Source organism: Alcaligenes faecalis, assembly GCF_041521385.1.
Classification (GTDB): domain Bacteria; phylum Pseudomonadota; class Gammaproteobacteria; order Burkholderiales; family Burkholderiaceae_B; genus Alcaligenes; species Alcaligenes faecalis_E.
In genome coordinates this window covers 2,918,708-3,032,513 of record NZ_CP168006.1, presented here as the reverse complement: position 1 = coordinate 3,032,513, position 113,806 = coordinate 2,918,708, and the positions used below count along the sequence as shown (strand labels likewise).

Genomic DNA, 113,806 nt, shown 5'->3' with positions numbered 1-113,806 from the left:
CGGCCACTTTTACGGCCAGCTCGGGCAAGGAGCGCGGGGCGCCTTCCATGGCACCAATCACAACTCGCGCCGTGCGTGTGGCCGGATCGAAATAGCAGGCACAACTGGCATCGGCAAACTCGCCCACTTTGCGGGTGAATTTGTAGTAACCCCAACGGGCCGAACCGGACACTTCAGGCACGTCTACGGACTCGATAAACTCACCGGCTTCCAGCACCGTGGTGTAAGCAGCCAGCATGAATTCGCTCATGGGAACAGTACGGTTGCCTTGGGTCCCACGCACATTGATGTATGCGCCCAAAGCGACACAGGTCAGCACCCAATCGGCCGCCGGATCTGCATGAGCCAGACTGCCCCCCAAGGTGCCACGATTGCGTACACCCCGGTAAGCAATGCGACCGGCCACTTTCTGCATCATGTGACCGCGTAGCGGCTCGTAAATGCCATCTTCAATCTGGGCGTGGGTCACGGCTGCGCCGATACGCACCTGTCCTTTAATGGCCGTGACCTGACGCAGCTCGGGCACGGCCGATACATCCAGCACACGACCAGGACGTACCAGACGCAGATTCAACATAGGTCCCAGGGACTGGCTGCCGCCCATCAAGCGCAGCGCAGAAGGGTCGCTGCCATAGGCATCCTGGATCTGTTGCAGGCTCTGGGCCTGTTCGTATTCAAACTTGGCGGCCTTCATGCCTGAACCTCCGACACGGGCTGTTGATCTTGCTGATTGGCGGGCTGCACGGCGGCGCGAATCGCGCTCAGCAGTCGATGCGGTGTTACGGGCGTATGCGAGACCTGGGCTCCCGTAGAGCGCAAGGCATTGTTAATGGCCGACATGATGGCGGCGGGAGGGGCAATTGCGCCGCCCTCGCCCATGCCCTTGGCACCAAACTCCGTATTGGGCGACGGACTTTCCATGTGTTCGATATGAATATTGGGCACTTCGCAAGCACCGGGCATCACATAGTCGGCCAAGGTCGATGCCAGCGGCTGGCCAAACTCGTCATAAGGCATTTCTTCGTACAAGGCGGTGCCAATCCCTTGGGCAATCCCGCCAATCGTCTGGCCTTCCACAATCATGGGGTTGATCATGACGCCGCAGTCTTCCACCACCACGTACTTGAGCACTTCCACGCCACCCGTGTTTGGATCGACGGCCACCACCACAGCATTGCTGGCGTAAGTGAAGCTGCCAGTATCGACTTTGGGTTTGTAGCCTACGGACAGTTCCAGACCTTGCGGGTCCACATCCTCGGGCAAATGCTGCGGGTTGATGTACCAGGCATCAGCCACTTGAGCGATGCTGACCTGACGGTCATCAGCACTAAAGATGTCGCCTTGATGCTGCATGCTGTCCACATCGGTTTTCAGCATATGCGCGGCAATCTTGCGCACGCGTGGCAGCAGCGTTTTACAGGCCTTCGATACCGCACCACCGGACATCACCAAGGAGCGCGAGGCATACGTGCCGGTAGAGAATGGCGTGCGGCCGGTATCACCGTGCACCACTTTGATCTTGGCTACGGGGATGCCCAGAATTTCGCTGGCGATCTGGGCAAAAGACGTTTCCATACCCTGACCATGCGAGTGCACACCCACGCGCACTTCCAGACCACCGTCCGGAGTCATGCGGACAAACGCCTGATCGAAACCAGGAATCACCGCTGTGCCCCAACTGGCGAACACGGAGGTGCCGTGTGCGGACTGCTCGGTGTAGGACGCCACCCCCAAACCAATCAAACGACCATCAGGCTCACCTTTGGCCTGACGGGCCAGCACAGCATCCACATCCACTGCGGCCAAAGCGCGGCGCAGGCTTTCTGGATAATCGCCCGAGTCGTAATGCTTGTTGGCCACGTTGACGTAAGGCATTTGCTCGCCTTGCACCAGGTTCATCAAGCGAATTTCCCAGGAGGGTTTACCGACCGCCAAGGCGATCTGATCCATCATCTGCTCAATGGCCAGACAGACACCCGTACGGGCAACACCGCGATACGGCATGAAGCCTGGCTTGTTGGTGCCCACACCGCGCGTGCGGCAACGGTAACCACGGAAATCGTAAGGACCGGGCAAGTTGCCCAAGGCCTGGCCTACTTCCAGACCCACGGTAAAGGGCCAGACGGAATACGCGCCGCCATCAATATCAATTTCAGCATCCAGCGCCAGCAGGCGGCCTTCATGGCTGATGTGAGCTTTCAGGCGGTACTGGTGTTCACGGGTATTGGCGCCAGCAATCAAATGCTCACGACGGTCTTCCATAAAGCGGAACGGCTTGCGGAAAGTCTTGGCCAACCAGGCCACGCACAGCTCTTCCTGATGCAGCACACATTTATAACCAAAGGCGCCGCCCACATCGGGAGAAATCACACGAACTTGAGCCTGATCCATACCCAGGAACTGGGCAATGCCGGTACGGTGCATGTGCGGGATTTGACTGCCGCAATACACCACCAGTTGATCAGCCTGGAAATCCCAATAGGCCAACACCGCCTTGCCTTCCATGGGCAACATGCACTGCCGCGACAGGCTGACAGAGTGCTCGATCACGCGGTCGGCACGGGCGGCATGCTCTTCAAACGCAATGTCTGAGCGCAAGGTCACAAACACGTTATCCTGCCAACCTTCATGCAGCAGATCGCCCTGCGCGGCCAGCGAGGCCGGCACGCTGCCGTACACTGGCAACTCGTCATACAGGGCTTCGATCTCCTCCAGAACGTCCTCGGCCACGGCGCGGCTTTCACCAAAGGCCAAGGCAACCGGCTCGCCCACATAACGCACACTGCCCGAGGCCAGCGGCGGCATGCTGGAGGCCTGGTAACTAGGCAAAGTGGAAGCGGCGTAAATATCCAGACAGTCCGGCATATCGGCGCGGGTAATAACCTGCGCGCGTGCGCTGTCTTCAATATTGATCTGACGGATTCGGGCATGCGCCATGGGGCTGCGCAGGAAGGCGACTTCCTGCAGCCCTGGCATGCTCATGTTGCCGATGAAGTTGCCCTGGCCATTGAGATGGCGCGCATCCTCCTTGCGGAGAATACGCGCACCTACTCCTTGGCCACCCAGGCTTGACGGGTGACTGTGCTGACTCATTTCACTACCTTAAGAATGTGCTGCTTAACTGCGCTTGCCCAACTCGCTGAAGGTGAAGTTGTCCAGGGCGCTTTCAGCAACCCGGAACCAACTGGCTTCCTGCTCCTGGAAGGCCTTCCAGCCTGGATAAATCTTGGCAAAATCGGCGTTGCTTTCCGACAATTCCTTCCACAGTTCCTGGGACTTGTCGTAAGCCGCCTTCATGACATCCTTAGGGAAGTAACGCAGCTTGGCACCGTCAGCCACCAATTTGCGCAAGGCGCCGGGGTTCAAGGCATCGTATTTGGCCAGGCTCAGCATGGTCTGCTCGTTACAGGCCGTCTCGAAGGCAGCCTTGAAATTGGCAGGCAGGGCCTCCCAGGCCTCTTTGTTCACCATGGAAGTCAAGGATGCACTGCCTTCAAACCAGCCAGGGGAATAGTAAAAAGGAGCGACTTTGTTCAAGCCCAGCCTTTCATCGTCGTAAGGACCAATCCATTCGGCTGCATCAATCGTGCCTTTTTCCAGCGAGGAGTAAATATCGCTGGGGGGAATCTGCTGGGGTACGGCCCCCAGTTTGGACAGCACCATGCCACCAATACCGCCAATACGCATTTTCAGGCCTTGCAGACTTTCCAGGTCTTTGATTTCCTTGCGGAACCAGCCCCCCATTTGCACGCCCACATTACCGGCCACAAAGTTCACGATGTTGTATTGGCTGTACATGTCACGCAGCAACTCCAGACCGCCACCGAAATGAATCCAGGAATTGTGCTGACGGGCGTTCATGCCAAAAGACAGGCCGGTGTCAAAGGTCACGGCGGTGTTCTTGCCCACAAACGCAGTACTGAGCACGTGGTTGCACTCGACGGTGCCATTGCTGATGGCATCCATATTCTGCGCGTAAGGAACCAACTCACCGCCCGGAAATGGCCGGATCTCAAATTTGCCTTCGGTCAGTTCACTGACACGGTTGCACAGTGCTTCGGCCGAACCGTAAATGGTGTCCAGACTTTTGGGCCAGCCGGTGGACATGCGCCAGCGCACGGTGGGGCTGCTTTGTGCGATTGCAGGGGCGGCTACCGCTGCCAGGCCGGCACCCGCGGCCGTTGCCGATTTCAGCAAAAAACTACGACGCTCCATCACTCACCTCTTTGTATTTTTTAATGTATTGACACCCCTTGCTCGATAGGGGCCTGGGTAGTTTGCCCGCCAGTCTGGCTGGTGGCCCGGACAGCAACTGCCTGAACCTTGCCAAGCCGTCCCCCCAAGGGGCCAAACGGACATTCAAAGCGGTGTTACTGCGCTGTAAAACTCACATTCACCGCCTCAATAATAGTAAGTGTGCTGATTAATTAATTTTTGGTCAAGCAGGGAAACTACTGACGCATGTCCTTGATGGGATAAAGGAAAGCACCATCAATAGCTTAAACCTAAACTAGCGCAATCCCCTATAAAAACGATATTTTATTTTATAATTTATACAGTATACTGATTAATTGAAAGTACAAACTGGAGACGACTTTGAACTGGATAAAAATTGCCGAAACCGATGCCATCGATAACGAAGAGTCCCTGGCAATCGACTGGCAGGGCAAGAAACTGGCCCTGCATAAACTGGACGACGAGTTCCATCTGACCGACAACGTCTGTACCCATCAATACGCCTTGCTGTCCGACGGCTATCTGGAAGACGGTTGTGTGGAATGCCCCCTGCATCAGGCCAAGTTCTGTTTGCGAACCGGCAAGGCCATGAGCGCCCCGGCCACGGTGGATATCAAGGTCTATCCGCTGCGTATTGAAGGCAGCGATATTCTGGCTGACTTTAGCCAGGCCTGAGCTTTTTTCTGCTGACGAGACGCAACATCATGGCACACCACACTTCCGTATTGATCATCGGCGCTGGCCAAGCGGCTTCGGTGCTGGCGCGTGAACTGCGCAGCCTGGGCTATAACGGCAGCATTACCTTGGTAGGCGAAGAAACTCATCTTCCCTACGAACGACCGCCACTGTCCAAAGACGTGCTCAAGTCCAGTGCAACCACTGACAGCGTGTTTTTACAAAAAGCCGAGTTCTATCAAGAACAACATATTGAGCTCTTGCTGGGCACGAGCGTGCAGTCCCTGGATTGCGCCACGCGTCAGGCCAGCCTGAGCAATGGCCAAGTCTGGAGCTTTGACCACGCCGTGCTGGCCACTGGCGGCACGGCCCGCGAACTGGCCGTGCTACCCACCAGCCAGACCAACGCCCTGTATCTGCGCACGCTGGACGATGCCCTGAGCCTGCAAGCCCGTCTGCAACCTGGTTTGCGCACCTTGGTGGTTGGTGGTGGTTTCATGGGTCTGGAACTGGCCTCTACCGCCCATGAAACTGGCGCCCAGGTCACGGTCATTGAAGCGAATGAACGCCTGCTGGCGCGCAACGCCCCTGCCCTGCTGTCGCAATGGTTGCTGGCGCGTTTCGAGTCGCAAGGCATCACCGTGCGTCTGGGTCAGGGTGTGCGACAGGCCCACTTTGCGGCAGGCAACGCGCACCCCGTTCAACTGGAACTGAATGATGGCCAGACCTTGAATGGCGATCTGGCGATTGTGGCAGCCGGCCTGAGCGCGAACTCCGCCTTGGCGCGGGCCAGTGGTATTGCGGTCGATGATATGACGGCCGGAATTATAGTGGATCACCAAGGTCGCACCAGTGTGGCGGGCATTTATGCCGCTGGTGATTGTGCCACGCAGATTTGCCCCGACACCTCCGTGCGCACGCGCACCGAATCCTGGCAGAACGCTAATGAACAAGCTCGTCAGGTAGCCCACGCCATTGCCGGGCAGGATGCCCCTGCTGCACCCGTTAGCTGGTTCTGGACGGATGTGCTCGGTTGCAATATTCAGATGCTGGGCCAAGGCAGCCCGGATCTGAACTATCAGGTACGCGGCGTCATGGACAGCCAGGGCGATGCCATCAGCTTCATGTTGCTGGCTTTCGAGGGCCAGCATCTGCGACACGCGATTGGCGTCAATGCCGGTGCGGATCTACGCGCCTTGCGCAGCGTCATGGAACAGGACCTGCCTGTGGATCCGGCCATCGTACTGGACCCAGCCACCAAGTTGCGCCAGTACGTGAAAGAAGCGGCCCGTACGGCCCAAGTCTAAGAAAGAGAAGCGGCCTGTGCCGCCTCGTCATCACGAATCATTAAAGAGTTATCAGAGGAGAACCCCATGTATCAGACGCAAACGGTGATAGGCCAGACGGTCGGGTCCAAAGACCGCCCTGTCGAGCAATGCACCTGGCCCGAGGATGTGCTCAACACCATTCCGGATTGGGTCTACACCAGTAACGACATCTACAACCGCGAGATGGAACGCATTTTCCACGGCGACACCTGGAACTTTGTGGCCCTGGAAGCGGAAATTCCCGATTCGGGCGACTACAAGCGTTCGTATGTCGGTTCCACGCCGGTGGTCGTGGCGCGTGCGGAGGATGGCAGCATCAACGTATTTGAGAACCGCTGTGCCCACCGAGGTGCCGAGTTCTGCCGCCACAACCAGGGCAACACCAATGAGTTTGTGTGCCCGTATCACCAGTGGTCTTACAGCCTGAAGGGTGATCTGCAAGGGATTCCTTTCAAGCGCGGTGCGAATAAAGAAGGCGGCATGCCGCGCAGCTTCAAGAACTCCGAGCATGGTCTGAAAAAGCTGCATGTCACCACGCACAATGGCGTCATTTTTGCGTCCTACAGCGACAAGGTCGAGCCAATTACGGAATACCTGACGCCAGAAATCCTGAAGGATTTCGAGGCGATATTCCCCGGCAAGAAATTGAAGATTCTGGGTTACTACCGTAACGAATTGCCTTGCAACTGGAAGATGTACCACGAGAATCTGAAAGATCCGTACCACGCAACCTTGCTGCACTCTTTCCTGGTGGTGTTTGGTCTGCTGGTAGCGGGCAACAAATCGCAGATGTATGTGGACCCAGTACATGGTCGTCACGGTTACATGGCGTCCGCCAAGTCCGAGGACAAATACGCCGAGGTCAGCGAGGACAACAAGAAGGAAATGCGTTCCTTTGTGGACGATATGCGTTTGCGCGATGAGCGTTTCCTGGACTACATCAAGGAGTTTGATTCGCCTTGGTCGGTCACCATGCAAACAATCTGGCCCAACCTGATTGTTCAGCGCGAGATGAATACCTTGGGTGTGCGTCAGATTGTGCCCAATGGCCCCAACAGCCTGATCATGCAATGGACCATGTTTGGCTATGAGGACGATACCGAGGAGATGACTCGTCACCGTCTGCGTCAGGGCAACCTGATGGGTCCTGCCGGTTTCCTGGGTCTGGAAGACAACGAGGCCATGAAGTTTGTGCAGGAAGGGGTACGTCGTTCCAGCAGCGAGGTGAACATCATCAAGCTCGATGAAAGCAAGCTGGGTACGTCCAATACGCTGATCTCGGAAGCGGCTATTCGCTCCATGTACCAGTACTACCGCCAAGTGATGGATCTGTAAGACGAGCTGACTTATGAAAATGGATTTTTCTTTCAAACCCGCCCAGATTGCTGTTGAGCGTGCTTTGGTGTTGAAGGCGGAAATTGAGCTTTTCAATGCCGAGTACTGTGCCACTTTGGATCGTGGCAATGTTGAGGACTGGCCCCTGTTTTTTGTGGAGGACGCGGTTTACCGGGTTACTTCACGCGAAAACGCGGATCTGAATTTGCCGGTGGGCCTGGTCTATGCCGAAGGGCGCGACATGATGCACGATCGTGCGGTGGCCATTGCCCGCACGCAGATGTATGCCCCGCGCTACATGCTGCATCTGGTCACGGATGTTCGTGTGATCAGCGAGGCCGACAATGGCGACATCGAGGCCGAGGGTAATTTCATGCTGATGCAGACTTTGGTAGAAGGGCCTTCCACGGTGCATCTGGTGGGTAATTATTTTGATACGTTCACGCGTGTGGAGGGTCGTTTGATGCTCAAGGAGCGTCAGGTGATTTTTGATACGTCCATCCTGGCGAATGATCTGGTGTTTCCGGTCTAAGTCCGGAGTTTGCATCTGGTTTTAAAGCTGTTTTTTGTGTGCTGTTTCCGAGCCACTTGAGTCAGAAGGTCTTCTGATTCCTTTCGAGCACCCTTCTTTGTTGAGGGGTGCTTTTTTTTGCTTATTTATTGGGCAGAGAACTTGTGTCTGGCGCAATGTCAGATTTAGGGCTGATAGCGTCGGCTTGGGGGTCTATCGGGCCTGGAGGAATTCAGCTTAGTCAGGGTCGGGGATAAAAGAAGTCGCTGTGAATACGCCATTCAGTCGGCCTGCTGGGGTGTCCGGGCTGAGCACTTGCCGGTGCTGCGCACCGGTACCCTTGTCAGGAGATAGCTACCGGGCGCATCCTGAACTCGCGGGGTGGTTCGTCCCCAGGACGAACCACAAACGCCCCGCTCAAACAGCAGGATGCTTGCACCCCTACGCTATCTCCTGACCGCGGCAAGTACTCTGATCCGCCCCAACACCCCAGCAGGCCGACTGAACGGCTCACAATGGCTTCTTATCTACCAATCTCTTCCAACAGACGGTCCCCTTGAATCAACAGGGCCTCTTGCCTTGCTCTTCTGCATTTCCTAAGCGCCTATCGTTCTGCTCTTCTGCCCCCCTAAAACCCTATTGTCTTGCCCTTTTACACTCACTAAATCGACTTCGTCACATCAACAACGCAAAAACCGAAAGCAGAACTAACTCGCTGATTGACTGCGTGGCCTGCCCTGATAGCACACCAAGAACTCTACTCATTCACGGGATCTCTAAACACACACTCCACTGCCACTCTTCGTTTCACTTTCCCTCTAAACACAAAAGAACAATTAAAAAAACCACATCTAAACTGATACCCCAAAACCCCGAGAACATTCAGCCTCAGCCAAAGCAAACCCCATCCCCTTCCCTTCCTTTCTCAAACCCTCCAATCTGAGCCCCCGCCTTTCGTCCCACCTCTGCCAGTGCCGTTTGAGCTTTAACCCGTGTTGTTAGTTTTCTTGTGGGGCCCGGGTACGGCTTGGCGGGCGAGTCAGGGCTCTTGCCGCCGGCAGAGTGCTGGGGCGGGATGCAAGGGGCGTGCTGTTTGAGGAGCACGCTTGCGGTTTGCCCGGGGGACAAACCGCGCTCCGAGTTCACGACCCGCCCGCAACGGCACGCTGACAAGGGCACCCACGCGCAGCGTGGGCAAGAGACCCGCCAAGACAAGCCGTACCCGGGCCCCACAAGAAAACTATCCGCCACCCTCACGCAAAGCCCAAACGGCACGTCCAGAAGAACTCCCTTATTGCCCCAAAAGCGCCTCCAGAACCCTTCTTAAAAAAACTCCCAAGACAGCCCGCCTGAACAACCATCCCCTTAATCAAGACCAGACACCGCAATCATTGCAAACCCACGACGCTGCCAGAAATAAAAAAGCCCCCGAGAGCCATTCGGCTCCCAGAGGCACAGGTCCGATAGCCTGCCCCCAAGCGGCAGACCATCGATACTCAATCACAAGGCTATCAAAACAGACTTGTTAACGACGACTCATGTTCATCAAGCACCGACGCCCATCCAGGCCATGATGAAACACATCGTTCTTCTCAAAGACTCAAGAGCTTGAATCGCTTTAAAGTCCGATCAACTTCATCGCCTCTTCACGCGTTGCCACGGTGGCGTACTTCTGACGCATATCGAACAAGTTGGCCTCATGCGGGCCAATTGCACGGTCACCCACGCAGTCCGACACCACCAAGGGGCGAAAGCCCAATTGCATTGCATCGACCACGCTGGAACGTACGCAACCGCTGGTAACCGCACCGGCGACCAGCAGTGTTTGCACACCACGTTGGGTCAGCCACGCAGCCAAGGGCGTACCAAAGAAAGCCGAAGGCACGTTCTTGCGAACCACAAACTCACCGGGCGCAGGAGCCAGTTCCGGCACGATATGGCTGTTGTGCGCGTCTTCCGTCAGACCCAGCATGCCAGGGACTTTGATGCTGAAAATGTTGTTATCAGCGCCATCGTCCGCATACACGATACGGGTATGAGCAACTGGCCAGCCTTGTTCACGCGCCGTTGCCAGCAATTTCTGCGTGTTCTCGATCGCCTCGGGAATATTGCCGCCGCCAAACACGGCAGGATCAGCAAAACCATTCACCAGATCAATAATCAACAGACCGTAGGGAGCCTTAGGCTCCAGCGTCGACCCAAAACCTTGTTGAGCGTACACCGCTCCTTCATTCGTACTCACCCACGCCTCCGTCCAGTACGTTGCCATCACGCACAACCGCACGGCCATCCAGGCNGGCGAAAGCCCAATTGCATTGCATCGACCACGCTGGAACGTACGCAACCGCTGGTAACCGCACCGGCGACCAGCAGTGTTTGCACACCACGTTGGGTCAGCCACGCAGCCAAGGGCGTACCAAAGAAAGCCGAAGGCACGTTCTTGCGAACCACAAACTCACCGGGCGCAGGAGCCAGTTCCGGCACGATATGGCTGTTGTGCGCGTCTTCCGTCAGACCCAGCATGCCGGGGACTTTGATGCTGAAAATGTTGTTATCAGCGCCATCGTCCGCATACACGATACGGGTATGAGCCACTGGCCAGCCTTGTTCACGCGCCGTTGCCAGCAATTTCTGCGTGTTCTCGATGGCCTCGGGAATATTGCCGCCGCCAAATACCGCCGGGTCAGCAAAGCCATTCACCAGATCAATAATCAACAGGCCATAAGGAGCTTTAGGCTCCAATGTCGACCCAAACCCTTGTTGAGCGTAAACCGCTCCTTCATTCGTACTCACCCACGCCTCCGTCCAGTACGTTGCCATCACGCACAACCGCACGGCCATCCAGGCTGACCGTGCAATGGCGCAAAGGAATATCAATGTGGCAGGCCGTTGTACGCTTGCCACCCGCTTCATTGTTCGGCCCCAGGGAGAACAGGAAGTTACCCTCGAAGGCCCGTGCATCCATGCCAATGGTGTTCTCACGCGAGTACAGACCCAAGGTGGACCAGTGAGCGCGTGGCTGCAAACCCCAGCCGATGTGGGAAATCGCATAACCTTCGGGATCGTTGAAGGTCTTCATGTATTCGTCCAGCAGTTCGGCTTCGATACCACCTTCAATCTTGGTGGCGTAGCCGTTTTCCACGGTCAGAATGATCTGCTCGGTCGAGTATTTCTTCTGCGGCAACAGGATGTCGCCCTTGTCGATCACAATGGTGCCGTTCGTGCCCAGCTCGTTCGGCCAGGTCAGTACAAAACCGCTAGGCCAGTGGTCCCAACGACCGGGCTCATCCACAAACCCGTATTCACGAATCGCGGGGAACTCTCCCAGCGGGCACCGCAGATTGGTACCGGCAGGCGAGGTAATGCTCATTTCCTTGGCGGCCTTGATCAAGGCTGCCGCCGCTGTCACGCGTGCGCGATCTGCTTCGGTTGGCACCGTGCGAACCAGAATTTCCGGTGGCTCCACCGCCAAAAGGATCTTGGTACCCGACTTCAGAATGTCGATCTGCTCGGGCGAGAACAACAATGTCATCAAATCCAGCACCAGATCACTGGCCTTCAAAGCGGCAATCGCCGCTTCGTTACCCGTCAGCGGGGTCGTCCCCAAATACGCCAACGAGTCCCGGCTCAAGGCCTTCTCTGCATTCACGGGCAGCAGATCCAGACGATTCACAATCGCGCCCATGGACTGAGCCGCAATCTGCGCACACTGCATCGTTTGCGGGTGGGTGGTCGAGCTGGTCAGCAAGGTCACAGTTTGACCAGCCTGCAGCTTGGACAGGCGCAGCACCTCCTGCCATGCCTCGATAAGTTGATAATCACTCACTGCCATCTTGTCTCTCCTTGTGAGAGGCTCCGGCACTGACGCGGAACCTCTGCATCACGACGGGCCGCCCATGCGGCCCTTTAACATCACACCAGGCGCTGGCCCAGGAAATCACCGAAGGCTTCGTAGAAACCAGCCTCGTTATCCCAAGGAATCATGTGACCGGCATTGGGCACACGTACGTGCTGAACGCCAGCGGCCAACTGCTGAATCTCGGCCACGTCCTCATCACGCACCACATCACCACGCTCGGCGGTCATCAGCAAGGCAGGTACTTTCAGATGCGGGAAGTCGACGTGAATATCGTCGGTGTGGAACCCTTCAAAGCTAGCCAAAATCGCAGGCTCGTGGCAGGTGTGCAGCCACTGGGCACGCAATTGCAATTGCTCTTGGGTCCAGGTGGGGCAGAAAGCACGCATGTCTTCTGCGGTGCAGCCTTTGCGAGCCATGGCCATGGAATCCACGTACCAGGGCAACTTGGAAGGATAGGCACGACGATCCGGGCCGGAGACCGGAGGATCAACCATTACCAGACGGTTCAAGCCATCGCTGTTCTTGTGAGCCGCACGCAAACCAATACGCGCACCCATGGAGTGGCCGACCACGATGTAGTCTTTCAGACCCAAGGCTTGAGCCAAGGCGATCAAATCATCCGCCTGGGCGTCCAGGCTGTAATCCATGCCTTCGGCGGCTTCGCTCAAACCGCGACCACGCACATCCTGAATGTAGGTATCAAAGTGCTTGCCGAACTGCTCGCCCACAAAGCCCCAGGTCACCGCCGGGCTGGTAATGCCGGGAACGATGATGACCGCGGGACGCTGGTCGCGACCCTGGCTGGAGCCACCGTAGCGCAAGTAATGCTGACGAATGCCATTGGCGTGAACATGGCCGCCGTAAAGAAAGGTACTCATGCTTAGCTCCGATCCAACTTGAACAGACGGGCAGCGTTGCCATAGCACACCAGCTCGCGTGTCTTGTCATCCATCGGCGCTGCCTCGATAAAATCAGCAGCCAGTTCCGTGGATTCATAGGGATAGTCCACCGAGAACAACACGGCTTCAGCACCCATTTCCCCAATCGCGCCCATCAGGGTCGGGGCGGAGCAGACACCAGAAGTAGTGATCAAGATGTTGCTGCCTATGTACTCAGATGGCTTGCGCTTCAAGGTGACGCCGTGTGGGTAGACTGCAAAACGGCTGTCGTAACGCCAACGCTGGAATGGCAGGCCTTCACCCATGTGACCCAACACCAGCTTCACGTCAGGGCAACGGTCAAACACACCACCGAACAACATGCGCAGCGCGTGGGTGCCGGTTTCTACGCCCCACCCCCAGGTCGCTCCCATCAGCTCCGGGTGGCCCGTGTAAGCGTGTGGCATTTCGTAGGCGTCAAAAGGATGCAAATAAAAAGGTACGTCCAGCTTCTGCACGGTTGCCCAGAAGGCATCGTACTCGCGGCCATCGTAGTACACGCCATGCGTATGGCCGTTGACCAAAGCGCCTTTCAAGCCTAGATCCTGCACAGCACGCGTCAATTCCTGAGCAGCCGCAGCCGGATCTTGCATGGGCAAGGTAGCAAAGCCGCCCAGACGATCAGGATGGCGAGCAATTTGCTGTGCCAGGAAATCATTGTTCTGACGCGCACGCTCGATAGCGATGGACACATCCTTTTCCACCTGCACACCAGGGCCGGTCTGCGACAGCACGACGTACTCGATACCGGCACGGTCCATTACTTCCAGACGCTGCGCGTCGAAGTCATGCAAACGAGCCATCAGTTCACGCGCGTTGGCACTGTCAATATGTTTGACAAAGGCCTTGGAATAATCCTCAAAGCCAACGGCATTGAAGTGCTCCTCCAGTGCTATTTTTTTAATGCGTTTCACCGTAAATTTTCCCTAAATTATTGATTTACATAAGGTCAACTGTTCGACCCCCCAACAATATCTATCAGTATGCTGATTATTATTGTTTTCAGCAAGTCGGGAAATCACATATACTTTGGAGCGTGGACAGCGCCTGTAGACAAGACTACAAATCAGAGATCGGGGCTTCTGTTCACACTAGCGCAGCCCTGCTTTCCTTGTAGACGCCGACCTTGCTGCCGTACCCTTTGCAGGTCGTCCCGCTTTCTGTTTGTTGCTTCTCAAGCAAAGGGCAGAAGGCTACTCAATCGATGACTGACTTATCCATGAACAATCACGCCGAGCTAAAGCAAGAAGAACGACTGGAAGCCGACGAGGCCGATATCCTGGGTCCAGTGGAAGAAGAAAATGCCGAGCTGTATCGACGCAAACTGTGGTCCCGGCCCGGTTTTCTGGTTCGCCGTCTTAACCAGATTCACTACGCCATGTTTTACGAGGAGTGTAAAAGTGATCTCACCCCTGTCCAGCACGGTGTCCTATCTGTATTGATGGGGTCACCCTGGCTGGATCAAACCACCATCGGCTACGAACTGGGGCTGGATCGCACCACCTCGGCCGATGTCATCCGCAGGCTGGAAGAAAAAGGGTTATTGGGGCGTCGCATCAATCCCGAAGACCGCCGCTCTCGCCAGACCTACATCACCGAAGCAGGATTGGCGGCGATGAAAGACATCAGTATTGGCATGAACCGTGCCCAGGAACGGTTACTGGACCCACTCACTGCCAAGCAGCGACAAACTTTTATGTCCATGCTGACCCGCGTGGTGGAGCACAACAACCAATACGGTCGTGCTGCCCTGAAAAATATGTGAGAGGTTCGGGGGGCTTCAAGCCCCTCGGGCATACCAATCCGGTAATTCAAAGGCATGCGCTGGCAGTTGGTACAGTTGGCGCAAATTGGCCTGACTGAGCATGTCACAGGGCTGGCCCTGCGCCAATATGCCCCCATCCCGGTACAAGATCACCCAGTCCGCCACGCGGGCCGCATGCTCAGGTTGATGCGTACACAAGAGCACACCCAACCCCTGCTGCCGCAAGTGCGAGACTTGATCCAGCACCCGTAATTGATTCGCAAAGTCCAGACTGGAGGCGGGTTCGTCCATGACCAAAAACTGCGAACGCTGCACCAAGGCGCGCGCAATCACGCACAACTGACGCTCCCCACCGCTGATCTGATCAATACGCTTTTGAGCCAGATGCCCTATCCCCAAACGCTCCAGGCACATACCTACCCATTGCCGATCGGTGGCCCGTGGTTGGGTATACCAAGCCAGTTCGCTGGCACAACCCAGCAAGACCCATTGCTCTACCGTGAAGGCAAAGGCAGACTCTTGCGCTTGCGGTACATAGGCCAGTTGTCTGGCCAGGGCACGCGCACGCCATTGCGCCAGGGGTTTGCCCTGCACCTTCACTTGCCCGCTTAACGGTGGCTGCAGGCCCAGCAAGGTGCGCAGCAAGGTGGACTTACCGCTGCCATTAGGGCCCAGCAAACAGACGACCTGCCCCGTCTGCACACGCAAATTCACATTGCTGGCGACTTGCTTGCGCCCATAACCCACGGCCAGATCAATTGCTTCCAAGCCTTGTTCGCTCATCGCTGCCTCGCACCACGAGCCAGCAACAGCAAGAAGCCGGGAGCCCCCACCAAAGCGGTCAACACCCCCAAAGGCAATTCCAGCGTGCCTATGCTGCGTGCCAAGGTATCGGTCAACAAAAGAAAAGCGGCACCCACTAACAAGCAGACGGGCAATAGACGGGAGAAATCCGGGCCGACCAATAAACGAGCCGCGTGCGGAATCAACAAACCGACCCAGCCTATGATGCCCGCCAAGGCCACACATACCGCCGTCATCAAGGTGGCGCAAACAATCAGCAAACAACGCAAGGCAGAGACGGGCATGCCCAAGGAACGGGCCTCATCATCCTGCAGAGCCAGGACATTGATACGCCAACGCAAAAGCCAAACCGGGATAATGCAGGCCGATACCATCAACGCAGCGGGCCAGACTTCGTAGGAGCGCACCGCGCTTAAGCCGCCCAGCAGCCAAAAGGTCATGGAGGGCAATTGGGAATATGGGTCGGCCAGAATTTTGATAAGCGATAAGGCTGCGCCGAGCAAGGTGCCAACTGCCATCCCGGCCAGGACCAAAATCAGGACAGGTGGATGATGACGCAGCATGCGTGCCAGACTCAAGACAATGCCCACCGCCAGCAAACCGCCCACAAAGGCCGCCATCTGCACGCCAAACAAGGAGAAGTTCAAGTAGATGGCCAGAATCGCCCCCAGACCTGCGCCCGAGGACACCCCCAGAATATCGGGTGACACCAGGGGATTGCGGAGCATGGTTTGATACGCCGCACCTGCCGTTGAGAGCGCCGCCCCCACCAGCAAAGCCGCTGCAATACGTGGGAGACGCAAATCCCAGACGACGCGTACCGCCTGACTTTGCGAGGTATCCGGGTCACTTGAAAAACCAGCCGCTAAAGCTCGCAGCACATCCGGCCCCGACAAAGGGTAAGCCCCCTGCCCCAGCGCAAACACCACCAGGACGGCCAGAATCAGTCCCAGAAAAAGCAGCAACAGCCCGTAGGTCAAACCCAGCTTCATGAATTTTGCGTTGAACCCAAAGGGTCCAGCCCTTGCACCAGTCGCTTGATCTGCTCGCTGTCCAAAGACATGCCGTAAAAAGCCGAGTAGAACGCCTGCAACTCTGAATACATGCGCGGCACGGCAACACTGCCTTCCAACAAGGCATTCAACCAGATCACACCAGCTAAGCGATTGATTCCCGGCGGGCCATCCAGCCAGCCAAAAGGTAAAGCAGGCACACGGTACAAACGCCCTTCTCGCACCGCCTTGAGCTGATTCCAGGGAGCTTGGGTACGCGCCAATTCAAAGAAAGCATCGTCTTGAGCAAACAGAATGTCCGGGTCCCAGGCCAATAATTGTTCGTAGGAAATACGACCCAGACGATTATCAGTTTTCTCGTCACCCATCACCGTCAGGCCGCAAAGCCGCAGCACCTCGGTATGAATGGACTGGCCCATGCCGGTTTCCAGGCCATCGTTACCGCGTGCCAGATAGGCTTTCAACCCCTTGGCTCGGGGGCTGGCGGCTTGATGTGCGCTGTCTAAAATGGCTTGGGCGCGCAAGGCCAACTGCTGGCCGCGCCCGGCCTGCCCCAGAATCTGCCCGGCCTGCCGCAATTGCGCCGGGCTATCATCCAAACGACCATCCAGCAAAACATAAGGCACGCCCGTCTGCTCCTGCACAGACTTGGCGGCAGACTGGTAATAGGGATTCACATCGCCTATATCCACCACCATATCGGGCCTCAAGGTCAGCAAACTTTCCAAGGACAAGGTACTGCCTCGACCGGCCAGACGGCCCAGATACGGCAAGGAAAAACCAGCGGCATCCATCATGTCGAGCGCAGCAGGAGCCAATTGAAAAGGCCACCCTAAAAGCGTATGAGGGGCCAGGCAATACACCAGTACCGAAGCGGGCGGACCGGCGGCCACCACTCGGCCTACGTAGGCCGGATCGGGCAATTGGCCCGCCACGCTGATAGGCAGATTGATCGGGGCGCGGGTCCCGGCCTGTTCAGACCGGGCCAACAAACGGGCATGAGGCGCCAAAACCGGCAATGCCGCCAAGGCACGTACTATGTCACGACGCTTCATCCCACCCATCCCCTTTAACTGCAGCGTTAGAAACGATAGCTTCCACCCACAAACCAGACACGTCCGGGCATGGGGTAGCCTTCTTTATATTGGTACAACTTGTCCCCCAGGTTACGCACACCGGCTTCCAGGGTGATGTCCGAGTTGGGACGCCAGATACCCTTCAAGCCCAACAAGGCAAAGCCCGGCGTTTTTTCGTAAATCTGATCACCCTTGCTGTTCGCGTAGGAGTAGTAACGGCCACTTTCGGTTTCCACTGAACCCATCACTTCCCACTGAGCATTAGGCTTCCAACTCAGGTGAGCGAACAGACGGTGATTGGGCGTATCCACCAGTTTGACGTCTGGATCAGACTGATTGCGCCGATTCAGATACGTATAGGCCAAGCCCGCGGACCAGTGAGGAGAAAACTCCTGCTGCAAGGACAACTCCAGACCCATTTGACGGGCCTTGCCCACGTTGGTGGCCTGGTCACAAAAGCCTACTGGGCGGTATTTGCTGCAACCCGGTGCCTGGATAACAGTGCTTTGAATCATATCGCGCACCTGGCTCAGGAACAGAGCCGATTCCAGTTGCGCCCCCTGCCAAGGTTGACCACGCAAGCCCAGTTCATAGTGAATGGCGTGCTCCGGTTTCAGATCCGGGTTGGGTTGGGCATAGCCCATGCGACTGGAGTAGCGATCCTTAATCGTAGGAAAGCGAGTCTTGTAGGCCACACTGCCGTAGACCTGCATGGCCTCGCTCCAGTCGTAACCCAGCTCCAGCAAGCCGTTGGTGGCATCGGTATCGCCGGTTTCAAAGTTGTGCGCTTCTTTGGCCTTGCGACGCTCGTGGCTGGCACCCACACGCAACTGCCACAGCTCACCCAAGGCGATGCGGTCTTCAAACGCCAGAGACGTGGTCACGTCCTTGTAGTGCTCGGTGCCCGATGACTTGGGGTCACGGTGCTGATCTTCCTTGTAGTGCAAGGCAAAGTGCAGCTCGTGATTGTCCAGGCTGGTGTTGACCCACTCCAGGGCAGCACCACGGGTACGGTCCGTGTACTCGCTGGTCGGGCCCGTCAGGGTGGCGTACTGAGCATCGCTATACATATCCAGACCATTTTTGTACTTATCTTCGTACACGCGCGTCTTGATGGTGTTGTTCTCGCCAAGCTGGGTGGAACTCAGGAAATACAGGCTTTCTTTATCCCAGTAGGGCCAACGCCAGTAGCGTTTACCCAACTTGGCATCGTTCACGCCGGTGTAGACCGGATTGTCTTTCTGACCTTTCTGGTTCACGTAAGCAATGACGTACTCATCCGTCGCATTGGGAGTGATACCCAATTTGAAGGACGCTTTCTTGTCCATTTGCGAGGCATTGCTGCGCATGCCGCCCGTATCGGTAGGACGTGCTTTTTGATCTTCAAAGCCACGGCCCAAGGGGAAGGTACGTTCGCCCGACCAGGACAAGCCAGCCTGCAGGTACCAGGAACCCTGATTGGTACCCACGTTCAAGGCGCTGTAGCGTTGATCGCCCGTGGCGTAACCAGCGCGGAACTCACCCTCAAATGCTTTGACCGGCTTGCGGGTCACCAGGTTGATGGCACCACCCATAATATTGGGGCCATACAGTAAGGAGGCTGCACCCTTGGCCACGCGAATTTCACTCAGATCCAGGGTGGTAAAACGAGTAAAGTCCACATAGCCGTCGTACGGCACGTACTGTGGAATACCATCCAGGAACAAGGGCACCTGACGCGAATCGAAGCCGCGCACATAGACCATTTGCTCATTACGGGCACCGCCCGCCGAAACGGTCACGCCGGGTTGCACACTAACGGCGGAACCCACATCGCGCAAATCAAAAGCCTGCATTTCCTTCTGGCTGACGGCACTCTCGCCCAGCGGCGCCTCTCGATCCAAGCTGGATTGAACAACCACTTTGCCCAGTTGAAACACACGGTCCTTGTTGTCCTGAGCATGGGCTTGGTTCAGTGCCACAGCCCCCATCACGCTCAAGACCAAGGCGCGCGGTACAAAACAGACAAACTGCTGACGCGCTGCGGTAGCGCGGTTGGACGGATGTCTCATTCCACTTCCCTATTCGATCTTTCTAATTGATTTATGAACTCACACCACAGGGTGGTGTAAAAAAAATGGGCCCCCAAGGGCCCATAAATAGAACCCATCATCGAGCGATGAGTGATGGTTCTTTCGAAAACACCGTTATATAGTAAAGCACATAGCGAAAGATAACAAGTAAGCAAAAACGTTAAGGTTCAGGTTTTCCCGTCTTCACAATTTGCAACTTCTCGCCAACAATACGGCTGCACTGAGCACTTTTATCAAAATGCTGCCAGAAGAACGCCCATATAAACGGGCATTAACTCCAATTCCAAAACATCAGGACCCGCGCAATTACTGGCGCAAATCCACAGGAGCACAATGTATGTTTAAAGCCATGACGCGCGGCTCGGTCCGCCTGGTTGAACGCTATCTACCCGATCCGTATATTTTCGTCATCCTGCTCACACTGATTGCCGGTATTGCCGCCATGGCATTTGAGCAACGCTCTCCCATGGAGGTCATCCAGTTTTGGGGGAATGGCTTTTGGGGCCTGCTGACCTTCGCCATGCAAATGCTGCTGGTCTTGCTGACCGGTCACATGCTGGCCAGCACCCCTTTGGTAAAAAGCTGGTTGCGTGCTCTGGCCTCCTTGGCCCGTTCGGCGGGTTCGGCCATTATCCTGGTCACCTTGGTCTCGCTCGCCGCTAGCTGGATCAACTGGGGTTTCGGGCTGGTGGTCGGTGCCCTGTTCGCCAAAGAGCTGGCCCGCCAGGTCCGTGTAGACTACCGCTTGCTGGTTGCCAGTGCCTACTCGGGCTTTCTGGTCTGGCACGGTGGCCTGGCCGGGTCAGTGCCCTTGACTATCGCTACCTCGGGACACTTTTCCGAGGGCAAAATCGGCATCATCAGCACCTCAGACACCATCTTCGCCTTCTTTAACCTGGCCATTGTGATCGCCCTGTTTATCCTGGTGCCGCTGGTCAACCGCTTGATGCTACCCAGCGACAAGGAAAGCATCTATGTCGACCCCAAGCTCTTGGAAGAGGCACCGGACGACGTCAACCAATCCACAGATCGTCCTGCGGACCGTCTGGAAAACAGCCGCCTGATTTCCATTGTGATTGGTGTGGCAGGCCTGGCCTACCTGTTTGACTACTACGCGCTGCGTGGTGCGAGCCTGAACCTGAACGTGATCAACTTCACCTTCCTGATTCTGGCCATCTTGCTGCACGGAACCCCCCGCCGTCTGCTGAAAAGTCTGAACGAGGCCATTCGCGGCGGGGCCGGAATTGTGATCCAGTTCCCTTTTTACGCGGGCATCATGGCCATCATGATCGACTCCGGTCTGGCGACCAGCCTGTCCGAGTGGCTGGTGTCCTTTGCCACTGCCACTACCCTGCCTTTCTGGACCTTCTTGAGCGCCGGTCTGGTCAATATTTTTGTACCTTCGGGCGGCGGACAATGGGCCGTTCAAAGCCCGGTTGTCATTGCCGCTACCCAGGCGCTGGATGCCGATATCGCGCGCACGGCCATGGCCGTTGCCTGGGGTGACGCCTGGACCAATATGCTGCAGCCATTCTGGGCCTTGCCCGTACTGGCCATTGCCGGTCTGAAAGCCAAAGACATCATGGGCTTTTGCCTGATTCAATTGATTGTCTCGGGTATCGTCATCTCAGTTGGTTTGATCTGGGTGTAAAAGGCAGGCAAGAGACAGGGCGATGCCTTTAGTGGCATCACCATTTCCCTAGCCATAAAAAACGCCCAATGAGTATTCATTGGGCGTTTTGCAATCAGCAATCAGCAATCAGCAATCAGCAATCAGCAATCAGCAATCAGCAATCAGCAATCAACGGGAGAATGGCTATTCCGTTTTAAGTTCCCCTCGGCTTGTGCATTTCCTCGATGCCTGCATAGGTTCTGGTCGTTCTCAACACAAACACAGGACGCGAGTAAACCGCCCAAGATGAAGGCAATAAATAAACAACTGGGGAAATATAGGAAGGGAGAGATGGTGGGCGGTACAAGGTTCGAACTTGTGACTTCCACCGTGTGAAGGTGGCACTCTACCACTGAGTTAACCGCCCGAAGCTTTTAAGAACTGCAAAAGCTGCGAAGAAAAAAACTATAGCATGGCCCTGCTCGATTTACAAGATCAGGGCCGGCTGTTTTTCCTGAACAGTTACTCTGCTGCTGGATTGAGCATCTCGCGCCACATGGGCGGCTTCTTGTTCTGTTTTTCCAACACGTCCATGTATTTCTCGTGCTCGGCCTGATCAGCTTCGGACGCACGCAACACTTTGAGCACACTGGGATCAAACTTGCCCAGGCTCAAATCGTTGCCATCACCACCTTGACCATCAGACTCGTCAAAGTCCATCAACAACGCGTCCTGCCCCCGCGTCATGGCCAGCCAGACGTCGGCCAACAATTCCGAGTCCAGCAAAGCGCCGTGCAAGGTACGGTGAGAGTTGGAAATACCGTAGCGTTCGCACAAGGCATCCAAAGAGTTGCGCTTGCCAGGGTGCATTTCCCGCGCCACCAGCAAGGAGTCAGTAATGCTGTCGCAGTATTGCGAGAACGGTCCCTTGCCTACCTTCTGCAATTCAGCGTCCAGAAAGCGGGTATCAAAGGAGGCATTATGAATAATGACTTCCGCGCCCTGCACAAAATCCAGCACCTGATCGACCACATCCTTGAAACGTGGATGGCCGGCCAGAAACTCCGTGGTCAGACCATGAATGGCCAAAGCCTCGGGATCAGAGTCCCTATCCGGGTTCAGATACAAGTGCAGATGGCGGCCCGTCAATTTACGGTTGAACAACTCGACCCCACCCACTTCAACAATTCGGTGCCCCTCGCGTGGCTCCAGACCGGTGGTTTCAGTATCCAGAATAATTTGACGCATTCACTTTCCCTACAAATTCAATCACGGTCACGGCCTTCAACAAAGTAGCTGTATGACCAGCTTCCCCGGAGACCAGAACCACAGGTTCAGACAGAGGCCTGGGGCTTGTCAATCAATTCCAGTTGCTTGTCCTGCCCTTCTTGCTTGCCTGCAATCAGCGTGTAGGCCACGGGCACCACAAACAAGGTCAGCAAGGTACCCAGGGACAAGCCGCCTACCAGCACCCAGCCAATTTGCTGGCGGGATTCGGCACCTGCCCCGGAGGCGTAGGCCAGCGGCAAAACACCCAGTACCATGGCACCGGTTGTCATCAAGATGGGACGCAGGCGCATCTCGCAAGCGCGCACCACGGCATTGTACAAACTAGCCCCCGCTTCGCGTTGTTGGGTGGCAAATTCCACAATCAAGATACCGTGTTTGGTAATCAGCCCCACCAGAGTAATCAAACCAATCTGACTATAAATGGACAGGGTTCCGCCCGACAGCCACAGAGCCAGCAAAGCGCCCGTCATGGACAAAGGCACAGACAGCATGATAATGAGCGGATTGCGCCAGCTTTCAAACTGCGCGGCCAGCACCAAATAAATAAAGGCCAATGCCATCAGGAACACGACATAAATGCTGCCCGAGGAGTCCCGGAACTCGCGTGACTGGCCGTCCAAGTCCGTCTGCACGGTTTCAGGCAAGGTCTTGCGCGCCACCTCATTCATGTGTTCAAGCACTTCACCCAGAGCGTAGCCGGGAGCCACTGAGGCTTCCACGATCACAGCCCGCAAACGGTTGAAATGGTTCAGTGATTGCGGTGACACGCTTTCGCGCACTTTCAGGAAGTTGGAAGCCTGCACCATGCCACCGTCCTGGGTACGCACGTAAATATCCAGAATATTTTGCGGACTGGAACGAGCCTGTTTATCCACCTGCACAATCACATCGTATTGTTCGCCGTCGCTCTGGTAGCGTGTGACCTGACGCCCACCCAGCATGGATTCCAGCGTGCGGCCTACGGCATCCACCGAGACGCCGGTGTCAGCCAGCTTGTCGCGGTCTACATCAATACGGATTTCTGGCGTGTTCAAACGCAAGTCCGTATCCACATTCAACAGCCCTGGATAGTCTCGCAACTCAGCCAGAAAACTGTCCACGATCTTGGCCAACTCCGGATAAGGAGCCTGGCTCATGATCACAAACTCCACCGGCTTGGAGGTCGCGCGCTGCCCCAGGGAGGGCGGATTGGTAGGAAAGGCACGCGCACCAGGAATGGCCGAGAAATGCGGCTGCAGCTCACGTGCAATGGACTGCTGGTTACGTGTGCGCTCTTCCCACGGCTTCAAACGCAGAATCGCAAAGGAATCGGTCACGGTTGGGAAACCAATAATGGACTGGTAGCCTTCGGTCTCCGGTATGCCGCGATACAGCTCCTCCACCCGCTCCACATTGTGCAAGGTGTAATCCAGCGTGGCGCCTTCAGGCGAATTCACAATTCCAAAAATCACCCCCCGGTCTTCAATCGGAGCCAGTTCGCTTTTGATGACCGTAAACAGCAACGCACTGCTTGCGGCAACGGCCACACCGATCAACAAGACCAGCCAGCGCCAGCGTAAGGCACGAATCAAGACACGACGATAGCCACGCGTCAGCCAGACAAGGAAGTTCTCGATACTCTGGCTGACACGGCCCACTTTGGCGCTGTGCGGACGCAACATGCGCGAGCACATCATGGGGGTCAAGGTCAGGGCCACAAAACCGGACACCAGCACAGCAGCCGCCAAGGTCAGGGCAAACTCGATAAACAATCGCCCGGTCCGGCCTGTAGCAAAAGCCAGTGGTGCATACACCGCCACCAGGGTCAGCGTCATGGCAATCACCGCAAAGGCAATTTCACGCACGCCCAAAAAGGCTGCCTGCATGGCGGTTTTGCCTTCCTCAATATGGCGATATACGTTCTCCAGCACCACAATCGCATCGTCCACTACCAGGCCAATCGCCAGCACCATGGCCAACAAAGTCAGCGTATTGATTGAAAAGCCCAACATGTACATGATGGCAAAAGCCCCGATCAGGGAGATCGGAATCGTCACAATAGGGATGAGGCTGGCACGGAAACTGCGCAGGAAAAACACGATTACCAACACCACCAGCAAGATAGCTTCGGCAATGGTGGTGTAGACCGAATCAATGGATTTTTGAATGAAGATGGAGCTGTCGTAAGACACGGTCAGCTTCATATTGCCCGGCAAACTTTCGTTGATGCGCTCCACCTCGGCACGCACCGCCTTGGATAAATCCAGCGGGTTGGCAGTGGACTGCTTGGTCACACCAATGTTCAAACTGTTTTGCCCATTAAAGCGGGCCAGTACCCGTTCTTCGGCAGGTCCAATACGCACTTGAGCAATGTCGGAGATACGCACCGGATAACCGGCGGCCTGGCTGATGATGATGTCGCGAAACTCCTCGGGCGTTTCCAGGTCGGTGGAGGACACCACGGAGAACTCACGCGCATCGGACTCGATGCGGCCAGCCGGAATCAGCACGTTTTGTTTACGCAACGCATCTTCCACGTCCTGCACGGTCAACTGATAGGCCCCCAATCGGGTGCGATCCAGGTCGATCCGCATGGCAGGCAGGCGCTCGCCAAATACGCGCACTTCTGCTGCTCCGGGCAAAACAGACAAGCGCGTTTTGATATAACGCTTAATGTAGTCCGAGGCCTCCAGCATGCTGTAGTCCCCAGTATCCACACCGACATAGATGATCGGGGTGGAGTCTGCCTCCACCTTATTGATAATGGGCTCGTCCACCTCATCGGGCAGGAAACGTCGGGCACGCGACACCTTGTCACGCACATCCGCAGCAGCCGCATCGGGGGCCCGGTCCAGATTGAATTTAATGTTGATCAGGCTACGTTCGGAACGACTGCGTGAAGTCATTACGTTCACGCCCTCGATCCCGGACAACTGATCCTCCAGCGGCTTGGTCACCTGGGACTCGATCACCTCCGGCGAGGCCCCTTTATAGTTGGTGATGACAGACACCACCGGCTCATCAATAGCGGGGTATTCACGTACGGTCAGGCGTTCATAGGAAATGAAACCAACCAGCACAATCACCAACGACAGAACCGTGGCAAAAACTGGGCGACGGATACACAGATCAGAAAGAACCATGACTGTGCCCTAGCTCTGCGGCTGCGTTTGGACGTCGATCACTTCCTGAATATCGACCGGCACGCCATCACGCACCTTTTGCAATCCGGCTACCAGCACATTGTCGCCGGCTTTCAGATCACCGATTACGTGCACCCAACCTTGTTCGCGAACCCCAATCTGCACCTGTCGACGCTCTGCCCGGCCATCTTTCACAATATAGATATACTGATCCTGCCCTGAAGGAGCCAAGGCGGTTTCCGGCACCATCAAGGCTTGGTAGCGCGACAGCTCCAGGCGCACGCGGCTGAACAAACCAGGGCGCAAGACGCCATCTTCATTGGGCACCTGCGCGCGTAACAAAATCGAACGGCCCGCCGTATCCACTGCTGGGCTGACTGCCAGAACCGAACCATGACGGGTTTGGCCCTGAAGCGCATCAAAGCGCAGCTCGACCGGCATGCCAGCCTTCACATCGGCCAGATATTGTTCAGGGATACGGAAGTCCACGTTCAAGGTAGAAACCGCTTCGATCTGCACCAGATCTGTGCCCGGCCCAACATAATCGCCCACCGATACATTACGTAGTCCGGTAACGCCATCGAACGGAGCACGGATTCGGGTCTTGTCCAGTTGCACTCGTGCCAATTGCACTTGCGCCTGTTGAACGGCCAAACGGCTGCCGGACTCATCTTTGGCCTGCTGGCTGATAAAACCCTGGCGGCTTAGCTGCGCAGAACGATTGTGCTGACTATGGGCCAGATTCAAATTTGCCTGTGCCTGATTCAATTGCGCCTGCGCCATGGCCGGGTCCAATTGAATCAAGAGCTGGCCTTTCTTGATAGGCTGACCTTCTTCAAAACTGATCGCTGAAATACGACCACTGATCTCGGGTCGCAGCATGACGGATTCCCTGGCTACCAGGGTTCCCACCGCCGCCACATCACGAATCAACTCACTTTGCCGCACGGGTAGCACTTGCACCCGGGTAGCGTCAGACTGTGCCCAACTGGATGTACCACTGAGCAACAGTACAAGGAGCAGAACAAATATCGCGGGGCGCAGCGTGGAAATCATGGGCGGCTTTTCCTGACCGGCCAAGCCGGTGAAGCAATCTGACAAAATATGACGGGTGGCTAATAGTACTATCAGCGGGCTAAAAATCTGCCCAAGATCTTATAACTGCCTGGCTATTTCCACGCCTTCGTTGGCCAACTGATCCGCCCGCTCATTACCGGGGTCTCCTGCATGACCACGTACCCATAACCAGGTCAACTCATGCCTGGCTGCCTGCTGCTCCAGCTCCTGCCACAGATCGGCATTTTTAACGGGTTTTTTATCTGCGGTACGCCAGCCACGCGCTTTCCAGCCAGGTAGCCATTCGTTCATGCCCTTTTGTACGTATTGCGAATCAGTATGGACCCGCACCTGACATGGACGCTTCAAGGCCTTGAGTGCCTCGATCACAGCCATCAGCTCCATACGATTATTGGTGGTATCGACCTCGCCCCCACAAATGGCTTTTTCTCGCCCGCCATGGCGCAGCAACGCGCCCCATCCCCCCAAACCCGGATTGCCCTTGCAGGCGCCATCGGTCCAAATATCAACAACATCTGTCATGTCTTGCTTATTCCTTCATCAGCAGCGCGTCCTGCCACCACGATAGGCCGACGTACACGCCGACGGTTTTTCTTCCACTTGGGCCCGACCAGGCGCAAGGCAGGCGTGCGTTTGACCGCACTGATCATATAGACGGCCCCCGCAAAGCTCCACCAGCGCGCTCCGCTTTGCTCCACCCAGCGCCAGCGATCCAGCCAAACCTGTTGACGGCACAAGGGCGCATAACAACCCATCTGCGTACTTTGTACATCAAAAGACAAGAGCTTCAACCAGTCGCGCAAACGCGAGGGAGACATCAGATCCTTCGGCAATGTCGGCGTGCCCCGCTCCAGGCCCGGAATCCAGTCATGGGCACCCCACAGACTTAAAGGGTTGAAACCCGTCAGGAGAATGCGTCCTTCTGGCACTAGAACACGCTCGGCCTCTCGCAACACCTGGTGCGGGTCGCTGGCGCTTTCCAATGTATGGGGCAGGATTAAAAGATCAATGCTTTGTGTGTCAAAAGGCAGATGCTCGGGCTGGGCATACACCAGGTTTTTCTGTTGAGCGGGCAAAACGCCCGCCTGGGCCGTGCATACCTTACAAGAGATGCGGCTCTGTGCCAGGAGGTCCCAATGCGGCAATCCAATTTGTATGGCATGATACCCGAAGGTGTTGAGCACCTCCGCATCGATTGCGGCTTGTTCCCAAGCCCGCACATATCGCCCCGGTACGGTTTCCAACCACTGGGCAAATTGATCATTCAAAGTCTGCTCCACTGGCGCTTTCTCCCTCTACCATGATGAATGCATTTACCTGGCCTGTGCCAAGCGATGTTCGCCTGATTCCACTACCGGCCCTGAACGACAACTATATATGGGCCTTAAGTCGACATGGTCACGCCCTGGTGGTTGACCCCGGCCAGGCCGCTCCGGTTCTGGATTGGCTGGAACGCGAGTCCTTACAACTGGATGCCATTTTACTGACACACCACCATGGTGACCATGTGGGTGGTGTCAAAGATATCCTGGCTAAGCATCCGGCCCGCGTGTGGGGCCCAGCCCACGAGCCTCTACCCGCCTGTGATGTCCGTGTCGGCCAGTCCGACAAGGTCGAATTACCGACTCTGGAACTGACACTGGAGGTCCTGGACATCCCCGGCCATACCGCCGGGCACGTTGCGTACTTTGGTCAAAATGAGGTAAAACAGCCCTTTGTTTTCTGTGGTGATACCCTGTTTGCTGCGGGTTGTGGACGTCTCTTTGAAGGCACCCCGGCACAAATGACGGATTCCCTGGGCAAGTTGGCGAAACTGCCATCGGACACCCTGATCTGCTGTGCGCACGAGTACACTTTATCCAATTTACGTTGGGCTCTACAGGTAGAGCCAGACAATTCCCAACTGCACCAACGTTGGGAGCAGGATACCCTCAAGCGTCAGCAAAATTTGCCTACGGTGCCCTCCACCTTGAAAACAGAATTGGCTACCAATCCCTTTCTGCGTTGCGAGACGACTGCTGTTATTCAGGCTGCCGAGCACCATGCTGCCCAATCCTTGAATAATCCTGTCGAGGTATTTGCCAGCCTGCGCGACTGGAAAAACAATTTCTAAAGATTCCGCAATGAACCTAATGAGACTTTTTGCGCTGCTATGCGCTTTCGTGCTGGCTGGCTGCGCCACAGGCCCCAAGGTCAGCCCACAAAAAGCCGCCAAGACCTCCACCAGCATTGCCGCCGATACGTCTCGCACCATTGATCTGACCCACCCGCCCAAAGATGCGTGGGATCGGATGCGCCGGGGCTTTTCCATCCCCAACCTGCATTCCGATCTGGTGGATCACTGGACCAATTACTACGCTTCGCACCCCGAGTCCATCCGCACCATGAGCCAGCGCGCCTCGCGCTATCTGTATCACATCATGGATGAACTTGATGCCCGCGGTCTGCCTTCCGAACTGGCCTTGCTGCCGTTTGTGGAAAGTGCCTATAACCCGGTCGCCTATTCGCGCGCTCATGCCGCAGGCCTGTGGCAATTCATCCCCAGCACCGGCACACAGTACAAGCTGGAGCAGAACTGGTGGGTAGACCAGCGCCGCGACCCAGTCGAATCCACCCGCGCTGCCTTGGACTACCTGTCTTACCTGTACGAATTCCAGGGCGACTGGTATTTGGCTCTGGCTTCCTACAATTGGGGGGAAGGCTCCGTGCGCCGCGCCATGGAACGCAACGAACAGGCTGACCTGGGCGTTGACTACTTATCTCTGAAGATGCCGGACGAAACGCGCAATTACGTCCCCAAACTGCAAGCAATCAAGAATATTGTGGCTAACCCGGAGCGTTACGGCATCACCTTGCCCCCGGTCAGCAACACGCCATATTTCACCGCTGTGCGCAAGAACAAGGACATTGACGTTGCCCTGGCAGCCGAGCTGGCTGAAATCTCTGTGGACGAATTCAAGGCCTTGAATGCCGCTCACAATCGCCCCACCATCCCGGCAGATCGCGGCACCTTGCTGCTGCCGGCCAACAAGGTTGATATCTTCAATGCCAATCTGGCCGCCTATCAGGGCAAGCTCAGCAACTGGAAAGCCTACCAGTCCAAGCGTGGCGAAAGCTACCTGTCCATTGCCCAGCGCCACGGCATTACCCTGTCGCAACTGCGCTCCATCAATGGTTTAAGCCGCAAGAGCACCAAAGCCGTCGCTCAGACGCTGCTGGTTCCCAGCACCACCTTGGGTGAAGGCAGCCTGCAACTGGCTTCCCTGACCAACACACCGGCCGCGCCGGTGGCGCAAAGTACACGCCGAGCTCGGACGCAAACGGCCAGCGTCAACCGCAAGAATGACACCGTTGTTTTGCGTCGCAGCGCCAACGTGCGTACCCATACCGTTCGACGGGGCGATACACTCTACGCCTTGGCCAAACGGTACGACACGTCGGTGGCTGAACTGCGACGCCTGAACAATATCAAAGGCAGCACTCTTTCCAGGGGGACGCGTTTGCGTGTTCCCGGTTCCAATATTCGTGGCTAAGTCCACCCACTAATTACATAAAGGATTTTCAGCATGGGTTTCCTGCAAGGAAAACGCATCCTGGTTACAGGCGTCCTCTCGAATCGCTCCATTGCTTACGGGATTGCGCAAGCATGTCGCCAACAAGGTGCTGATATTGCTCTGACTTATGTGGGCGAGCGTTTTAAAGAACGCGTTGAAGGCTTTGCCCAAGAACTCGGCACGGATATCGTCCTGCCCTGTGACGTGTCCGAAGACGATCAGATCGAACAAGCCATGGCCTCGCTGGGCGAACGCTGGGATGGTCTGGACGGTCTGGTGCACTCCATCGGCTTTGCGCCTCGTGAAGCCATTGCAGGCAACTTCCTGGAAGGTCTGTCGCGCGAATCGTTCCGTGTTGCTCACGATATTTCCGCCTACAGCTTCCCCGCGTTGGCCAAGGCTGCTCTGCCCTTGCTCAAAGGCCGCAAGAGCTCGGTGCTGACCCTGACTTACCTGGGCGCTGAAAAAGCCATCCCCAACTACAACACCATGGGCGTGGCCAAAGCCGCCTTGGAAGCCTCCGTGCGCTACCTGGCTGTGGCGCTGGGCGAGTACGGCATTCGTGCCAACGCCATCTCGGCCGGTCCCATCAAAACCCTGGCTGCCAGCGGCATCAAGGATTTCTCCACTATCCTGAAATTCGTTGAGACGCACGCTCCCTTGCAGCGCAACGTCACTATCGAAGAAGTGGGCAATGTGGCCTCCTTCCTGATGTCCGAATTGGCCAGCGGTATCACGGGCGAGATCACGCACGTTGACGCCGGCTTTAACTGCATCGTTCCGGGTATGCAGGAATAAGGCTTCACGCCTTGATAGCAATAAAAAATAGCGGCCTTGGCCGCTATTTTTATTGCTTACGTACTTTTGCAAACCCTACGCAGCTTGCTGTGTGTCGCTGAGAGTAAAACCCAAACTGGGTCAGCTCAAGCAAGGCCCACCCAAACACCGCCAAACCCGACAAGACAGGCGGAAAATCCTCTGAAGCGCGCAGGATTCAATCCCCCTGCCCGCCCTCTTGCACAAAATCGCTACGCAAAATGCCATGTCGCTGCAGCTTGTCGTAAAAGGTTTTGCGCGGAATACGCAGATCCTGCAAAGTCGCCTTGATGTCACCGCGATGGCGCGCCAAGGCCTGACGTATCTGCTGTGACTCGAACTGCTCCATGCGGGCAGGCAAACTCAAATCCTCGCCGTCCAGTCCCTTGATATCCGGATGCTGCACGCCCAGCACTTCACGTTGCGCAAAATGGGCCAGCTCACGCACATTACCCGGCCAGTGATGCGACTGCATATAGGCCAGACTGCGTGCATCGGGCATCTTCTGGGGCATGCCGTATTTCTTGGCTGCCAAGGCTGCAAAGTGGGCAAACAGCATCGGGATGTCCTCCTTGCGCTCCCGTAGGGGTGGCAGACGCAAGGTGACTACATTGAGCCGGTAATACAAATCTGCACGAAAGTTCGCACGCTGGGCAGGATCGGACAAATCCACCTTGCTGGCGGCCACCACGCGAATATCCACCGGATGCTCTTCGTTGGAACCTAAAGGAGTGACGCAACGGGTTTCCAGCACACGCAGCAAGCGCACCTGCGCAATCATGGGCATGCTTTCAATCTCATCCAAAAAGAGTGTTCCTCGATGCGCATGTTCAACACTGCCCACGCGTCTGCGCTGCGCACCAGTGAAAGCCCCGGCTTCATGACCGAACAGCTCGCTCTCAATAATGGTTTCGGGCAAGGCGCCACAGTTCAGCGCCACAAAACGATGCTGGGCTCGGGCGCTCCAGCGGTGCAGCAACATGGCCACCACTTCCTTGCCTGTGCCAGTCTCCCCTTCCACCAGCACGTCCACATCGGACTGAGCCAGATGCCGCAAGGTGCTGCGCAAATTGACCATGACCTCTGAATTGCCCAATAGCGCCGGGCCTTGGCCGTCCTCGTCCAGTTCTTCGCGCAAGGCACGGTTTTGCAGAACCAGGCTGCGCTGCATGGCGGCATGGCGTATCACCGTCAGTAAGCGTTCGGCCTGGTAAGGCTTGGTCAGAAAATCAAAGGCGCCATCGCGCATGGCTTGCACGGCCATATCAATATCCCCGTGGCCGGTAATCAGCACAACGGGCTGCTCCGGATCGCGTGCATGCAAAGCCTGCATCAGCGCCAATCCATCCATACCCGGCATGCGAATATCCGTTACCACCACGCCGGGATAGTCCTTGGGCAGGCGGCTCAGGGCCTCCTGCCCGCTGGCACAGGCCACCACCTTCAGACCCGCCAGTTCCAGACTTTGCACGACCGCAGCACGCAGATCCGCATCATCATCGACAAATGCGACTTCCATTCTTATCTCTCTCCCTGGTCCAGCTTGCTATCGGCATTGCGCAGCACGATATGAAATGTGGCTCCCCCCAGGCGCGAAGGCCCCTCTTCCAAACGGCCACCCAGAGCCGCAACAATATCGTGCGCGATCACCAGCCCCAAGCCCAGGCCTTGCCGACGGCTGGAACTAAAGGGCGTAAACAGGCGTTGGCGGATGTCCGGACTCAGGCCGGGGCCGTTGTCGGAAACCACAATACGCACATGCTCCTGCTCATTCATGACTTCAATACGAATACGCCCCTGACGGCTCCCTTCCAGAGCATCAAGCGCATTACGCAGTAAATTCACCAGAACCTGTTCCAGACGTACCGGCAACGCCCAGACACGCACAGATTCGTTCACCCCTTCCAACTCCAGATCCACCCCTTGAGCCCGTGCCCGATGCTCCAGCAGTTGCCAGGCACTGTCCACGGCCGAACGTACCTGTACCGGGCCTTCCTGCTCTTGCGGCTTGCGGGCGTAATGACACAACTGGGAGGTGATACTGCCAATGCGCTGGGTCAGCGTCTGGATGCGGGTCAGGTTCTGACGCGCTGTTTCCGTCTGGCCCTGATCCAGCAAACGCAAGGTGTTGTCGGCGTAGACCTCAATCGCCGCCACGGGTTGGTTGATCTCGTGCGCGACACCGGCCGTCACCTGCCCCAGAAAGGACAGCTTCTCGGCCTGCTCCAATTGTTCACGCAGATCGCGCGCACGCGAGCGGGCTTCTTGCAAAGCCTGCATCTCCCGCTCCAGACGACGACGCGCCACCTGGAGCTGGGCCGTGCGGGACTCGACCGCTTCTTCCAGGGCATCACGGAGTAACTCCTGGCGTGCCTGAGCTTCGCGTCGCTGTTGATTGCGTTGCAGCGCCAGTGCCGCCAGAACCAGCGCCGCGCATAGCAGCCCCATCACCATCAAACGAGATTGAACCGCCTGCGTCTGCAAGGCGGCATCCATAGGGGCCATCGCATGCAAAGTCCAATCGCTGCCGACGACCGGCTGCTGCACATGCAAGAAACGCTCCTGCCCCAGTTTCCAGAAAGAGGCCCGTTCGCCAGAGTCCGACATACTCAAACCCACCGGCTTCAACGGCTCATTACCAAACTGCTGGCTGGCCCGAAGCTTGGCCAAATGCTCGGGTGCTGCTTGATCCAGACTATGCAGGCGCCAGCCCGGTTCACCGCTTAACAAGATCACCCCGTTTGGATCGCTGACAAACATGCGATCTCCATAGCCTTCCCATTCTTTTTCCAGCAGATCAAACTCCAGCTTGATCACGACCACGCCCACAGGCTTGCCGTCCTGACCCTGCACCATGCGGGAGATATACAAACCTGCCTTGCCGCTGGACGTCCCCAAGGCAAAGTATTCAGCGTGTCCCTGCTCCAGGGCTTTAGTGAAGTAAGGTCGAAAGCCGTAATGATTGCCCACAAAGCTATCGGACGCCTGCCAGTTGCTGGACACCAAGGTCTGCGAATGAATGTCCAGCAAATACAGAACGGGGGCACCCGTATCTTCGGCTAGCTGTTCAAACTTGCGGTTCAGCGCCTGGGCATCACCATAAGCAGGATTACCCATCAAATACTGGCGCAGAGCCTCGTCCTGCGCCAAAGCAAAGGACAAGGTGCGGAACTTGTCACGAATTGTCCTGATCCAGCCTGCATTCCCACGCATCAAGGAATCCAGCCGCTGTTCGCTTTGTGCCAGCAGGCGGGCCGTCCCCAAATCGGCTGAACGCCAGAAGGCAAACAGCCCCAGCACCACAGCCAGGCTCAATAACAGCAACCACTCCAGCCTGAAACGCCGCCGCATGTCCGAAGAAACTGGATTGGAGTTCATGAAATCCGTGCGAAATTTCGCCAAAAAAAATAATGACCGTGCGGATTTTCGCACACATCAACAACTAACGGGAAAGTCTTTCGCCTGCAAGCCGCTTATTTGCTGACTTCCTCATTGAACACAGATTGGCACGGATGTTGCTTTAGTCATGAGCTTATGGGCCGGAACAAGGATTCCGGCGAGCGTAAACCGCCTGCCTACACACAACTCCAAGCAGGCCACCCGCCGACTGCCTGGTCGGCTACATCAAGTCACGGAGACGACATCATGATGGATATAAGCACAGGAGACCGTCCGGTACCGCAAATCATCAAAATCAAGTGGTATCGGATTTTGTACGTGCAGGTCATCATCGCCATCACTATCGGGATTTTGCTGGGCCATTTCTACCCCTCGCTGGGCGAGAGCATGAAGCCTTTGGGCGATGCTTTCATCAAGCTGGTCAAAATGATTATTGCGCCCGTCATTTTCCTGACGGTAGCCACCGGCATTGCCGCCATGACAGACCTGCAAAAAGTGGGCCGTGTGGTGGGCAAGGCCATGATTTATTTTCTGACCTTCTCCACACTGGCCCTGATTGTCGGTTTGGTGGTCAGCAATATCGTGCAGCCCGGCAGTGGCATGCATATTGATCCGAGCACGCTGGACCCCAGCTCCATTCAGGGATACGTGCAACAAGCCCATGACAGCACGTTGACGGGCTTTTTAATGAACATCATCCCGGCCACCCTGATCAGCCCCTTTACCGGCGGCGACATCTTGCAAGTGTTGTTTGTGGCGATCCTGTTTGGCATTGCCTTGGCAGCGGTAGGTGATCACGGCAAACCCGTGCTGAAGCTGCTGCAAGCCTTGATGACACCTATTTTCAAACTGGTGTCCATCCTGATGAAAGCCGCTCCTATCGGGGCCTTTGGGGCCATCTCCTTCACCATTGGCAAGTACGGAATTGAATCCGTTTCCAGCCTGGCCCTACTGGTGATTACCTTCTACGTCACCTCCGTCCTCTTTGTGCTGATCATTCTGGGGGCGGTGGCCCGCTATAACGGCTTTTCCATCACCAAGCTGATTCGCTACATCCGTGAAGAGCTGCTCCTGGTATTGGGCACCAGTTCGTCCGAGGCAGCCTTGCCAACCCTGATGCAGAAGATGGAACGTGCCGGGTGTGCCAAGTCGGTCGTGGGACTGGTTGTCCCTACCGGCTACTCCTTCAATCTGGACGGCACCAATATCTACATGACCATGGCAGCCCTGTTCATCGCCCAGGCTTGTGATATTTCACTGACCTTGCAGCAGCAGGTTCTGCTCTTGCTGGTTGCCATGCTCAGCTCCAAAGGGGCAGCCGGTGTGACCGGCGCTGGCTTCATTACGCTGGCCGCTACGCTGTCGGTAGTGCCGGCGGTACCGATTGCCGGTATGACCCTGATCCTGGGTATTGACCGCTTCATGTCCGAATGCCGTGCCCTGACCAATCTGGTGGGCAATGCCGTTGCCACCATTGTGGTTGCCCGCTGGGAAGGCGAACTCGATGCCGATCAGCTCAACAGCGCCATGAATGGTGAGTTGCCGCCGCTGGATACCAGCGTCACCTTGCATCAACATAGTGAGGTGGGGATTCCCGCACAAGAGGCCAGCGAGCCACGCGCTACTGCTACAGCCTGATCTGGGCACGTAAAAAGAAAGAGGCCGGTTTTCAATTGAAAACCGGCCTTTCTTGCTTGAACGGCTGGCTTGGTTGCTCCGCCAAGTACCAACTTCTACTCATCAAACAGCCAGTTCCTGGCCTCAAATACTCAATTATCTTGCCCCCAAGACCCAAGAAAGTTAATGTATTGCGTTATCGTTACTTCAACATTCAACGTCTATGCCAGCCAGCACCTTGGGTCAACGTGGTCCAACCGAGCATCATCGCCGCGAGCAGATCATTGAGCAAGCCAATACGCACTTCCGGCTCTACGGGTATCGCAAAACCTCGGTTGCCAGCCTGGCCAAATCCATAGGCGTATCCAGCGCCTATCTCTATCGTTTTTTCGATTCCAAACAGGCCATCGGCCAAGCAATTTGCCATTCCGTGCTCAATGGCATGCACGTGCAATTGCAGCAAATTGTTGAGGGCGATTTGCCCCCTATTGAACGCCTGCGCCATTTCATTGAGACTGCCTGCAATCTAAGCCTGGAGCTATTCTTGCGGGAAGGCCGCATGCAAGAAGTGGTGATCGAGGCGCTGCAAAACAACTGGGCAACAGTGGACCAGCACAGAGAGGATTTGCTGACCCAGATTACCGCACTGGTACGTGCAGGTCGTGAAAGCGGCGACTTTGAGCGTCGCACCCCTCTGGACGAGGTGGTTCACGGCATCTTGTTTGCCTTGACCGCCTGCCTGCACCCCGTCTTGCTGGAAATACACCCACCGGAAAAAACACGTCAAGGCTTGACGGTGGTCACCCAGCTTATTTTGCGCAGCCTGATGCCCTGAACATCAAACCCAAAGTTACAGTTTATCCAACTCTTTACTTACCCGGAGTCCTGCATGGCTCTTTCCCGCTCTCTTCGCCCCGTCTTGAGTTTGTCCGCTGCCCTGATACTGATGGGTTGCAGCCAGCCGACACAAGAAGCCGACCCTCGCACCCAGGCTCCGTTGGTGATTCAAAGTGTTGTTGCGCCCAAGGCCGATCAGCAGCGACGTTTCCTGGGCTTGGTCAGCGCGCGAATCGAGAGCCCGCTGGCATTTCGGGTAGGCGGCAAGATTGAGACGCGCCAGGTCCAGAACGGCGAGCGGGTAAAGAAAGGCCAACTCTTGATGACACTGGACCCAAAAGACCTGCAACTGGATCACCGCGCGCGTCTGGCGGCTGTGCAAGCGGCTCAGGCGCAGGCCGAACAAGCCCAGTCGGATTACAAGCGTCTGTCCCTGCTGGTGGATCAAGGCGGTGTCTCCCGTCAGGCTCACGAGCAAAGCAGGCAAGCATTCCGCAGTGCCCAGGCGAACTTGAAGTCAGCACAAGCACAGGCTGACATCGCCCGCAATGCCAAGCAATACAGTTCCCTGAAGGCAGAGGCCAGTGGCATCATTACCGCCCAACTGGCTGATGTCGGCCAGGTTGTCAGCCCGGGGCAAGCGGTGCTGCGCCTGGCCCAGGACGGCCCACGTGATGTCATCGTCAGTTTGCCTGAACAATGGGATCTTCCACTTGGCACCCGCGCCACGATCGAGCTGACTGACTCCCAGGAAAGCCTGCCCGCCCAACTGCGCGAATTGGCCCAATCGTCTGACCCCACCACTCGCAGCTATCAGGCCCGCTTTTCCTTCGAGGGCGAGAATGTCACCGCAAGACTGGGCTCCAGCGCCATCGTGCATTTGACTCCTCCGGATGCAGACGCCTTGAATCAGGTGCCGCTGACCGCCATTTACGATGCGGGCAAAGGCCCCGGCGTGTGGGTCATTGATGATCAGGAAACCGTGCACTGGCAACCTGTGACGATTGCCAAACTGGCCCAGGAACACGCTTACCTGTCCCAAGGCCCAGAGGCTGGTACGCCCATCGTGGCCTTGGGTGCGAACCTTTTGCATGAAGGCCAGGCAGTTCGTCCAGAACCACGCGAGGCCAAGCCATGACAGGCCGCTTCAATCTTTCTGCGCTGGCCGTGCGCGAACGGGCCATCACGCTATTCCTGATTATTGCCCTGGCAGCCTCTGGCATTTACTCCTTCGTGAAGCTGGGACGAGCCGAAGACCCGGCTTTTACCGTGAAAGTGCTGACGGTCACCGCCATGTGGCCCGGAGCCACCGCCCAGGAAATGCAGGATCTGGTGGCCGAACCCATGGAAAAGCGCATGCAGGAACTGCGCTGGTTTGACAGGGTAGAGACGGTCACCCGCCCTGGCACGGCCCTGATGGTCGTGACCCTGAAAGACACCATGCCGCCCGCAGACGTACAAAGCGAGTTCTATCAATTACGCAAAAAACTGCAAGATCAGGCTCCACGCCTACCCAAAGGTGTACAAGGACCGTTTGTGAACGATGAGTACTCAGACGTGTCCTTCAGCCTGTTTGCGCTGCAAGCCCCTGGTTTGCCGCCGCGCCTGCTGACTCGCGAGGCCGAGAAGGTACGCAGCCAGCTATTGCAAGTTCCCGGCGTCAAGAAGGTCAATATTCTGGGCGAACAAAGCGAGCGCATCTTTATCGATCTGGACGAGGCCAAGCTGCACAATCTGCAACTCAATCCTCAACAGATTCTGGAAGCCTTGTCCAAGCGCAGCGCCATGACAGCCAGTGGTGCCGTCAGCACCGATGGGCCGCGCATTCATCTGCGTCTCAGTGCCGGGCTGGATGATGTAGAGGCCATCCGCAACACCTACATCTATGTGCAAGGCCACACGCTACGACTGGGGGATATCGCCACTGTCAGCCGGGGTTACGAAGACCCGCCCAGCTTCGAGATTCACCACAACGCCGAATTTGCCATGCTGCTGGATGTGGTGATGCAAGAGGGCTACAACGGCCTGTATCTGGGCAAGGATCTGGAAAAGGCACGGGAAGATATTGCCGCTGCCCTGCCTCTGGGTTTCTCGCTGGAGACCGTGACCAACCAGTCGGTGAACATTGCCTCCGCCGTGGGCGAGTTCATGTTCAAGTTCTTTGCTGCACTCAGCGTCGTACTGCTGGTGTGTCTGATCAGCATGGGCTGGCGGGTCGGGATTGTGGTGGCAGCAGCCGTCCCCCTGACGCTGGCCATGGTATTTGTCATCATGATGATGACGGGCAAGGTGTTTGACCGGGTGACGCTGGGCGCGCTGATTATCTCGCTGGGCCTGCTGGTGGACGATGCCATTATTGCGATCGAGATCATGATCGTGAAAATGGAGGAAGGCATGGACCGCCTGAAAGCCGCTGCCTATGCCTGGAACCATACGGCGGCCCCCATGTTGTCCGGCACACTGGTGACGATCATCGGCTTTCTGCCGGTGGGCTTTGCCCGTTCCTCTGCCGGGGAGTACGCCGGCAATATATTCTGGATTCTGGCCGCTGCCCTGCTGACCTCCTGGCTGGTTGCCGTCGCGTTCACTCCCTACATGGGCGTGAAACTGCTGCCCGCCATTCCTGCCCGTCCGGGTGGCCACCAAGCCATTTACGACACCCCCAACTACAAGCGTCTGCGCCGCATGATTGCCTGGTCGGTACACCACAAGTTTCTGGTGGCCGGGATCGTGGTGGCTGCATTCGTATTGGCGGTTGTGGGCATGGGGTTCGTCAAACAACAGTTCTTCCCGACATCCGACCGGCCCGAGCTGCTGGTAGAAGTGCAGTTGCCCGAAGGCAGCAGTATTCAGTCCACGCAAGCCGTTACTCGCAAGGTCGAGAGCTGGCTGCGCGAGCAGCCCGAAACCAAGCTGGTAACCAGCTATACCGGGCAAGGTGCTCCGCGCTTTTTCCTGTCCTACAACCCCGAACTGCCTGACCCTTCCTTTGCTCGTCTGGTGGTGCTGACCGCCGATTATCACGACCGCGACGCTCTGCTGCAACGCTTCCGCCAGGTCGTGGCCGATGGTTTGACCCCTGAAGCACGAGTGCGCGCAACGCAACTGGTGTTCGGCCCCTCGACCAAATACCCCGTGGAGTTTCTGGTGCGCGGCCCCGACCTGGACACGCTACGCGATATTTCCGAGCAGGCCATGACGATTATGCGTGCCGACAAGGACATGCGTCAGGTGAACGTGGATTGGGGTTCGCGTGTGCCAGTCTTGAAGCTGGATGTAGACCCGCAACGTCTGCAAGCCCTGGGCCTGAATCGCCAGAGTCTGGCAGAACAAATCCAGTTGCAACTGGACGGCGCAACGGTTGCGGAGTACCGCGAGGACTTGCGTAATGTGCTGGTTGTGGCGCGCAGCTCGGCTATCAACCGCCATGATCCAACCCGTCTGTCCGGTCTGACCGTCATGAATGACCAGGGCCAGAACCTGCCCCTGGAGCAAGTCGGCAAGCTGGAAATCATGCAGGAAGAACCCAAGCTGGCGCGTCGCAACCGCCTGCCCACCATGACAGTGCGGGGGGATATTGCGCCACACGTGCAACCGGCAGAAGTGGCCAATCGGGTCATGAAGGAGTTTGCCTCCTTGCAAGCTTCCCTGCCCCCTGGCTACCTGATCGAGATGAGCGGCATTACCGCCGAGGCCAAGAAGTCCAACGACGCATTACTGCCCGTCTTCCCAGTCATGATTGCCTTGATGCTGCTGGTTATCGTGGTTCAGGTGCGCTCGCTCTCGAACATGATCATGGTGTTCCTGACCGCCCCCTTGGGCCTGATTGGCAGCGTGCCTGCCTTGCTGATTTTCCAGCAACCCTTTGGCTTTACCGCGATTTTGGGGCTGATTGGCCTGGCAGGGATTTTGATGCGCAATACCTTGATTCTGATTGAACAAATCAAGACCAACCGGGCCGAAGGCGCATCCCCCTACGATGCCGTGATTGAAGCGACCGTGCAGCGTGCCCGCCCCGTTATTTTGACGGCGCTGGCCGCGGTACTGGCCTTCATCCCCTTGTCCTTCTCCGTGTTCTGGGGCTCCATGGCCCTGACACTGATCGGCGGCACGGCCATTGGCACCATCCTGACGCTCTTGTTCTTGCCCAGCTTGTACTCGATCTGGAATCGAATCCAGGATCCACGCGTCTCATCACTTGCTTGAAGGCTGAAACTGTGTAAATAATGAATACATGGTTTACACCTCTCTCCCACGCGCGTCTGGCAGGAAGCCTGCCAGACACCGCTCCTTCCACAAAAAGGAGCGTTTTTTGCCTGGGGACGGAGCCCTGTGAGGAAAAAACCAGGTATCCCAATGCCGGTCTTGTGGATCCGGAGAACAGAACGACGCCAGTTAGCTTATGTCCACATCGAACAACCTGCCCACCGCCCTGTCTCACGCTTTCGAGAAGGCAATTTACCGAATCCACAGCCCCCAGGGCGATATAGACGTACGCATCGGCCGGCTCAACCGCACTCTGAATCAAATATTGGAACAAGAAAACAGCCATGGCGCGGCGATTTTGACCGCCTGCAATCCAGGCGCACACATTTGTAGCCGCGCGTTTAACGATGCCGTTCAGGAAACCCTGCTACGCAGTTTGCAAAAACAGAACCTTCATTGGTGGCCCGCCGTGAACCTGGATCCCAAAGGAAAATGGCCGGATGAACCCAGCTTGCTGGTGCTGGACATCAGTCTAGAGCAAGCGCGCTGGCAAGCACGCCTGTTCAAGCAATTGGCTTTTGTCTATATACCCGTCAATGGCAAGCCAGAACTGCGCTATGTGCAGCAGCGCCTGCCCGTCGCTAAGCAGGCTGATTTACACAGCCCCGCTCCCTTCTAGACGCTGACGAAAACCCTCGGCAATGACAGATCCTTTCAGCCTCCCTTCCGGCAAGACCTGTGCCCAGGCGCGCCACTCGTGGCCGGTTGCGACCAGCACACCATCCATATTGAAGACTTGATACTCAAGCTTGAAGCGCCGCTCCAGCCATTGCGCCACCTGCACACAAACGCGGATCTCGCGGTCATAGGTAACGGGGGCACGGAAGTTGGCACCGACATCCACCAAAGGGGTGACTGCATCGTATTCTTGTCGCAAGACACGCTGGCTTAAACCGACTTGCCGCAACCACGCCTGATACGTGCAATCAAACCAGTAAAAATAATTGGGATAGAAAACAATCCCGGCTTCATCGCAATCACCCCATTCCACCATGATGCGGCGCTCGAACACGTGCATGCTTATCCTTTCGCAAAATCGTCTGCCAGTTTACCTCGGATAAAAAGGTAGAGGCCACGGTAATCAGGTACTGAACCAGCGTCGGAAATATTTTGCAAACATTAACCAGGAAACAGTTTGTATCGCACCCATGTGCGGAAATTAAACGAAATTAGCAACAATTTCGCCCAACTATCGCCGAAATAAACCCCTTGACGGCAAAAACCTTCACTATCCGACAGGCCCTGGAGTCGTCTTTCACTGGCAGAGAACCTAGCATAGCCGCGTCACTGAATAAGGTAGCCTGCCATGTCTGTAAATAACCCCGCACCCTGGACGATTCGTCGCATCATGGAGCTTTACGAGCTGCCCTTTATGGATCTCGTATTCCAGGCGCAAAGCGTACATAGACAGCACCACCCGGCCAATCAAATCCAGCTCTCCAGCCTGCTGTCCATCAAAACTGGCGCCTGTCCCGAAGATTGCTCCTACTGCCCGCAATCCTCCAAATACCAGACCGAGCTGGAACCCGAACCTTTGATGCCTCTGGAACAGGTACTGGAAGCGGCCCGCGCGGCCCAGGCACAGGGCGCGCAGCGGTTCTGCATGGGTGCTGCCTGGCGCTCCCCGACAGAAAAACAATTGGACCAGGTCATTGATATGGTCAGCGCCGTCAAAGCGATGGGACTGGAAACCTGTGTCACCCTGGGCATGCTCAAAGACGGTCAGGCCCAGCGCCTGAAAGATGCCGGTCTGGACTACTACAACCACAATCTGGACACCTCTCCCGAGTTCTATGGCCAGATCATCAGCACGCGTACTTACCAAGACCGCCTGGACACGCTGGAGCGCGTACGTGCCGCCGGTTTGAACAGTTGTTGCGGCGGAATCATTGGCATGGGCGAAAGCCGTCGCGAGCGTGCTGGCCTGCTGGCTCAACTGGCCAATATGCGCCCCTACCCCGAGTCCGTGCCCATCAACCAATTGGTGAAAGTGCCGGGCACCCCGCTGGACCAGGTTGATGATCTGGACCCCTTCGAGTTTGTACGCACGATTGCCATTGCGCGTATCCTGATGCCCACCAGTGCCGTGCGCCTGTCGGCGGGTCGTGAAACCATGGATGACAGCACCCAAGCCCTGTGCTTTATGGCGGGAGCCAATTCCATTTTCTATGGCGAGCAGTTGCTGACCACTGGCAACCCACAGTTTGTGGCGGACCAGGAGCTGTTTGCCCGTCTGCAACTGGAAGCCGCCAAAACGACGCTGTCCGAACCCCCTTTGTCTTTGGAACAAACCCGTCCACGCGCGATGGTCGAGGCCCTCTAATATGCTCACTCTGATCGCCAGCATTCTGTGCAGTGTCGCGGTTTCCATTCTGCTCAAAGTGGCTCGCCAGCGGCAGATCGATGTCGCCCAGGCCATCATGGTCAACTACGGCGTGGCAGTGACCTTGAGTCTGGTGCTGCTGCAACCGCATCCCAGCAGCCTGCTGAACCCCGCCACACCCTGGTGGATTCTGATTGCCTTGGGTGTGCTCTTGCCCAGCGTGTTTCTGTTCATGGCGGCGGCAGTACGGCAAGCCGGGATTGTGTTGAGCGATGCTGCCCAGCGCCTGTCCCTGTTCATTCCCTTGCTGGCGGCCTTTCTTTTGTTTGGCGAGCACCTGGCTGGCCAGAAACTGCTGGGCATCGCCCTGGCCCTGATCGCCTTGCTGTGCCTGCTGATACGTCCACGGCAGGCCAGTAGCCAGGAAGCAGGCTCCGGTCATCCTGCCCTGATGCTACTGGCTGTCTGGCTGGGCTATGGCGTGATCGACATCATGTTCAAGCAGCTCTCCAAAGCTGGCGCCGCTTTCTCCAGCAGTCTGGTGGTGTCCTTCTCACTGGCCGGTGCGCTGATGCTGTGCTGGCTGCTGGCCAAACGCACCCACTGGCACAAAGGCAGCCTCTTGGCCGGTCTGGTACTGGGTTTGCTGAACTTCGGGAATATTTTCTTTTATATTCGCGCCCACCAGATCTTCCCGGAAAACCCTACCCTGGTGTTTTCGGCCATGAATATTGGTGTCATTGCCCTGGGGGCCATCATTGGTGCGGGATTTTTCAAAGAAAAACTCAGTGCGCTCAATATGCTGGGGATTGCACTGGCAATTGGCGCTATCGTGGCCCTGATCCCGCGTTAAGCCCAAAACACGGCCGGGCCGTATCTATTCGCCCACATAGTGCAGCGCGGCAGCAGGATATTCTGGCTGGCAAGATTGAGCTTGAAGCTGAATTTAACGGACCTGAATTCCAGATTTAACTTTTGAGCAGCCATATAAACCCAGGCCCAGCCTGGGTTTTATATGGGCGAACCGTTATCGAAACGCACGGCCAAAACAGGCGCAAGTCTGGCACCTGTTAACGGGCAGGGTCTGACGGTTTACGCTCATTCTCTGCATCGACCTCACCAGCCGGTTTTTCCAAATCTGCCACGTTCCCAAAGGCGTCCGAATCCCCTGAACCTGCTGGACGGTCAACGACAGGGTCTGCGCTCTTGCCCTCCCCGGCAAACGTCTCTGCTGTCGCCTCATCCTCTGCCTGACGCTCCACAGCGGTGCTTTCTGTTGTTGCTGGCACGCGCTCCTCAACCGGGGGCAGATCCTCGAACACCGGGTCGTGTGACACGTCCGAACTGATATCTACTCGTGGATCCAGTGCCACCGCCGCAGCCGAGCTTTGCAAGCTATCGGGCATAGGCACAAAGTTGGTGGGTGCATCCTGACTCAGGTGGTCACCCAGTACTTTTTGCGGACGAACCAGCAAAATCAGTGCCAAGCCACAGGCTGCCACGAAGATGTAGTACAGATTGCTGCCAATATAAGACATCAAGCCGCCGGCAAGCAGCGGCCCCAGACAGGCCCCCAGGCCATACACCATGTACAGAATGGCACTCAAGCCGACTCGCCGCTCCGGGTCCACATTATCGTTGGCGAAAGCTGCACCTAAAGGGTACAGCGTAAACTGCAGAATCCCGAACAGGGCGGAAAAAACCAGCAAGAACCAAAACGGTGCCTCGAACCAGCCCCACAAGGGGATAGCCAAGGCAAGCAAACAAATCGCGTTAATGCGAATGAGCTTGACGCGACTCATACGGTCCGCCAGCCAGCCCACCGGCCATTGAGCCAGCACCCCGGCAGCCACCGACACCGCAACAAACAAGGCGGCCTGCTCACTGCTTAAATGGACACGCACCGCATACACCGGCGCCAGCCCGTAAAAGGCCCCTGTCAACATGCCAGCCACCAGCAGCACCATCAAGGACAAGGGCACACGGTCTATGTAGTAACGCGCGTTAATGGGTGCGGGTACTTGTAAAGGCGGATGACTGCGGCGGGTAATTGCCACCGGCACAAGACTGAAGGCTGAACAGATCGCCACAAACACCAGGGGCTCGTAATTCAGATGCGGGAACAGAGTCAAAGACAACTGCCCCAGTACAGTACCCAGGCTGGAGAACACCATGTAAATGGCAAAAATAGTGCCGCGCTGGTTATTGTCGCTTTGCTCGTTCAGCCAGCTTTCAATACCCATGAACTGCACCACCATGGCCGCACCCGCCAAAAAGCGCAGCAGCAGCCAGATATACATGGAATCGACCAGAATCTGAAGCAAGACACAGATGGTGACAATGGCAGCACTGGCGGCGTACGCACGAATATGGCCCACGCCCATGATCAGGCGATGGCCCATACGAGCACCAAATACCAGACCCAGGTAATACACCGCAATCAGCCCACCAATCCATACCTCTGACACGGAGGTGGCCGTCAGGCGCACCCCCATGAAGGTATTGAACAGGCCCGAGCTGAGCAAGAGCATCAGGGTCGCAAAGTACAGGGACGAAAACGCACCCACCGATGACAGCATTCACACATCCTAAAAAAACTGCAGCGTCGCGCTGCTTCTGGTTATCGCTCTGGCTGCAGCCTGGGTTTTACAACAGGAGCACGGTAAAAAAAGCGCCAGCTTGCAGCCAGCGCCTTGTTATCGTGATTTCCCTGGCCACGCCGGACTGGCAGGGGGGATCAAATACTTAAGACTTTACCTGTGTCAACAGAGTGTCTGCATCCGATGTGTGCAGGCCGCCGTCGCTATCAATGTTCAGGTGTGTAACAACGCCGTCATCCAGCAAGGCGGAAAAACGCTTGGAGCGCACGCCCAGACCTTTGGCAGTCAGGTCAAATTCCAAACCCAATGCTTTGGTCCAGATAGCACTGCCATCGGCCAACAAGCGCACTTTGCCCTTGGCGTTCAGGGACTTGCCCCACGCACCCATCACGAAAGGATCGTTCACCGCCACACACCAGATCTCATCCACGCCAGCAGCCTTGAACTCGTCGGCCTTGGCAATAAAGCCAGGCAAGTGTTGCTCGGAGCAGGTAGGGGTGAAAGCGCCGGGAACGGCAAATACGGCAATTTTTTTGCCTTTAACCAGATCAGCCACCTGAAAGTTATTGGGGCCCATTGGGCAGCTTTCTGTGGCGGTTTCAATGTACTCGCTAAGGGTCGCGTCTGGAACGCGCACACCAACTGAAATGGACATAAGGTCTCCGTATGAATAAATACCGCCAGTATGGCGGCCCGAGCAATCTATGATACTAATAGACTGACGTGTCTGACAGACAAATAATACTTATCAGTACGTTTCAGTATGAAAACAGAGCGCATCGAATCGTTGTTCATCCGAAACAAATCGGGCTGCCTGCCCTCTCAGGTCACCAAACCGACAAAAAAAAGGCCGGGCTTTTTTTGCCCGACCTTCCAGGTGATACACGTTTTACACAGATTGCATAAAGTCGTCCTGCCCGTCATGGGCTCACCTTGCCCCGTTCGCGGATAGCGATCAGGACTTCTACAGCCACCCCATCATGCGGGGCAGCCAAAGCGTAATGCCTGGAATAAAGGTAATCATCAACAGGAAGGCCAGACCGGTCAGCAACCACGGCATGGTGGACTTGGTGACTTCGGTCAGGCCCAACTTCGATATGCTGGACGCAACATACAGGTTCAAGCCAACCGGCGGCGTTGCCAATCCGATCTCCATATTCACCACCATCATAATGCCGAAGTGAACCGGGTCCATGCCCAACTTCATGGCAACCGGGAACAGAATGGGAGCCATAATCAGGATCAGACCCGATGGTTCCATGACCATACCGATCACCAGCAACAAGACATTGACGAACAGCAAGAAGGCAATCAACCCCATCCCTTGCGACACAATCCATTCAGCAATGGCCTGTGGAATCTGTTCGGAGGTCAGAATGAAGGCAAACATGACCGCGTTCGTGATGATGTACAGCAGCATGGCACTCATGGCCGCCGACTCCAGCACAATGCGTTTTACCTCGCGCAGCTTCACATCCTTGTAGACCCAGACCGCAATCACAAAGGCGTACACGGCGCTGATAGCGGCGGCTTCGGTAGGCGTGAACACACCGGAGTAAATCCCCCCCATCACAATCACGATCAGCATCAGCCCCCAGATGGAATCCATGAAGGCGCGCCAACGCTCTTTGAAAGAGGCACGCGGCATACGGGGGTAGTTCATTTTCCAGGCGCGGAACATGGTGGTCGCACCTAAGGCAAGCGCCAAGATCAAGCCCGGCACCACACCTGCAATAAATAGCTGACCAATTGAGGCCGTACCCACTTTGGCCCCATCCGGACCTTCGACCATCATGCCGCTGGTGGCCACTGCATACATCACCATCACAATTGAGGGCGGCAGCAAGATACCCAACCCACCAGAGGTCGCCACAATGCCAGTCCCGAACTGGGCGGGATAGCCTTGTTTGACCATGGCTGGAATCATGATGGAGCCAATGGCTGCCACGGTCGCAGGCGAAGAACCACTGATAGAGGCAAACAAGGCGCAAGCCAGCACCGCTGCCAAACCCATGCCGCCGGGCAAGTGACCCACCATGGAAGCAGCAAAGCGAATCATGCGCTGCGCGACCCCGCCATGCGTCAGGAAACTACCGGCCAGGATGAAGAACGGAATCGCCATGATCTCGAACTTCTCGATCCCGGTGAACAGTTTCAGGGCAATACTGTCCATCGGTACGTCGGTCATGGTGAACAGGAAACCCATCACCGTCAGACCCAAGGCAATCGACACAGGCATACCTGTCAACAGCAGGATAGCCAGCAAGGCAAAAATAATCAGGGCGGTCATGCGCGCGCTCCTTCGGATTCAGACACACCGCGCTCTGTTTCAGCGATCAGATCAGCCGCAGGCTCGTGATGGGGCAACTGGCCAGTCTGAATGAAATTCATCAAGGCTTGCAGGAAACGGAAGCACATCAGCAGGGAACCCGCAGGCACCGCCAGATACACAATCCATACTGGCACCTCCAGGTCAGCCGACACTTGGGCTGTCTGGGCAATGTCGTACACAAAGCTGCCGCCAATCCAGGCAACCATGGCGGTAAACAAGGCACCGGCGAACAGGGAAATCACCACCAGCAGATGACGCCAACGCGGTCCTACCGCGTTAACCAGCACGTCCACCCCCACGTGGATACCCACGCGTACGCCGTATGCGGCGCCAAACTTGGCCATCCAGACAAACAGGTAAATACAAAGCTCCTGCGCCCAAAGCAAATTGATGCCAGCCACACTGCGATAGCTTGAACGGGCCATAGCCATCACGGATTCGTAACCCTGGGCACGCGACCAGGACACCAGATCAGCCAGCATGCTGACCGAGTAACGCTGGCAGACCGCTACGAAAATAATCACCACGGCGGCCACCATGAGAAGCGAAATGAACGCCTCCTCAAAGCGGTCCAGAATACGTAAGAACATGGGTAGCTCCAGACTACAGCGAGCCCACCCGGATCACGGGCAGGCGCAGCGCAGTAGCGGGAAGAAAAACGGAGCAGGTCTGAAACAGACCTGTACAAGACAATCAGGGAAAACCGACTTTATTCGGTCGCCTTGTAAAAGGCATCGATCACGTCCTGACCGATACGGGACGCCATTTCCTTGTGAACAGGCTGCAACTGCTTGACCCATTCCTGGCGCTCGGCATCGCTCAACGGATAGAACTGAGTCTTGCCGGACTCTTGCATGGCCTTCATGGAATCGTTGTTCTCTTGCTCAGCAATGTCGTTGGCGTAAACCGTGGCTTCGTCCATGGCTTTTTCCATGCCTTGGCGAATATCGTCAGGCAGACCTTCCCAGAACTTCTTGTTCACGATCACGGCATAGCCCAGATAACCGTGGTTGGACACGGTGGCGTGTTTTTGCACTTCGTGCATTTTCTGGGTGTACATATTGGATGGCGGGTTCTCGGTGCCATCAACCACACCGGTTTGCAGGGCCTGGTACACCTCGGAGAACGCCATCACCTGAGGCACAGCGTCCAATGCCTTGAACTGGGCTTCCAGAACCTTGGAGGACTGGATACGCATCTTCAGACCCAGGAAATCGTCCACGCTTTTCAAGGGCGTGTTGGCACTCATGACCTTAAAGCCGTTATCCCAGTAGGACAGGCCCTTGATACCTTTGGGTTCCAGCTTGTCCAGCAACATCCGGCCCACCGGCCCCTCGGTCACTTTACGCAGGTCCGTACGGTCATTGAAGATAAAAGGCAGATCGAACACCTCAAATTCGCGCACACCCAGAGGACCAAACTTGGCCAGCGATGGGGCCAGCATGTGTACGGCGCCCAGTTGCAACGCTTCCAGCTCTTCCTTGTCTTTGTACAGTTGCGAGTTCGGGTAGACTTCGACAACGACCTTGCCCTCGGTGTATTTTTCAGCCAGTTCTTTAAAGCGCAATGCCCCCTTGCCTTTTGGTGTATCGGGCGACACAACGTGGCTGAACTTGATGATCATGGGGTCAGCCAGAACAGGCGCGGACAAAAATACGGACGCCAGCAAGCTGGCCACAAGGGTCTTTTTCATGTTTGCCTCCGGTCGGTGGGGAACCGACACGTGTTATTGATTGATTTGCGTGAAAGCGTGTAGCTTAAAAAAGCGATCCCGAATTATCTATTGTGGAAATCCGAAACCTTTTGTCATGATGCGTCTTGCCCGTCCGTCCGGATTCATGCGCCAGTCTGCCTCACGCACCCTGGCTGCCCACCCGATCAGCAGCTATGTGCCTATTTTGGCCATTCTGATTATTGTGCTGCTGATGGGCGTGTTTGCCTGGGCAGTCAGCAAAGAGCGCCATGAGGAGCAATCCAACGAACTGATACGCAATGCCTTGTGGGTAGAGCAGTCCCTGTCCTTTCAGTTGCGCTCGCATGAGAACAATTTACGCCGCATTGCCAGTGAGATTAAAGTCCACTCCCAGCCCATCACCACCCAGACGGCATTAACGCAGCTACAGCACTTCAAGACCATTCACCCCGATCTACTCAAAGTCGCGGTACAAGATCGCTTTGGCACCACCTTGCTGGTGCGGCCACCGGGTGCCGACACCCGGATTGCGGCCCACGTCAGCACACCGCGCACCTCTACCTGGCTGCCGGCCTACTACTCCAATGAGCATCAGGAAAGCGTGCTGGATCTGGTGGTGCCCATTTACGAGCACAACGATATTGTCGGCACCTTGCGCGCCACTTTTTCCCTGGCCACCATCCTGATGGAGAACGTGCCCTGGTGGATCGCCGAGCAATATCACGTTTCCTTGATTGACCAGGGCGATCAGACGCTTGCCACACGCTCCAAAGGCGAGCCGGGGCAAAGCGAATTGCGTTACGCCATGTCGGTAGACCCGCCCCTGCATGGTGTGCGCTTGCTGATGACGCCTTATCCACAAACAAACATTCCCACCTTCACCTTGCTGCTGACCGTGATTGCCGGTCTGGCCCTGCTGGCTGTGGTGAACCTGGCCATGCAGCATCACTACGCCCGCAAGCGCCGCGATGCGGAACTAGCCCTGATGCAGGAACAAGCCTTTCGCAGTGCCATCGAGAACTCCATGGTGACCGGTATGCGCGCCCGCGATCTGGACGGCAAGGTGCTGTATGTCAACCCGGCGTTTTGCGAGCTGGTAGGCCGTAGCAGCGAAGAGGTTATCGGTCTGGTGCCCCCCATGCCCTGGTGGGTGCCGGAGATGATGGATGAAACGCTGGAGCGTCGGGACCGTCTGAAATCCTCCCGCTCCGTGCAAGTCTTTGACACGCTGTTCCAGCGCCCGGACGGCTCGCGCGTTGATGTGCAGGTCTTTGAATCCCCACTGATTGACGCCCAGCAGCGGCACGTAGGCTGGATCAGCTCCATCATCGATGTCAGTTCACGCAAACAGGCAGAAGCCTTGGCCAGTTCACAATCCGAGCAACTGCACCATACGGCCAAACTCATCACCATGGGCGAGATGGCCTCCACACTGGCCCATGAACTGAACCAGCCGCTCTCGGCCATTGCCAGCTATGCAGCCGGCTCCCTGAACCTGCTGGGCCAGGAACCGCTGGACCCCAAGCAACTGCGCCGAGGCCTGGAAAGTCTGGCAGAACAAACCCGTCGTGCCGGACAAATCATCCACCGCATCCACGACTTTGTCCGCAAGCGCGACCCTCAGCTCAGCTCCCTGAACTTGCCTGATGCCCTGCAAGGCGCACTGGCCATGGCCAAAGCAGGCCTGCGTCACCACCAGATTCAGTTGATTGTGCCCTCCCACCCCGAGAACCTGCCCGTCATGGGCGACAAGGTGCTGCTGGAACAACTGATTTTCAACCTGCTGCGCAATGCCGCTGAGGCCATGTCCGGCCTGGAGCCAGAGCGCCGGGTACTGGAAGTCAGCATGCAGGCCAGCAACGGCGTGGTGCTGGTGATGGTGGCCGACCAGGGCCCTGGTGTGGCAGCCACGATCATGGCCGAAGTGTTCCAGGCCTTTACCACCACCAAAGCCCAGGGCCTGGGCATTGGCCTGAATATTTGCCGCTCCATTGTGGAGCTGCACCATGGCAAACTCTGGTTTGAAAACGGGGTTCCCCACGGTGCCACCTTCCTGTTTTCCTTACCCTTGATTGAACATGACTAAGCGCGCCCCTTTGGTCCACATCGTGGACGACGACCCGGCCATCCGCGATGCCCTGTCCTGGCTTTTCTCCACCCGTCAGGTCAATACCGAACGTTGGGAAAACGGCGAGGCTTTTCTGAATGCCCTCAGCCCCGAAACCCACGGCTGCATTCTGCTCGACATACGCATGGACGGCTTGTCAGGCCTGGAAGTCTTTGAGCAATTGCGCCTGCGCCAGTCCTGCCTGCCCGTTATTTTCCTGACTGGCCACGGCGACCTGCCCCTGGCCGTAAACGCGCTGAAACAAGGCGCGGCGGATTTCATCGAAAAGCCTTTTAACGATAACGACCTGGTGGACCGCGTGCTGGACGTGCTGCGCAGCTACGAGGCCAGCCAGGCAGAGCGCGACAATGAGCAGGCGCTGGAAGAGCGACTGGACACCTTGTCCCAACGCGAGCGCGAGGTGCTGGCCCTGGCGCTGGAAGGACGGCTGAACAAGCAGATTGCCCAGGACCTGAACATCACCATGCGCACGGTGGAGGTACACCGCGCCCGAGCACTGGAAAAAATGCAGGCCCGTACCCTGATCGAGCTGGCCCGACTACTGGACCCGGCCCGCCTGCGGGAAGACCGTAACCCATCGGCGCCTTAATCAGAGCCACCGCACCGGGTGTATATAATGCAACCATAAACAATTAGAGCCGCGCACTAGGCCCGGTCCCCGGAGCGATCATGAGCACCCCTACCGAAAATACAGATTTGCACCTTTCCCATCTGGATGAAGATGGGAAAGTTCAGATGGTCGATGTCAGCCACAAATCCGCCACCTCCCGCTCGGCAACCGCCCGCGCCGTGGTGCGTCTGAGTCCTGCCGCCTACCAATTACTGTCGGCCCAGCACAATGCCAAGGGCGAAGTGCTGAACACCGCACGCGTGGCCGGCGTGCTGGCCGCCAAACGCTGTGCCGAGCTGATTCCCATGTGCCACAGCCTGCCTTTGGATTTTGTCGGCATTGATTTTGAAAGCGACGCCTCAACAGGCACCATTGCGGTGCTGGCCACCTGCCGCACCCGCTACACGACCGGCGTCGAGATGGAAGCCATGACGGCCTGCTCCATTGCCGCCCTGACGATTTACGATATGTGTAAAGCGGCCGACAAAGGCATTGTGATCGAACAGACCCGTTTGCTGGAGAAAACCGGCGGCAAAAGCGGGACCTGGACTGCCCAGCTCTAAGCCCTTTCACGGAGATAGCATGACAAGCCCTTTAACATTGCGCGTCCTGTACTTCGCCCAAGTGGCCGAACGCACAGGCCAGCGCCAGGAAAACTGGGAATGGCCTCAGGAAGGCACCGTCCAGCAATGGACGGATGCTCTGCTGCAGCGCCACCCGAATTTGAGCGATATGGCCGGCCGCCTGCATGTCGCGGTGAACCAGTTCCACGCCAAGCCCACCGACCCTGTCCGACCCGGTGATGAAGTGGCTGTGTTCGAGCCCGTCACTGGAGGTTGAGATGATTCGCATCCAGACCGACGATTTTGATGTTGCCGCCCTGAACGCCGAGCTGCGCGCCACGGCTGGCGGCAAAGCCGGTGCCATGGTGACCTTTACCGGCTATGTGCGCGATCAGGCCGACGGCACCGCCACCGAATCCCTGTTCCTGGAACACTACCCCGGCATGTGCGAGCGCGAGATTGAAGCGGTTTGCGAGCAGGCTCGTCAACGCTGGCCCATACTGGACACGCTGGTCGTACACCGTGTGGGCGAGCTGCACCTGACCGAACAAATCGTTTATGTTGGTGTCACCAGTGCCCACCGTGGCGACGCTTTTCGCGCCTGCGAATTCATCATGGACGTACTGAAAACCCGCGCTCCTTTCTGGAAGCGTGAAACCTTGGCTGACGGCAAGCGTTTCTGGGTACAGCAGCGCGACAGCGACGCCCAGAAAACCGACTCCTGGAATACCTCTGCGGACACCCACAAGCATGTCTAAAGCCAAGACTGATTTACCCGCTGCCCGCTTGAACGCGGCGGTGCTGACCATCTCGGACCGCCGAGGCCCGGATGATGACACTTCCGGCGATTACCTGGCAGCCAGCCTGACAGAAAACGGCCACTACTGCGTACAGCGAGCCATCAGCAAGGATAATATTTACGCCATCCGCGCCCTGCTCAGCCAGTGGATTCTGGACCCGGAAATCAACGTCATCATCTGCAATGGCGGCACCGGCTTCAGCCACAAGAAATCCACAATTGCCGCAGTCACCCCCTTGTTGGATCAGGTCATTACCGGCTTTGGCGAACAGTTCCGCTACCTGTCCTATCAGGATATTGGCTCCTCGGCCTTGCAATCCGATGCGCTGGCTGGCACGGCCAACCGAACCTTGCTGTTCTGCATTCCCGGCTCGGGCGGTGCCTGCAAGCTGGCCTGGGAAAAGATCCTGAAAGAACAACTGGACAGCCGCCATCGTCCGTGCAATTTCGCCTCTGAGTATCTGGAGCCAGCCACGCCCTGATACCAACACAGGCAGAGCAGCTCCCGAACAACCTTCTTTCCACCGTGCTCTGACGCCCTGAGCCACACATCGTTTTATCGAATTTATCCATCCTATGATCGAATTTGACGTAGCACAGCAAAGGCTGGCCCAGGCAGGGCAAGTTCCCACCCACACCGAGACCTGCGACTTGTCGCAAGCCTTGGGACGTATTCTGGCCCAGGATATTCAAGCCCAGCTAGACATGCCGCCCGCCGACAATAGCGCCATGGACGGCTATGCCCTGCGCCTGGCTGATATTGCCGATGGCAAGGTGTTGCCCATTCAGCAACGCTGCTATGCCGGCGATATTCCTGAAACGCTGAAAGAGAACATGGCGATTCGCATCTTTACCGGCAGCATGCTGCCGCCCGGTGCCGATACGGTGGTAATTCAGGAAAACTGCCAGGAAGACGAACAAGGCGTACGCATTCTGGACATGCCCACCGCGGGCGTGAACATCCGCCGCCGTGGAGAAGACATGCGCATCGGTGAGGTGCTGATCACCACAGGCACCAAGCTGACAGCAGCCCATATTGCCCAACTGGCTGCGCAAGGCCATGCCCAACTACAGGTCTACCCTCGCCTGACGGTGGGCATTCTGACCACAGGCGACGAGCTGACCCCCGCCGGTCAGCCACTGGAAACCGGCCAGATCTACAATTCCAACGCTCCCATGCTGTGTGCACAGCTTCAAGCACTAGGGGTTGAAACAGTCCATGCTGTCCATGCCAAAGACACACTGGAAGCTATTCAAGACGCCCTGAAAGAGCTGCTGCAACGCTGCGACCTGGTGCTGACCGTAGGCGGTGTCTCGGTCGGTGAAAAGGATTTTGTGAAACCGGCTATCGAAGGAATAGGCGGTCAGTTGGATCTGTGGAAAGTGCGCATGAAGCCTGGTAAACCGCTGGCACTGGCGTACATAGACAACAAGCCCCTGGTCTGCCTGCCCGGCAATCCGGTGTCCTCCTACGCCGTGTTTTCCTTGATGGTGTCACCGCTGATTCGTCGACTGCAAGGCCGCCATCAAGTACTGCCTGCGATTCGCTACGGCATTTTGCAAGGCGAGCGCCACTTTGAAGGTGACCGCGAAGAGTTCATCCGAGTACAAGTGGATAGCGACGAACAAGGTCGCCTGCTGGCGCGTCCATTCAATAATCAGGGCTCGGGCGTGATCAGCTCCCTGCCCTGGGCTCAGGCACTGGCCCGCATCCCTGCCGACTCCCATGTCGCCCCCGGCAATGTGGTGCGTCTGTATGAATACAGCCAGTGGCAGGCATAAGCTCGGACGCTTATCCACGCTTTGGCTTTGCCATAAAAAAATCGCCCTGATCAGGGCGGTTTTTTGCGTTGTTTGTTTTTGTTTGGCGCTATTTAAAAATTCTTCAAGTAAAGACAGCCGGCTTCTGAGCAGGCCTACGTAAAGGAACATTCACACACGAGCAGCAAAACCACTACAACAGGTTTACCAGCTTTGGGCCTGATCCAGATCCTGCGGCGTATTGATATTGAAGAAAGCATGTTCCGGCGCATCGCGGAAATCTACCTCCACCGCGTCTATGCTTTCCAGCCAGCTCATGACGCGGCGCTCGCCGCTGAGCAGATATTCTTTCAGGCCCGCGGCCTGATCAGCACGCAATAACAAACACAAAGGATGACTGCGCTCTGTCTGTGCATAGGCGGCAACCGCGCCCTGCTCTTCTACGGCCTTGATCAGCCGCTTGCCCAAATCCACGGGTACAAAGGGCAAATCCACCGGGCAGGACAAGGCCCACGGCGTGCTGATCTGATTCAGCACACTGGCCAAACCGGCCAGCGGGCCCAGATAGCCCTCCAGCTCCAGCGCATCCGGGACCACGCGGCCCCAATGGACATATTGTTCAGGATTGCGATTGGCACTGATCAGGATAGTCCCCACCTGCGGACGCAGGCGACGCACCAAATGCTGGACCAAGGGTTGGCCCTGCAACAGCAGCAAGCCTTTATCGATCTGGCCCGACAAATCAAAACGCCGGGCCCGACCACCTGCCAGCACAATACCGCTGATGTCCTGTGTGCTTATCATCCGCCGATGTAACTCATTTCTATACGGTCACGACTCGTGGTTTGCTCACCCCGAATCTCGGAATATCGGTCCTGCCGTCCCGTCCAGACGCCGTGCATATAGGCGGCTAACTGGTCGTCGGAGGCACCCGAACGCAATTGCGCCCGCACATCATAACCTTGAGAAGCAAACAGGCACAGGAACAAGCGTCCTTCGGGGGAAAGACGCATGCGCGAACAGTCCCCACAGAAGGGTTGCGTCACACTGGTAATGACGCCGACTTCACCCGTGCCATCCTTGAAACGCCAGCGGCTGGCGACTTCGCCGCGATACTGAGCAGCGACCGGTTCCAGCTCGAAACAGGACTGGATACGCTCCACAATCTCCGCACCACTGACGACCTCTTCCAGGTTCCAGCCATTGCTGTTGCCCACGTCCATATATTCAATAAAGCGCAGAATCTGGCCCGAGCCTTTGAAGTGCTCCACCATAGGCAGAATCTGGTCGTCATTCAGTCCTTTGCGCACCACCATATTGACCTTCACCGGGCTCAAACCCACGGCCTGCGCCTTGGCAATGCCATCCAGCACAGTGGACACGGACACGCCGCTATCGCTCAATTGCGTAAAGCGGGCATCATCCAAGGCATCCAGGCTGACGGTGACACGATTCAAGCCCGCGTCTTTCAAAGACTGGGCTTTGCGACCCAGCAAGGTGCCATTGGTGGTCAAGGTCAGCTCTACCGGATCACCTTCCGGTGTACGCAGCTTGGCCAGCATGGCAATCAGCACTTCAATATTTCGACGCAATAGTGGCTCGCCGCCTGTCAAGCGCAGCTTGCGCACACCCAGGGAAACCGCCTGCCTTGCCACACGCTCGATCTCTTCAAAGCTGAGCAGGGAGGAGTGAGGCAGGAACTCATAGTCCGTGCCAAACACTTCCCTGGGCATGCAATAGGTACAGCGGAAATTGCACTTGTCGGTCAGGGAAATACGCAGATCGTGAAACGGACGGCGGCGCTGGTCCAGCGGTTGTCCGGACACAGCGGCAATCCGCACGGTCGGGCGGCGTGCAGGCTCGGCAGCACCCGCTTGCACCCCCTGCTCGATGACGGACGGCCTCTCCCCCCCCGATCCAGCAGGCTGCGTGTCTCCCTGCCCCAAGGGCCGGGTCTCTGAACCTGGGGGAGCAGCTTCTTGATATGGCCTGTACTGAACCTGGTCTACAGACACAGGTTCACGTTTTGGCCCATGCTCATCGCTCATGGTGTTCTCTTTCGTTCAAGGACAGGGTTGGCCCCGTCTCATGGTGTGTGTTTTCGTCAAGCGAGGGAGTCTAACGCCAGAGCAGGTCGGCCGCTTGCCCAAATGCCTGTTCCAGCGTCATGATCTGTCCCAAACCCCGTGGGTCGTAACCCACCAGATCTTGCATGAATTGACTATACGCGGAACCGCCAATCACGTTCATCAGTTGCTGCATAGGAGCCTTATCCAGCGCCTCTTGCTCGACCGCGATGAAATAACGCTCTTGTGCCAGGGGAATGAACTCCAGCCCGCAGCGACTGGCCGCGGTTTCCACACCCAGACCGGTATCGGCCATTCCGCTGGCAACGTGAGCCGCCACCGCCATATGCGTCAATTCTGTGGTTTCAAAGCCCAGCACCGCATTCGTGTTTACCCCTAACTGACCCAGCAGCAAGGTGGCCAGAAAGCGCGTGCTGGAGCCCATCTGACGGTTCACAAAGCGCACATCAGGGCGCAGCAAATCGGCCATGCCGGTAATGTTCTTGGGGTTTCCCTTTTCCACAAACAAGCCTGTCCGGCGTGTGGAAAGGAAAATCAGCCGGTGACGTGCTGGTGACAACCATTGCCCATAACGGCGCATGGCAGCCACCTCGAACTCGCCTACCGGAACCTGGAAACCGGCCAGATCACAGTCCCCACGCTCCAGCGAAGCCAGCGCCTCGATAGCGGTGCGATAGCGCAGCTCCAGCGGCAAACCATCGTGTTCGTTGGCAAAGCGCATCAGCCCTTCAATCGCAAACCCGTGACTGGCCTGAAAGCGCAAACGGTCCAAAGGCTGGGCATACAAGCGGCCCAGTTCCTCTTCCAGCTCGGAAGCCATGCTTTCCAGGGTCGGCGTCAAACGCGCATCCAGGCGCCGGTTTGCCCATAGCAAACGCTGGGCAAACTCAGTCAGCTTGGTGCCCTTGCGCCGGGAGGTTTCCAGCAAGGCCGCATCAAACTGTTGTTCGGCATTGCGCAACAAGCCCCAGGCATGTCTGTAGGAAAACTGGCATTCCTTGCTGGCTCCCGCCAGGTGCCCCAGTCGCTCGATGGCACCCAACAAACGCAGCACATCCCCCATGGGAAGTTCCACGCCGTCTGCATTTTCCAGAATCCATTCAGAGCGCAGCCGGGCTTTGAATTTCTGTTTGGTCATATGTTTTTGTAGACCAGTGTGTTTTCGTATTTATGTTTTGTGCTGCATGTACCAAACATTATATATGCGAAATATTGCTTATTGAAGTTATGGACTTAAGTGGTTAGATTACAAGGGAAAACACTGCTAAATAATATGCACATCCGTGCATAAAAAACATGGAGGCGCAGGCTCCTAACCCGGGCACCGCGCACACAGGACATGCAAACATCCCCTCATACCCAGGAGCAGGACCTGTCCGGTCTGACTCCTGTAGAGGTCGCCTTGCAGGCCGTGCAGGAGCACGCCGGCCAGAAAGGTAACCTGTTGCCTATTTTGCACACCATTCAGGACCGGATTGCCTGTATTCCCGAGTCCGTGGTGCCGGTGCTGGCCGAACAGTTGGCTCTGTCCCGGGCGGAAATCCATGGCGTTATCTCTTTTTACACCCACTTCCGCACCCAGCCCCACGCGACTCATACCCTGGAAATCTGCCGGGCTGAGGCCTGTCAGGCGCGGGGCGGGCTGGAGCTGACGGCTCATGCCCGTCGCCGCCTGAACTGCGACTTCCATGAAAACAGCGACGATGGCCAGTACACGCTGGAGCCTGTCTACTGTCTGGGCCTCTGTGCTCAGTCCCCCGCCGTCATGCTCGATGGCGTTCCCCATGCACGCGTCACCCCCGAAAAACTGGACGCCCTGCTAAGCAGCCAGGAGGCGCAGTCATGAGCACCATTACCGTTTACGTTCCGCGCGACACGGCGGCGGTCGCCATGGGCGCCCATGAGATTGCCCAGCAACTGGCGACCCAGGCTCAGGAGCGCGGTCTGGATGTGCAGATTGTGCGCAATGGCTCGCGCGGTTTGCTATGGCTGGAGCCCATGGTGGAAGTGCAAACGGCAGAAGGCCGTGTGGCTTACGGCCCTGTCCAGACTGAAGATCTGCCCGGTCTGTTCGACGCTGGTTTCCTGCAAGGCGGTGCACATAAGTTGTGCCACGGTCTGACGGACGCCATCCCCTACCTGAAGAATCAGGAACGCCTGACGTTTGCTCGCGTGGGCATGATTGATCCGGTCAGCGTGGCCGACTATCAGGCCTGTGGTGGCTTTGAAGGTTTGAGCAAAGCACTGGCCATGGAGCCTGCCGCCATTGTGAAAGAAGTGACCGACTCCGGCCTGCGTGGTCGAGGCGGGGCTGCTTTCCCAACCGGTATCAAATGGAACACGGTACTGAACACCCCGGCACAGCAGAAATACATTGTCTGTAATGCCGACGAAGGCGACTCGGGCACGTTTTCTGATCGCATGCTGATGGAAGGCGATCCCCTGTGTCTGGTAGAAGGCATGACGATTGCTGGTCTGGCCGTCGGTGCGACCTATGGCTACATCTATGTGCGTTCCGAATACCCGCTGGCCGTGCAGGCCTTGAACGAAGCCATTGAGGCAGCGCGCGCGGCGGGCTGGCTGGGCAAGAACATTCAAGGCAGCGGCTGCGAGTTCGATCTGGAAGTACGCAAGGCAGCCGGCGCCTATATTTGTGGTGAAGAAACCGCTCTGCTCGACAGTCTGGAAGGCAAGCGCGGCATGGTGCGTGTGAAACCGCCTCTGCCCGCCATCAAAGGCTTGTTTGGTCAGCCTACGGTCATCAACAACGTAGTGTCCCTGGCTTCCGTGCCCGTGATTCTGGCCAAGGGTGGTGCCTACTACCAGAACTACGGCATGGGCCGCTCGCGTGGCACGCTGGCATTCCAGTTGACCGGCAATCTGCAAAACGGTGGTCTGGTGGAAAAAGCCTTCGGCGTTACCCTGCGCGAACTGCTGTACGACTACGGTGGCGGCAGCGCCAGCGGTCGTCCCTTGCGGGCAGTACAGGTTGGTGGCCCCCTGGGGGCCTATCTGCCCGAACACCAGTGGGATGTCCCGTTGGACTACGAAGCCTACATGAAGATCAATGCCATGGTCGGTCACGGTGGTCTGGTGGCCTTTGACGACACAGTGGACATGGCCCACATGGCGCAATACGCCATGGAGTTCTGTGCCATCGAATCCTGTGGCAAATGCACCCCCTGTCGCATCGGCTCTACGCGTGGCGTGGAGACCATCCAGAAGATCCGTCGCCGCGAAGACATGGACAACCATGTCGAGCTGCTGCGCGACCTGTGCGACACCATGTTCTCCGGGTCCTTGTGCGCCTTGGGCGGCATGACCCCTTATCCCGTCCTGTCCGCGCTGGAACACTTTCCCCAGGATTTTGGACTGGCCCCGCAAACCGAGCAGGACCTGGCCAAGGTCTAAGACGGAGATCACCATGAAAGAAACAGTCGCCGTACGCGAACGTGACCTGGGCACCCCAGCCTCGACCCAGACCGAGATGGTCAACCTGACCATTGATGGCAAATTGATTGAAGTGCCCGTTGGCACTTCCGTGATGCACGCCGCCGCCTTGGCGGGCATCAATATTCCCAAGCTGTGCGCTACCGACTCGCTGGAAGCGTTTGGCTCCTGCCGTCTGTGCCTGGTGGACATTGAAGGCCGTCGCGGCCACCCTGCTTCCTGCACCACCTTGGTGGAGGAAGGCATGGTCGTCCAAACCGAAAACGATACCCTGCACAAGCTGCGCCGCAACGTGATGGAGTTGTACATCTCCGATCACCCGCTGGACTGCCTGACCTGTCCCGCCAACGGCAATTGCGAACTGCAAGACATGGCCGGTGTCGTGGGCCTGCGCAGCGTGCGTTATGGCTTTGATGGCGCCAACCACCTGGACGACAGCACCGACAACTCCAACCCTTACTTTGCCTACGACTCCAGCAAGTGCATTGTCTGCAACCGCTGTGTGCGCGCCTGTGAGGAAGTTCAGGGCACCTTTGCACTGACCATCGACAAGCGCGGCTTTGAGTCGCGCGTCACTGCCGGTCAGAACAACGATTTCCTGGGCAGCGATTGTGTGTCCTGTGGCGCTTGCGTTCAAGCCTGCCCGACCTCCTCCCTGATGGAAAAATCCGTCATCGATCTGGGCCAGCCCGAGCACGCCGTCATCACCACCTGTGCTTATTGCGGTGTGGGTTGCGGCTTCAAGGCCGAGATGAAGGGCGACAAGGTCATTCGCATGACGCCCTGGAAAGACGGCAAGGCCAACCGTGGTCATGCCTGCGTGAAAGGCCGTTTCGCCTGGGGTTACGCCACTCACCAGGACCGTATCCTGAGCCCCATGATACGCAAGAGCATTACAGACCCCTGGCAGGAGGTGTCGTGGGACGAGGCCATCCATTACGCCGCCTCCGAGTTCCGTCGCATTCAGGATCAACATGGTCGTGACGCTGTGGGTGGTATTACCTCCTCGCGTTGTACCAACGAAGAAACCTATCTGGTGCAAAAGCTGGTTCGTGCCGCCTTTGGCACCAATAACGTGGACACCTGCGCCCGCGTGTGTCACTCCCCGACCGGCTACGGCCTGAAGATGACCCTGGGTGAGTCCGCCGGTACGCAAACCTTTGACTCGGTGATGCACACCGACGTGGTCATCGTGATAGGGGCCAACCCCAGCGCCGCCCACCCCGTATTTGCATCGCGCCTGAAACGCCGCCTGCGCCAAGGTGCCCGCCTGATCGTGATTGACCCGCGCCAGACCGAACTGGTCAGCTCGCCGCACATCCAGGCCGACTACCACCTGCCCCTGCGCCCCGGCACCAACACCGCCATCCTGACCGCCATGGCTCACGTTATCGTCACCGAAAATCTGGTGAACGAAACCTATGTGGCCGAACGCTGCGATACCGCCGCCTTCAATGAATGGCGCAGCTTTGTCAGCCAGCCCCAGAACTCGCCAGAAGCCATGGCCGAGATCTGTGGTGTGTCCGCCAACGACATCCGTGGCGCCGCCCGTCTGTACGCCACCGGCGGCAACGGCTCGATTTACTACGGTCTGGGCGTAACTGAGCACAGCCAGGGTTCCACCACCGTAATGGCCATTGCCAACCTGGCCATGGCGACCGGCAACGTGGGCCGCGAAGGCGTGGGTGTGAACCCGTTGCGTGGTCAGAACAACGTGCAAGGCTCCTGCGATATGGGCTCCTTCCCGCACGAGTTCCCTGGCTACCGTCACGTCTCGGACACCAGCGTACGCCAGCAGTTTGAACAGGCCTGGGGCGTGTCCCTGCAATCCGAGCCTGGTTTGCGCATTCCCAATATGTTCGAGGCCGCTCTAAGTGGCAGCTTCAAGGGTCTGTACTGCCAAGGCGAAGACATTGTTCAGTCTGACCCGAACACCCAGCACGTGGCTGCCGCCATGGCTGCCATGGAGTGCGTAGTAGTACAGGATCTGTTCCTGAACGAGACCGCCAAGTACGCCCACGTGTTCCTGCCCGGTTCGTCCTTCCTGGAAAAAGACGGCACCTTCACCAACGCCGAGCGTCGTATTTCGCGCGTACGCAAAGTGATGGAGCCCAAGGCTGGCATGGCTGACTGGGAAGTCACCTGCGCCCTGGCCCGTGCGCTGGGCTACCCCATGAACTACGAGCACCCCGGCCAGATCATGGACGAGATCGCCCGCCTGACCCCCACCTTTACCGGCGTGTCCTACGATCGCATCCAGGAACTGGGTGGCAGCGTGCAATGGCCTTGCAACGAACAAGCCCCTGAAGGCACCCCCACCATGCATATCGACGAGTTCGTGCGTGGCAAGGGCCGCTTCATGCTGACCCAATACGTGCCTACCGAAGAGCGCAGCAGCCGCAAGTTCCCCTTGCTGCTGACCACAGGCCGCATCCTGTCGCAATACAATGTGGGCGCACAAACCCGCCGTACCGACAACGTGGCCTGGCATGCGGAGGACTTGCTGGAAATTCACCCGGTGGATGCCGAAGATCGTGGCATTCGCAGTGGCGACAAAGTCTCGGTCAAGAGCCGTGCGGGCGAGACTGCCTTGCGTGCAACGGTGACCGAACGAGTGCAGCCAGGGGTGGTCTATACTACTTTCCACTTTCCCGAGTCGGGCGCCAACGTGGTCACCACCAACAACTCGGACTGGGCAACCAACTGCCCCGAGTACAAGGTGACAGCGGTACAGATTCAGCGCGTCACGTCCGAGTCGGCCTGGCAAAATCGCTGGAACCGTTTTCACGATATTCAGCAGCGTCTCCTGCAAGGCGAGACCGTCCCAGCCGAGGATTTGGCCCAGACGGATCACAGCCACTCGCATGAGCATGCCGAGGCCGTCGCGAAAGTATGATGCGTCCCAATAGGCCCTAAGGAGTTGCCACGTGAGCCAGGCAGATTTTCGTGATGCCAGCGCCCCTGCCACCGTATGGCGGCAGGCGCGTACCCCAGCACAAACACAAGCTGACACCCTGCCCCAAGAGGATCAGGATGCGCTGGCGCGCGAACAAGCCGTGGCTCTGGAATTCAATGGCATCAGCCATAGTGCCTTGTTATGCAGCCCCAGCGATCTGGAGGATCTGGCTTACGGATTTTCCATGACCGAGGGCATCATCCGTACGGCTGACGATATACGCGGCGTGGATGTGCTGGAAAGCGAACGCGGCAGCTTGCTGCAAATCGAAATTGCCAGTGCCTGCCAGCATCAGCTCAAGGCGCGTCGCCGCCAGTTGGCCGGTCGTACAGGCTGTGGTTTGTGTGGTCTGGAAAGCCTGGACGAGGTACGCCGACAGCTACCCCGTCTGAATACTCCCGAGCACAGCCCCGATGCTGCCGCCATCTTCCAGGCGCTGGATGCCTTGCGCTCCAGCCAGCCTTTGCATCAACTGACGGGGGCTACCCACGCCGCTGCCTGGTGCAATCTGCAAGGCGATATCCTGGCCGTGCGCGAGGATGTAGGCCGCCACAACGCGCTGGACAAGCTGCTGGGCCACATGCTGCGCAACAATATTGATCCCCGCTCTGGCATGGTGCTGATCTCCAGCCGTGCCAGCTTCGAGATGGTCCAGAAGGCCGCTGCCATGGGCATCAACTTTGTGGTGGCCGTCTCCGCCCCCACCGCCTATGCCGTGCAGATTGCCGAGGAACTGGGAGTCATGCTGGCTGCCTTTGCCCGTGACCGCAGCTTCACGCTGTACAGCCATCCCCACTACCTGAATTCTGCCGAGTCACACTCGGCCACATCACCATGAACATTGTTCCTTTGATTCCCATGGCCAACCAGATCGGCCAATTCTTTGAAACCCTGAGCAATCGGGAGCAAGGTCTGCGCGAGATTGCAGAACACATTCAGAAGTTCTGGGACCCACGCATGCGCCGGTCCCTACTGGATTTTGTGCAGCAAAATCCCAGCGGTAAAAGCGAAGATGGGGAGCTGTTGCCTATTGTCTTGCAGGCAGTCGTCACCCATAAACAGCAGTTGGAGCCACGCAGCCAATAAAGTGGACTGCACGTGTTTGCCACGGTGATGCTCAAGATCTATCGCCACTAAAAGCCAGCAAAAAAACCACCTGGCAAGCGCAATACACACAGCCACTGACAAAATACATCGCACATAAAAAAACCCGCTAAGCGGGTTTTTTTGTGGGCTGAACAACGATTAATCGTTTTCTTTGACGCGATACACCAATACGGTGTTCTTGGCCATATTCAGCACCTTGATGGTCACGCTACCCAACAGCAGGCGGGACAGACCACTACGGCCGTGACTACCGATAAAGATCAGGTCGCAGCCTTCCTGCTCGGCAACCTGCACAATACCATCGGCCACGTTAAAGTTGGACACGGATTTACCCGTTGCCTTGACACCAGCAGTCTCGGCACGGTCCAGAATCTGTTGCAGGTACTTCTGCGACTGTTCTTTGGCGGTCTTGTCGTAGTCCTCGTCGGTAATGGCGTAGGCAGCAGCCATTCCATCAAAACCAACTGTGGCGGCAAAAGGCTGCGTCACGTGCAAAGCCAAAACCTCGGCGCCCATTTGGCGGGCGAAGGTCACGCCTTTGTTGGCAGCTTGGGAAGAGAGCTCGGAACCGTCAGTTGGAATCAGAATTTTCTTGAACATGGCATAACCCCTTTGAATGGAGACAAATAGCTTACCGCTGCATACACGCATAGGACAAGCTAGTACAGACCTGAACCTTGAGCCAGGTCAGGATTCGTTCAATGCACGAAACAATACGGCACAGCGAGTACCTGTGCGGCAATAAGCCAGAGTCGGGCCTGGCAAAGCTTCAAGCAATTGACCAAAACGGGCAACATCAGCAGACGTAATGGCGCTACCCACAACGGGCTGATACTCCACCTGCAAGCCCGCTGCCTGGGCTGCCTTCATGACATCTGCCGATAAAGGCTGATCGGGACCACCCTCGCTATCGGGACGATTGATGATGACACTTTTAAAACCAGCATCGGCCACGGCTTGCATGTCCTCTCCCGATAACTGCGGCGCAACGGCCAATTGCTCGGTCAAAAACTGATGTGGGAAGGACATAAACACTCCTGAAATCGGAATAAGCAAAAAGCACTGAAAGGAAAAATAGTATGTTCCTCCCCAGGAGTACGCAAGCCCCTTTGTCCTTGGCCTGACTGGCCACCCAGCCAAGCAGGCCAGCCTGCACATTGCCTGCGGACGCGTGCTCAGGCAATACGCAGGCTGTATTGATCCAGCCATTGCTGCATTTGAGCTCCTGCCAACACCTCGTACTCCGCCTGACGTTGCTGGCCCACAGGATCGTCCTGCACGCGACTCAGAGAAGGATGGCACATCATGCTGTCGCCATGCTGCATCACCGCCAGCCAGGCCTGGACCAAGGCGCCGTAGCGTTCCCTACCCCCCTGGAAATCGTACACGCCGGTAAAGCTGCTATTCAAGGTAACGCCCTTGGCTCTGGCCAGACGTCGCAACTCCTTGGAACCTAGCCCGGCGATAATCTGTGCCTTGAATCTGTCTTTAAAGGCAAAACCCGTCGTCAGACGCTGGGCGCCGGTGTAGCGCAGCCAAGGCATGGAAGCCGCATAACGACGCTCCATCTCTGCCAGCAAGGCCTCACGAATCATGGGTAGCTGATGCACATGCTGATGCCCGTCGATATAGTCCGGGCCCTGCCCCATCACCGCTTCAAAACGATCCAGTTGGCGGGCCACGCTCTCCTTGATCTTCCGACTATCCAGACGATGCAACAGACTGCGGATAATCACTTGCTTGAGCGGCATGGCATACACGCCCGCCTGGGAAGCAAACTCGGTAAAATTCAGGTGCAAACCTTTTTGCAAGGTGCTCTGGCGCAGTGCCGGTGCATTTTGCACAAAGCTGTCCCCATCGACCAGACAGGATGTTCCTGTCAGGCGTCGGGCCTGGGCCAATGTCAGTATGGCCTCGTCCACAGCGGGGGCCATGCCAAAATCATCCGCGCATATACTGATCTGCCTGTCCTTGGACACTGCTCGCTCCGCTTTATGTCTCGTCAAATCATTCTGTTCATACTGGTCGGCACCTTGGCCGCCTTCACGCACTGGGGCATTGTAATCGCCCTGGTACAGGCGCTGAGCCTGTCTCCGCTGCTGGCCAATCTTTTCGGCTGGCTGATCGCGTTCCTGGTGTCTTTTGGTGGCCACTACTGGCTGACATTCCGCGCCCAGAATGCCCGTTTTCTGCCAGCTCTGGCACGGTTTTTCCTGGTGTCCGCCGCTGGCTTCGCAGTCAACGAAGCCAGCTATGCGTTTTTACTGAATCACTCCGGCCTGCGCTACGACGTACTACTGGGCCTGATTCTTATCGGCTTGGCCGTGCTGACGTTTCTGGCAGGGCGGCTTTGGGCGTTTCGTCGCACATAAGCTCGTACTCATCATGGTCAAAGCGCCACAGCGCGATACGCTGATCGTCATACAGACGCTGGGCATGGTTGAGCACCTGGCTTTGACGGACGGTATCTGGCGAACCGATCAGCCAGACTACCGCTTTGCTGTCCCGACATAGTTGCTGACGCAAGGTTTCCCGGTCTATCAAGGTCATCGCCCCACGCTGCGGTTCAAAACGGGCCGCTTCCAACAGCTCTTTACGCCAGTTATCAGTACGCATGATTTCCGGATCATCCCAGCGTCCCATGACGCTGATGTTCTGCAAGTCCGGAACGTAAAAACCCAGGTCGTAGCGGTAGTTATTCAGAAAGACGACCCGGTCACCCTTTTGATACTCACTGGCCAGTACACGGCCCAAAGCCTGGCTGTTGACCTGTGGGCGCAGCATCATTGTCACCACGGCAAGCGCGCAAATCGCGACACAAACACCCAAGCTCCAGACCGCAAAGCGCTCTACCTTGGCTTCCCCATCCCGCTGGCCGCGGCGAATCACCGCATCCGCCAGGAAGAACGCCCAAGGGCCAATCGCAGGCAAGACATAGCCCACCAGCTTGGACGCAGGAATGGAAAAGAAAATCAGCACGGTCAGCAGGGCAGACAGCATCAAGCCACGTATCGCTGCCAGACCATCGGGAGTACTGGCAGAACCACGAAGGCGCCTGAACAGGAAGGGTGTCCAGCCCAAGGTGGCGACAGGCATCAGGGCAAAGTAGAACCAGAAAGGTTGAGGGTTATTGAAGCCCGTTTCCAGAAAACGCTGGAAGTGCTGGTAGACGATGTAATAGTCAAAAAAACCGGGGTAGCGGGCCTGCATGGCCCACATCCAGGGCGTGGCGACCAGCAACAAGACTCCCAGGCCGGTGAAAGAAAACAGACGCAGCAAGGTACGCCACTGTCCTCGGCCCAGCAACCAGAACACCAGAATGCCGCCAGGAATCAAAATCCCGATCAAGCCTTTTGCCAGAAACGCCAAACCTGCCGTGGCATACAGCCCCATTAAGGCCCAGCGATAGGGGCGCCCCTGCTCCATCTGCAAGGCAGCGTGGCCACCCAAGAGCACACAAGTGCTGATCAAGGCGGCAACCGTCATGTCCAGATTGGCGTAATGGGAGGCTCCAAACAGCAATGGGCTGCTGGCCAGAATCAGAGCCGTCCAGCCCGCATGTTGCTGGCTGGCATGGCGCTTCAGGAAGGCATGCATACCGACAATCAACAAGGTCGCCATCAAGGCAGGCACCAGACGCGCGGCGATAAAATTCACACCCAGCACTTTCAGACTCAAGGCAGTGAGCCAGTAATGCAGGGGGGGTTTATGGAAAAACGGCAAGCCGTCCAGACGCGGCACCAGATAGTCTCCGGACTCCAGCATGGACAGGGCCACGCCGACATAGCGCCCTTCGTCCGGAATCAGCAAGGGATACGTGCCCAGGGTCAGCGCAAACCACAGCAGCGCCAGCAGGCCCACGACCAGGCTAGAGCGTGTGCCCAGGTTTCGTACGCCTTGCCCCAGCCAGTAGGCTGGGCCTCGCTCGCGCCCAAGTGGCAAGGTTACACCAGCAGGGGGAAAAGAATTCTCGATACTCATCGTCTATCGCCAAACCAAAAAGGGTTAGGCAGCCACCTTCGTGGCTGTCAAAACGATTCAGAATATCGATGTAGCGTCCAATTTCACTTGAAAGCAGAACAGCCACTCGCCGACTGGACTTACCCTCAGTCCTGCTGTTGCGTCTGGCTCTGGATACTGCCTTGGTCCGGGCTGTGAGTGGGTTTCTGATCCGGAGCCAAGCCCTGCCCCCGGCGACGATGCACCAAGTACAAAGGCCGGTTCTTGACCTCGGCAAAGATGCTGGCGACATACTCGCCGACCACACCCAGCGAAAGCATATTCACCCCCGCAAAGAACAGCACCACTGTAATCAAGGTGGTCCAGCCCCGTACGGCGTCTCCATAGATCAAATGCTTGAAGATAATGAACAAACCGTAGCTGAAAGACAGCATGGCCAGCACCGCCCCCAACAAACTCAACAAGCGCAGCGGCCAGGTGGTAAATGCCGTCAAACCATCCACGGCAAAGCGCAATAGCTTGGCAGGGCGGAATCGGCTGACACCATGCAAACGCTCGGCAGGGGAGTAATAAATAGGCTCGGACGGGAAACCCACCCAGGCAAACAAGCCTTTCATGAAACGGCTGCGCTCGGGCAAGGCCATCAGGGCATCGACGACACAGCGATCCATCAAGCGAAAATCGCCGGCATCACGAGGTACGCGTAAGCCATTGGAGGTACGCATCAGCTTGTAGAACACACTGGTGCCCACACGCTTTAGCCAAACTTCGTCCTCGCGGGTTTCCCGTACGGCATAGACCATTTCCAGTCCAGTAGACCAACGCTCCAGCATGGTTGCAATCAAAGCAGGAGGATGCTGCAAATCCGCATCCATACACACGACTACCTGCCCGCGACTGGCCGCCAACCCTGCCGTCAACGCCGCTTCTTTGCCAAAGTTGCGTGATAACTGCAAATAAACCAATTCGGGGTAAGTGTGACGCAATTGCTCTATGACCAAAGGCGTTGCGTCGGTGCTGCCATCGTCAACAAAAATGATTTCAAAAGCCGGCACCAGCTCACGCAACGTCGTCACCAGAACAGGCAACAATGCGGGCAGGTTCTCTGCTTCATTCAAACCCGGGATAACGCAAGAAAGTGTCTGCGCCTGTCTCTTTGTAATCATTATTTCTTGAGCACCATGCTGTAACAAAATAGAGGGCTAACCAACAAAAAGTAATCGTAGCGTGCCAGCCCAACTCGTGCAATTTACCGACAGTGCTGCTTGCCTTAACAAAAAACACTGCTCTAGATCATCAAGCTCTCCAACCACCACCTTTCAAGGAAAAACACCTGAAACACTACATCCCTACTCTGAAACTTGGATTCAGTGTAGGGAGGCAGGCGTTGAATCCGCGTGAAATCCAACGTGCAATCGCCCCTGATTCAGCCATTTTCTTTCTGGCTTGACCCCGGTAAGCCCTGCCAATAAGATAGATAAAATATATATCTTTAAATTAAAAATATCATGACGCTCAACGCTTTGTGTACCCGCCAGGAAATTCATGACCTGGTCTGGGACTTTTATGATCGCATCCGCATGGACGAAGTCCTTAGTCCGATTTTCTCCGAACGCATCAAGGATTGGGATACGCACCTGGGAGTGATGGAAGAATTCTGGTCATCCCTGCTGCTCAAGACCGATGGCTTCAATGGCAACCCCATGGCCAAACACTTGTCACTGCAGCACATTCAGGCCAGCCACTTTGAACAATGGCTGCGTCTGTTCAAGGAAACCTGTCAGGAACGCGAGAATCAGGCCATGGCCAAGTTGGCGTTGGAGTACGCACAGCGTATCGCCCGCAGCTTCTGGTTTGGCTACCAGTTCCAGCACAATCCCACCAAAGTGGCCAGCGAACTGCAACTGCCCTGATCATGCGCCTGACCAACCTGACCGACTACGCTCTACGTCAATTAATGTATCTGGGTCAAAATGAAGACAGGCTCTGTACCATTGCGGAAATTGCCCAGTACCACCAGATATCCCAGGCCCACCTGATGAAAGTCACCCACCTGCTCGCCAAAGGCGGATGGATTCAGACGCAACGGGGGAAAAATGGCGGTATGCGGCTGGCACGTACGCCCGACGACATCAACCTGGGTGAGCTGGTGCGCTACACCGAAACGGATTTGGCCGTCGTGGAGTGCTTGGGCAGTGGTACCCACTGCATCCTCAGTGGTCGCTGCAATCTGAGCAATATCCTTAAACAAGCACTGGCGCAGTTTCTGAGCTATCTGGATAACTACACCTTGCGCGACATTATTGTTCCGGGCAGCAGCCCAGAGCAAACCATTTCCTGGCCCACCAAATCCATGCATTCGGCCTGAACCCCAAGGCACGCATAACAAACGGCCCCGGATTCCAGCGAATCCGAGGCCGTTTGTTGACAGTCTGGCTCAGGCTTTAAGCCGGAAAAATCAAATCGCTGCGTATAGTACTCGAGTGGGCACGCACAGCGTCCAACAGATCCTGTTCTGGCACACGATCCAAGTCCGTCATGGCATAGCCCAGCTCACCTTGTGTTTGCAACTGCTGACGAGTGATGTTGATGCCGTGCTGAGCCAAAAGATTGTTCAGGCCACCCATCGCGCCGGGGACGTTGCGATGGACATGCAGTAAGCGCACGGCACCTTGGATGTCGTAGTACGACACCTCAGGAAAGTTCACTGCACCCTTGGTGGCACCACTACGCAGGTAACTGACCAGTTTCTCAGCCACTTCACGGCCAATGTTTTCCTGCGACTCCTGGGTACTACCACCAATATGCGGCGTCAGAATCACATTGGGCATGCCAATCAGCGGGCTCTTCAAGGGCTCGTCCACGCTTTTCGGTTCAGTGGGAAATACATCCAGCGCCGCACCAGCCAAATGACCACTGACCAGAGCCTGATGCAAGGCGTCAATGTCCACCACCGTGCCACGCGACGCGTTGATCAGAATAGAACCGGGTTTCATGGCAGCGATAGTTTCAGCATTCATGATGTTATGCGTACCCTGCCCACCTGGGACGTGCAAGGTCACCACATCGGACTCGGCCAGCATCTGCTTGAGGCTGCCGTAAACACGGGCATTGCTCAATGGCAGTTTGGACTCCACATCGTGATAGAGCACGCGCATCCCCAAGGCTTCGGCCAGAGTACCGACCTGAGAACCAATATTGCCGTAGCCAATCACGCCCAAGGTTTTGCCACGGATCTCGAAAGCGCCATCGGCACTTTTGTCCCAGAAGCCCTGGTGTACGCGCAGGTTCTTCTCGGGGATACGACGTAGCAACAGGATGGCCTCACCCAGCACCAGCTCGGCAACCGAGCGGGTATTGGAAAACGGCGCATTAAAGACCGGTACGCCGTGGTTCTGGGCCTGATCCAGATCCACCTGGTTGGTACCAATACAAAAACATCCCAGCACTTTGAGCTGGTCTGCGTGTGCCAGCACCCGGCTGTCAAACTGGGTACGGGAACGAATTCCGACCACTTCGGCGCCTTTGACAGCGTCCAGCAGCTCCTGACCCGACAAGGCTCCCTTGTAGGTCTGAATATCGGTCAAACCCGCAGCCTCAAAAACTTCACGGGCGCTAGGATGAATGTTCTCAAACAGGACAATGCGACTCATGATGGTTCCAGTCATTGAAATAGTATCTAAATGGTACTATTTTTTTAGCCAGCCGGATCGAGCATCAACAATAACAGCAGGGGCTTGATCGTTTGAACATACAGCAAAGCCTTGAATCCACGGCCAAATACAAAAACCCAGGCTTGGATAACGCGATCCAAGACCTGGGTCACCTCAAGGTGGCCTAACTCATGAAAGGCCGCCTGGACAGTCTGCTATCAAGAACCAAATGGCACCGGACGTGGCGTGTTGTCGCGTGAAGGTGGCAAGATTGGCAGTGTGATTTCAGGCTGCTTACCCGTCAGCGTTTTCAGGAACGCGACGATCTGGGCATTTTCCTCTGCAGAGAAACTGCGACCCAACTGCAAACGACCCATTATATCCACGGCTTCAGTCAAGGTATTAACCGCACCGTCGTGGAAGTAGGGGTAGGTCAGCTCCACATTACGCAAAGTAGGAACCTTGAAGTTGAAACGGTCCGCATCCTTGCCTGTCACAGCCGCGCGGCCTTCGGCAGGATTGGTGGTTTGATAAGGCTCGATCAGCCCCATTTTCTGAAAGGACGTACCACCCAGGTTGGGGCCGTTGTGGCAAGCGACGCAACCGCTCCCTTTGAACAATTGATAGCCAGCCAGCTCCTGATCCGTAATGGCTTTCTTGTCGCCCTTCAACCACAGGTCAAAACGCGAATCAGGCGTCACCAAGGTTTCCTCAAACGCGGCAATGGCGGAGGTAACTTCATCAATACCAAAATCGGCCTTGCCAAAAACCTGCTTGAACTCGGCCTTGTACTCGGGGATGGAGCTCAGGAACTCCATGGCCAGTTCGTGCGTGAACGCCATTTCCTTGGGGTTGGCAATGGGGCCACCGGCCTGCTCTTTCAAATCACTGGCGCGGCCGTCCCAGAACTGGGCCAGATTCAGGCTGGAGTTCAAGACAGTGGGCGAGTTGATGGGGCCTTCCTGCCAGCGGTCACCGATGGAGGTACGGATATTGTCGGTACCGCCCATGCTCAGGTTGTGACAGGAATTACAGGAGATAAAGCCCGAACGGGACAAGCGGGGTTCAAACCACAGCTTTTTACCCAGCTCAACGCGCGCCGGATCGCTGACAACCGCGGCGGGAATGGGCTGTACGGGTTCATTTTCCTGGGCTTGTGCAGCACTGCCGAGCAGTAAACCAGCGGCCAGAGCAGAGAGTGTGAACAGGCGTAATTTCATAACAACTTCCTTATGGGATGACAGAGCTTCCTGCCAGTGAGTAGTCCGGGTAGGACCCATAACCCTGCTGGCCTTATGGACATCGTAAGGAATGCCATTTCATTACACATTGATACATCGCAAGGAAAGAATCTTTCCGGAGATGCTTAGGGAACTTTCAGAAGAAAGTGCAACTACTCTGCCACACTCCCCTATAGCGCCTTGACGAGACGCATAAAAAATGCCGCCTGCAATCGAGCAGACGGCACCTCCGAATGGTTGCAAATTGTGCTGTTTACACGCCCAAATAACGTGTCCACAAGGTGCGATCCGCTCCCAATGCTTCGGAATTTCCCTGCCAGACCAATTTGCCCCGTTCCAGAATAATGTGGTGATCCGACAAGGCCATCAGCCGCTCGACATACTTGTCGATCAGCAAGATGGTCTGCCCTTCTTCACGCAGAACGGCCAGACAGTTCCAGATTTCTTCACGCACCTTGGGCGCCAGGCCCTCGGAGGCCTCATCCAGAATCAGCAATTTGGGGTTGGTGACCAGCGCACGACCGATGGCCAGCATCTGCTGCTCACCACCCGAGAGCTGATTACCCATATTGGAGGCGCGCTCACGCAAGCGCGGGAAAAACTCATAGACACGCTCGGGCGTCCAGGCTTTGCTGGCTTGAGGATTACGGTTACCGACAAACGCCGTCAAATGCTCAGCCACTGTCAAGTTAGGAAAGCACTGGCGCCCTTCGGGCACAATGGCAATCCCGGCCCGGGCAATACGGTCCGGATTCCAGCCCGCAATGGACTGGCCATCAAACTTCACATCCCCACCGCGCACCGGCAACTGGCCCAGAATGGTTTTCAGCAAGGTGGTCTTGCCCATGCCATTGCGGCCTAACACCGTCACCACCTGTCCGCTCCGAATGGACAGATCTACCCCGAACAGCACCTGGCTGGCGCCATAGCCACTTTGTAATTGAGTCGTTTCAAGCATGGCTTTCCACCTTGGTTGGAGCTGGCGTGTCATCGTCGCCCAGATAAGCCTGACGCACAGCCTCGTTATCACGGATTTCGGCAGCCGTACCCGTAGCAATGATGTGACCCGCCACCAGCACAGAAATCCGGTCAGCCAAACGGAAAACGGCTTCCATATCATGCTCGACCAACAACATGGTGGCTTTGCCACGCATGGTTTCAATCAGTTCAGTCAGACGCAGCGTTTCGTCCGGCCCCATCCCGGCCATCGGCTCATCCAGCAGCAGAACTTGCGGACGACTGGCCAAAGCCAGGGCGAATTCCACCTTGCGCTGCTCACCATGTGGCAAAACGCCCGCCTGAGTGTGCAACAGCGATGCATTAATAGCACATTCGGCGGCCAGCTCACGGGCGTGCTCGTACAGCTCGGTTTCCGCCTGACGAGCACGCCAGAAGCGGAAACTACTACCACTGCATGCCTGTAAAGCCAGGACCAGATTGTCCAGCACCGTGTAGTTCTTGAAGATATTGGTGATCTGGAAGGAGCGCGCCAGACCGGCGGCAACACGCTCGTGACCCGACAAGGACGTCACGTCACGCCCGCCCAGCAAGAGCTGGCCAGAATCCGGGCTCAAAGTGCCCGACAGCAAATGAATCAAGGTGGATTTGCCGGCGCCGTTCGGGCCGATCAAACCATGGATTTCACCGGGCACCAGATCCAGAGACACATCATTGGTGGCCTGCAAAGCGCCAAATCGCTTCATCAAACCACGGGCTTGCAAGGCGGCCGAGCCACTGCCTGCCTTGGAGGTCGCTGCTATCGTATTCGTCATGTTTGCTCCTTGGCGGTAGTAGCTGGATCAGCGACCGAGCGGACACGCACCAATCCGACCAAGCCTTTGGGGGCAAAGAACACCACCAGCAGCAATAAAATACCCAAAGGCATGTGCCAGTACTCGGTCCAGTTGCGCAGCAACTCTTCCAGCACCAACATCACAAACGCCCCCAGGGCACCGCCATACAGCAAACCGATACCACCCACCAGCACCATGATGATCAGGTCAGCGGACTGAGTCCAGTTCATCAGACTGGGGGAGACAAACAGGTTGTGGTTGGCCAGCAAAGCTCCGGCCAGCCCCATGATGGCGCCACTCAAGGTGTAGGCCGTCAAGCGAATGCGGTAGACAGGGTAGCCCAAGGTCGTCATGCGGCTTTCGTTTTCACGCGTGCCCATCAAGGCCTGTCCGAAACGGGCATTAACCAGACGGTTGATCAGGAACAAGACTGCCAGCAACAGAGCCAGAACCAAATAGTAAAAGCTCAGTTCATTGCCCAGATCAATACCCGGCAAGGAGGAATGGCTGTACATGTTCAGGCCGTCCTCGCCTCCGTACTGCCGCAAGGAGATGAACAGATAAAAGATCATCTGCGCAAACGCCAGCGTGATCATGATGAAGTACACACCACGAGTACGCAGCGACACGGCACCAGTCAGGAAAGCCAACAAACCGGAAATCAGCATGGCGGCAGGCCAGGTGATCAGGCCGCTTTGCACACCTTCTGTGGCCAAAATGCCCACGGTATAGGCCCCTGCGCCAAAGAACGCAGCATGGCCCAGAGCCACCATTCCGCCATAACCCAGCACCAGATTCAAGGCAGTCGCTGCCATGGCGTAGATAAAGATACGGCGCACAAAGGAGATATAGAACTCAAGCCCGTACAGCGGTGCAATCAAGGGGAAAGCCAACAAGACCACCAGCACCAGGGCCGAAAAAATACGCGAAGTAGACATACATTAACCTCGCGCCGGGAACAGGCCCGAAGGACGGAAAACAAGAACAACAGCCATCAGGACGTAGATCGAAATGGCAGCAATCGTAGGACCGACACTGGAAGCCACATCCGCCGGGAAGACGTTACGCAGCAACATGGGCAGGAAGGCTCGGCCAGCAGTATCGACCATCCCCACCAGCAAGGCGCCTACAAACGCGCCACGAATCGAACCAATGCCGCCGATGACGATACACACCAGGACCAGGATCAAAATGTCCTCGCCCATACCGATCTGAACCGCCGTAATCGGCCCGAGCAAGGCACCGGCCAGCGCAGCCAAAGCGGCTCCCAGAGTAAATACCCCCAAGAACAGGATCGGCACGCGAACCCCCATCAGGGTCGCCATTTGTCGGTTGGATGCACCTGCCCGCACAAGCACCCCGGCTCGGGTTTTGGTCACGAAGGCATACAGAGCCAGTGCCACCACCAGACCGACCGCGATAATCATCAGACGGAAGGCAGGATAGAGGAAATCAGGCAAGAGTTCGACCGGCCCTGACAACAAGGCAGGCATATTCAACATAACGGGGGTTGGGCCCCAAATCATTTTGACCACGTCATTGGCGATCAAAATAACGGCGTAAGTTCCCAATACCTGAGCCAGGTGATCACGAGTGACCAGCTTGCGCAGAATGAGAATTTCCAAGGCAATACCGACCAGGGCTGTCACTGCCACCGCCACCACAATGGCGGCGGTAAAGGACCCTGTGCGCTGCATGGTTTCCGCGGCCACATAGGCTCCCGCCATATAGAGGGAGCCGTGGGCCAGGTTCATGATATCCATGATGCCAAAGACCAAAGTCAGGCCGGCGGCAATCAGAAACAACATCAAACCAAACTGCAAACCATTCAGCAATTGCTCGCTAATCAGAATGAGCGACATGCTTTTACCACCTGTGAATCTTAATTAAGTTTGCAATCTTTGGCGTAGACGTCCTGGTAGGAGTCAAACACCTTGCTGACCATACGGTTTACGAGACGTCCGTCCTGATCCTTGACCACCTCACGCAGGTAGTAAGCCTGAATGGGGAAATTGTTGTTGCCGTAGGTAAAGGGGCCACGAACCGAGTTGTAGTCGGCAGCTTTCAATGCCTTGAGCACCGCTTCGCGGTCAGACACTTTGCCATCGACCTGTTTGACGGCGGCGTCGATAGCCAGAATCACGTCATAGGCCTGAGCAGCATAAACCGATGGATAGCGGCCGTCGTAGGCTTTGCGGAACTCTTCCACAAAGGTCTTGTTGGCAGGAACATCCAAATCAGGCGACCACTGGGCCGTGTTCAACATGCCCAGGATAGGCTCGCCCACGGCGGGGATGATGTCCTCGTCACCCGAGAAAGCGGGGCCCAGCAAGACCACATCCTTGTTCAGGCCAGCAGCCACGAACTGCTTGATGAAATTGATGCCCATGGCGCCGGGCAGGAAGAAAAACACAGCCTGAGGCTTGGCCGCGCGGATCTGTGCCAATTCAGCCGAGTAGTCGATCTGGCCCAGCTTGGTGTAGAGCTCATTATCAACAGGCTTTCCATAACCCCGTTTGAAGCCGTTCAGGTGATCTTTGCCGGCTGGATAGTCAGGGGCAATGATGAACATTTTCTCGTAGTTGCGATCCGCCGCCACTTTACCGGCGGCCTCGTCAAAGGCGTCGTTCTGGTAGGACACACCAAAGAAGTACGGATTACAACCGGCACCGGCCAACTGGCTAGGGCCCGGATTGCTGGTCAGGTAAGGCACTTTGGCCGAGAACAAGGCGGGAGCAACCGCCAGGGCGACGTTAGAGCCGACAGGGCCGGTAAAGAAGTCGATCTTGTCGCGTTGCACGAAACGATTGACCAATTGGCGGGCCTGATCCGGATTACCGGCCATATCCTGTGCAATGAACTCGGCAGGAAAGCCGCCCAGCTTGCCATCCAATTGCTTGATGGCCAGGTTGAAGCCATCGCGAACCTCGCCCCCAACGGCCGCAAACGGACCGGATGTATCCATTGCCATCCCCACTTTGATGGTATCGGCATGAGCCAGAGAACCACCAAAAGCCGCAGCCAACGCCACGGTCAATGCAATACGTTTCATGTTATCTCCTTGCGCCACCGCGCTTATAGGCTGTCTTTATCTAAGATGCACAGCAAATCGAAACACTAATTCAACTATGCCAACCATTCATTTATAAATAGTTTAGTTATCAAACAATTTTGCTGACAAGCTGTGGTTTTTACCTACACCCCTTAACTGTCCTGGTCATTGACGGGCAACAAGGCACCGTGCCAACTCCCTGGACGGATAAGCACTATAACGACTGTAGAGATAGCCGTTTATGCACGTTTTCCTTGATTTTGTTAACAATACTGCGTCAGACCCACTGCTAAACTGGCAGCTCGCGTTGTTATTGGAGATCCCATGCGTATTTCCCATTCTCTTTGCCGTCTTGTCCTTGGCAGCGCCTTGCTCACTCCTTTTTTGAGCAACGCACAATCCTCGGAATCCGTTTATCTGGCTGACCTGGCCAAGTCCAACAAACAAGTGGCCCAGCAGTATCAGAGCCTGATGCAGGACATCGCCAAAAACGCTAGCTGGGTGAAAGACTTCGGTACGGCTTCGCCAGGCGAGACCGTGTCTCTGGATGGTCGCGACTACCAGGTTTTCCAGGGTTGCAAGCCCCATGACTGCACCAGCTCCCGCTACGTCGTGCTACTGGACACCCAAAAGCAGACCCTCTCCTACGGTGCCTTTGTGGAAAACAAGGAATCGGGCCCAGGCTTGGCCAGCAGCCAGATTCAATGGCTGGGCAATCCCGAGCTTGATCAGATCCGCCTGATGTCGCCTGCCCTGTTTTAAAACACACAGCCCTTGACCTTGCCCCCGTGGCAAGCCTTAAGCTGGCTCCATTGTTTTTATCAAAGGAGTCAGTATGTCCACCTTCTCCGTACCCGACATGACCTGCGGCCACTGTGTGCGCAGCATCACCGAAGCCATTCAGGCTGTTGCCCCCCAAGCTACCGTCAGCACGGATCTGGAAAAACATCAGGTTACTGTTCAAGGTCTGGATAGCGTGCAAGCTCTGAAAGTGATTGAAGAAGCGGGTTACACCCCCAGTGCCCTGTAAGCATGCCGCAGCGTTCATGAACGCCATGCTGCAGCACGAAAAAGGCCGGTATCAACCGGCCTTTTTCCATCAATGCCTTGCTTAGCATAGGCATACCCGCAGTAGCTATCCGATCTCGACCTGGTGTCAGCCTAGCCTGCCAATATTGGTCGCAAGAATCGGAGTGCTTGCGATGCAAGAGCAGCGTATTCTGGCTTCGTAATGAATGATGTCAGGACATATGCCTCATGACTAAAAAGCGTGCTTACGAAACCGAGGATCAGCGCTGGGCAGCCGTGCAAGCACGAGACCCCGCTGCCGACGGTCAGTTTGTCTATGCGGTACGCACCACAGGCGTGTACTGCCAGCCCAGTTCGGCAACGCGGCTTCCCAAGCGCAAGAATGTCGAATTTTTCGATTCAGCCCAGGACGCTGAAGCAGCGGGCTACCGTTGCAGCCGTCGCGCCCATGGCGATCAGACCCGTGCGGCAGCCGAACGAGCCGCAATCGTCGCACGCGCCTGCCGCCTGATCGAGACGTCGGAAACTCAGCCATCGCTGAACGAGCTGGCCACCGAAGTCGGTAAGAGCCCCTTTCATTTCCACCGGCTTTTCAAAGCGGAAACGGGCCTGACACCCAAGGCATACAGCTCGGCCTATCGCGCTCGCAGACTGCGCGAGGAACTGAGCCGCCCAGACACGTCCATCACCAATGCGATCTACGACAGCGGCTTTAACTCCAACAGCCGCTTTTACGAAGCCTCTGAACAGTTATTGGGCATGCGAGCACGCGACTACCGGGCCGGCGGTGCCGGTGCGATTATCCGTTTCGCAGTGGGCCAGTGTTCATTGGGAGCCATTCTGGTCGCCCAGAGCCAACGCGGCATCTGCGCCCTCTTGCTGGGCGATGATCCCGAGCAGTTGGTACGCGATTTGCAGGACCAGTTTCCCAAAGCCGATATCATCGGCAGCGACGGGGATTTCGAGCAACTGATCGCCCAAGTCGTCGGCTTTATCGAAACCCCATCAATTGGCTTGCACCTGCCGCTGGATGTGCAAGGCACGGCCTTCCAGGAACGTGTCTGGCGCGCACTGTGCGAGATCCCGCCAGGCACCACCGTCAGCTACACCGCGATCGCTGCACGCATCGGTTCGCCCAAAGCAGTGCGCGCCGTGGCCCAGGCCTGCGCCAACAACCACATAGCCGTCGCCATCCCATGCCACCGTGTCGTACGGCGCGATGGCGATCTAGCCGGCTACCGCTGGGGCATCGACCGCAAACGTGAGTTGCTGCGCCGTGAAGTGCAAGACGGACACTCAGTTGGCGGCAATGTGACTGTGAAATGATAATGCGGTGCTTTCTGAGCACGGGGCAAGCACCGCGTTTATGGCAGGCAAATACTGACGCCTATTAGCCCAGTTGCCCTAGAACCGGGAACGTTTTGAGGACCCAGATCGCAAAACGCGCCAGTTCCCCAGTTGCCATGGCCCAGCCCATCACAATCAATACCAGACCCGCGCCCCAGCGCACATAGCGCCCGATCTTCCTGATTTGCGTCATGCGCTGCAAGAATGGAGTCAAAAAGCAGGCGGCCAGAATAAAAGGGACGCCCAGGCCCAAGGCATAAACGGACAACAAGATACTGGCTTTGCCCGCGCTGGCCGTACTGGCGCCCATCATCAAAATGCCTGCCAGAATCGGGCCTATACAGGGGGTCCACCCAAAACCGAAGGCCAGCCCCATGATCATCGCGCCACCTGGACCCGCCGCTTTACCGGATTCAAAGCGATAGTAGCGTTGCAGGCTCATGGGCATGCGCAGCACACCCATCACACTCAAACCCGCTAAAGCCACCATGACACCTGCCGCCACATTCAACTCATAGCGATAGGCCATCAACAGTTGGCCAAGGTAGGAAAGACTGGCTCCCAAGGCGATAAAAACCAGTGAAAAACCAGCCACAAAGCAAACGCTGCGACCCAGTAGCTGGCTGCGCTTGACCTGCGTATACACCTGCCCGTCCCCGGCCAGATAAGACAAATAACCGGGAACCAAGGGCAAGACGCAGGGGGACAGAAACGAAGCCATCCCCGCCAGAAACGCCGTTACCAGGGCGATCAAGCCCAAATCCAAAGACACTATTTCCATATCAAGGGGCCGTGGCAGATTCCGGTGCCGGGTTCGCTGGCATACGCATACGCTCACGCGCCAATTGCAAGCCCTGATTCACCACTTTGGCGGTTTCCGAATCCGCCGGAAATTGTGCCAGCAAACGCTGCCAGTAATCGATTGCCTCGGGATACTGCTCCCTGTGCAGGGCGGCAGCCCCTGCCAGCATCAGGCCCAAGGGCTCTTCCGGATAAAGGTCCAGGGAGCGTTTGACCAAACGGCCGGGCAAACCATCCAAAGTGTCAATTCCAGCCAGCAGCATGGATTCGGCATATTCAGCCAGTGCGGTCGGATCTCCGTCCACGACTGGCATGGCTTTGGCATAGGCCTCTGCTGCTTCCTGATGACGACCGTAGTAACGGTGCGAGCGGGCCATCATCAACCAGGCGGCTGGATCATCCGGGTTTTCTTTCAGACGCTGCTCCAAGCGGGCCACCATGGCCTCGATATCCACGGGCTGCGCGTTGGCCTGCTGTTGCACGGCGGCAGGATCCAGCATCACCGGGTTACCCAGATAAAAATACAAGGCAATGGCCGCCAGCGGAATGCTGATCATCAAGGTCCAGGCCAGCTTGGGTGCACCGGCTTGCTGCACCGCTTCCGTTTTCAGCCCCTCGTTCTCTTCCAGTACACGCTGGCGCAAATCCATCTGCGCCTGCTCGAAATCCTGAGCAGACAACACACCCGCTTGCTTGTCTCGCTCAATTTCTTTCAACTGCTCGCGCAAGATCGCCAGATTGGCCTGCTTGTGTTCCACCACACGTTGCAAGGCGGGTTTGCGCTTGACGCTCAACATCAAATACAGCGCGCACACCAAGACCAGCAGCGCGGCCACAATATAAAAAACAATAGTCACGATTGTTCATCCCGAGAAGAACCTTGCAAGAGCGCATCGGCTTGGCGGCGCTGCTCATCCGTCAGGGCCGTGTCATCACCTGCACGGCGTCGACGACGCAAGGTAAAGGCATAAACCAGAAAACCGGTCAGCAGCAACAAGGCTGGCCCCACCCAAAGCAGCACAGTGGTGGCTTTAAAAGGCGGACGGTACAAGATGAAATCGCCGTAGCGGTCCACCATATACGTACGAATTTGATCCGGGGTGCGGCCCTGGTCCAGTTGTTCCATGATCTGATGGCGCAAGTCCACGGCCAACTCGGCACGCGACGCCGCAATAGACTCGTTCTGACACACCAGACAACGCAGCTCAGCCGCAATCTCCAGCATCACCGACTCCTGCGCTCCTTGCGCCCCCGACTGGGCCTGGGCAGACGGTAGCAAGAACCACACACTGGCGACCAGCGCCGCCATCCATTGACGCATCATCATGGCTGCTGCTCCAAACGACGAATTAAGGGCAACAAGGTTTCCTCCATGGACTCACGCGACACGGGGCCTATGTGCTTGAAACGCACAATGCCCTGCTTGTCGATCACAAAGGTTTCCGGCACACCATACACACCGAAATCAATGCCCACACGCCCGTCCCGATCCATAACGGACACCTCGTAAGAATTGCCATTGCGCAGCAACCACTCACGGCTCTCCTCGGGCACATCCTTGTAGTTCAAACCCACCACGGGCACCTTGTGCTTGGTGGACAGCTCCTTGATGAAAGGATGCTCTGTCAAACACGGGTAACACCAGGAGGCCCATACGTTCAGCAGCCAGACACGACCTTTCATTTGCTCCCCCGAAAAACTGGCTTCGGGATTGTGCAATTGAGGCAGGCTGAACGCCGGGGCCGGTTTATCGACCAAGGGCGAAGGCACCTCGCTGGGTTTCAAGGTCAGACCAATCCCCAGAAACACCAACAACAGCACAAAGCCGATCAAAGGAACGGTAAAACGGTTCATGCCTGCACCTGCGTATTTATGGCCTTGCTCTGCACAGCGGTACGGGTTTGCTTGGCACGATAGCGTCGATCACTGATCGCCAGTCCGCCACCCAAGGCCATCAGCAAACAACCCAGCCAGATAAAGTCCACCAGCGGTTTGTAATACAGGCGTACACTCCAGACGCCTTGGTCATAGTTATCGCCCAATGCCACGTAGATATGACGCAAGCCATTGGTATGGATTGCCGATTCCGTCATGGGCAGGGCCGAGGACAGGTAAGTGCGATTTTCCGGGTACAAGGTGGCTACCACCTTGCCATCCTGCAACAGCTCCACCGTGCCACGCTCAGCGGAGTAATTCGGGCCAGGCACCATGTGTACACCTTGGAAGCGCGCGTCATACGCGCCGACCGGCGCAGTCTGTCCAGGCTGCAACAGGACGTCGATTTCTGTCTCGTAATGACTGACCATGGTCACGCCCAGGACAAACACCGCCACCCCCATATGCGCCAGATGCTGCCCCAGCCAGCTACGTGGTTGCGAGAACACACCTGAACGCGTGGCGCGCACACGCTTGACCACATCGAACAAGCTGCCCAGCACAATCCACACGGCCAGTCCCGCCCCCAAGGCAGCAGTGCCCTGCCATTGCCCATACAGCAAAGGAATAGCGGCACCCAACACGACGCTGAACACAATCACCAAGGCCAGTTGGCGCACCAGATCCAGCAGATTGGCCCGTTTCCAGTTCGCCAGCACACCAAAAACAATCAAGACCAGAGCCGGAATCATCAAAGGGACAAACACTTTATTGAAATAAGGCGGCCCTACCGAGATTTTGCCCAGTCCCAGCGTATCCATAATCAGGGGATACAAGGTCCCCAACAATACCGTGCCCGTCACCACAACCAGCAGAACATTGTTGACCAGCAGCAAGGACTCGCGCGACACCACGGCAAATTGCCCACCTGCTCCGACACGCGGTGCACGCCAGGCAAACAGAATCAGGGAGCTGCCAACAATGACGGCAAACAAGCTCAAAATGAACACACCACGGGCCGGATCAGTTGCAAAAGCATGCACCGACGTCAGCACACCGGAACGCACCAGGAAAGCGCCCAAAATAGACAGAGAAAAGGTGCTGATTGCCAGCAACACGGTCCAGTTCTTGAAGCTGCCGCGCTTCTCCGTGACCGCCAAAGAGTGAATCAAGGCGGTACCCGCCAACCACGGCACAAAGGAAGAGTTCTCCACCGGGTCCCAGAACCACCAACCACCCCACCCCAGTTCGTAGTAAGCCCACCAGCTACCTACGGCAATACCCAGAGTCAAAAACAACCAGGCCGAGGTTGTCCAAGGACGCGACCAACGTGCCCAGCTAGCATCCAGACGGCCTGCCAGCAAAGCAGCAATGGCAAAGGCAAAGGCCACCGAAAAACCCACATAGCCCATATACAGCAAGGGCGGGTGAATAATCAGACCAATATCTTGCAAGAGCGTGTTCAGGTCCAAACCTTCAGCCGGCACCGGAAACATGCGCTCAAAGGGGTTGGAACTGAGCAGGACAAACAACAGGAAACCAGCCGTGATCAACCCCAATACACCCAGCACTCGAGCCAGCATGGCTTCGGGCAGGGAGCGCGAGTAAACACTGACGGCAAACGCCCAGCCCGTTTGCATGAACATCCACAGCAAGAGCGAGCCTTCATGCCCGCCCCATACCGCGGCAATGCGGTAGAACAAAGGCAATTTGGTGCTGGAGTTCTGTGCCACATAGGCCACAGAAAAATCAAAGCTGACAAAGGACCAAGCCAGACACAGCAAGCTAAACGCCACCAAACCGAATTGCCAGCGTGCTGCAGGGCGTGCAAACGCCATCCAGGCCAGATTGCCGCGCCAGGCCCCGTATAAAGACACAATGCCTTGGGCCAGCGCCAGCACAAAGGTCAAAATCAGGGCAAAGTGCCCAAGTTCCGGGATCATGGCTGGGCTCCTTGTTTGGCACGCTCGGCCTGCTCCATGGCATGCATGGCCTCGGGCGGCATGTAGTTTTCATCATGCTTGGCCAGCACCTCTTCCGCCACAAAATGGCCCTGCTCGTTCAGGCGGCCTTGGGCCACCACGCCTTTCCCCTCTTGAAACAGATCCGGCAAAATCCCCGTATAACTGACGGGCACCTGGGCCGCACCATCTGTCACCACGAAATTCACGGCCATGCCTTGGGCTCCACCACGGCGAATGCTGTCCATCTGTACAATGCCGCCCACCCGGAAAGTCCGGTTTTCAGGGCTTTGCCCCTGGCTAACCTCAGTAGGGGTGAAAAAGAACACCAGGCTGCTTTGAAAGGCGTTCAGGACCAAGGCTGTTGCCACTCCCAATACCACTAAAGCGCCCAGAATCAGGGCAAGACGATTCTGTCGCTTAGTCATGACGCTGCTCTCCCAGAGCGCGCTCATCACGCACCCGTTGCCAGGCGCGTGCCCGTCCTGCCCGTACGCTGAGCACTTCGCCCAGCAACAATACGGTACAGGCCAGCACCGAACCCCATACATACACGGCATAGCCGCCCATAGCGAAAAAATCGCCCACACTCGACCAATGCATCATCAGCCCTCCGTCAAGTTGCGAACCCAGGCGGTATGCGCCTCACGTTCAAGAATCAAATTACGCACCCGATACAGTGCGATGGCAATGCTGTAGCACCACATGGCCAGACTCATCAGCAACATACCCGTCAGCATGACGGTCGCCATGGAAGGCGAGCTGGTCAGCGATACCGAAGCCCCCTGATGCAAGGTGTTCCACCATTGCACCGAGAAATAGATAACAGGCACATTGACCACCCCGACCAAGGCCAGAATGGAGGCCGCTTTGTCCGCCCGGCGCGGGTCGTCGATCGCTCCGCGCAAGCCCATGAAACCCATATACAAAAACAGCAGCAACAATTCGGAGGTCAGACGGGCATCCCAAACCCACCAGGCCCCCCACATGGGTTTGCCCCACAACGCACCGGTCACCAAAGACAAGACCGTACAGATCGCCCCGGTCGGCGCCAGTGCGGCGGCCATCATGGCGGCGGTGCGGCTATTGAAAACCAGGCAGATCAAGGACCAGAAGCCCATGGCCAGGTAGATCAGCATGGACATCCAGGACACGGGCACATGCAGAAAAATGATGCGGTAGCCTTCGCCTTGCTGGAAATCAGTTGGGGCCAGGAAAAAGCCCACATAAGCCCCTGCTAAAAACAGCAGCAGGGCCAACACAGCGGCCCAAGGCACAATGCGTCCAGCCAGGACGTAGAAGTTTTGAGGGGAGGCGTAGCGATACAAAAAATTCATGAAATTTACTCAAGAGCAAGGCGCAACGCCGCTGCCGTAGCAAGTGGCGCAAAGAACAAAGCCAACAGTAAAAAAGCAGCCAGAACGGACAGATGCGCCTGCGCACCCAAACCGGCCTGAACCGCTTGCACCGCCCCCGCCCCGAAGACCAGAACAGGAACGTAAAAGGGCAAAATCAATAAAGCCAGCAAGACGCCTGCTGAACGCAGACCCAGTACCAAGGCCGCGCCAATCGCTCCCAACAAGGTCAGGACGGGCAAACCCAGCGCCAGGGATACCATCAACACACCCAGACTGGACGTAGGCAAACTGAATTGCAGCCCCAGAATGGGAGCCAGCAACAGCAACGGCACGCCAGTCAAAAAGGTATGCGCCAGCACCTTGCCCAACACCCAGAGACTAAGCGGCAAATGGGAAAACAAAACCTGCTCCAGCGCGCCGTCCTGCTCGTCCTGCTCAAACAGGCGACTTAATGACAACAGCGTGGCCAGCAAGGCCGACACCCACAGCACGCCAGGGGCCATCTTGGACAACAAGGCCGCATCCGCCCCCACGCCCAAGGGAAACAAGCTGCACACCACCAGGAAGAAAACCAGGGGAATCAAAACATCGCCAGGGCGACGCATCGCCAAGCGCCACTCGCGCTTCATCAAGGCTAAAAAGAGACTTAACATGCCTGCCCCAGACTCAGATGCTGCACCTTCAAATCCCAAGGCAAGGTTTGGTGACTGGTCAGAATGACCGCCCCTTGCTGATGCAGATGCTGAGCAATCAGCTCACCCAGAAACGTCTGACCGGCGCTATCCAGCGCGGTCAGTTGCTCGTCCAGAATCCATAAAGGACGGTTGCTGAGCGCCAGACGCACCAGAAACACACGGCGGCGTTGCCCAGCCGACAACTGCCGTATAGGCACGCGACGGTAAGCCAGCAAACCGCCTGCCAGCAAAGCCTGATCACAGGCGTCCCGCTCCAAGGGAACGCGATCCTGCATGAGCAGACTGTCCAGATTCTCTTGCACCGACAAGCTGCCATTGAGCCCCGGCGCATGCCCGCCGTACACAAGCTGTTGCCGGTACTCGCTATCGTTGCTTTGCACAGGTCGGTCCTGCCAGATCAGTTGGCCTTCATCGGCCTGGGCGATATTGGCCAGGATACGCAGCAAGCTGGTTTTGCCGCTGCCATTGGGCCCACTGACCAAAATGCATTGGCCAGCGTCAAGCCTTAGGCTCAGCTCGGAGAACACACGACGCTGGCCCCGTCTACAGGTCAGCGAAACAGCTTGCAGCACAGCACCTCCTTATCAAGAAAGCAAACAGAGCGAAGCCGCCCATTGAAGAAGGCGGCTTTGCTTAGCTCGCTAAGTAATGACGAGCCTCCTTCAAGACAGGGCTTGCCTGACTTAGTTCCGCAATAACCATCAGAAACTCAGGCTTATTGATCTAGGCCAATCCCAACCCGAGCTGCCAATTTTGCTAATATGCCGCCTTAGCACTTTCTTCACGTGATGGATCATGAATACTTCAATTAATCTGATTCCCCAGCCCCTGAGCCCGGAAACGTTTGAGCCTTATGGCTGGATGTTGGGGAAAGGCTTGGTTACGGCGCCTGCGACGGCTGCTTTCAGCAATGCCGCCACTGACTTTTGGCACGAACAGGCGTTTGACACAGGCCCAAGTGGTCAGACCGAAGTGTTATGGGTGAATTACCGTATTCAGGACCCCAACATCACGACCCTGGAAAACCACCTGCTGACGCAACAGGCACTGATCCCGCTGACTGGCGAAGTGATCCATATCGTGGCCGAAAGCACAGCCGAAGGCGGTCCGGATTTGTCTACTCTGAAAGCCTTCCGCATCCCTCAAGGGCAAGGTGTGTGCATGCGGCCTGGTTGCTGGCACAGCAGTCGTGTTGCCGGTGGCGAAGTGACCTGTTTGATGTTGACGCGTATCTCGACCACGGTAGACCTGGTCGCCCATTTGAACGAGGGCAAACCCGCTGTAGAAAGCGAGCTGCGTCCTCTGGAACACAATGTGGTGGTGACGCTGTAAGGTGCCTGAAGCAGAGCGTGGAAATCGCTCTGCCCGACAGCCGCCTTAAAACGTCGATGCCGCGCCGTATTTCAGCGCCAGCTCAATAAAAGCGCGCATGGCCGCAGATTGGTAAGCGCCCTTGCGCTGCATCAGAATGGCCCGCCGTTGCGGCGGTGCCGGATCCAGACTCACCGCCACCAAATACTCGCTATTGCTGGCAATCGCAGCAGGCAGCAAGGTCGCCAGACCTGTGCGTCGCACCACCTCAATCACGGCATTGAGCGAGTTCGACTCCATCGATACCTTCAAATCCAGATCATGCTGCCGACAATAACGTTCGATCTGTTCACGTGTCGCAAATTCCGGCGTCAACAACACCAAGGACTCACGCGTTAAGGTGTCTCTATCAATGCTGCGTCGCTCGGCCAAAGGGTGAGTACGGCTCATCACCAAGGCCAGCGTCTCTACCAGTAAAGGCTGGAACTCCACCGCTGCTGAAGTCGGTTTCTCAAAGGCGATACCAATATCCAGCTCGTCCTCGACCAGTTGCGTTTCCACGCGCTCCTGCAACATTTCCTGCACCACCAGACGCACATTGGGATAGCGGCGATAAAAGGCTTCAACCAGTGGACCAATCAGGTAAGAAGTAAACGTCGGTGCCACCGCCACCCGCAAGGAGCCTCGACTCAAGTCGCTGACATCATGCAAGGCCCGCCGCCCCTCTTCCAGGTCCTGCAAGGCTTGGCGGGCATAACGCAGATAAACTTCACCCGCATCCGTTAAGCGCACCAGACGCCCTGTGCGATCAAACAGTTGCGCGCCCAGATGTTCCTCCAACTGACGCACCTGCTGGGACAAGGCCGGTTGAGACACGTGCAAGGCACGCGCGGCACGGGTAAAGCTTTGATACTGGGCAACCGCCAGAAAGTAATTAAGATGGCGCAAAAGCATAAGGGGCCTTTCTATAAGCAAAACCAATGAAAAGCATCAGAATTCGGTATTTTACCTTATGACCCTAAAGCGTTAATCTTCTACCCAAGCCGAACTACAAGGACAAGGATGAAAGACATTATCGACGGTTTCCTGAAATTCCAACGGGAAGCCTTTCCCAAGCGCGCCAAGCTCTTCAAAAATCTGGCCACGCAACAAAACCCCCGCGCTTTGTTTATCTCTTGCTCCGATAGCCGCCTGGTCCCCGAGCTGGTCACACAGCGTGAACCCGGCGATCTGTTCGTGATTCGTAACGCTGGCAATATCGTGCCTTCTTATGGCCCGGAACCCGGTGGTGTGACCGCCTCCGTCGAATACGCCGTGTCCGCCCTGCGCGTGTCCGATGTCGTGATCTGTGGTCACTCGGACTGCGGTGCCATGACTGCAATTGCTTCCTGTAAATGCCTGGACCACATGCCTGCCGTGGAACATTGGCTACGCTATGCCGACTCGGCCCGCCTGGTGAATGAAGCCCGCACCCACGCCAATGAACAGGAACGTATTGCTTCCATGGTGCGTGAAAACGTGGTGGCCCAGTTGGCCAATATCCAGACTCATCCTTCCGTGCGCTTGGCTATGTCCGAAGGCCGCTTGACCTTGCACGGCTGGGTCTACGATATTGAATCCGGCACCATCGACGCCTATGACGGCGGCAGCATGAAATTTGTGTCCCTGGCCGACAACCCGAATGTGTGTGTTGCGCCTTTGGTTCGTGACTAAGCTCACCCAGGTTTGAATAGAAAACGCCATGCTTTCGCATGGCGTTGCTCTTTGCCTGCGTTTTAGCCACACGCAGCATGCTATGTCTACCTGCTGATCAACCCAACAAGGAGTCCAAGGTCTGATTCAGCCTTTCCAGAGAAGTTCCTACAGCAGGTAGCTGCATCACTTTTCTTCCATCCACAAACAACAAGGTCGGATAGGACTGCACGCCCAAGGCCCGCGCCAAAGCAAAGTCCGCCAAGGCCTGCCCCCTGCCAAAGCCATCCGTCAAATGGCGCTGTACGATCTCCACATCCAAACCATTGGCAGCAGCAATCTCCAGGCAGACCTCCTGATCAGACAAACTACGCCCATTCAGGTAAAAGGCCTGCTGCAATTGGTGTATCCAATAAATAGCCCGTTGGGGATCCTGATCACGTAGCACCGCGACCGCCGTCGCCGCATCCAGTGAGCCCATGACCGTCGAGCCTTCCTCTGCCAAGGCTTTATAAGCAGCCCCAAACGTCGCCCCCGTCATTTGTGCGATACGCTCATTCGACTTGGAAATATAAGGGTAACGGGACATGGGAGCAGCCCGATCGTCCACGAACAAGCCTCCCGAAACTGCCGTAAAAGGCACACGATCATAGCACATACCAACGCTATGCATTAGGACAAATGAGCCGACACTATAACAAAAAGATACACCTTGGGCTTTGCGTTTTCCCTAGGGGAAAACACCTTCAATAAACAAAAACGCTTGGCAGGCCGTTGTGTATTGCAAACCCTCTACTTCAAAAGGCCTGCTCATACACCCAGCACTACCAAGCGTTCCTGACTTCTGAAAAATCCTTAGACGTTGAACAGGAAGTTCAGCACGTCGCCATCTTTGACGACGTATTCCTTACCTTCAGCGCGCATCTTGCCGGCTTCCTTGGCGCCTTGCTCGCCCTTGCAGGCGACAAAGTCCTCAAAGGCGATGGTCTGTGCACGGATGAAGCCGCGCTCGAAATCAGTGTGGATCACGCCAGCAGCTTGAGGGGCGGTGTCGCCCACGCGGATGGTCCAGGCGCGAACTTCTTTGACGCCTGCGGTGAAGTAGGTTTGCAGACCCAGCAGGCTGTAGGCGGCGCGGATAACGCGGTTCAGGCCGGGCTCTTCCATGCCCAGATCGGACAGGAATTCAATCTTGTCGGCGTCGTCCAGTTCAGCGATTTCGGCTTCTACGGCAGCACACACGGCCACAACAGGAGCACCATCGGCAGCTGCGTAGTTTTGCACGGCTTCCAGATGCGGGTTGTTGGTAAAGCCGTCTTCTTTCACGTTGGCCACGTACATGGTGGGCTTGGCAGTAATGAAGCCGTAGGACTTGATCTGGTGCAGCTCGTCCTCGTCCAGCTTCAAGGAACGCACGGACTTGCCTTCGCCCAGCGCTTTCTCGATACGTTCGAGCAAAGCCACCAGCTTGGCAGCGTCTTTATCGCCCGAGCGAGCCAGCTTCTGATTGCGGTGCACGGCTTTTTCAACCACACCCAGGTCGGCCAGCGCCAATTCAGTGTTGATGATTTCGATGTCAGCCAGGGGGTCCACTTTACCGGCTACGTGAATCACGTTTTCATCGGCAAAACAGCGCACTACGTGCACGGTGGCGTCGGTTTCACGGATATTGGCCAGAAACTGGTTACCCAGACCTTCACCCTTGGAGGCCCCTGCAACCAAACCGGCGATGTCTACAAACTCCACCACGGCGGGCAAAATGCGCTCGGGATTCACAATCTTGGCCAGATCTTGCAAACGCTGATCTGGAACCTCGACCACGCCGACGTTCGGTTCGATGGTGCAGAAGGGGTAGTTTTCAGCCGCAATGCCGGCTTTGGTCAGAGCGTTGAACAGAGTGGATTTACCAACGTTGGGCAAGCCAACGATGCCGCATTGCAGTGCCATGAGTATCCTGAAAATCAAAGAGTTATATAAACGATGTGCTATTGTAGCGCCCTTGGGCGCTACAGAGCCTGCAGACGGATCAGAACAGTCGTGCCGGGGACACAGGATAGCGCCTTGAAACGCGGGTTTGCCTAGACAGGAATACCGTCAAACAGCTTGAGCAAACCCATAATCAGCAAGACCGGGCCACCATTGAAGATGGCATGAAGTATGATCGACGCCCCAATGCTGCGACGCACTCGCAACCAGGCCAGCACCAAACCCGTCAAACATTGGGGCAACACCAGCAGGGGCAATAAATACCAGCTCATACTGTTGAGCTGGAAGTTATACAAATGCAGCGCACCAAAGGCCAGCGTTGCACCATAAAACACCCAGGGAAAGAAACGCCAATAGCGTCGCATGGATGAAAAGCGCCACGCCCTTCCCTGCAAGGCGCCCACCAGCTTGCGCCACAAGCTGCTGCCTGCGGGCAAGGCTTGGCGTGGCATGCCGGTATAACGGCTAATCCAGACTGCCAGACACAAGGCCAGCAATCCCTGTATCAACCACCAGCTTGGTCCCTGAAACATCAGGAACACGGCCAGCGGAACGACCGTCAGCCATTGCGAGGGGCGTCTAAGCACAAAACGAAAGACCAGTTCTTCCACAATAGGTGCCCAGATAATGGCTTGCACCCAGGGAATACGCGTCGGGTCCAGACGATGCTGCGCACCGCCCACACCCGCTACCGAGACAGCAATTGGCCCCAGTACCAGCGCATTAATCAACCAAAGCATGCCCGCCCATTGCAGCAGACGCTTCCAGGGCAAGGGAGCAAACCAGTCCAGATACCAGCCATCGCCCTGGACTCTGCCAGGCAAGCGCCGGGCGCTACGCGGGTGGCGCAGAAAATAAAAGAAGTCTTTAAGCTCGTCCCGGAAACGCATCTGGCTGCTTGGCGCTGGCTTCATGCGTCAAGCCTTCTGGGGCGCGTAAAGCTGGCGGGTCGCCTGCTCAACGTCGCCACGCAGCAAAGCAGGCATCATGACGCGGCAACGGTTCATGCCGTCCTCGATCTCGCGCAGCTCTTCATGGCGGGGGGTATGCAGCACAAAGTTCACCACTTGCTGAGCCAGGCCCAAGGTACGGGGGTGGCCAATGCCCAGGCGCAAGCGCCAGAAATCCGGTGTCCCAAAGGCGGACTGGATGTCACGCAGACCGTTATGTCCGGCGTGTCCGCCGCCTTTTTTTATCTTGACCTGCCCCGGCAACAAATCCAGCTCGTCGTGTAGAACCAGCACTTGCTCGGGCTTGAGCTTGTAGAAACGCATCAAGGCACCGGCAGCTTGCCCGGACTTGTTCATGAAGGTAATGGGTTTGGCGATGATGACGTTCTCACCTTCAAAACGCGCTTTGGCCACCCAGGCGAAAAAAGACTTTTCCAGGTTGAACGTTGCATGCAGATCATCGGCCAACTGGTCTGCCAACCAAAAGCCCGCGTTGTGGCGGGTGGTTTCGTACTCGGGGCCAGGATTACCCAGGCCAACAATCAAACGGATAGGCTCAGACATGAATGTTTTCACAGAAAGCGCCTACACCGGCAACGGTGCAGGCACAAATAACAAACCCCCGCCAGCATACGCTGACAGGGGTTGATTCGCCAAGCTGCCAGCCAACTGAAGCCGGCTGGCAATCTTGATTACTCGGCGCTTTCTTCTGTTTCTTCCGAAGCAGCAGCACCACCGCCAACTGGCAAAGCAGCAGCCAGCAGAGGGTTGGTGTCGTTGCCAGCGTAAGTCACGCCACGTGGCAGCTTGATGCTGTCCAGGTGCAGGTTGGCGTTGGCAGTCATGCCGCTCAGGTCCACAGTGATGGACGTAGGCAGGTTAGCTGGCAAGCAGGTGATTTCCAGCTCGGTCAGGATGTGGCTGATGACTTGGCCGCTCAGCTTGACGGCTGGGCACACATCGCCACCTTCAAAGTTCAGAGGAACTTTGGTGGTGATGGCTTGCGAAGCCAGAACGCGTTGGAAATCAACGTGCAGAACTTGCTGTTTGTAGGGGTGCCACTGAACCGAGCGCAACAGCACTTTCTCAGCTTTGCCGTCCAGTTCCATTGTCAGGATGGAAGCGTGGAAGGCTTCTTTGCGCAGGTTGTGGTAGATCTCGTTATGATCCAAAGCGATCACGACGGGCTGTTCTTCGCCACCATAAACAATAGCAGGAACTTGGCCAGCGTGACGCAGGCGGCGGCTCGCACTCGTACCTTGTACATCACGCGACGTAGCGGTGAATTTCATGGAAAACTCCAATTTGCAGGATCATGGACCACTGCGAAAAAATGGTAGTTGCCTACCTAGTTGACGTGCGCCGCGACCAGCGCACGCTAAAAAAACTTAGTCAGTGAACAAGGAGCTGACGGACTCGGCATTGGAGATGCGCAAGATGGTCTCACCCAACAGCGCAGCACAGGACAACTGGCGAATCTTGCTGCATTCGCGGGCCTTGGCGGACAAAGGAATGGTGTCCGTTACCACCAGCTCGTTCAACTGAGAATGCGTAATACGTTCGATGGCTTCACCGGAAAGCACCGGGTGCGTACAGTAAGCGTAAACCGCCTTGGCACCGCGCTCTTTCAGAGCTTCAGCCGCTTTGCACAATGTACCGGCCGTATCCACCATGTCGTCCATCAGGATGCAGGTGCGTCCGTTGACATCACCAATGATGTTCATGACTTCGGAGACGTTGGCACGTGGGCGGCGCTTGTCGATAATGGCCAGATCCACTTCCAGTTGCTTGGCCAGTGCTCGTGCGCGCACCACACCACCGATGTCAGGCGAGACAACTACCATGTCCTGGTAGTTACAGCGCCAGATATCGCCCAGCAAAATGGGGGAAGCGTAGATATTGTCGACAGGGATATCGAAGAAACCCTGGATTTGGTCTGCGTGCAGATCCATCATCATGACGCGATCAACACCGACCACTTGCAACATATTGGCTACGACCTTGGCAGAGATCGACACACGCGCCGAACGGGGGCGTCGATCCTGGCGGGCATAACCAAAGTAAGGGATGGCAGCAGTGATGCGACCGGCCGAAGCGCGGCGCAAGGCATCGACCATCACCATGATTTCCATCAGATTGTCGTTGGTGGGAGCACAGGTGGGTTGCAGAACAAAAACATCGCGACCGCGCACGTTCTCGTTGATTTCAACCATGGCTTCCCCGTCGGAGAAGCGACCCACCGTCATTTTCCCCAGCGACATATCAAGGTGGTTGACGACATCGACAGCAAGGCGAGGATTAGCCGTGCCGGTGAAGATCATGAATCGGTCTTGTGCCATGATGGGAGATAGATTTTGATGCAGGAAAAGCAAAGCTGTTGATCGACACCCCTTTAAGGTAACGACTCAACAGCTTTACATTATCGCAGGCCAGGCCTGAAAGGTGGCTGGGGAAGAAGGATTCGAACCTTCGCATGCTGGAATCAAAATCCAGTGCCTTAACCAGCTTGGCGATTCCCCAAATACTTACTTAATCCAGTCGCGTAGCGGATGATCTTGCAATCCAGAACAAACCCAAGTCTGTTCGACCAGCAATTTACCACTATTTGATTCTTCGCTACCAGAAAAATCTATTTTACTGCTATTTTGGTCAATTTCAAACTGACCTGTCTTGGCGCTTTGCTTGTCTCTGCACTCAACAAACAAACAAGAACCAGAGCCTGTCATTCTAGCATTTAATTTTAAATTTTGCAAACCCTGCTTCAAAACTTTTAAATCAGGATAAAAATTAAATGCTACTGATTCCAGGTTGTTTCTGCCAAAGTAAGGATTGTTGTCCTTGGCTTGCCAGAATTTTTCTTGCCAATCAGTAAAGAACGTTATTGTGATGGGTTTCTCATCGCGTGTCAAGCATTCGGAGCTAAATATTTTCCCTGTGGATATAAACTGCGGCGGACGGATGATGATGTAGTCCCGGGGCGGCATCTGAATGGCTTGCAGTTGTTCCCCTACCCCTTGGGCAAATGCCGCCTGCCCGAATACAAAAACCGGTACATCGGCGCCCAGGGGCAAGCCAATATCCATCAAGGCCTGACGGCTCAGGCCCAGGTTCCACAAACGGTTCAAGGCCATCAAGGTGGTGGCCGCATCACTGGAGCCACCGCCCATCCCTGCTCCCGAAGGAATGTTCTTGATACAAGACAGGTCTACGCCTTGCCGGGTGCCCGTCGCGTGTTGCAGGGCACGAGCGGCTTTGATCACCAGATCCTGTTCAGGCTCCACATCGCTCAAGGTACTGTGTACCCGACGGATCTGTCCGTCGCTACGAGGCACAAAACTTAGATAATCATTCAGATCGACGAAACGAAAGGCGGTTTGCAGAAAATGGTAGCCGTCTTCACGACGCCCCGTGACGTGCAGAAACAGATTGATCTTGGCCGGAGCCGGAACGTTGTAGAGCGCCATTACACAAACCTGCTCGGGCTTTACTGATCCACAACCAAACGCACGCTGATGGAGCGGTTGGCTTCATGACGATTCAATTGCAGCAAGCGCGGGCCTTGTTCGTCGTAACGCGACAGCGTCACACGCCAGCCGGACTGCTCGAAGCCGCTCAGCCTCTGCTGATCATCCCGGCGTTCGCTCTGAACCGGGGCACTACCCGTGCGGCCATGCAGCCAGTCACGCAGGCCCGCCACAGGTACAGGGCTACCCAGCACTTGTTCGACCAAGGCATCGGGATGGGAGGCGACTTCCTGACTACCATCCGTGCGTTCCAGCAGGGCCTGACCTGGCAACACCCAGACACGCGCCAAGGTATTACCCAAGGGATTGCTCAGGTCCAGCATCAGCTTGCGACCATCATCATGCCAGGAAAAGCCCCCCTGCACCGCTTCGACTTGCGAGCTGGAGTGAGTCACACTCAGCGCAAAACGGCCGGAACGAGACAAAGAACTTGCTGCCTGAGTCGCATCCGTGGTGCTGCCAAGCTCTGGCTTGGGAGGCGTCGCACATGCCCCTAACAAAACGACCAAAGCCAAAGCCCCCGCTCGCGTCCAGATTCGCTGTTTCAAGATACTCACGGCAGCGGTACTCCCAAACGCTTAATGGTTTCTTTCAATGTACGGTTTTCGGCGTCTTTGCTCAGACCTGCCCGAAACACCAGCATGGCATCATCTCGGCGTCCTTTTACCCACAGCACTTCACCCAAATGGGCCGCCACATCCGCCTCAGGCAGACGCTCGTAAGAACGCTGCAAATACTCCAGTGCCGCTTGCAGATCACCCATGCGGTACAGGTACCAGCCTACGCTATCCAGAATATAGGGATTATCCGGCTCCAGTTCCATCGCGCGCTCCAGCAAGTCCTGAGCCTCGTCCATGCGACGATTCTGATCCGCATAGGTGTAGCCCAAAGCGTTATACGCATTGGCATGATCCGGACGCAATTCAATAACACGACGCATCAAAGTTTCAAATTTGTCATGCTTGGCGCGCTGTTCATACAACATGGCCAGGTTGTATTTGATCTCGGCGCTATCGGGCAGCTCACGATCGGCACGTTCCAGCACTTCCAACGCCTGATCGGTTCGACCGCTCTCTTGATAGATGGAGGAATACGTCAAAGCCACAACCACTTGTTCACTCATATCGCGCGGGCGAGAGTTTTCCAGAGTGCGGCGGGCTTGCGGCAAATTCCCTAGACGCGCTTGCAGAACGGCTTTATGAATCTGGGCCTGAAAACGCAGCGCAGGTTCTTCTATCAAGTCCAGTTGACGAATGGCCTCGTTCATATCGCCTTGGGCTTCGGCGATTTGCACCAAAGACAAACGCGCTTCGGAAATACTGGCCAAGGCGGTGTTGACGGCGTCATTCAAGGACTGGCGGCGCTGCTGCTGAACCGCAATGTACTGCTCCAGCAGTTTACGAGCCTGATCAAACTCTTTGGCGCGGATATGGATTTCGGCCTGGGTATAGAGCAGATCAAAATCTTCGGGATTGGCACGCTGCAACGCCCCCACAATAGCCTGGGCTTCGTCAAACTGCTGGCGCTCAACCAAACGGTTGGCCAGTAACAGTTGCAACTTGCGGCTGTCCGGGTTGTCTCGCACAAAAACGCGGGCGCTTTGCAAGGCAGCCGAAGGATCAACTTTGATGCCGTATTCCAGCACGCGCTGCGCGGCCGCTTCAGAATGCGGGTCCAGCTTCAGGGCTTCACGCGCTTCGCGTTCCGCACGGTTCACATCGCCAGCACTCCAGGCGGTATCGGCCAGAGCCAGCCGGGCAATGGGCGAGGAGCGCACAGGCTGCTGCAAGGCCTTATCCAGCACTTCCAGTGCCAAACGACGATCCACCATTTTGCTGACCATGCTCATGGCCTGCACCACGGCCTGTTCTTTATCCTGGGCGCGAGAGATACGCAGCCACAAGGCATCGGCCAAGCCTTCGGTTTGTCCGCTGGAAGCTTCCAGCGCCAGAGCCGTTGCTTTAGCTTCGGGATCATTGGGAGCCAGCAAGGCCCATTCTTTGGCCGCACGCAGCGCACGCCCTAAGTTACGATCGGCCATGGCGTACTGAAAGGCATTTTGAGCCAGGCGCGGATCGCTGGTATCTCTTGCCAAAGAGAGAAACGTCTGGCTGGCAATATCATATTCACCGCGCGTCGCAGCGACTTCGGCAACCAGAATGCGATACAGAATATCCGGAGTCAGACCGACCAGAGGCAATTGCCCACTACGCAAACGGATGGTGTCTGCTGGCGGCTCCGCCTTGAGGATGGGAAGAGAGGTTTGTGCTTGCGCCGAAACCGCTGCAAGCAACGACATCAGGCCCAGCTTTAGTGCTAAGGTCAGAGCATTCATCCAGAAAAACCCGTGCCTTGATACGCGCGACAAAACGCCCGATGGCACAATAAAGGAATCAGATTTGTTGATGGTATCACCCCCCCATGCCTGAACTGCCAGAAGTTGAAACAACTCGTCGCGGAATTGCGACGCTTATCCAGGGAAAAAATGTCCGACAATTCGTGGTTCACGAGCCCCGTTTACGCTGGCCTGTGCCTGCCGGTTTGCCACAATGGATTGAAGGCCAGGCCGTCAACCATTGCACACGTCGGGGCAAGTACTTATTGTTGCATTTTGAGCAAGGCGTCCAGATCATCCATTTAGGCATGTCCGGCTCCTTGCGTCGTGTGGATCTGGATGAAGAGCGCCGCAAGCATGATCATGCGGAATGGATCTTTGATGAGGCCCGCTTTCTGCTGCACGACCCACGACGATTTGGTGCGATATTATGGCACGCCCATAGGGACGGCCCTCTGGAAAACCACCTTTTACTACGTACTTTAGGGATCGAACCGTTTGATCCCTTGTTCACCCCGGAATACCTGCACCGACACCTGCAAGGGCGACGCGTCGCCATTAAACAGGCCCTGCTGGGCGGCAAAATTGTGGTGGGAGTCGGCAATATCTACGCTTCCGAATCCTTGTTCCTGGCTGGTATTCACCCCGAACTGCCCGCCGGTGAGGTTTCCTTGCATCGCTGCGAAAAACTGCATTCGGCCATCTTGAGCACCTTGCAATCTGCCCTGGACTCAGGCGGCAGCACCTTGCGTGATTACGTCAACGCCAGCGGCGAACCGGGTGCCTACTTCGACATTCACGCCAATGTGTATGAGCGTGTGGGCAAACCCTGCACTCGCTGCCAACAACCTATCAAACGAATCGTCCAAGGCCAACGCGCAACTTATTACTGTTCGCGCTGCCAGCGCCGCTAAGCCTCCTCCCCCTTCTTTCTGACAGCGTCTGATGCCGATTCCGGCAGGCAGGCGCTCGTCTGCCTTTCTCCAACTGAACCTACCCTATTCAGGTATTCACCTATATCTAATAGATTCACCATAAACTAATCTGACACCATCCCTATCGACTGTGGAGTCATTTTCATGAGCAAGTCCTTCGCCTCGCATAACGACCTGGAAGACAAAGTCGTTGCCTTTGAAAAACTGTCCGACAACGCCTACGCCTACACGGCGGAGGGTGATCCCAACACGGGCATCATCATTGGTGACGAGGCCATTATGGTGATCGACACCCAGGCCACGCCTGTCATGGCTGAAGACGTGATTCGCCGCATTCGCGAAGTCAGCGACAAGCCCATCAAATATGTCTTGCTGTCGCACTACCACGCTGTACGAGTGCTGGGCGCCTCGGCCTACGACGCCCAGGAAATCCTGGCCAGCCGCGACACCTACGACCTGATCGTGGAGCGCGGCGAGCAGGACAAGGCCAGCGAAATCGGCCGCTTCCCCCGTCTGTTCCGCAACGCCGAATCCATTCCTCCCGGCCTGACCTGGCCCACCATGACCTTTGAGGGTCACATGACGGTGGACCTGGGCAATCTGGAAGTACATCTGATGCAAGTGGGCCGTGGCCACACCAAGGGCGACACCATTGCCTGGCTGCCCAAGCAGAAAATCCTGTTCGCCGGTGACCTGGTGGAATACCAATCCACCCCGTACGCAGGCGACTGCTACTTCCGTGAGTGGCCCCGCACATTGGACCGTCTGGGAGACTTCAACGCTGAACAAATGGTTCCTGGCCGTGGCCCGGCACTGAAAAACGCCACCGAAGTGCGCCAGGCTCTGGCCGGCACACGCGCGTTTTTGACAGACCTCTACTCCAGCGTGCAGCAAGGCGCGGCAGCCGGTAAAGACCTGAAGACTATTTACCGCGAAACCTACGATTTCATGAAGCCTCGCTATGCAGACTGGGTCATTTTTGATCACTGCATGCCCTTTGACGTGTCCCGTGCCTACGACGAAGTCAACGGCCACGAAGACCCACGCATCTGGACCGCTGAGCGCGATCTGGAGATGTGGAAACAGCTCGAAGGTCAGTAAGACGCAAGGCCAGGGAGAAAGAAAATGGGAGACATTAATTACCAGACCCTGGAGCTGACGCAAGCGCCCCCACCGGCTACCCATACCCGCCACCCGGTTGTGGTCGTGGGTGCCGGCCCGGTGGGGCTGACCATGGCCCTGGATCTGGCGGCCAAAGGCCACCGGGTCGTGATCCTGGACGACGACACCACGCTGTCCAAAGGATCACGGGCCATTTGCTTTGCCAAACGCACTCTGGATATCTGGGACCGCTTGGGCGTGGGCTCGCGCATGATGGACAAAGGCGTGTCCTGGAATGTGGGCAAGGTTTTTTTCCGTAACCAGGAGGTCTGGAGCTTCAATTTACGGCCCGAAGAAGGCCACCAACGCCCCGCCTTTATCAATTTGCAGCAGTACTACTGCGAAGGCTATCTCTACGAAGCGGTCTGCGCCCAGCCCCTGATCGAGCTGCGTTCCGGCCATAAAGTGCTGAACGTGGTGAACCAGGCGAAAGGTGTACATCTGGACGTAGAAACCCAGCAAGGCAATTACACGCTGGAAGCAGAATGGCTGCTGGCCTGCGACGGTTCGCGCTCGGCCATTCGCCGTGCCTTGGGTGAAAGCAGCAGCGGACGCGTGTTCAAGGATCGTTTCCTGATTGCAGACGTGCGCATGCAAGCCGACTTCCCCGCCGAACGCTGGTTCTGGTTTGACCCACCCTTTCACCCCAATCAATCTGTCTTGCTGCACAGCCAGCCAGACAATGTCTGGCGTATCGACTTTCAATTGGGCTGGGATGCCGACCCGGTTGAGGCCGTTAAACCCGAAAACGTGCTGCCCCGCATTCGCGCCCTGCTGGGTGCCGATGCCCCCTTTGAGCTGGAATGGGTCAGCATTTACACCTTTGCCTGCGAGCGCATGGAGCGCTTTCGCCATGGCCGTATTCTGTTTGCCGGGGACTCGGCCCACCGTGTCTCGCCTTTTGGCGCACGCGGCGCCAATAGCGGCATCCAGGACGCCGACAACCTGGCCTGGAAGCTGAATCTGGTGTTAAATGCCCAGGCTCCGGACAGCCTGCTGGACAGCTACAGCCATGAACGTGAGTTGGCCGCGGACGAGAACATCCGCCACTCCAGCCGTTCAACGGATTTCATTACCCCTAAAAGCGAAGTCAGCCGCCTGTTCCGCGACGCGGCCCTGATTCTGGCGCGCCGCCACGCCTTTGCCCGTGTACTGGTCAATAGCGGTCGCCTGTCTTTGCCCAGCGCCTATCCGGACAGCCCCTTGAATACGGCTGACACACACGAGTTTTCTCCCAGTGCTACCCCACTCGGTGCCTGCGTGCCCGATGCGCCTATTGAACAAAACGGTGAGGAAGGCTGGTGGCTGGGTCAATTGGGTAGCGGCTTCACTCTGCTGGAATTTGGCGAAGGCCCAGCCAGTCAGCCTGAAGCAGTGGACGAACTGGCCACCCAAGGTCTTTTGACCCGCCTGCGCGTCTGGCCCACTGGTACCAGCACAGCCCAGGCCCAGGGTGGCATCATCGACAGCCAGGATATGCTGCGCCAGCGTTACGACGCCCAGCCCGGCTCCTGCTACCTGATTCGCCCCGACCAACATTTGTGCGCCCGCTGGCGTCATCTGGATGGGCAAGCTGTCCAGACTGCCATACATAAAGCCTGTGGTCATTTCCTGGAGAGTGCTTCATGTCTACACTGAATACCGATACCCCCCTGGAACGGGCTGACGATTTCTACCAAATGTTGATCGATGCCCACCAAGGCTTAAGCACGGCACAAAGCCATGCCATGAATGCCGCGTTGGTGCTTTTGCTGTGCAATCATATCGGCTCGCTGGATGTGATCAAGCAAGCCTTGGATGCCGCCCGCCAGACCTGCCTGGAGCAGGCTGCCTGAATCTGGAGACCCCTAATGAGCTCTTTGAATTATCAAATTGGTTTTGGTAACGCTTTTGCCACCGAGGCGCTGCCCGGTGCGCTGCCCATTGGACGCAATTCGCCCCAAAAGTGTCCATATGGCTTGTATGCCGAACAGTTGTCCGGCACAGCCTTTACCGCGCCACGTGCCGATAACCGCCGCTCCTGGCTGTACCGCATTCGCCCCAGCGCCAAGCAAGGGGCATTTACAGCCTTTGAAGGCGCCCCTTATTGGAATGAGGACTTCGGACAAGGCCCGGCCAACCCCAATCGCCTGCGCTGGAGTCCCTTGAGTCTGCCCGACACTCCGACTGACTTTCTGGCCGGCGTCCATACCTGGGCAGGCAATGGCAGCAGCGACTCGCAAAGCGGTGTTGCCATCCATCTGTACGCCATCAACCAGTCCATGGGTCGGCGCGTGTTCTACAACGCCGACGCCGAAATGATGTTCGTGCCTGAACACGGTCGCCTGCGTCTGGTCAGCGAACTGGGCATCATGGATATCGAGCCTTGCGAGATTGCCGTCATGCCGCGTGGCGTGCGCTTCAAGGTGGAGTTGCTGGACGATGTGGCCCGTGGCTACCTGCTGGAAAACTTCGGTGCACCTTTACGCTTGCCCGAACTGGGCCCGATCGGCTCCAACGGCCTGGCCAATGCCCGCGACTTCAAAACTCCGGTGGCCTGGTACGAAGATGTCAGCGAGCCTCATGAGCTGGTCACCAAATTCACTGGCGGCTTCTGGGTTGCGCAACTGACGCACTCGCCACTGGACGTGGTGGCCTGGCACGGCACGCACGCCCCCTACAAATACGATTTACGCGACTTCAACGTGATCGGCTCGATCAGCTACGATCACCCCGATCCCTGCATTTTCAGCGTATTGACCTCGCCCTCCGATACCCCCGGCACGGCCAACCTGGACTTTGCGATTTTCCCACCACGCATTCTGGCCATGGAAAACACCTTCCGCCCACCGTGGTTCCACCGTAACTTCGCCAGCGAATTCATGGGTCTGATCCACGGGGTGTACGATGCCAAGGCCGATGGTTTTGCACCGGGCGGCTCCAGCCTGCACAATTGCATGAGTCCGCATGGCCCCGACGCCAATACCTTTGACAAGGCCAGCTCTGCGGACCTGAGCAAGGCGGACTATCTGCGCGGTACCATGGCCTTTATGTTCGAGACCCGCAAAGTCATCCGCCCCTCGCCACAGGCTTTGCAAAGCGGCAGCCTACAAGCCAATTACGATACCGTCTGGGACGGACTGGAAAAACACTTCTCTACGGAACAAAAGGCATGACCCTACCTTATCTGAATGACACTCACGACCCCAAATTGCAAAGCTGGGTGCCCGGAGCCAACGAGGCCGATAACGGTTTCCCCATCCAGAACCTACCCTTTGCCGTGGCCCGTCGCCGTGACAGTCAGGAAGACTTCCGCGTCATGGTGGCCATTGGCCCTTACGCGCTGGACCTGGGTTTGTTGGCCAGCGATACCCCTTGGCACGGCAAAGCCGCCGATGCCTTGGCCGCTTGCGTCAAACCTGCACTGAATGAGCTGATGGCTCTGGGCCAGGAATACTGGAGTGCGCTGCGTACCGCCTTGTCGCACGATTTGCGCCAAGGCTCTTCGGCCGAGTCGCGCCTGCACCCCATGCTGATCGAACGCAGCAAGCTGGAATACGCCCTGCCAGCCCAGATTGGTGACTACACCGACTTCTACATATCCGTACACCATGCAACAGCGATAGGTAAACAGTTCCGCCCCGATGCGCCCTTGCTGCCCAATTACAAGTGGGTCCCGATTGGCTACCATGGCCGTGCCTCCAGCATCGGCGTATCCGGCCAGCAGTTCCCACGCCCCGTCGGCCAGACTCGCCCCCCCGAAGGGCAGGAACAGCCCAATTTTGGTCCTTGCCAGCGCCTGGACTTCGAGCTGGAAATGGGCATTCTGATTGGCAAAGGCAACGAAGCGGGTCACCGTATTCCTATCGGTCAGGCAGACGAACACGTTTTTGGTCTGTGCCTGTTCAATGACTGGTCGGCGCGCGATCTGCAAGCCTGGGAATACCAGCCTTTGGGCCCTTTCCTGGCCAAGAACTTTGCCTCGACGATCTCCCCCTGGGTGGTGACACTGGAAGCCCTGGCTCCCTTCCGTCGCCCGTTCAGTCGTCCTGAATCCGATCCTCAGCCCCTGCCTTATTTGCAGGATCAGGCCAACCAGGACAGTGGCGTTCTGGACGTGGAACTGGAGGTGTACCTGAGCACCGAGCAGTCTCGTCAGCAACAAAAAGAACCCGCTCTGCTCTCGCGCAGCAACTTCAAGGAAGCCTATTGGACCGTGGCCCAACTGGTCGCCCACCACAGCGTCAACGGCTGCAACCTGCAAACCGGCGACCTGCTGGGCACCGGCACCTTGTCCGGCCCGACCAAGGGTCAGGAAGGCTCCTTGCTGGAAATGAACCAGGGCGGCAAAACCCCCATTGATCTACCCTGGGGCGAACAGCGCACGTTCCTGGAGGATCAAGACGAAATCATCTTGAAGGGCCTGTGTCGTCAAGAGGGCTACCCGACCCTGTCTTTTGGTGAGTGCGCCGGACGCGTATTGCCTGCTAGGGACTAAGCCAGGGGCCTGAAACTTGCTGATAGCCAGGTAGCAAAAAGCCCCGGATTTTTTTGAAAAAGAATCCGGGGCATTTTTTACCGCTGGGCCGCCCCAAGGTAAAAACGCCCCCTCGGGGGGCAGCAAGCCGAAGGCGCAGCGTGGGGGTATTTTTTATCCTTCATATCACTGCCTGCTTCGGTCTTGATCCCGGCAAGAAGGCAGCGTCCTCGCATGTAGCGGCATAGAACAAGCTATGGCCTTTCAAGGCTCCAACTGCTTGTATCGAGCCCATGACCACAAGATATAAAACAGAACGCAACCATACAGTCCCAGGACAGCTCCCGACGCCAGCACTTGGCTAAGGAAATGATAGCCCTGCATGATGCGCAAAAAGCCGAACAGCAAGCCTGCGCTGATGCCCAGCACAAACCCTCCGGCGGCCAGCTTGCGGCAGCCTATCATGAGGCCTACAAAGAACAGGGACAGGAGCACAAAGCCAGATGCGGCATGGGCACTGGGCAAAGCATTGCCTGCCTCGGCCCAGGAGTGCGCCCAAAAATAGCCAGGCATGGATTCTGTACCACCAAACATGGCCAGATTAAAAGGTCTTGGCATGGCGGTCAGATGTTTCAGTACGCCTACCATTAACGGGCCACTACCCATGAAGAAAGCCGCCCCGGCCCAAGCCAGTTGGCGGCACGAGCCCTTGGGCTGCCGCCAGGCCACAATCGCCCCTATCACTGCACCACCAAAAGGGACGAACCACACCAGTCTGCGCCCGAACAAATCCACAAAAGGCTGCAGACGCCAGGAAAAGTCCTGAGTCTGCGGGTCATAAAAATAGGCACTAAGTGACAAATCCGTTGCCGACCCCATCGTCACGGCCGCAACGACTCCCAAAATAGTGAACAAGACGGCACTGGCGACAATATAAGGACGAAAAAACATCTACACACCCAGCAACTTCAATCAGTCGGGCAATACCTTACCGGGGTTCATGATCCCCAAAGGGTCCAGAGCTGTCTTGATTTGCTTCATCAAGGTCAGGGAAACAGGGTCTTTATAGCGTGGCAGCAACTGACGTTTGAGCTGGCCTACACCATGCTCGGCGCTGATCGAGCCATGAAAGCGATGCACACTGTCATGCACCAGGGCATAGATCTCGTCCTGACGCTTCAGCAACTCTTCTTCCGTGAAGGCCGTACCGCGCGCGACGTTATAGTGCAGGTTGCCATCGCCCAGGTGCCCAAACGTGACGTTCTCCAAACCGGGGAAGGCTTCTTGCAAAGCCTTGTCCGTCTCGTGCACGAACTGGGACATCACCGACACCGGGATGGACACATCATGCTTGATGCTTTTGCCATAGGTTTTTTCAGCCAGCGGAATGCTTTCACGCAAGTGCCAAAGCGCCTTGCTTTGTGCAATGGTTTCGGCAATGACGGCGTCTTGCACCAGATCTTGCTCCAGCGCCTGACCGATCACGCTTTCAAAACGTTCGCGGGCATGCTCCAGACTTTCACTATCGGACAGCTCCAGCAAGGCGTACCAGGCCGCTTTTTCAGCCGGGCCTTGGAAAGGCATGCGTTGATCAGGATAGCAATGCAGAACGGCTTGCAAGCAGTTGCCTGCAATCAGCTCAAAGCCGGTTAAAGAAGCCGCCAGACCCTGACGAGCCAACGCCAGCACTTGTACGGCATCTTCAATCGTATTCAGTGCCAGCAAAGCGGTACACGCCGCCACAGGCTGGGGATACAGCTTGATGGTCGCAGCAGTGATGATCCCCAAAGTACCTTCGCTACCGATAAACAGGTTACGCAGGTCGTAGCCGGTATTGTCCTTGCGCAGGCCAAGCAGACCATGCAGGATCTCGCCCTGGGCCGTCACGACCTCCAGACCCAATGTCAGGTCACGCGCATTGCCGTAACGCAGAACCTGCGTACCGCCGGCATTGGTGGCCAGATTACCGCCAATCGTGCAGCTTCCTTCGGCGGCCAGACTCAAAGGGAACAGACGCTGATGGTCGCGGGCGGCTTGCTGCACATTTTGCAAGATGCAGCCGGCTTCCACCACCATGGTGTCGTTGTCGGTATCCACACTGCGAATCTTGTTCAGGCGCTCCAAAGACAACACCAGCGCCGTCGTGCTGTTGTCTGGCGTTGCCCCCCCGCACAAGCCGGTATTGCCGCCTTGAGGAACAATGGGCACACGATGCTCGGCGCACAAGCGCACAACCTGGGCCACTTCTTCCGTCGTCGCAGGCCGGGCCACCGCCAGTGCAGTACCGGTATAGCGTCCACGCCAATCCTCCAGGTACTGCTGCATGGATTGTCCTGTCAGCACATGTTGCTGACCAATACGCTGTTCAAGTTCGTTCAGAAAAGTCATAACCCAAGCCACTCAAGAAAAACAATCAGGCGCTCTTGCTGCCGCGCTACAGCTCTTAATGGTAACTCACGAAAGTCGATGACATTCGCGCTAAACTGCTTTCTTTGTTTATCCACTCCAGGACGCGATGTGACCCAACTTCCTGCCCTACCGACTGCTGTATTCAAAGCCTACGACATTCGAGGCACGGTCCCCGAACAACTTAATCCTGACTTCGCCTACCAGCTCGGTTTGGCATTGGCCGCCTCCGCCCGTGAGCAAGCTGTCCAGACTTTAGTGGTGGGCTATGACGGTCGCCACAGTAGCCCTGCCTTGTCTCAAGCCTTGCAAAAAGGCATTCAGGCCGGCGGAGTCAATACAGTGGATCTGGGCATGGTCCCTACCCCCGTGGTCTATTTCGCAGCCAACATACTGGAAACCGGCTCGGGCGTAGCCATCACAGGTAGCCATAATCCGTCCAACTACAACGGCTTCAAGATGATGATGGCTGGCAAAACCTTGCACGGCCAGGACATCCAGAGCCTGATGAAGCGCATGCAAGCGGGTATTGAGCCAGCGGCTCAAGCAGGTACCGGCGAGAAAAAGGACTTGCTGGACCAGTACGTCAACACTATCGCCGAACGCGTCAAACTGGCCCGTCCCATGAAAATTGCCCTGGACTGCGGCAATGGCGTCGGTGGCGTTGTGGCCGCCCGCCTGTTCAAGGCTCTGGGTTGCGATGTGGATATGCTGTTTGAAGAGGTAGACGGCAACTTCCCCAATCACCACCCTGACCCGGCCGAACCACACAACCTTCAAGATTTGATCACCCATGTTCAAAGCACGGACTGCGAAGTGGGTCTGGCCTTTGACGGCGATGCCGACCGCCTGGGTGTGGTGACACGTTCCGGTCAGATCATCTGGCCAGATCGTCAGTTGATTCTGTACGCACGCGATATTTTGCAGCGCGAACCCGGCTCCACCATTATTTTTGACGTGAAATGCAGCCGCCACGTCGCTCTGGAAATTGCCAAAGCGGGCGGTGAGCCCTTGATGTGGCAAACCGGCCACTCACTGATCAAGGCCAAGCTGGCTGAAACGGGCGCTCCCTTGGCTGGCGAGATGAGCGGCCACGTATTCTTCAAGGAAGGCTGGTACGGCTTTGACGATGGCCTGTACACCGGCGCACGTCTGCTGGCGATTCTTTCACGCGGTGACAACCCGACGGCAGAGTTGGAAGCGTTGCCGCAAGACTTGTCTACGCCAGAGCTGAAGCTACCGTTGGCCGAGGGCGAACCCCATGCCTTGATTGCCCGCCTGCAAAAAGAAGGCCGTTTCCCCAGCTCCAATCAGCTCAACACCATTGATGGCGTACGCGCCGAGTACCCGGACGGCTTCGGCCTGGCGCGTGCGTCCAACACCACGCCGGTGATTGTGCTGCGCTTTGAGGCGCAGTCCCAAGAGGCGCTGGATCGCATTCAAGGTGAATTCCGCGCGGCACTGCTGGCCTTGAAGCCGGATGCTGCTTTGCCTTTCTAAGGCGGTGGAAGTTCACTCCTACCTAGTCCCTGGTCGCTAGTCTCCAGCACAGTATAAAAAATGCCCCCACGCCACGCCTTTGGCTTGCTGCCCCCGCTTTTTACCGGGGACTCCGAGCCCTGGGGCGGCTCGGCGGTAAAAAAAGAGCTGAACTGTCTCTGAAACCGTGGATTCAACCCCAAGTCACAGCAAACAGTTCAGCCCGTTTTTTACGCCTTGATCCCAGAGACCAAGGCAGTCAACGCCTTAACGGCTCAAATACTGATACAGATCCAGGTGAGCCTCGCTGATACGGCCTATATCAAAAGCCTCCTCAGCCAGACGGCGGCTTTCCTTACCCATGGTCTGCCGCTTTTCGGTATCCTGCCCCAGATCCATCACAGCCGCCGCCAAGGCCTGTGCATTACGTACCGGCACCAGCACACCCGTTACTCCAGGCTCGATGGCATCCCGGCAACCGGGTACGTCAGTCGTGACCACCGCCCGCCCGCAGGCTGCCGCTTCTACCAAGGATTTAGGCAGGCCCTCACGGTAGGACGGTAGCACCGCAATATGCGACTGGGCGTAAAGCTGCGCAATATCACTACGTTCGCCCAGACACTCCACCCCCCCCTGCTTTTGCCAGCTCTGCCACTCCTGCTCGCTGATGCTGGCGGGATTGCCGTGGTCAGGACTTCCAGCCAATACCCACTTCACCGAGCTGCCTTGGGCGGCACTGATGCGTGCTGCTTCAACGAACTCTCGTACTCCCTTGTCCACCAACAGGCGCGATACCATCAGGGCGACAGGCGGGCCGTCCGGCTCTGACATAGCCTGAAACTCGTTCAGATCCACCCCAGAACCACGAATCAGGACGCATTGATCACGCTTGACCACACGATCTTCCAGCAAGACATCGCGATCATTACTGTTTTGAAAAATCACACGACTATTGGGATGCCCCAAGGCAAGCCGATAAAGCCGCAGGGCTATCCAACGCACGGGATCAAATGACTTGTCGCGCTTGGTAAATACATAGCCTAAACCCGATACGGCAGCCAGAAAGCCCGGCACACCGGCCAGTCTCGCCGCAATGCCACCGTACAGGACTGGCTTGATGGTGACGGCATGTACCAGTTCAGGGCGCTCCCGACGAAACAAACGCCACAAGGCCCAGATAGTGTGCAACTCTTGCAAGGGATTGGTCCCGCTGCGTGTCATGGGCAAAGCATGGTGATGCAAACCGTGACGCTCGATCTCGGCAACCGCAGGGCCATCCATGGTAGCTACGTGTACGTCATACCCCTCACGCTGTGCCGCCTGCGCCAAAGGCAAACGATGCGACAGGAAAAAAGCGGGGTTATTGACCACGAACATCAGCATGCGCGTTTTCTTGCTGGCATCGTCCGTCAAGGCACTCAAGGCCTGGCGGCTACGCTTGCGCTTGGGGGGGTACTGCGCCGTCAGCGTCTTCCAGGCCTGCGTATAGTTCTTGACCATCCCTTCCAGGGAAAACAGACGGGCAACCCGTTCACGGGCATGCTCATGGCGAGCCTGCCAGGAAGGCGCACCCAACTCATCAACCGCGCTATTGATCGCGCCTGCCAAGGCTTCGGCATTGCTGGGGGGCACAATCCAGCCCTCATTGCCCACGATCAAGGCCGCATCGCCCACGTCGGTGACCACATTGGACACCCCGGCGGCCATGGCTTCACATACGACGTTCGGAAAACCCTCCGCCGAGCTGGACAGCACATGCACGTCCAGCGCATTCATCAAGCGGGGGACGTCGGTGCGTCGCCCCATCAGGATGACGCTCTCGCGTAGTTGATGCTGATCCAGCAAGCGCATCAACGTTTCGTTATCGCTGTCCATGCCGTCACCAATCAGCAGGCAACGCAGGCCAGGATGACGATGCAAACTACGAGCTAAAGCAGCCAGCAAATTGGGATGATCTTTAAGCGGATTCCAGCGGGCCACACTGCCAATAACAGGCGTATCCAATGACAGGCCCAGCTCTTCACGAACGTCTTCGCGCGCTTGCGGATCGGGGTGCCAACGGCTTAAGTCGTAGCCGTTGGGGATGACTTTCATGATGTCGGCGCGATAGCCCCACTGTTTATGGCGTCGGGCGGCATTCTCTGCGCAGGACACAATCAAGTTAGGGATAAAGCGTGACAAACGAGCACACAACCAGGCCACCATACGGGCTTTCGGGCTGCCTTGATACAAATTCGCACCCGAATTACGAATCCCCCAGGAAACAGCCGGGATACCGACCAGTCGTGCAGCAGCGCCACCGATCAGATCGGAGTGATACATCCAGGTCTGCACCACATCAGGCTGCACATCACGCAGCAAGCGTGTCAAGGACCGCAGACCTTTCAAAAAGCCCAGCGGCGAGTGCATATGCAGGCAATACAAAGGAATGTCTGCAGCCCGTAATTGCGGCCCAAAAACATCTTCCTCGCCCAGAGAAATCACAATATGTTCGGTATCCTGGCCGGGTGCCGTCACCAAGCGGAACAAGACCGTTTCTGCCCCGCCCTGCCCCAGCCCCGCAATAATGTGCACGACACGCAAAGGCGGCGTTACTTTCTCCGGCGTACTATCCACGGCATTTGTTTCCTGACTCAACGACCTTGGCTGCAATGCACTCATGCTTTGGCTCCCTCTTCTATACCGCCACGGGCGGCCTGAAAGACCTGGTCCCAGTTAAGCAAAACCTGCTCTAGCTCATAACGCTGGCGCACCGCCGCAGCGGCACGACGGCCCAAGACACCCCGAAAGACGCCGTCCCCCATCAGCTCGGCCAGGGCGGCGGTCAAAGCGCCTTCATCCCCTACCGGAACCAACAAGGCGTCTTTGCCATCGGAACTGATCTCGCGCGGGCCGCTGGGGCAATCCACCGTTACAGCGGGCAGGCCCATGGCCATGGCTTCCAGCAACACGTTCGGAAAACCCTCTACTTCCGAAGTCATGACAAAGGCATGGGAGCGCGCCATTTCCTGCCAGGGCTGGGCCGTTTTCCCAGCCAGCTCGATACGGTCAGCAGCACCGGACATGGCAATCTGCTGCACCAATTGGGCACGCTGCGGACCATCGCCCCAGATTTTCAGCTTCCATTCCGGATACTCGGCAGCCAGACCCGCAAACACCCGGATCAAGACATCAAAACGCTTGGAAGGCACCAGG

106 protein-coding genes, 2 tRNA genes and 2 pseudogenes (2 of these 110 cut by a window edge) are annotated in these 113,806 nt (G+C 56.8%); 43 read left to right on the top strand and 67 right to left on the bottom strand.

What is annotated here, in order from left to right; genetic code table 11:
* The 3 genes in view from ACDI13_RS13635 to ACDI13_RS13625 are tightly spaced (at most 24 nt apart) and all read right to left on the bottom strand, a layout consistent with a single transcriptional unit that may run on beyond the window.
* Positions 1-694, bottom strand: partial view of an FAD binding domain-containing protein gene (locus tag ACDI13_RS13635; RefSeq protein WP_316988261.1) — the 5' portion only. The gene continues 143 nt to the left of window position 1, outside the view; 694 of the gene's 837 nt are visible here — the first part of the coding sequence; it begins with the start codon at positions 692-694; its stop codon lies off the left edge, out of view.
* Complete coding sequence (locus tag ACDI13_RS13630; RefSeq protein ID WP_316988262.1) at positions 691-3,093, bottom strand: xanthine dehydrogenase family protein molybdopterin-binding subunit; 2,403 nt, start codon at positions 3,091-3,093, stop codon at positions 691-693. The genes ACDI13_RS13635 and ACDI13_RS13630 overlap by 4 nt, the downstream gene beginning before the upstream one ends.
* A 24-nt stretch (positions 3,094-3,117) precedes the next feature.
* Positions 3,118-4,215 (bottom strand): TRAP transporter substrate-binding protein, encoded by a 1,098-nt coding sequence (locus ACDI13_RS13625; protein WP_316988263.1) that lies wholly within the window; start codon positions 4,213-4,215, stop codon positions 3,118-3,120.
* 381 nt (positions 4,216-4,596) lie between these two features.
* Between ACDI13_RS13625 and ACDI13_RS13620 the strand changes: the two genes are divergently transcribed.
* The 4 genes from ACDI13_RS13620 to ACDI13_RS13605 all read left to right on the top strand — a co-directional run bounded on the left by ACDI13_RS13620 (position 4,597) and on the right by ACDI13_RS13605 (position 8,106).
* Complete coding sequence (locus ACDI13_RS13620; RefSeq protein ID WP_316988264.1) at positions 4,597-4,911, top strand: non-heme iron oxygenase ferredoxin subunit; 315 nt, start codon at positions 4,597-4,599, stop codon at positions 4,909-4,911.
* Positions 4,912-4,940: 29 nt separating this feature from the next.
* Positions 4,941-6,218 carry an FAD-dependent oxidoreductase gene (locus tag ACDI13_RS13615; RefSeq protein ID WP_316988265.1) on the top strand — a complete coding sequence of 426 codons (1,278 nt, stop codon included), beginning with the start codon at positions 4,941-4,943 and terminating at the stop codon, positions 6,216-6,218.
* Positions 6,219-6,284: 66 nt separating this feature from the next.
* Positions 6,285-7,574, top strand: coding sequence for an aromatic ring-hydroxylating dioxygenase subunit alpha (locus ACDI13_RS13610; protein WP_316988266.1), 1,290 nt, complete (start codon positions 6,285-6,287; stop codon positions 7,572-7,574).
* A gap of 13 nt (positions 7,575-7,587) precedes the next feature.
* Entirely contained in the window at positions 7,588-8,106 is a 519-nt protein-coding gene (locus ACDI13_RS13605) for an aromatic-ring-hydroxylating dioxygenase subunit beta (protein WP_316988267.1), read from the top strand.
* Positions 8,107-9,703: 1,597 nt separating this feature from the next.
* Here the strand turns inward: ACDI13_RS13605 and ACDI13_RS13600 are convergent.
* The 5 genes and pseudogenes from ACDI13_RS13600 to ACDI13_RS13580 form a co-directional block, all read right to left on the bottom strand.
* Entirely contained in the window at positions 9,704-10,327 is a 624-nt protein-coding gene (locus ACDI13_RS13600; protein WP_226791382.1) for an N-carbamoylsarcosine amidohydrolase, read from the bottom strand.
* A gap of 56 nt (positions 10,328-10,383) precedes the next feature.
* Positions 10,384-10,905, bottom strand: a pseudogene (locus ACDI13_RS13595) (isochorismatase family protein); the annotation flags it as partial.
* Entirely contained in the window at positions 10,865-11,917 is a 1,053-nt protein-coding gene (locus ACDI13_RS13590) for a 2,5-dihydroxypyridine 5,6-dioxygenase (RefSeq protein WP_372372480.1), read from the bottom strand. The gene ACDI13_RS13590 and the pseudogene ACDI13_RS13595, both read right to left, overlap by 41 nt.
* A gap of 80 nt (positions 11,918-11,997) precedes the next feature.
* Entirely contained in the window at positions 11,998-12,822 is an 825-nt protein-coding gene (locus ACDI13_RS13585; RefSeq protein ID WP_372372479.1) for an alpha/beta fold hydrolase, read from the bottom strand.
* A 2-nt stretch (positions 12,823-12,824) separates the two neighbouring features.
* A complete protein-coding gene (locus tag ACDI13_RS13580) occupies positions 12,825-13,796 on the bottom strand; it encodes an amidohydrolase family protein (protein WP_316989187.1) in 972 nt (323 codons plus the stop codon).
* A 290-nt stretch (positions 13,797-14,086) separates the two neighbouring features.
* Here ACDI13_RS13580 and ACDI13_RS13575 point away from each other — a divergent pair, with 290 nt between their 5' ends.
* On the top strand, positions 14,087-14,647 hold the full coding sequence (locus ACDI13_RS13575; RefSeq protein ID WP_316989188.1) for a MarR family transcriptional regulator: 561 nt from the start codon (positions 14,087-14,089) through the stop codon (positions 14,645-14,647).
* Positions 14,648-14,662: 15 nt separating this feature from the next.
* Here the strand turns inward: ACDI13_RS13575 and ACDI13_RS13570 are convergent, their stop codons facing one another.
* From ACDI13_RS13570 to ACDI13_RS13555, 4 genes are read right to left on the bottom strand one after another with little or no spacing between them, the layout of a single operon-like run.
* On the bottom strand, positions 14,663-15,430 hold the full coding sequence (locus ACDI13_RS13570; protein WP_316989189.1) for an ABC transporter ATP-binding protein: 768 nt from the start codon (positions 15,428-15,430) through the stop codon (positions 14,663-14,665).
* Positions 15,427-16,443 (bottom strand): iron ABC transporter permease, encoded by a 1,017-nt coding sequence (locus tag ACDI13_RS13565; RefSeq protein WP_316989190.1) that lies wholly within the window; start codon positions 16,441-16,443, stop codon positions 15,427-15,429. Before ACDI13_RS13565 ends, ACDI13_RS13570 begins: the two co-directional genes overlap by 4 nt.
* On the bottom strand, positions 16,440-17,519 hold the full coding sequence (locus ACDI13_RS13560) for an ABC transporter substrate-binding protein (RefSeq protein WP_316989191.1): 1,080 nt from the start codon (positions 17,517-17,519) through the stop codon (positions 16,440-16,442). The genes ACDI13_RS13565 and ACDI13_RS13560 overlap by 4 nt, the downstream gene beginning before the upstream one ends.
* A 26-nt stretch (positions 17,520-17,545) precedes the next feature.
* Complete coding sequence (locus tag ACDI13_RS13555; RefSeq protein ID WP_316989192.1) at positions 17,546-19,591, bottom strand: TonB-dependent receptor; 2,046 nt, start codon at positions 19,589-19,591, stop codon at positions 17,546-17,548.
* 358 nt (positions 19,592-19,949) lie between these two features.
* On the opposite strand from ACDI13_RS13555, the gene ACDI13_RS13550 reads away from it, so the two are divergent.
* Entirely contained in the window at positions 19,950-21,263 is a 1,314-nt protein-coding gene (locus tag ACDI13_RS13550; protein ID WP_316989193.1) for a short-chain fatty acid transporter, read from the top strand.
* A gap of 313 nt (positions 21,264-21,576) precedes the next feature.
* Here ACDI13_RS13550 and ACDI13_RS13545 read toward each other — a convergent pair.
* From ACDI13_RS13545 to ACDI13_RS13520, 6 genes are all read right to left on the bottom strand, one after another.
* Positions 21,577-21,651: transfer RNA gene (locus tag ACDI13_RS13545), tRNA-Val, on the bottom strand.
* A 95-nt stretch (positions 21,652-21,746) separates the two neighbouring features.
* Positions 21,747-22,472: a DNA polymerase III subunit epsilon gene (dnaQ, locus tag ACDI13_RS13540; RefSeq protein WP_316989194.1), complete on the bottom strand. Its 726-nt coding sequence runs from the start codon at positions 22,470-22,472 to the stop codon at positions 21,747-21,749.
* Positions 22,473-22,558: 86 nt separating this feature from the next.
* A complete protein-coding gene (locus tag ACDI13_RS13535) occupies positions 22,559-25,636 on the bottom strand; it encodes an efflux RND transporter permease subunit (RefSeq protein ID WP_316989195.1) in 3,078 nt (1,025 codons plus the stop codon).
* 9 nt (positions 25,637-25,645) lie between these two features.
* The gene (locus tag ACDI13_RS13530; protein WP_316989196.1) at positions 25,646-26,692 is read right to left on the bottom strand and encodes an efflux RND transporter periplasmic adaptor subunit; all 1,047 of its coding nucleotides are present in this window, start codon (positions 26,690-26,692) and stop codon (positions 25,646-25,648) included.
* Positions 26,693-26,791: 99 nt separating this feature from the next.
* Positions 26,792-27,235 (bottom strand): ribonuclease HI, encoded by a 444-nt coding sequence (rnhA, locus tag ACDI13_RS13525; protein ID WP_316989197.1) that lies wholly within the window; start codon positions 27,233-27,235, stop codon positions 26,792-26,794.
* The gene (locus ACDI13_RS13520; RefSeq protein ID WP_316989198.1) at positions 27,232-27,993 is read right to left on the bottom strand and encodes a methyltransferase domain-containing protein; all 762 of its coding nucleotides are present in this window, start codon (positions 27,991-27,993) and stop codon (positions 27,232-27,234) included. The genes rnhA and ACDI13_RS13520 overlap by 4 nt, the downstream gene beginning before the upstream one ends.
* A gap of 23 nt (positions 27,994-28,016) precedes the next feature.
* Here ACDI13_RS13520 and gloB point away from each other — a divergent pair, with 23 nt between their 5' ends.
* Genes gloB through fabI form a run of 3 tightly spaced genes read left to right on the top strand, consistent with a single transcriptional unit; the run spans position 28,017 to position 31,065 of the window.
* On the top strand, positions 28,017-28,826 hold the full coding sequence (gloB, locus tag ACDI13_RS13515) for a hydroxyacylglutathione hydrolase (protein WP_372373127.1): 810 nt from the start codon (positions 28,017-28,019) through the stop codon (positions 28,824-28,826).
* Positions 28,827-28,836: 10 nt separating this feature from the next.
* Complete coding sequence (locus ACDI13_RS13510) at positions 28,837-30,246, top strand: transglycosylase SLT domain-containing protein (protein WP_372372478.1); 1,410 nt, start codon at positions 28,837-28,839, stop codon at positions 30,244-30,246.
* A 33-nt stretch (positions 30,247-30,279) separates the two neighbouring features.
* On the top strand, positions 30,280-31,065 hold the full coding sequence (gene fabI / locus ACDI13_RS13505; protein WP_108728595.1) for an enoyl-ACP reductase FabI: 786 nt from the start codon (positions 30,280-30,282) through the stop codon (positions 31,063-31,065).
* A gap of 196 nt (positions 31,066-31,261) precedes the next feature.
* On the opposite strand, the gene ACDI13_RS13500 is transcribed toward fabI, so the two are convergent.
* Together ACDI13_RS13500 and ACDI13_RS13495 are read right to left on the bottom strand one after the other, a co-directional pair.
* Positions 31,262-32,602: a sigma-54 dependent transcriptional regulator gene (locus ACDI13_RS13500; protein WP_316989201.1), complete on the bottom strand. Its 1,341-nt coding sequence runs from the start codon at positions 32,600-32,602 to the stop codon at positions 31,262-31,264.
* 2 nt (positions 32,603-32,604) lie between these two features.
* A complete protein-coding gene (locus ACDI13_RS13495) occupies positions 32,605-34,461 on the bottom strand; it encodes an ATP-binding protein (RefSeq protein WP_316989202.1) in 1,857 nt (618 codons plus the stop codon).
* 267 nt (positions 34,462-34,728) lie between these two features.
* Here ACDI13_RS13495 and ACDI13_RS13490 point away from each other — a divergent pair, with 267 nt between their 5' ends.
* From ACDI13_RS13490 to ACDI13_RS13470, 5 genes are all read left to right on the top strand, one after another.
* On the top strand, positions 34,729-36,120 hold the full coding sequence (locus tag ACDI13_RS13490) for a dicarboxylate/amino acid:cation symporter (protein WP_316989203.1): 1,392 nt from the start codon (positions 34,729-34,731) through the stop codon (positions 36,118-36,120).
* Between the two features lie 202 nt (positions 36,121-36,322).
* Positions 36,323-36,934 carry a TetR/AcrR family transcriptional regulator gene (locus tag ACDI13_RS13485; RefSeq protein ID WP_316989204.1) on the top strand — a complete coding sequence of 204 codons (612 nt, stop codon included), beginning with the start codon at positions 36,323-36,325 and terminating at the stop codon, positions 36,932-36,934.
* 54 nt (positions 36,935-36,988) lie between these two features.
* Entirely contained in the window at positions 36,989-38,074 is a 1,086-nt protein-coding gene (locus ACDI13_RS13480; RefSeq protein WP_316989205.1) for an efflux RND transporter periplasmic adaptor subunit, read from the top strand.
* Positions 38,071-41,142 carry an efflux RND transporter permease subunit gene (locus ACDI13_RS13475; protein ID WP_316989206.1) on the top strand — a complete coding sequence of 1,024 codons (3,072 nt, stop codon included), beginning with the start codon at positions 38,071-38,073 and terminating at the stop codon, positions 41,140-41,142. Before ACDI13_RS13480 ends, ACDI13_RS13475 begins: the two co-directional genes overlap by 4 nt.
* Before the next feature lie 196 nt (positions 41,143-41,338).
* Positions 41,339-41,821 carry a DUF3293 domain-containing protein gene (locus ACDI13_RS13470; protein ID WP_316989207.1) on the top strand — a complete coding sequence of 161 codons (483 nt, stop codon included), beginning with the start codon at positions 41,339-41,341 and terminating at the stop codon, positions 41,819-41,821.
* Here ACDI13_RS13470 and ACDI13_RS13465 read toward each other — a convergent pair.
* On the bottom strand, positions 41,798-42,220 hold the full coding sequence (locus tag ACDI13_RS13465; protein ID WP_316989208.1) for an acyl-CoA thioesterase: 423 nt from the start codon (positions 42,218-42,220) through the stop codon (positions 41,798-41,800). The genes ACDI13_RS13470 and ACDI13_RS13465 overlap by 24 nt on opposite strands.
* Positions 42,221-42,508: 288 nt before the next feature.
* Here ACDI13_RS13465 and bioB point away from each other — a divergent pair, with 288 nt between their 5' ends.
* Positions 42,509-43,525, top strand: coding sequence for a biotin synthase BioB (gene bioB / locus ACDI13_RS13460; RefSeq protein WP_316989209.1), 1,017 nt, complete (start codon positions 42,509-42,511; stop codon positions 43,523-43,525).
* Between the two features lies 1 nt (position 43,526).
* Positions 43,527-44,378 carry an EamA/RhaT family transporter gene (locus ACDI13_RS13455; RefSeq protein WP_316989210.1) on the top strand — a complete coding sequence of 284 codons (852 nt, stop codon included), beginning with the start codon at positions 43,527-43,529 and terminating at the stop codon, positions 44,376-44,378.
* Positions 44,379-44,595: 217 nt separating this feature from the next.
* Here ACDI13_RS13455 and ACDI13_RS13450 read toward each other — a convergent pair whose 3' ends face one another.
* The 5 genes from ACDI13_RS13450 to ACDI13_RS13430 all read right to left on the bottom strand — a co-directional run bounded on the left by ACDI13_RS13450 (position 44,596) and on the right by ACDI13_RS13430 (position 50,150).
* Complete coding sequence (locus ACDI13_RS13450) at positions 44,596-46,104, bottom strand: MFS transporter (RefSeq protein WP_316989211.1); 1,509 nt, start codon at positions 46,102-46,104, stop codon at positions 44,596-44,598.
* Between the two features lie 166 nt (positions 46,105-46,270).
* Positions 46,271-46,780, bottom strand: coding sequence for a peroxiredoxin (locus ACDI13_RS13445; RefSeq protein WP_316989212.1), 510 nt, complete (start codon positions 46,778-46,780; stop codon positions 46,271-46,273).
* Positions 46,781-47,089: 309 nt separating this feature from the next.
* Positions 47,090-48,415, bottom strand: a complete 1,326-nt coding sequence (locus ACDI13_RS13440) for a TRAP transporter large permease (protein ID WP_230019029.1) — start codon at positions 48,413-48,415, stop codon at positions 47,090-47,092.
* Positions 48,412-49,047, bottom strand: coding sequence for a TRAP transporter small permease (locus ACDI13_RS13435; protein WP_316989213.1), 636 nt, complete (start codon positions 49,045-49,047; stop codon positions 48,412-48,414). The genes ACDI13_RS13440 and ACDI13_RS13435 overlap by 4 nt, the downstream gene beginning before the upstream one ends.
* A 119-nt stretch (positions 49,048-49,166) precedes the next feature.
* Positions 49,167-50,150 (bottom strand): TRAP transporter substrate-binding protein, encoded by a 984-nt coding sequence (locus tag ACDI13_RS13430; RefSeq protein ID WP_316989214.1) that lies wholly within the window; start codon positions 50,148-50,150, stop codon positions 49,167-49,169.
* A gap of 115 nt (positions 50,151-50,265) precedes the next feature.
* On the opposite strand from ACDI13_RS13430, the gene ACDI13_RS13425 reads away from it, so the two are divergent.
* The 7 genes from ACDI13_RS13425 to glp all read left to right on the top strand — a co-directional run bounded on the left by ACDI13_RS13425 (position 50,266) and on the right by glp (position 56,032).
* A complete protein-coding gene (locus ACDI13_RS13425) occupies positions 50,266-52,236 on the top strand; it encodes a PAS domain S-box protein (protein WP_316989215.1) in 1,971 nt (656 codons plus the stop codon).
* On the top strand, positions 52,229-52,867 hold the full coding sequence (locus ACDI13_RS13420; RefSeq protein ID WP_316989216.1) for a response regulator: 639 nt from the start codon (positions 52,229-52,231) through the stop codon (positions 52,865-52,867). The genes ACDI13_RS13425 and ACDI13_RS13420 overlap by 8 nt, the downstream gene beginning before the upstream one ends.
* An 80-nt stretch (positions 52,868-52,947) precedes the next feature.
* The gene (gene moaC / locus ACDI13_RS13415; RefSeq protein ID WP_316989217.1) at positions 52,948-53,451 is read left to right on the top strand and encodes a cyclic pyranopterin monophosphate synthase MoaC; all 504 of its coding nucleotides are present in this window, start codon (positions 52,948-52,950) and stop codon (positions 53,449-53,451) included.
* A 19-nt stretch (positions 53,452-53,470) separates the two neighbouring features.
* A complete protein-coding gene (moaD, locus tag ACDI13_RS13410; protein WP_042483151.1) occupies positions 53,471-53,728 on the top strand; it encodes a molybdopterin converting factor subunit 1 in 258 nt (85 codons plus the stop codon).
* Between the two features lies 1 nt (position 53,729).
* The gene (locus ACDI13_RS13405; protein ID WP_316989218.1) at positions 53,730-54,209 is read left to right on the top strand and encodes a molybdenum cofactor biosynthesis protein MoaE; all 480 of its coding nucleotides are present in this window, start codon (positions 53,730-53,732) and stop codon (positions 54,207-54,209) included.
* Positions 54,202-54,732, top strand: a complete 531-nt coding sequence (gene moaB / locus ACDI13_RS13400; RefSeq protein ID WP_316989219.1) for a molybdenum cofactor biosynthesis protein B — start codon at positions 54,202-54,204, stop codon at positions 54,730-54,732. Before ACDI13_RS13405 ends, moaB begins: the two co-directional genes overlap by 8 nt.
* A gap of 94 nt (positions 54,733-54,826) precedes the next feature.
* Positions 54,827-56,032: a gephyrin-like molybdotransferase Glp gene (glp, locus tag ACDI13_RS13395; protein WP_316989220.1), complete on the top strand. Its 1,206-nt coding sequence runs from the start codon at positions 54,827-54,829 to the stop codon at positions 56,030-56,032.
* Between the two features lie 183 nt (positions 56,033-56,215).
* Here the strand turns inward: glp and mobA are convergent, their stop codons facing one another.
* From mobA to ACDI13_RS13380, 3 genes are all read right to left on the bottom strand, one after another.
* Positions 56,216-56,815, bottom strand: coding sequence for a molybdenum cofactor guanylyltransferase MobA (mobA, locus tag ACDI13_RS13390; protein WP_316989221.1), 600 nt, complete (start codon positions 56,813-56,815; stop codon positions 56,216-56,218).
* Positions 56,812-58,059 carry a GTP 3',8-cyclase MoaA gene (gene moaA / locus ACDI13_RS13385; protein ID WP_316989222.1) on the bottom strand — a complete coding sequence of 416 codons (1,248 nt, stop codon included), beginning with the start codon at positions 58,057-58,059 and terminating at the stop codon, positions 56,812-56,814. Before moaA ends, mobA begins: the two co-directional genes overlap by 4 nt.
* A 70-nt stretch (positions 58,060-58,129) precedes the next feature.
* A complete protein-coding gene (locus tag ACDI13_RS13380; protein ID WP_316989223.1) occupies positions 58,130-59,236 on the bottom strand; it encodes a substrate-binding domain-containing protein in 1,107 nt (368 codons plus the stop codon).
* Between the two features lie 201 nt (positions 59,237-59,437).
* On the opposite strand from ACDI13_RS13380, the gene ACDI13_RS13375 reads away from it, so the two are divergent.
* The 5 genes from ACDI13_RS13375 to ACDI13_RS13355 are packed head-to-tail and all read left to right on the top strand — an operon-like array spanning position 59,438 to position 65,590.
* Positions 59,438-59,944 (top strand): formate dehydrogenase subunit gamma, encoded by a 507-nt coding sequence (locus tag ACDI13_RS13375; RefSeq protein WP_316989224.1) that lies wholly within the window; start codon positions 59,438-59,440, stop codon positions 59,942-59,944.
* A complete protein-coding gene (locus tag ACDI13_RS13370) occupies positions 59,941-61,509 on the top strand; it encodes an NADH-quinone oxidoreductase subunit NuoF (protein WP_316989225.1) in 1,569 nt (522 codons plus the stop codon). Before ACDI13_RS13375 ends, ACDI13_RS13370 begins: the two co-directional genes overlap by 4 nt.
* Before the next feature lie 13 nt (positions 61,510-61,522).
* Positions 61,523-64,444: a formate dehydrogenase subunit alpha gene (gene fdhF, locus ACDI13_RS13365; RefSeq protein WP_316990960.1), complete on the top strand. Its 2,922-nt coding sequence runs from the start codon at positions 61,523-61,525 to the stop codon at positions 64,442-64,444.
* 31 nt (positions 64,445-64,475) lie between these two features.
* Positions 64,476-65,342: a formate dehydrogenase accessory sulfurtransferase FdhD gene (fdhD, locus tag ACDI13_RS13360; protein WP_316990959.1), complete on the top strand. Its 867-nt coding sequence runs from the start codon at positions 64,476-64,478 to the stop codon at positions 65,340-65,342.
* Positions 65,339-65,590 carry a formate dehydrogenase subunit delta gene (locus ACDI13_RS13355; RefSeq protein ID WP_316990958.1) on the top strand — a complete coding sequence of 84 codons (252 nt, stop codon included), beginning with the start codon at positions 65,339-65,341 and terminating at the stop codon, positions 65,588-65,590. Before fdhD ends, ACDI13_RS13355 begins: the two co-directional genes overlap by 4 nt.
* Positions 65,591-65,749: 159 nt before the next feature.
* Here ACDI13_RS13355 and ACDI13_RS13350 read toward each other — a convergent pair whose 3' ends face one another.
* The 3 genes from ACDI13_RS13350 to ACDI13_RS13340 form a co-directional block, all read right to left on the bottom strand.
* Positions 65,750-66,211: a universal stress protein gene (locus ACDI13_RS13350; RefSeq protein ID WP_316990957.1), complete on the bottom strand. Its 462-nt coding sequence runs from the start codon at positions 66,209-66,211 to the stop codon at positions 65,750-65,752.
* A gap of 87 nt (positions 66,212-66,298) precedes the next feature.
* The gene (locus ACDI13_RS13345; protein WP_316990956.1) at positions 66,299-66,640 is read right to left on the bottom strand and encodes a TIGR01244 family sulfur transferase; all 342 of its coding nucleotides are present in this window, start codon (positions 66,638-66,640) and stop codon (positions 66,299-66,301) included.
* A gap of 146 nt (positions 66,641-66,786) precedes the next feature.
* The gene (locus ACDI13_RS13340; RefSeq protein WP_372372477.1) at positions 66,787-67,545 is read right to left on the bottom strand and encodes a ChbG/HpnK family deacetylase; all 759 of its coding nucleotides are present in this window, start codon (positions 67,543-67,545) and stop codon (positions 66,787-66,789) included.
* Positions 67,546-67,605: 60 nt separating this feature from the next.
* Between ACDI13_RS13340 and ACDI13_RS13335 the strand changes: the two genes are divergently transcribed.
* Positions 67,606-67,983 (top strand): GtrA family protein, encoded by a 378-nt coding sequence (locus tag ACDI13_RS13335; protein ID WP_316990954.1) that lies wholly within the window; start codon positions 67,606-67,608, stop codon positions 67,981-67,983.
* Here the strand turns inward: ACDI13_RS13335 and ACDI13_RS13330 are convergent.
* Both ACDI13_RS13330 and ACDI13_RS13325 read right to left on the bottom strand, forming a co-directional pair.
* Complete coding sequence (locus ACDI13_RS13330) at positions 67,922-69,592, bottom strand: glycosyltransferase family 39 protein (protein WP_316990953.1); 1,671 nt, start codon at positions 69,590-69,592, stop codon at positions 67,922-67,924. The two genes, ACDI13_RS13335 and ACDI13_RS13330, sit on opposite strands and share 62 nt — an antisense overlap.
* 125 nt (positions 69,593-69,717) lie before the next feature.
* On the bottom strand, positions 69,718-70,737 hold the full coding sequence (locus ACDI13_RS13325; RefSeq protein ID WP_316990952.1) for a glycosyltransferase family 2 protein: 1,020 nt from the start codon (positions 70,735-70,737) through the stop codon (positions 69,718-69,720).
* 342 nt (positions 70,738-71,079) lie between these two features.
* Between ACDI13_RS13325 and ACDI13_RS13320 the strand changes: the two genes are divergently transcribed.
* Both ACDI13_RS13320 and ACDI13_RS13315 read left to right on the top strand, forming a co-directional pair.
* Positions 71,080-71,484 (top strand): group III truncated hemoglobin, encoded by a 405-nt coding sequence (locus tag ACDI13_RS13320; RefSeq protein ID WP_316990951.1) that lies wholly within the window; start codon positions 71,080-71,082, stop codon positions 71,482-71,484.
* A 2-nt stretch (positions 71,485-71,486) separates the two neighbouring features.
* Positions 71,487-71,939, top strand: a complete 453-nt coding sequence (locus ACDI13_RS13315) for an Rrf2 family transcriptional regulator (RefSeq protein WP_316990950.1) — start codon at positions 71,487-71,489, stop codon at positions 71,937-71,939.
* Between the two features lie 76 nt (positions 71,940-72,015).
* Here ACDI13_RS13315 and serA read toward each other — a convergent pair whose 3' ends face one another.
* The 7 genes from serA to ACDI13_RS13280 form a co-directional block, all read right to left on the bottom strand.
* Positions 72,016-73,224 carry a phosphoglycerate dehydrogenase gene (serA, locus tag ACDI13_RS13310; protein WP_316990949.1) on the bottom strand — a complete coding sequence of 403 codons (1,209 nt, stop codon included), beginning with the start codon at positions 73,222-73,224 and terminating at the stop codon, positions 72,016-72,018.
* A gap of 218 nt (positions 73,225-73,442) precedes the next feature.
* The gene (locus tag ACDI13_RS13305) at positions 73,443-74,444 is read right to left on the bottom strand and encodes a cytochrome-c peroxidase (RefSeq protein ID WP_316990948.1); all 1,002 of its coding nucleotides are present in this window, start codon (positions 74,442-74,444) and stop codon (positions 73,443-73,445) included.
* Positions 74,445-74,718: 274 nt separating this feature from the next.
* Positions 74,719-75,423 (bottom strand): ABC transporter ATP-binding protein, encoded by a 705-nt coding sequence (locus ACDI13_RS13300; protein ID WP_316990947.1) that lies wholly within the window; start codon positions 75,421-75,423, stop codon positions 74,719-74,721.
* Entirely contained in the window at positions 75,416-76,237 is an 822-nt protein-coding gene (locus ACDI13_RS13295) for an ABC transporter ATP-binding protein (protein ID WP_316990946.1), read from the bottom strand. Before ACDI13_RS13295 ends, ACDI13_RS13300 begins: the two co-directional genes overlap by 8 nt.
* Entirely contained in the window at positions 76,234-77,196 is a 963-nt protein-coding gene (locus tag ACDI13_RS13290) for a branched-chain amino acid ABC transporter permease (protein WP_316990945.1), read from the bottom strand. Before ACDI13_RS13290 ends, ACDI13_RS13295 begins: the two co-directional genes overlap by 4 nt.
* 3 nt (positions 77,197-77,199) lie before the next feature.
* Entirely contained in the window at positions 77,200-78,120 is a 921-nt protein-coding gene (locus ACDI13_RS13285) for a branched-chain amino acid ABC transporter permease (protein ID WP_094195639.1), read from the bottom strand.
* 20 nt (positions 78,121-78,140) lie between these two features.
* The gene (locus tag ACDI13_RS13280) at positions 78,141-79,310 is read right to left on the bottom strand and encodes an ABC transporter substrate-binding protein (protein WP_316990944.1); all 1,170 of its coding nucleotides are present in this window, start codon (positions 79,308-79,310) and stop codon (positions 78,141-78,143) included.
* A 324-nt stretch (positions 79,311-79,634) separates the two neighbouring features.
* On the opposite strand from ACDI13_RS13280, the gene ACDI13_RS13275 reads away from it, so the two are divergent.
* From ACDI13_RS13275 to ada, 3 genes are all read left to right on the top strand, one after another.
* Positions 79,635-80,072 (top strand): Ivy family c-type lysozyme inhibitor, encoded by a 438-nt coding sequence (locus ACDI13_RS13275; RefSeq protein ID WP_316990943.1) that lies wholly within the window; start codon positions 79,635-79,637, stop codon positions 80,070-80,072.
* A 73-nt stretch (positions 80,073-80,145) separates the two neighbouring features.
* On the top strand, positions 80,146-80,340 hold the full coding sequence (locus ACDI13_RS13270; RefSeq protein ID WP_316990942.1) for a heavy-metal-associated domain-containing protein: 195 nt from the start codon (positions 80,146-80,148) through the stop codon (positions 80,338-80,340).
* Between the two features lie 227 nt (positions 80,341-80,567).
* Positions 80,568-81,665 carry a bifunctional DNA-binding transcriptional regulator/O6-methylguanine-DNA methyltransferase Ada gene (ada, locus tag ACDI13_RS13265; RefSeq protein WP_316990941.1) on the top strand — a complete coding sequence of 366 codons (1,098 nt, stop codon included), beginning with the start codon at positions 80,568-80,570 and terminating at the stop codon, positions 81,663-81,665.
* Positions 81,666-81,729: 64 nt separating this feature from the next.
* Here ada and ACDI13_RS13260 read toward each other — a convergent pair whose 3' ends face one another.
* From ACDI13_RS13260 to ccmA, 10 genes are read right to left on the bottom strand one after another with little or no spacing between them, the layout of a single operon-like run.
* On the bottom strand, positions 81,730-82,467 hold the full coding sequence (locus ACDI13_RS13260; RefSeq protein WP_316990940.1) for a cytochrome c biogenesis protein CcdA: 738 nt from the start codon (positions 82,465-82,467) through the stop codon (positions 81,730-81,732).
* A 1-nt stretch (position 82,468) separates the two neighbouring features.
* Positions 82,469-83,344 (bottom strand): c-type cytochrome biogenesis protein CcmI, encoded by an 876-nt coding sequence (ccmI, locus tag ACDI13_RS13255; RefSeq protein WP_316990939.1) that lies wholly within the window; start codon positions 83,342-83,344, stop codon positions 82,469-82,471.
* Entirely contained in the window at positions 83,341-83,814 is a 474-nt protein-coding gene (locus ACDI13_RS13250; RefSeq protein WP_316990938.1) for a cytochrome c-type biogenesis protein, read from the bottom strand. The genes ccmI and ACDI13_RS13250 overlap by 4 nt, the downstream gene beginning before the upstream one ends.
* Positions 83,811-84,341, bottom strand: coding sequence for a DsbE family thiol:disulfide interchange protein (locus tag ACDI13_RS13245; protein WP_316990937.1), 531 nt, complete (start codon positions 84,339-84,341; stop codon positions 83,811-83,813). The genes ACDI13_RS13250 and ACDI13_RS13245 overlap by 4 nt, the downstream gene beginning before the upstream one ends.
* A complete protein-coding gene (locus tag ACDI13_RS13240) occupies positions 84,338-86,305 on the bottom strand; it encodes a heme lyase CcmF/NrfE family subunit (RefSeq protein ID WP_316990936.1) in 1,968 nt (655 codons plus the stop codon). The genes ACDI13_RS13245 and ACDI13_RS13240 overlap by 4 nt, the downstream gene beginning before the upstream one ends.
* Positions 86,302-86,751 (bottom strand): cytochrome c maturation protein CcmE, encoded by a 450-nt coding sequence (gene ccmE / locus ACDI13_RS13235; protein WP_316990935.1) that lies wholly within the window; start codon positions 86,749-86,751, stop codon positions 86,302-86,304. The genes ACDI13_RS13240 and ccmE overlap by 4 nt, the downstream gene beginning before the upstream one ends.
* Positions 86,744-86,929: a heme exporter protein CcmD gene (gene ccmD, locus ACDI13_RS13230; protein ID WP_230019015.1), complete on the bottom strand. Its 186-nt coding sequence runs from the start codon at positions 86,927-86,929 to the stop codon at positions 86,744-86,746. Before ccmD ends, ccmE begins: the two co-directional genes overlap by 8 nt.
* The gene (ccmC, locus tag ACDI13_RS13225; protein WP_316990934.1) at positions 86,929-87,660 is read right to left on the bottom strand and encodes a heme ABC transporter permease CcmC; all 732 of its coding nucleotides are present in this window, start codon (positions 87,658-87,660) and stop codon (positions 86,929-86,931) included. The genes ccmD and ccmC overlap by 1 nt, the downstream gene beginning before the upstream one ends.
* Positions 87,661-87,665: 5 nt before the next feature.
* A complete protein-coding gene (gene ccmB / locus ACDI13_RS13220; RefSeq protein ID WP_316990933.1) occupies positions 87,666-88,334 on the bottom strand; it encodes a heme exporter protein CcmB in 669 nt (222 codons plus the stop codon).
* Positions 88,328-88,948 (bottom strand): cytochrome c biogenesis heme-transporting ATPase CcmA, encoded by a 621-nt coding sequence (gene ccmA / locus ACDI13_RS13215; RefSeq protein ID WP_316990932.1) that lies wholly within the window; start codon positions 88,946-88,948, stop codon positions 88,328-88,330. Before ccmA ends, ccmB begins: the two co-directional genes overlap by 7 nt.
* A 223-nt stretch (positions 88,949-89,171) precedes the next feature.
* On the opposite strand from ccmA, the gene ACDI13_RS13210 reads away from it, so the two are divergent.
* Positions 89,172-89,708, top strand: coding sequence for an ureidoglycolate lyase (locus ACDI13_RS13210; RefSeq protein WP_316990931.1), 537 nt, complete (start codon positions 89,172-89,174; stop codon positions 89,706-89,708).
* Positions 89,709-89,753: 45 nt separating this feature from the next.
* Here ACDI13_RS13210 and cynR read toward each other — a convergent pair whose 3' ends face one another.
* Complete coding sequence (gene cynR / locus ACDI13_RS13205) at positions 89,754-90,641, bottom strand: transcriptional regulator CynR (protein ID WP_316990930.1); 888 nt, start codon at positions 90,639-90,641, stop codon at positions 89,754-89,756.
* Between the two features lie 108 nt (positions 90,642-90,749).
* Here cynR and ACDI13_RS13200 point away from each other — a divergent pair, with 108 nt between their 5' ends.
* Complete coding sequence (locus ACDI13_RS13200) at positions 90,750-91,400, top strand: carbonic anhydrase (RefSeq protein ID WP_316990929.1); 651 nt, start codon at positions 90,750-90,752, stop codon at positions 91,398-91,400.
* Positions 91,401-91,497: 97 nt separating this feature from the next.
* Here ACDI13_RS13200 and ACDI13_RS13195 read toward each other — a convergent pair whose 3' ends face one another.
* From ACDI13_RS13195 to ACDI13_RS13150, 10 genes are all read right to left on the bottom strand, one after another.
* Positions 91,498-92,037: a DsbA family protein gene (locus ACDI13_RS13195; protein ID WP_316990928.1), complete on the bottom strand. Its 540-nt coding sequence runs from the start codon at positions 92,035-92,037 to the stop codon at positions 91,498-91,500.
* Between the two features lie 197 nt (positions 92,038-92,234).
* Positions 92,235-93,326, bottom strand: a complete 1,092-nt coding sequence (gene ychF, locus ACDI13_RS13190; protein ID WP_316990961.1) for a redox-regulated ATPase YchF — start codon at positions 93,324-93,326, stop codon at positions 92,235-92,237.
* Between the two features lie 131 nt (positions 93,327-93,457).
* Positions 93,458-94,279 (bottom strand): CPBP family intramembrane glutamic endopeptidase, encoded by an 822-nt coding sequence (locus ACDI13_RS13185; protein ID WP_316990022.1) that lies wholly within the window; start codon positions 94,277-94,279, stop codon positions 93,458-93,460.
* Positions 94,280-94,282: 3 nt separating this feature from the next.
* Positions 94,283-94,879, bottom strand: a complete 597-nt coding sequence (gene pth, locus ACDI13_RS13180) for an aminoacyl-tRNA hydrolase (protein WP_316990023.1) — start codon at positions 94,877-94,879, stop codon at positions 94,283-94,285.
* 128 nt (positions 94,880-95,007) lie between these two features.
* The gene (locus ACDI13_RS13175) at positions 95,008-95,607 is read right to left on the bottom strand and encodes a 50S ribosomal protein L25/general stress protein Ctc (RefSeq protein ID WP_316990024.1); all 600 of its coding nucleotides are present in this window, start codon (positions 95,605-95,607) and stop codon (positions 95,008-95,010) included.
* A 96-nt stretch (positions 95,608-95,703) separates the two neighbouring features.
* On the bottom strand, positions 95,704-96,654 hold the full coding sequence (locus ACDI13_RS13170) for a ribose-phosphate pyrophosphokinase (RefSeq protein WP_042483022.1): 951 nt from the start codon (positions 96,652-96,654) through the stop codon (positions 95,704-95,706).
* 104 nt (positions 96,655-96,758) lie between these two features.
* Positions 96,759-96,835: transfer RNA gene (locus tag ACDI13_RS13165), tRNA-Gln, on the bottom strand.
* Positions 96,836-96,840: 5 nt separating this feature from the next.
* Complete coding sequence (gene ispE, locus ACDI13_RS13160; RefSeq protein ID WP_316990025.1) at positions 96,841-97,779, bottom strand: 4-(cytidine 5'-diphospho)-2-C-methyl-D-erythritol kinase; 939 nt, start codon at positions 97,777-97,779, stop codon at positions 96,841-96,843.
* 20 nt (positions 97,780-97,799) lie between these two features.
* A complete protein-coding gene (locus tag ACDI13_RS13155; RefSeq protein ID WP_316990029.1) occupies positions 97,800-98,390 on the bottom strand; it encodes an outer membrane lipoprotein LolB in 591 nt (196 codons plus the stop codon).
* 2 nt (positions 98,391-98,392) lie between these two features.
* A complete protein-coding gene (locus tag ACDI13_RS13150; protein WP_372372476.1) occupies positions 98,393-100,138 on the bottom strand; it encodes a tetratricopeptide repeat protein in 1,746 nt (581 codons plus the stop codon).
* 122 nt (positions 100,139-100,260) lie between these two features.
* On the opposite strand from ACDI13_RS13150, the gene mutM reads away from it, so the two are divergent.
* From mutM to fahA, 6 genes are all read left to right on the top strand, one after another.
* The gene (gene mutM, locus ACDI13_RS13145) at positions 100,261-101,088 is read left to right on the top strand and encodes a bifunctional DNA-formamidopyrimidine glycosylase/DNA-(apurinic or apyrimidinic site) lyase (protein ID WP_316990027.1); all 828 of its coding nucleotides are present in this window, start codon (positions 100,261-100,263) and stop codon (positions 101,086-101,088) included.
* Positions 101,089-101,253: 165 nt separating this feature from the next.
* Positions 101,254-102,210 carry an MBL fold metallo-hydrolase gene (locus tag ACDI13_RS13140; RefSeq protein WP_316991079.1) on the top strand — a complete coding sequence of 319 codons (957 nt, stop codon included), beginning with the start codon at positions 101,254-101,256 and terminating at the stop codon, positions 102,208-102,210.
* A 24-nt stretch (positions 102,211-102,234) separates the two neighbouring features.
* Positions 102,235-103,908: an FAD-dependent oxidoreductase gene (locus tag ACDI13_RS13135; protein WP_316991080.1), complete on the top strand. Its 1,674-nt coding sequence runs from the start codon at positions 102,235-102,237 to the stop codon at positions 103,906-103,908.
* The gene (locus ACDI13_RS13130; protein WP_086069416.1) at positions 103,896-104,105 is read left to right on the top strand and encodes a DUF2783 domain-containing protein; all 210 of its coding nucleotides are present in this window, start codon (positions 103,896-103,898) and stop codon (positions 104,103-104,105) included. Before ACDI13_RS13135 ends, ACDI13_RS13130 begins: the two co-directional genes overlap by 13 nt.
* A gap of 15 nt (positions 104,106-104,120) precedes the next feature.
* Positions 104,121-105,425, top strand: a complete 1,305-nt coding sequence (gene hmgA, locus ACDI13_RS13125; protein ID WP_316991081.1) for a homogentisate 1,2-dioxygenase — start codon at positions 104,121-104,123, stop codon at positions 105,423-105,425.
* On the top strand, positions 105,422-106,747 hold the full coding sequence (fahA, locus tag ACDI13_RS13120; protein ID WP_316991082.1) for a fumarylacetoacetase: 1,326 nt from the start codon (positions 105,422-105,424) through the stop codon (positions 106,745-106,747). Before hmgA ends, fahA begins: the two co-directional genes overlap by 4 nt.
* Before the next feature lie 243 nt (positions 106,748-106,990).
* On the opposite strand, the gene ACDI13_RS13115 is transcribed toward fahA, so the two are convergent.
* Both ACDI13_RS13115 and ACDI13_RS13110 read right to left on the bottom strand, forming a co-directional pair.
* The gene (locus ACDI13_RS13115) at positions 106,991-107,677 is read right to left on the bottom strand and encodes a phosphatase PAP2 family protein (RefSeq protein ID WP_316991083.1); all 687 of its coding nucleotides are present in this window, start codon (positions 107,675-107,677) and stop codon (positions 106,991-106,993) included.
* A gap of 21 nt (positions 107,678-107,698) precedes the next feature.
* Entirely contained in the window at positions 107,699-109,114 is a 1,416-nt protein-coding gene (locus tag ACDI13_RS13110) for an FAD-binding oxidoreductase (RefSeq protein ID WP_316991084.1), read from the bottom strand.
* Between the two features lie 129 nt (positions 109,115-109,243).
* Between ACDI13_RS13110 and ACDI13_RS13105 the strand changes: the two genes are divergently transcribed.
* Positions 109,244-110,632 (top strand): phosphomannomutase/phosphoglucomutase, encoded by a 1,389-nt coding sequence (locus ACDI13_RS13105; RefSeq protein WP_316991085.1) that lies wholly within the window; start codon positions 109,244-109,246, stop codon positions 110,630-110,632.
* A 246-nt stretch (positions 110,633-110,878) separates the two neighbouring features.
* On the opposite strand, the gene ACDI13_RS13100 is transcribed toward ACDI13_RS13105, so the two are convergent.
* The 3 genes and pseudogenes from ACDI13_RS13100 to ACDI13_RS13090 all read right to left on the bottom strand — a co-directional run.
* Positions 110,879-111,994: a glycosyltransferase family 4 protein gene (locus tag ACDI13_RS13100; protein ID WP_316991091.1), complete on the bottom strand. Its 1,116-nt coding sequence runs from the start codon at positions 111,992-111,994 to the stop codon at positions 110,879-110,881.
* A gap of 255 nt (positions 111,995-112,249) precedes the next feature.
* A pseudogene (locus ACDI13_RS13095) lies at positions 112,250-113,272 on the bottom strand (glycosyltransferase); the annotation flags it as partial.
* Positions 113,269-113,806, bottom strand: the 3' end of a protein-coding gene (locus ACDI13_RS13090; protein ID WP_316991086.1) for a glycosyltransferase family 4 protein. It continues 590 nt past the right edge of the window; the window shows 538 of its 1,128 coding nt (coding positions 591-1,128); its start codon lies beyond the right edge, outside the window; it ends in the stop codon at positions 113,269-113,271. The gene ACDI13_RS13090 and the pseudogene ACDI13_RS13095, both read right to left, overlap by 4 nt.

What these genes read in the sequence shown, in the direction of transcription:
- ACDI13_RS13630 (WP_316988262.1), bottom strand. Translation starts at nt 3,093, where the DNA reads ATGAGTCAGCACAGTCACCCGTCAAGCCTGGGTGGCCAAGGAGTAGGT.
- ACDI13_RS13625 (WP_316988263.1), bottom strand. Translation starts at nt 4,215, where the DNA reads ATGGAGCGTCGTAGTTTTTTGCTGAAATCGGCAACGGCCGCGGGTGCC.
- ACDI13_RS13615 (WP_316988265.1), top strand. Translation starts at nt 4,941, where the DNA reads ATGGCACACCACACTTCCGTATTGATCATCGGCGCTGGCCAAGCGGCT.
- ACDI13_RS13610 (WP_316988266.1), top strand. Translation starts at nt 6,285, where the DNA reads ATGTATCAGACGCAAACGGTGATAGGCCAGACGGTCGGGTCCAAAGAC.
- ACDI13_RS13605 (WP_316988267.1), top strand. Translation starts at nt 7,588, where the DNA reads ATGAAAATGGATTTTTCTTTCAAACCCGCCCAGATTGCTGTTGAGCGT.
- ACDI13_RS13590 (WP_372372480.1), bottom strand. Translation starts at nt 11,917, where the DNA reads ATGGCAGTGAGTGATTATCAACTTATCGAGGCATGGCAGGAGGTGCTG.
- ACDI13_RS13585 (WP_372372479.1), bottom strand. Translation starts at nt 12,822, where the DNA reads ATGAGTACCTTTCTTTACGGCGGCCATGTTCACGCCAATGGCATTCGT.
- ACDI13_RS13575 (WP_316989188.1), top strand. Translation starts at nt 14,087, where the DNA reads ATGACTGACTTATCCATGAACAATCACGCCGAGCTAAAGCAAGAAGAA.
- ACDI13_RS13570 (WP_316989189.1), bottom strand. Translation starts at nt 15,430, where the DNA reads ATGAGCGAACAAGGCTTGGAAGCAATTGATCTGGCCGTGGGTTATGGG.
- ACDI13_RS13565 (WP_316989190.1), bottom strand. Translation starts at nt 16,443, where the DNA reads ATGAAGCTGGGTTTGACCTACGGGCTGTTGCTGCTTTTTCTGGGACTG.
- ACDI13_RS13560 (WP_316989191.1), bottom strand. Translation starts at nt 17,519, where the DNA reads ATGAAGCGTCGTGACATAGTACGTGCCTTGGCGGCATTGCCGGTTTTG.
- ACDI13_RS13555 (WP_316989192.1), bottom strand. Translation starts at nt 19,591, where the DNA reads ATGAGACATCCGTCCAACCGCGCTACCGCAGCGCGTCAGCAGTTTGTC.
- ACDI13_RS13550 (WP_316989193.1), top strand. Translation starts at nt 19,950, where the DNA reads ATGTTTAAAGCCATGACGCGCGGCTCGGTCCGCCTGGTTGAACGCTAT.
- dnaQ (WP_316989194.1), bottom strand. Translation starts at nt 22,472, where the DNA reads ATGCGTCAAATTATTCTGGATACTGAAACCACCGGTCTGGAGCCACGC.
- ACDI13_RS13535 (WP_316989195.1), bottom strand. Translation starts at nt 25,636, where the DNA reads ATGGTTCTTTCTGATCTGTGTATCCGTCGCCCAGTTTTTGCCACGGTT.
- ACDI13_RS13530 (WP_316989196.1), bottom strand. Translation starts at nt 26,692, where the DNA reads ATGATTTCCACGCTGCGCCCCGCGATATTTGTTCTGCTCCTTGTACTG.
- rnhA (WP_316989197.1), bottom strand. Translation starts at nt 27,235, where the DNA reads ATGACAGATGTTGTTGATATTTGGACCGATGGCGCCTGCAAGGGCAAT.
- gloB (WP_372373127.1), top strand. Translation starts at nt 28,017, where the DNA reads ATGAATGCATTTACCTGGCCTGTGCCAAGCGATGTTCGCCTGATTCCA.
- ACDI13_RS13510 (WP_372372478.1), top strand. Translation starts at nt 28,837, where the DNA reads ATGAACCTAATGAGACTTTTTGCGCTGCTATGCGCTTTCGTGCTGGCT.
- fabI (WP_108728595.1), top strand. Translation starts at nt 30,280, where the DNA reads ATGGGTTTCCTGCAAGGAAAACGCATCCTGGTTACAGGCGTCCTCTCG.
- ACDI13_RS13500 (WP_316989201.1), bottom strand. Translation starts at nt 32,602, where the DNA reads ATGGAAGTCGCATTTGTCGATGATGATGCGGATCTGCGTGCTGCGGTC.
- ACDI13_RS13495 (WP_316989202.1), bottom strand. Translation starts at nt 34,461, where the DNA reads ATGAACTCCAATCCAGTTTCTTCGGACATGCGGCGGCGTTTCAGGCTG.
- ACDI13_RS13490 (WP_316989203.1), top strand. Translation starts at nt 34,729, where the DNA reads ATGATGGATATAAGCACAGGAGACCGTCCGGTACCGCAAATCATCAAA.
- ACDI13_RS13485 (WP_316989204.1), top strand. Translation starts at nt 36,323, where the DNA reads ATGCCAGCCAGCACCTTGGGTCAACGTGGTCCAACCGAGCATCATCGC.
- ACDI13_RS13480 (WP_316989205.1), top strand. Translation starts at nt 36,989, where the DNA reads ATGGCTCTTTCCCGCTCTCTTCGCCCCGTCTTGAGTTTGTCCGCTGCC.
- ACDI13_RS13475 (WP_316989206.1), top strand. Translation starts at nt 38,071, where the DNA reads ATGACAGGCCGCTTCAATCTTTCTGCGCTGGCCGTGCGCGAACGGGCC.
- ACDI13_RS13470 (WP_316989207.1), top strand. Translation starts at nt 41,339, where the DNA reads ATGTCCACATCGAACAACCTGCCCACCGCCCTGTCTCACGCTTTCGAG.
- ACDI13_RS13465 (WP_316989208.1), bottom strand. Translation starts at nt 42,220, where the DNA reads ATGCACGTGTTCGAGCGCCGCATCATGGTGGAATGGGGTGATTGCGAT.
- bioB (WP_316989209.1), top strand. Translation starts at nt 42,509, where the DNA reads ATGTCTGTAAATAACCCCGCACCCTGGACGATTCGTCGCATCATGGAG.
- ACDI13_RS13455 (WP_316989210.1), top strand. Translation starts at nt 43,527, where the DNA reads ATGCTCACTCTGATCGCCAGCATTCTGTGCAGTGTCGCGGTTTCCATT.
- ACDI13_RS13450 (WP_316989211.1), bottom strand. Translation starts at nt 46,104, where the DNA reads ATGCTGTCATCGGTGGGTGCGTTTTCGTCCCTGTACTTTGCGACCCTG.
- ACDI13_RS13445 (WP_316989212.1), bottom strand. Translation starts at nt 46,780, where the DNA reads ATGTCCATTTCAGTTGGTGTGCGCGTTCCAGACGCGACCCTTAGCGAG.
- ACDI13_RS13440 (WP_230019029.1), bottom strand. Translation starts at nt 48,415, where the DNA reads ATGACCGCCCTGATTATTTTTGCCTTGCTGGCTATCCTGCTGTTGACA.
- ACDI13_RS13435 (WP_316989213.1), bottom strand. Translation starts at nt 49,047, where the DNA reads ATGTTCTTACGTATTCTGGACCGCTTTGAGGAGGCGTTCATTTCGCTT.
- ACDI13_RS13430 (WP_316989214.1), bottom strand. Translation starts at nt 50,150, where the DNA reads ATGAAAAAGACCCTTGTGGCCAGCTTGCTGGCGTCCGTATTTTTGTCC.
- ACDI13_RS13425 (WP_316989215.1), top strand. Translation starts at nt 50,266, where the DNA reads ATGATGCGTCTTGCCCGTCCGTCCGGATTCATGCGCCAGTCTGCCTCA.
- ACDI13_RS13420 (WP_316989216.1), top strand. Translation starts at nt 52,229, where the DNA reads ATGACTAAGCGCGCCCCTTTGGTCCACATCGTGGACGACGACCCGGCC.
- moaC (WP_316989217.1), top strand. Translation starts at nt 52,948, where the DNA reads ATGAGCACCCCTACCGAAAATACAGATTTGCACCTTTCCCATCTGGAT.
- moaD (WP_042483151.1), top strand. Translation starts at nt 53,471, where the DNA reads ATGACAAGCCCTTTAACATTGCGCGTCCTGTACTTCGCCCAAGTGGCC.
- ACDI13_RS13405 (WP_316989218.1), top strand. Translation starts at nt 53,730, where the DNA reads ATGATTCGCATCCAGACCGACGATTTTGATGTTGCCGCCCTGAACGCC.
- moaB (WP_316989219.1), top strand. Translation starts at nt 54,202, where the DNA reads ATGTCTAAAGCCAAGACTGATTTACCCGCTGCCCGCTTGAACGCGGCG.
- glp (WP_316989220.1), top strand. Translation starts at nt 54,827, where the DNA reads ATGATCGAATTTGACGTAGCACAGCAAAGGCTGGCCCAGGCAGGGCAA.
- mobA (WP_316989221.1), bottom strand. Translation starts at nt 56,815, where the DNA reads ATGATAAGCACACAGGACATCAGCGGTATTGTGCTGGCAGGTGGTCGG.
- moaA (WP_316989222.1), bottom strand. Translation starts at nt 58,059, where the DNA reads ATGAGCGATGAGCATGGGCCAAAACGTGAACCTGTGTCTGTAGACCAG.
- ACDI13_RS13380 (WP_316989223.1), bottom strand. Translation starts at nt 59,236, where the DNA reads ATGACCAAACAGAAATTCAAAGCCCGGCTGCGCTCTGAATGGATTCTG.
- ACDI13_RS13375 (WP_316989224.1), top strand. Translation starts at nt 59,438, where the DNA reads ATGCAAACATCCCCTCATACCCAGGAGCAGGACCTGTCCGGTCTGACT.
- ACDI13_RS13370 (WP_316989225.1), top strand. Translation starts at nt 59,941, where the DNA reads ATGAGCACCATTACCGTTTACGTTCCGCGCGACACGGCGGCGGTCGCC.
- fdhF (WP_316990960.1), top strand. Translation starts at nt 61,523, where the DNA reads ATGAAAGAAACAGTCGCCGTACGCGAACGTGACCTGGGCACCCCAGCC.
- ACDI13_RS13355 (WP_316990958.1), top strand. Translation starts at nt 65,339, where the DNA reads ATGAACATTGTTCCTTTGATTCCCATGGCCAACCAGATCGGCCAATTC.
- ACDI13_RS13350 (WP_316990957.1), bottom strand. Translation starts at nt 66,211, where the DNA reads ATGTTCAAGAAAATTCTGATTCCAACTGACGGTTCCGAGCTCTCTTCC.
- ACDI13_RS13345 (WP_316990956.1), bottom strand. Translation starts at nt 66,640, where the DNA reads ATGTCCTTCCCACATCAGTTTTTGACCGAGCAATTGGCCGTTGCGCCG.
- ACDI13_RS13340 (WP_372372477.1), bottom strand. Translation starts at nt 67,545, where the DNA reads ATGGCCCCCGCTGTGGACGAGGCCATACTGACATTGGCCCAGGCCCGA.
- ACDI13_RS13335 (WP_316990954.1), top strand. Translation starts at nt 67,606, where the DNA reads ATGTCTCGTCAAATCATTCTGTTCATACTGGTCGGCACCTTGGCCGCC.
- ACDI13_RS13330 (WP_316990953.1), bottom strand. Translation starts at nt 69,592, where the DNA reads ATGAGTATCGAGAATTCTTTTCCCCCTGCTGGTGTAACCTTGCCACTT.
- ACDI13_RS13325 (WP_316990952.1), bottom strand. Translation starts at nt 70,737, where the DNA reads ATGATTACAAAGAGACAGGCGCAGACACTTTCTTGCGTTATCCCGGGT.
- ACDI13_RS13320 (WP_316990951.1), top strand. Translation starts at nt 71,080, where the DNA reads ATGACGCTCAACGCTTTGTGTACCCGCCAGGAAATTCATGACCTGGTC.
- ACDI13_RS13315 (WP_316990950.1), top strand. Translation starts at nt 71,487, where the DNA reads ATGCGCCTGACCAACCTGACCGACTACGCTCTACGTCAATTAATGTAT.
- serA (WP_316990949.1), bottom strand. Translation starts at nt 73,224, where the DNA reads ATGAGTCGCATTGTCCTGTTTGAGAACATTCATCCTAGCGCCCGTGAA.
- ACDI13_RS13305 (WP_316990948.1), bottom strand. Translation starts at nt 74,444, where the DNA reads ATGAAATTACGCCTGTTCACACTCTCTGCTCTGGCCGCTGGTTTACTG.
- ACDI13_RS13300 (WP_316990947.1), bottom strand. Translation starts at nt 75,423, where the DNA reads ATGCTTGAAACGACTCAATTACAAAGTGGCTATGGCGCCAGCCAGGTG.
- ACDI13_RS13295 (WP_316990946.1), bottom strand. Translation starts at nt 76,237, where the DNA reads ATGACGAATACGATAGCAGCGACCTCCAAGGCAGGCAGTGGCTCGGCC.
- ACDI13_RS13290 (WP_316990945.1), bottom strand. Translation starts at nt 77,196, where the DNA reads ATGTCTACTTCGCGTATTTTTTCGGCCCTGGTGCTGGTGGTCTTGTTG.
- ACDI13_RS13285 (WP_094195639.1), bottom strand. Translation starts at nt 78,120, where the DNA reads ATGTCGCTCATTCTGATTAGCGAGCAATTGCTGAATGGTTTGCAGTTT.
- ACDI13_RS13280 (WP_316990944.1), bottom strand. Translation starts at nt 79,310, where the DNA reads ATGAAACGTATTGCATTGACCGTGGCGTTGGCTGCGGCTTTTGGTGGT.
- ACDI13_RS13275 (WP_316990943.1), top strand. Translation starts at nt 79,635, where the DNA reads ATGCGTATTTCCCATTCTCTTTGCCGTCTTGTCCTTGGCAGCGCCTTG.
- ACDI13_RS13270 (WP_316990942.1), top strand. Translation starts at nt 80,146, where the DNA reads ATGTCCACCTTCTCCGTACCCGACATGACCTGCGGCCACTGTGTGCGC.
- ada (WP_316990941.1), top strand. Translation starts at nt 80,568, where the DNA reads ATGACTAAAAAGCGTGCTTACGAAACCGAGGATCAGCGCTGGGCAGCC.
- ACDI13_RS13260 (WP_316990940.1), bottom strand. Translation starts at nt 82,467, where the DNA reads ATGGAAATAGTGTCTTTGGATTTGGGCTTGATCGCCCTGGTAACGGCG.
- ACDI13_RS13250 (WP_316990938.1), bottom strand. Translation starts at nt 83,814, where the DNA reads ATGATGATGCGTCAATGGATGGCGGCGCTGGTCGCCAGTGTGTGGTTC.
- ACDI13_RS13245 (WP_316990937.1), bottom strand. Translation starts at nt 84,341, where the DNA reads ATGAACCGTTTTACCGTTCCTTTGATCGGCTTTGTGCTGTTGTTGGTG.
- ACDI13_RS13240 (WP_316990936.1), bottom strand. Translation starts at nt 86,305, where the DNA reads ATGATCCCGGAACTTGGGCACTTTGCCCTGATTTTGACCTTTGTGCTG.
- ccmE (WP_316990935.1), bottom strand. Translation starts at nt 86,751, where the DNA reads ATGACTAAGCGACAGAATCGTCTTGCCCTGATTCTGGGCGCTTTAGTG.
- ccmD (WP_230019015.1), bottom strand. Translation starts at nt 86,929, where the DNA reads ATGATGCATTGGTCGAGTGTGGGCGATTTTTTCGCTATGGGCGGCTAT.
- ccmC (WP_316990934.1), bottom strand. Translation starts at nt 87,660, where the DNA reads ATGAATTTTTTGTATCGCTACGCCTCCCCTCAAAACTTCTACGTCCTG.
- ccmB (WP_316990933.1), bottom strand. Translation starts at nt 88,334, where the DNA reads ATGTTAAGTCTCTTTTTAGCCTTGATGAAGCGCGAGTGGCGCTTGGCG.
- ACDI13_RS13210 (WP_316990931.1), top strand. Translation starts at nt 89,172, where the DNA reads ATGAATACTTCAATTAATCTGATTCCCCAGCCCCTGAGCCCGGAAACG.
- cynR (WP_316990930.1), bottom strand. Translation starts at nt 90,641, where the DNA reads ATGCTTTTGCGCCATCTTAATTACTTTCTGGCGGTTGCCCAGTATCAA.
- ACDI13_RS13200 (WP_316990929.1), top strand. Translation starts at nt 90,750, where the DNA reads ATGAAAGACATTATCGACGGTTTCCTGAAATTCCAACGGGAAGCCTTT.
- ACDI13_RS13195 (WP_316990928.1), bottom strand. Translation starts at nt 92,037, where the DNA reads ATGTGCTATGATCGTGTGCCTTTTACGGCAGTTTCGGGAGGCTTGTTC.
- ychF (WP_316990961.1), bottom strand. Translation starts at nt 93,326, where the DNA reads ATGGCACTGCAATGCGGCATCGTTGGCTTGCCCAACGTTGGTAAATCC.
- ACDI13_RS13185 (WP_316990022.1), bottom strand. Translation starts at nt 94,279, where the DNA reads ATGAAGCCAGCGCCAAGCAGCCAGATGCGTTTCCGGGACGAGCTTAAA.
- pth (WP_316990023.1), bottom strand. Translation starts at nt 94,879, where the DNA reads ATGTCTGAGCCTATCCGTTTGATTGTTGGCCTGGGTAATCCTGGCCCC.
- ACDI13_RS13175 (WP_316990024.1), bottom strand. Translation starts at nt 95,607, where the DNA reads ATGAAATTCACCGCTACGTCGCGTGATGTACAAGGTACGAGTGCGAGC.
- ACDI13_RS13170 (WP_042483022.1), bottom strand. Translation starts at nt 96,654, where the DNA reads ATGGCACAAGACCGATTCATGATCTTCACCGGCACGGCTAATCCTCGC.
- ispE (WP_316990025.1), bottom strand. Translation starts at nt 97,779, where the DNA reads ATGGCGCTCTACAACGTTCCGGCTCCGGCCAAGATCAATCTGTTTCTG.
- ACDI13_RS13150 (WP_372372476.1), bottom strand. Translation starts at nt 100,138, where the DNA reads ATGTCGTTGCTTGCAGCGGTTTCGGCGCAAGCACAAACCTCTCTTCCC.
- mutM (WP_316990027.1), top strand. Translation starts at nt 100,261, where the DNA reads ATGCCTGAACTGCCAGAAGTTGAAACAACTCGTCGCGGAATTGCGACG.
- ACDI13_RS13140 (WP_316991079.1), top strand. Translation starts at nt 101,254, where the DNA reads ATGAGCAAGTCCTTCGCCTCGCATAACGACCTGGAAGACAAAGTCGTT.
- ACDI13_RS13135 (WP_316991080.1), top strand. Translation starts at nt 102,235, where the DNA reads ATGGGAGACATTAATTACCAGACCCTGGAGCTGACGCAAGCGCCCCCA.
- ACDI13_RS13130 (WP_086069416.1), top strand. Translation starts at nt 103,896, where the DNA reads ATGTCTACACTGAATACCGATACCCCCCTGGAACGGGCTGACGATTTC.
- hmgA (WP_316991081.1), top strand. Translation starts at nt 104,121, where the DNA reads ATGAGCTCTTTGAATTATCAAATTGGTTTTGGTAACGCTTTTGCCACC.
- fahA (WP_316991082.1), top strand. Translation starts at nt 105,422, where the DNA reads ATGACCCTACCTTATCTGAATGACACTCACGACCCCAAATTGCAAAGC.
- ACDI13_RS13115 (WP_316991083.1), bottom strand. Translation starts at nt 107,677, where the DNA reads ATGTTTTTTCGTCCTTATATTGTCGCCAGTGCCGTCTTGTTCACTATT.
- ACDI13_RS13110 (WP_316991084.1), bottom strand. Translation starts at nt 109,114, where the DNA reads ATGACTTTTCTGAACGAACTTGAACAGCGTATTGGTCAGCAACATGTG.
- ACDI13_RS13100 (WP_316991091.1), bottom strand. Translation starts at nt 111,994, where the DNA reads ATGCTGATGTTCGTGGTCAATAACCCCGCTTTTTTCCTGTCGCATCGT.